At 60.8% G+C, this 113,032-nt stretch carries 109 protein-coding genes, 4 tRNA genes and 5 pseudogenes (2 of these 118 running past the window's edge); 33 read left to right on the top strand and 85 right to left on the bottom strand.

The annotated features are described in order from the left end of the window. Nucleotides 1–201 carry the 5' end (the start) of a transglutaminase family protein gene (locus PSH80_RS08010; RefSeq protein WP_057438894.1) on the bottom strand. The gene continues 459 nt to the left of window position 1, outside the view, so only the first 201 of its 660 coding nucleotides appear in the window; the start codon lies at nt 199–201; the stop codon falls past the left edge of the window. Between the two features lie 202 nt (nt 202–403). Between PSH80_RS08010 and PSH80_RS08005 the strand changes: the two genes are divergently transcribed. Next, nucleotides 404–2,851 carry an acyl-CoA dehydrogenase gene (locus PSH80_RS08005; protein ID WP_305419760.1) on the top strand — a complete coding sequence of 816 codons (2,448 nt, stop codon included), beginning with the start codon at nt 404–406 and terminating at the stop codon, nt 2,849–2,851. A gap of 76 nt (nt 2,852–2,927) precedes the next feature. Further along, entirely contained in the window at nt 2,928–3,335 is a 408-nt protein-coding gene (locus PSH80_RS08000; protein ID WP_057438892.1) for a PA2817 family protein, read from the top strand. A gap of 160 nt (nt 3,336–3,495) precedes the next feature. Here the strand turns inward: PSH80_RS08000 and PSH80_RS07995 are convergent, their stop codons facing one another. Next, complete coding sequence (locus PSH80_RS07995) at nt 3,496–4,428, bottom strand: LysR family transcriptional regulator (protein WP_170059808.1); 933 nt, start codon at nt 4,426–4,428, stop codon at nt 3,496–3,498. A 90-nt stretch (nt 4,429–4,518) separates the two neighbouring features. On the opposite strand from PSH80_RS07995, the gene PSH80_RS07990 reads away from it, so the two are divergent. Continuing rightward, nucleotides 4,519–5,145, top strand: coding sequence for an alanyl-tRNA editing protein (locus PSH80_RS07990; RefSeq protein ID WP_120732292.1), 627 nt, complete (start codon nt 4,519–4,521; stop codon nt 5,143–5,145). Nucleotides 5,146–5,300: 155 nt separating this feature from the next. Beyond that, complete coding sequence (locus PSH80_RS07985) at nt 5,301–7,040, top strand: dipeptidase (protein WP_057959007.1); 1,740 nt, start codon at nt 5,301–5,303, stop codon at nt 7,038–7,040. Between the two features lie 102 nt (nt 7,041–7,142). Here the strand turns inward: PSH80_RS07985 and PSH80_RS07980 are convergent. From PSH80_RS07980 to PSH80_RS07965, 4 genes are all read right to left on the bottom strand, one after another. Further along, a tRNA-Gly gene (locus PSH80_RS07980) sits at nt 7,143–7,218 on the bottom strand. A gap of 3 nt (nt 7,219–7,221) precedes the next feature. Then, nucleotides 7,222–7,297, bottom strand: a tRNA-Glu gene (locus PSH80_RS07975). Between the two features lie 105 nt (nt 7,298–7,402). Next, nucleotides 7,403–7,478: transfer RNA gene (locus PSH80_RS07970), tRNA-Gly, on the bottom strand. Between the two features lie 2 nt (nt 7,479–7,480). Next, nucleotides 7,481–7,556 (bottom strand) — tRNA-Glu (locus tag PSH80_RS07965). Nucleotides 7,557–7,912: 356 nt separating this feature from the next. Between PSH80_RS07965 and PSH80_RS07960 the strand changes: the two genes are divergently transcribed. Both PSH80_RS07960 and PSH80_RS07955 read left to right on the top strand, forming a co-directional pair. Continuing rightward, complete coding sequence (locus tag PSH80_RS07960; RefSeq protein ID WP_198830559.1) at nt 7,913–8,683, top strand: hypothetical protein; 771 nt, start codon at nt 7,913–7,915, stop codon at nt 8,681–8,683. A gap of 124 nt (nt 8,684–8,807) precedes the next feature. After that, on the top strand, nt 8,808–9,620 hold the full coding sequence (locus PSH80_RS07955) for an alpha/beta fold hydrolase (RefSeq protein ID WP_057959005.1): 813 nt from the start codon (nt 8,808–8,810) through the stop codon (nt 9,618–9,620). A gap of 148 nt (nt 9,621–9,768) precedes the next feature. Here PSH80_RS07955 and PSH80_RS27325 read toward each other — a convergent pair whose 3' ends face one another. The 4 genes and pseudogenes from PSH80_RS27325 to PSH80_RS07940 all read right to left on the bottom strand — a co-directional run bounded on the left by PSH80_RS27325 (nt 9,769) and on the right by PSH80_RS07940 (nt 14,216). Further along, nucleotides 9,769–10,473 carry a methyl-accepting chemotaxis protein gene (locus tag PSH80_RS27325; RefSeq protein ID WP_370693733.1) on the bottom strand — a complete coding sequence of 235 codons (705 nt, stop codon included), beginning with the start codon at nt 10,471–10,473 and terminating at the stop codon, nt 9,769–9,771. A 42-nt stretch (nt 10,474–10,515) separates the two neighbouring features. After that, nucleotides 10,516–10,749 (bottom strand): annotated as a pseudogene (locus PSH80_RS27320) (HAMP domain-containing protein); the annotation flags it as partial. Nucleotides 10,750–11,823: 1,074 nt separating this feature from the next. Next, nucleotides 11,824–13,248: a PLP-dependent aminotransferase family protein gene (locus PSH80_RS07945; protein ID WP_128593448.1), complete on the bottom strand. Its 1,425-nt coding sequence runs from the start codon at nt 13,246–13,248 to the stop codon at nt 11,824–11,826. Between the two features lie 206 nt (nt 13,249–13,454). Continuing rightward, the gene (locus PSH80_RS07940; protein ID WP_120732284.1) at nt 13,455–14,216 is read right to left on the bottom strand and encodes an SDR family oxidoreductase; all 762 of its coding nucleotides are present in this window, start codon (nt 14,214–14,216) and stop codon (nt 13,455–13,457) included. A gap of 226 nt (nt 14,217–14,442) precedes the next feature. Between PSH80_RS07940 and PSH80_RS07935 the strand changes: the two genes are divergently transcribed. After that, nucleotides 14,443–15,450 carry an NADP-dependent oxidoreductase gene (locus tag PSH80_RS07935; RefSeq protein ID WP_216312414.1) on the top strand — a complete coding sequence of 336 codons (1,008 nt, stop codon included), beginning with the start codon at nt 14,443–14,445 and terminating at the stop codon, nt 15,448–15,450. Nucleotides 15,451–15,607: 157 nt separating this feature from the next. Here PSH80_RS07935 and pyrF read toward each other — a convergent pair whose 3' ends face one another. The 10 genes and pseudogenes from pyrF to PSH80_RS07885 form a co-directional block, all read right to left on the bottom strand. Continuing rightward, nucleotides 15,608–16,306 carry an orotidine-5'-phosphate decarboxylase gene (gene pyrF / locus PSH80_RS07930; RefSeq protein WP_057438885.1) on the bottom strand — a complete coding sequence of 233 codons (699 nt, stop codon included), beginning with the start codon at nt 16,304–16,306 and terminating at the stop codon, nt 15,608–15,610. 240 nt (nt 16,307–16,546) lie between these two features. After that, nucleotides 16,547–17,610, bottom strand: a pseudogene (locus tag PSH80_RS07925) (AI-2E family transporter). Nucleotides 17,611–17,682: 72 nt separating this feature from the next. Beyond that, nucleotides 17,683–18,501 (bottom strand): DUF4892 domain-containing protein, encoded by an 819-nt coding sequence (locus PSH80_RS07920; RefSeq protein WP_057959001.1) that lies wholly within the window; start codon nt 18,499–18,501, stop codon nt 17,683–17,685. Nucleotides 18,502–18,603: 102 nt separating this feature from the next. Beyond that, nucleotides 18,604–19,458 carry an alpha/beta hydrolase gene (locus tag PSH80_RS07915; protein ID WP_120734411.1) on the bottom strand — a complete coding sequence of 285 codons (855 nt, stop codon included), beginning with the start codon at nt 19,456–19,458 and terminating at the stop codon, nt 18,604–18,606. Next, nucleotides 19,455–20,258: an alpha/beta fold hydrolase gene (locus tag PSH80_RS07910; RefSeq protein ID WP_057438882.1), complete on the bottom strand. Its 804-nt coding sequence runs from the start codon at nt 20,256–20,258 to the stop codon at nt 19,455–19,457. Before PSH80_RS07910 ends, PSH80_RS07915 begins: the two co-directional genes overlap by 4 nt. A gap of 97 nt (nt 20,259–20,355) precedes the next feature. Continuing rightward, nucleotides 20,356–20,799 (bottom strand): hotdog fold thioesterase, encoded by a 444-nt coding sequence (locus PSH80_RS07905; RefSeq protein ID WP_057438881.1) that lies wholly within the window; start codon nt 20,797–20,799, stop codon nt 20,356–20,358. A gap of 31 nt (nt 20,800–20,830) precedes the next feature. After that, nucleotides 20,831–22,498, bottom strand: coding sequence for an AMP-binding protein (locus PSH80_RS07900; protein ID WP_271043747.1), 1,668 nt, complete (start codon nt 22,496–22,498; stop codon nt 20,831–20,833). A gap of 240 nt (nt 22,499–22,738) precedes the next feature. Then, nucleotides 22,739–23,188 (bottom strand): phosphohistidine phosphatase SixA, encoded by a 450-nt coding sequence (gene sixA, locus PSH80_RS07895; RefSeq protein ID WP_057958998.1) that lies wholly within the window; start codon nt 23,186–23,188, stop codon nt 22,739–22,741. After that, nucleotides 23,185–23,532 carry a DUF4389 domain-containing protein gene (locus PSH80_RS07890; RefSeq protein ID WP_057438879.1) on the bottom strand — a complete coding sequence of 116 codons (348 nt, stop codon included), beginning with the start codon at nt 23,530–23,532 and terminating at the stop codon, nt 23,185–23,187. Before PSH80_RS07890 ends, sixA begins: the two co-directional genes overlap by 4 nt. A 10-nt stretch (nt 23,533–23,542) precedes the next feature. Then, nucleotides 23,543–24,568: an NAD(P)H-dependent glycerol-3-phosphate dehydrogenase gene (locus tag PSH80_RS07885; protein WP_057958997.1), complete on the bottom strand. Its 1,026-nt coding sequence runs from the start codon at nt 24,566–24,568 to the stop codon at nt 23,543–23,545. Between the two features lie 195 nt (nt 24,569–24,763). On the opposite strand from PSH80_RS07885, the gene PSH80_RS07880 reads away from it, so the two are divergent. From PSH80_RS07880 to fabB, 5 genes are all read left to right on the top strand, one after another. After that, complete coding sequence (locus PSH80_RS07880; protein ID WP_305419750.1) at nt 24,764–26,884, top strand: TonB-dependent siderophore receptor; 2,121 nt, start codon at nt 24,764–24,766, stop codon at nt 26,882–26,884. A 22-nt stretch (nt 26,885–26,906) separates the two neighbouring features. Further along, a complete protein-coding gene (locus PSH80_RS07875) occupies nt 26,907–27,818 on the top strand; it encodes an ABC transporter substrate-binding protein (RefSeq protein WP_057958995.1) in 912 nt (303 codons plus the stop codon). Beyond that, complete coding sequence (locus tag PSH80_RS07870; protein WP_057958994.1) at nt 27,815–29,716, top strand: ATP-binding protein; 1,902 nt, start codon at nt 27,815–27,817, stop codon at nt 29,714–29,716. Before PSH80_RS07875 ends, PSH80_RS07870 begins: the two co-directional genes overlap by 4 nt. 248 nt (nt 29,717–29,964) lie before the next feature. Further along, nucleotides 29,965–30,480 carry a 3-hydroxyacyl-[acyl-carrier-protein] dehydratase FabA gene (fabA, locus tag PSH80_RS07865; protein WP_057958993.1) on the top strand — a complete coding sequence of 172 codons (516 nt, stop codon included), beginning with the start codon at nt 29,965–29,967 and terminating at the stop codon, nt 30,478–30,480. A gap of 11 nt (nt 30,481–30,491) precedes the next feature. Beyond that, nucleotides 30,492–31,712 carry a beta-ketoacyl-ACP synthase I gene (gene fabB, locus PSH80_RS07860; protein ID WP_057438874.1) on the top strand — a complete coding sequence of 407 codons (1,221 nt, stop codon included), beginning with the start codon at nt 30,492–30,494 and terminating at the stop codon, nt 31,710–31,712. 169 nt (nt 31,713–31,881) lie between these two features. On the opposite strand, the pseudogene PSH80_RS27315 reads toward fabB, so the two are convergent. From PSH80_RS27315 to PSH80_RS07845, 4 genes and pseudogenes are all read right to left on the bottom strand, one after another. Next, a pseudogene (locus PSH80_RS27315) lies at nt 31,882–32,478 on the bottom strand (methyl-accepting chemotaxis protein); the annotation flags it as partial. A 306-nt stretch (nt 32,479–32,784) separates the two neighbouring features. Further along, nucleotides 32,785–33,444: pseudogene (locus PSH80_RS27310) on the bottom strand (MCP four helix bundle domain-containing protein); the annotation flags it as partial. A gap of 202 nt (nt 33,445–33,646) precedes the next feature. Further along, nucleotides 33,647–34,111, bottom strand: coding sequence for a DUF3859 domain-containing protein (locus PSH80_RS07850; RefSeq protein WP_305419745.1), 465 nt, complete (start codon nt 34,109–34,111; stop codon nt 33,647–33,649). Between the two features lie 67 nt (nt 34,112–34,178). Further along, nucleotides 34,179–35,183: an amidohydrolase family protein gene (locus PSH80_RS07845; protein ID WP_057958991.1), complete on the bottom strand. Its 1,005-nt coding sequence runs from the start codon at nt 35,181–35,183 to the stop codon at nt 34,179–34,181. 139 nt (nt 35,184–35,322) lie between these two features. Between PSH80_RS07845 and PSH80_RS07840 the strand changes: the two genes are divergently transcribed. Both PSH80_RS07840 and PSH80_RS07835 read left to right on the top strand, forming a co-directional pair. Then, entirely contained in the window at nt 35,323–35,739 is a 417-nt protein-coding gene (locus PSH80_RS07840; RefSeq protein ID WP_057958990.1) for an OsmC family protein, read from the top strand. A gap of 64 nt (nt 35,740–35,803) precedes the next feature. Continuing rightward, nucleotides 35,804–36,670 (top strand): pirin family protein, encoded by an 867-nt coding sequence (locus PSH80_RS07835; RefSeq protein WP_169960935.1) that lies wholly within the window; start codon nt 35,804–35,806, stop codon nt 36,668–36,670. An 89-nt stretch (nt 36,671–36,759) separates the two neighbouring features. Here the strand turns inward: PSH80_RS07835 and PSH80_RS07830 are convergent, their stop codons facing one another. The 4 genes from PSH80_RS07830 to PSH80_RS07815 all read right to left on the bottom strand — a co-directional run bounded on the left by PSH80_RS07830 (nt 36,760) and on the right by PSH80_RS07815 (nt 40,487). Continuing rightward, nucleotides 36,760–37,488: a dienelactone hydrolase family protein gene (locus PSH80_RS07830; RefSeq protein WP_305419741.1), complete on the bottom strand. Its 729-nt coding sequence runs from the start codon at nt 37,486–37,488 to the stop codon at nt 36,760–36,762. A gap of 67 nt (nt 37,489–37,555) precedes the next feature. Further along, a complete protein-coding gene (gene htpG / locus PSH80_RS07825) occupies nt 37,556–39,460 on the bottom strand; it encodes a molecular chaperone HtpG (protein ID WP_057438909.1) in 1,905 nt (634 codons plus the stop codon). Nucleotides 39,461–39,549: 89 nt separating this feature from the next. Then, nucleotides 39,550–40,014 (bottom strand): PaaI family thioesterase, encoded by a 465-nt coding sequence (locus PSH80_RS07820; RefSeq protein WP_057958987.1) that lies wholly within the window; start codon nt 40,012–40,014, stop codon nt 39,550–39,552. Next, nucleotides 40,011–40,487: a PaaI family thioesterase gene (locus tag PSH80_RS07815; protein ID WP_057438867.1), complete on the bottom strand. Its 477-nt coding sequence runs from the start codon at nt 40,485–40,487 to the stop codon at nt 40,011–40,013. Before PSH80_RS07815 ends, PSH80_RS07820 begins: the two co-directional genes overlap by 4 nt. A 158-nt stretch (nt 40,488–40,645) precedes the next feature. Between PSH80_RS07815 and PSH80_RS07810 the strand changes: the two genes are divergently transcribed. Beyond that, nucleotides 40,646–40,897: a hypothetical protein gene (locus tag PSH80_RS07810; RefSeq protein ID WP_029292691.1), complete on the top strand. Its 252-nt coding sequence runs from the start codon at nt 40,646–40,648 to the stop codon at nt 40,895–40,897. 73 nt (nt 40,898–40,970) lie between these two features. Here PSH80_RS07810 and PSH80_RS07805 read toward each other — a convergent pair whose 3' ends face one another. From PSH80_RS07805 to sdhC, 12 genes are all read right to left on the bottom strand, one after another. Beyond that, nucleotides 40,971–41,372: an MAPEG family protein gene (locus tag PSH80_RS07805; RefSeq protein WP_057438866.1), complete on the bottom strand. Its 402-nt coding sequence runs from the start codon at nt 41,370–41,372 to the stop codon at nt 40,971–40,973. Next, nucleotides 41,369–42,109 (bottom strand): DUF599 domain-containing protein, encoded by a 741-nt coding sequence (locus PSH80_RS07800; RefSeq protein ID WP_128593449.1) that lies wholly within the window; start codon nt 42,107–42,109, stop codon nt 41,369–41,371. The genes PSH80_RS07805 and PSH80_RS07800 overlap by 4 nt, the downstream gene beginning before the upstream one ends. Nucleotides 42,110–42,309: 200 nt before the next feature. Continuing rightward, entirely contained in the window at nt 42,310–43,623 is a 1,314-nt protein-coding gene (gene brnQ, locus PSH80_RS07795; RefSeq protein WP_057444573.1) for a branched-chain amino acid transport system II carrier protein, read from the bottom strand. A 402-nt stretch (nt 43,624–44,025) separates the two neighbouring features. Beyond that, the gene (sucD, locus tag PSH80_RS07790) at nt 44,026–44,907 is read right to left on the bottom strand and encodes a succinate--CoA ligase subunit alpha (protein WP_057438865.1); all 882 of its coding nucleotides are present in this window, start codon (nt 44,905–44,907) and stop codon (nt 44,026–44,028) included. After that, entirely contained in the window at nt 44,907–46,073 is a 1,167-nt protein-coding gene (sucC, locus tag PSH80_RS07785; protein WP_003233235.1) for an ADP-forming succinate--CoA ligase subunit beta, read from the bottom strand. Before sucC ends, sucD begins: the two co-directional genes overlap by 1 nt. A 202-nt stretch (nt 46,074–46,275) precedes the next feature. Next, nucleotides 46,276–47,712 (bottom strand): dihydrolipoyl dehydrogenase, encoded by a 1,437-nt coding sequence (gene lpdA / locus PSH80_RS07780; RefSeq protein WP_057958985.1) that lies wholly within the window; start codon nt 47,710–47,712, stop codon nt 46,276–46,278. A 101-nt stretch (nt 47,713–47,813) separates the two neighbouring features. Next, nucleotides 47,814–49,037: a 2-oxoglutarate dehydrogenase complex dihydrolipoyllysine-residue succinyltransferase gene (gene odhB / locus PSH80_RS07775; protein WP_057958984.1), complete on the bottom strand. Its 1,224-nt coding sequence runs from the start codon at nt 49,035–49,037 to the stop codon at nt 47,814–47,816. Nucleotides 49,038–49,081: 44 nt separating this feature from the next. Then, complete coding sequence (locus PSH80_RS07770; protein ID WP_305419736.1) at nt 49,082–51,913, bottom strand: 2-oxoglutarate dehydrogenase E1 component; 2,832 nt, start codon at nt 51,911–51,913, stop codon at nt 49,082–49,084. Nucleotides 51,914–52,173: 260 nt separating this feature from the next. After that, nucleotides 52,174–52,878 (bottom strand): succinate dehydrogenase iron-sulfur subunit, encoded by a 705-nt coding sequence (locus PSH80_RS07765; protein ID WP_057438860.1) that lies wholly within the window; start codon nt 52,876–52,878, stop codon nt 52,174–52,176. 11 nt (nt 52,879–52,889) lie between these two features. Continuing rightward, entirely contained in the window at nt 52,890–54,662 is a 1,773-nt protein-coding gene (sdhA, locus tag PSH80_RS07760; RefSeq protein WP_029292672.1) for a succinate dehydrogenase flavoprotein subunit, read from the bottom strand. A gap of 3 nt (nt 54,663–54,665) precedes the next feature. Then, nucleotides 54,666–55,034, bottom strand: a complete 369-nt coding sequence (sdhD, locus tag PSH80_RS07755; protein ID WP_029292670.1) for a succinate dehydrogenase, hydrophobic membrane anchor protein — start codon at nt 55,032–55,034, stop codon at nt 54,666–54,668. Beyond that, nucleotides 55,028–55,402, bottom strand: a complete 375-nt coding sequence (sdhC, locus tag PSH80_RS07750; protein ID WP_003172804.1) for a succinate dehydrogenase, cytochrome b556 subunit — start codon at nt 55,400–55,402, stop codon at nt 55,028–55,030. The genes sdhD and sdhC overlap by 7 nt, the downstream gene beginning before the upstream one ends. Before the next feature lie 364 nt (nt 55,403–55,766). Here sdhC and gltA point away from each other — a divergent pair, with 364 nt between their 5' ends. Beyond that, nucleotides 55,767–57,056: a citrate synthase gene (gene gltA, locus PSH80_RS07745; protein WP_003222994.1), complete on the top strand. Its 1,290-nt coding sequence runs from the start codon at nt 55,767–55,769 to the stop codon at nt 57,054–57,056. Between the two features lie 510 nt (nt 57,057–57,566). Here gltA and PSH80_RS07740 read toward each other — a convergent pair. From PSH80_RS07740 to PSH80_RS07730, 3 genes are all read right to left on the bottom strand, one after another. Beyond that, the gene (locus PSH80_RS07740) at nt 57,567–59,225 is read right to left on the bottom strand and encodes a cation acetate symporter (RefSeq protein ID WP_057958982.1); all 1,659 of its coding nucleotides are present in this window, start codon (nt 59,223–59,225) and stop codon (nt 57,567–57,569) included. After that, complete coding sequence (locus PSH80_RS07735) at nt 59,222–59,533, bottom strand: DUF485 domain-containing protein (RefSeq protein WP_057958981.1); 312 nt, start codon at nt 59,531–59,533, stop codon at nt 59,222–59,224. The genes PSH80_RS07740 and PSH80_RS07735 overlap by 4 nt, the downstream gene beginning before the upstream one ends. Nucleotides 59,534–59,797: 264 nt before the next feature. Then, the gene (locus tag PSH80_RS07730) at nt 59,798–60,649 is read right to left on the bottom strand and encodes a glycine betaine ABC transporter substrate-binding protein (RefSeq protein WP_057438857.1); all 852 of its coding nucleotides are present in this window, start codon (nt 60,647–60,649) and stop codon (nt 59,798–59,800) included. Between the two features lie 273 nt (nt 60,650–60,922). On the opposite strand from PSH80_RS07730, the gene PSH80_RS07725 reads away from it, so the two are divergent. Continuing rightward, entirely contained in the window at nt 60,923–62,476 is a 1,554-nt protein-coding gene (locus tag PSH80_RS07725; RefSeq protein WP_305419731.1) for a beta (1-6) glucans synthase, read from the top strand. Nucleotides 62,477–63,252: 776 nt separating this feature from the next. Here the strand turns inward: PSH80_RS07725 and PSH80_RS07720 are convergent. Further along, entirely contained in the window at nt 63,253–63,621 is a 369-nt protein-coding gene (locus PSH80_RS07720) for a hypothetical protein (protein WP_305419730.1), read from the bottom strand. 235 nt (nt 63,622–63,856) lie between these two features. Between PSH80_RS07720 and PSH80_RS07715 the strand changes: the two genes are divergently transcribed. The 3 genes from PSH80_RS07715 (at nt 63,857) to PSH80_RS07705 (ending at nt 66,596) form a co-directional block, all read left to right on the top strand. After that, nucleotides 63,857–65,155 (top strand): serine/threonine protein kinase, encoded by a 1,299-nt coding sequence (locus PSH80_RS07715; RefSeq protein WP_057438855.1) that lies wholly within the window; start codon nt 63,857–63,859, stop codon nt 65,153–65,155. After that, nucleotides 65,148–65,936: a VacJ family lipoprotein gene (locus PSH80_RS07710; RefSeq protein WP_057958978.1), complete on the top strand. Its 789-nt coding sequence runs from the start codon at nt 65,148–65,150 to the stop codon at nt 65,934–65,936. The genes PSH80_RS07715 and PSH80_RS07710 overlap by 8 nt, the downstream gene beginning before the upstream one ends. A 117-nt stretch (nt 65,937–66,053) precedes the next feature. Then, the gene (locus tag PSH80_RS07705) at nt 66,054–66,596 is read left to right on the top strand and encodes a hypothetical protein (RefSeq protein WP_305419729.1); all 543 of its coding nucleotides are present in this window, start codon (nt 66,054–66,056) and stop codon (nt 66,594–66,596) included. Between the two features lie 3 nt (nt 66,597–66,599). On the opposite strand, the gene PSH80_RS07700 is transcribed toward PSH80_RS07705, so the two are convergent. Continuing rightward, nucleotides 66,600–67,514: a DUF808 domain-containing protein gene (locus tag PSH80_RS07700; RefSeq protein WP_305419727.1), complete on the bottom strand. Its 915-nt coding sequence runs from the start codon at nt 67,512–67,514 to the stop codon at nt 66,600–66,602. A gap of 134 nt (nt 67,515–67,648) precedes the next feature. Here PSH80_RS07700 and PSH80_RS07695 point away from each other — a divergent pair, with 134 nt between their 5' ends. Both PSH80_RS07695 and PSH80_RS07690 read left to right on the top strand, forming a co-directional pair. Then, nucleotides 67,649–68,254 (top strand): TetR/AcrR family transcriptional regulator, encoded by a 606-nt coding sequence (locus PSH80_RS07695; protein ID WP_057438851.1) that lies wholly within the window; start codon nt 67,649–67,651, stop codon nt 68,252–68,254. Nucleotides 68,255–68,464: 210 nt separating this feature from the next. After that, nucleotides 68,465–68,923, top strand: a complete 459-nt coding sequence (locus tag PSH80_RS07690; protein WP_170059858.1) for a transposase — start codon at nt 68,465–68,467, stop codon at nt 68,921–68,923. A gap of 112 nt (nt 68,924–69,035) precedes the next feature. Here PSH80_RS07690 and PSH80_RS07685 read toward each other — a convergent pair whose 3' ends face one another. Continuing rightward, on the bottom strand, nt 69,036–69,476 hold the full coding sequence (locus tag PSH80_RS07685; RefSeq protein ID WP_057438850.1) for a heme-binding protein: 441 nt from the start codon (nt 69,474–69,476) through the stop codon (nt 69,036–69,038). A gap of 268 nt (nt 69,477–69,744) precedes the next feature. Between PSH80_RS07685 and gcl the strand changes: the two genes are divergently transcribed. The 9 genes from gcl (at nt 69,745) to PSH80_RS07640 (ending at nt 80,431) form a co-directional block, all read left to right on the top strand. Further along, nucleotides 69,745–71,520 carry a glyoxylate carboligase gene (gene gcl / locus PSH80_RS07680; RefSeq protein WP_252118034.1) on the top strand — a complete coding sequence of 592 codons (1,776 nt, stop codon included), beginning with the start codon at nt 69,745–69,747 and terminating at the stop codon, nt 71,518–71,520. 10 nt (nt 71,521–71,530) lie between these two features. Next, complete coding sequence (hyi, locus tag PSH80_RS07675; RefSeq protein ID WP_305419720.1) at nt 71,531–72,313, top strand: hydroxypyruvate isomerase; 783 nt, start codon at nt 71,531–71,533, stop codon at nt 72,311–72,313. Between the two features lie 57 nt (nt 72,314–72,370). Further along, nucleotides 72,371–73,261, top strand: coding sequence for a 2-hydroxy-3-oxopropionate reductase (locus PSH80_RS07670; protein WP_057958974.1), 891 nt, complete (start codon nt 72,371–72,373; stop codon nt 73,259–73,261). A 107-nt stretch (nt 73,262–73,368) separates the two neighbouring features. Next, on the top strand, nt 73,369–74,649 hold the full coding sequence (locus PSH80_RS07665) for a glycerate kinase (protein ID WP_120732266.1): 1,281 nt from the start codon (nt 73,369–73,371) through the stop codon (nt 74,647–74,649). Further along, the gene (pyk, locus tag PSH80_RS07660; protein WP_305419717.1) at nt 74,639–76,054 is read left to right on the top strand and encodes a pyruvate kinase; all 1,416 of its coding nucleotides are present in this window, start codon (nt 74,639–74,641) and stop codon (nt 76,052–76,054) included. The genes PSH80_RS07665 and pyk overlap by 11 nt, the downstream gene beginning before the upstream one ends. A gap of 120 nt (nt 76,055–76,174) precedes the next feature. Continuing rightward, complete coding sequence (locus PSH80_RS07655; RefSeq protein ID WP_169990455.1) at nt 76,175–77,050, top strand: urea transporter; 876 nt, start codon at nt 76,175–76,177, stop codon at nt 77,048–77,050. A 31-nt stretch (nt 77,051–77,081) separates the two neighbouring features. Beyond that, on the top strand, nt 77,082–77,906 hold the full coding sequence (locus PSH80_RS07650) for an ion transporter (protein WP_057958971.1): 825 nt from the start codon (nt 77,082–77,084) through the stop codon (nt 77,904–77,906). Between the two features lie 93 nt (nt 77,907–77,999). After that, complete coding sequence (locus PSH80_RS07645; RefSeq protein WP_057438843.1) at nt 78,000–79,004, top strand: sulfate ABC transporter substrate-binding protein; 1,005 nt, start codon at nt 78,000–78,002, stop codon at nt 79,002–79,004. Nucleotides 79,005–79,234: 230 nt separating this feature from the next. Continuing rightward, nucleotides 79,235–80,431: an MFS transporter gene (locus PSH80_RS07640; RefSeq protein ID WP_057438842.1), complete on the top strand. Its 1,197-nt coding sequence runs from the start codon at nt 79,235–79,237 to the stop codon at nt 80,429–80,431. Between the two features lie 23 nt (nt 80,432–80,454). Here PSH80_RS07640 and PSH80_RS07635 read toward each other — a convergent pair whose 3' ends face one another. The 30 genes from PSH80_RS07635 to ccmA all read right to left on the bottom strand — a co-directional run bounded on the left by PSH80_RS07635 (nt 80,455) and on the right by ccmA (nt 103,301). Beyond that, on the bottom strand, nt 80,455–81,105 hold the full coding sequence (locus PSH80_RS07635) for a M10 family metallopeptidase C-terminal domain-containing protein (protein WP_305419713.1): 651 nt from the start codon (nt 81,103–81,105) through the stop codon (nt 80,455–80,457). Further along, complete coding sequence (locus tag PSH80_RS07630) at nt 81,102–81,971, bottom strand: M10 family metallopeptidase C-terminal domain-containing protein (protein ID WP_305419711.1); 870 nt, start codon at nt 81,969–81,971, stop codon at nt 81,102–81,104. Before PSH80_RS07630 ends, PSH80_RS07635 begins: the two co-directional genes overlap by 4 nt. Before the next feature lie 358 nt (nt 81,972–82,329). Then, on the bottom strand, nt 82,330–82,734 hold the full coding sequence (locus PSH80_RS07625; RefSeq protein WP_057958970.1) for a type II toxin-antitoxin system HicB family antitoxin: 405 nt from the start codon (nt 82,732–82,734) through the stop codon (nt 82,330–82,332). Nucleotides 82,735–82,758: 24 nt separating this feature from the next. Then, a complete protein-coding gene (locus tag PSH80_RS07620) occupies nt 82,759–82,947 on the bottom strand; it encodes a type II toxin-antitoxin system HicA family toxin (protein ID WP_057438840.1) in 189 nt (62 codons plus the stop codon). Nucleotides 82,948–83,068: 121 nt separating this feature from the next. Further along, complete coding sequence (gene phnP, locus PSH80_RS07615) at nt 83,069–83,818, bottom strand: phosphonate metabolism protein PhnP (RefSeq protein ID WP_057958969.1); 750 nt, start codon at nt 83,816–83,818, stop codon at nt 83,069–83,071. Next, nucleotides 83,809–84,375, bottom strand: a complete 567-nt coding sequence (gene phnN, locus PSH80_RS07610; protein WP_057444570.1) for a phosphonate metabolism protein/1,5-bisphosphokinase (PRPP-forming) PhnN — start codon at nt 84,373–84,375, stop codon at nt 83,809–83,811. The genes phnP and phnN overlap by 10 nt, the downstream gene beginning before the upstream one ends. After that, nucleotides 84,375–85,520 carry an alpha-D-ribose 1-methylphosphonate 5-triphosphate diphosphatase gene (locus PSH80_RS07605; protein ID WP_057438838.1) on the bottom strand — a complete coding sequence of 382 codons (1,146 nt, stop codon included), beginning with the start codon at nt 85,518–85,520 and terminating at the stop codon, nt 84,375–84,377. Before PSH80_RS07605 ends, phnN begins: the two co-directional genes overlap by 1 nt. Further along, nucleotides 85,510–86,232: a phosphonate C-P lyase system protein PhnL gene (phnL, locus tag PSH80_RS07600; RefSeq protein WP_120732262.1), complete on the bottom strand. Its 723-nt coding sequence runs from the start codon at nt 86,230–86,232 to the stop codon at nt 85,510–85,512. The genes PSH80_RS07605 and phnL overlap by 11 nt, the downstream gene beginning before the upstream one ends. Then, entirely contained in the window at nt 86,229–87,038 is an 810-nt protein-coding gene (phnK, locus tag PSH80_RS07595) for a phosphonate C-P lyase system protein PhnK (protein WP_120734408.1), read from the bottom strand. Before phnK ends, phnL begins: the two co-directional genes overlap by 4 nt. Further along, on the bottom strand, nt 86,999–87,841 hold the full coding sequence (locus PSH80_RS07590) for an alpha-D-ribose 1-methylphosphonate 5-phosphate C-P-lyase PhnJ (RefSeq protein ID WP_057438836.1): 843 nt from the start codon (nt 87,839–87,841) through the stop codon (nt 86,999–87,001). The genes phnK and PSH80_RS07590 overlap by 40 nt, the downstream gene beginning before the upstream one ends. Further along, nucleotides 87,834–88,910: a carbon-phosphorus lyase complex subunit PhnI gene (locus PSH80_RS07585; RefSeq protein WP_057958967.1), complete on the bottom strand. Its 1,077-nt coding sequence runs from the start codon at nt 88,908–88,910 to the stop codon at nt 87,834–87,836. The genes PSH80_RS07590 and PSH80_RS07585 overlap by 8 nt, the downstream gene beginning before the upstream one ends. After that, nucleotides 88,910–89,500 (bottom strand): phosphonate C-P lyase system protein PhnH, encoded by a 591-nt coding sequence (gene phnH, locus PSH80_RS07580; RefSeq protein WP_169876547.1) that lies wholly within the window; start codon nt 89,498–89,500, stop codon nt 88,910–88,912. The genes PSH80_RS07585 and phnH overlap by 1 nt, the downstream gene beginning before the upstream one ends. After that, nucleotides 89,500–89,937 (bottom strand): phosphonate C-P lyase system protein PhnG, encoded by a 438-nt coding sequence (gene phnG / locus PSH80_RS07575; protein WP_057438833.1) that lies wholly within the window; start codon nt 89,935–89,937, stop codon nt 89,500–89,502. The genes phnH and phnG overlap by 1 nt, the downstream gene beginning before the upstream one ends. An 11-nt stretch (nt 89,938–89,948) precedes the next feature. Beyond that, entirely contained in the window at nt 89,949–90,653 is a 705-nt protein-coding gene (phnF, locus tag PSH80_RS07570; RefSeq protein ID WP_057438832.1) for a phosphonate metabolism transcriptional regulator PhnF, read from the bottom strand. Between the two features lie 36 nt (nt 90,654–90,689). Continuing rightward, nucleotides 90,690–91,472, bottom strand: coding sequence for a phosphonate ABC transporter, permease protein PhnE (gene phnE, locus PSH80_RS07565; RefSeq protein ID WP_032859104.1), 783 nt, complete (start codon nt 91,470–91,472; stop codon nt 90,690–90,692). A 249-nt stretch (nt 91,473–91,721) separates the two neighbouring features. Then, entirely contained in the window at nt 91,722–92,723 is a 1,002-nt protein-coding gene (gene phnD / locus PSH80_RS07560; RefSeq protein WP_115127678.1) for a phosphonate ABC transporter substrate-binding protein, read from the bottom strand. A gap of 32 nt (nt 92,724–92,755) precedes the next feature. Next, a complete protein-coding gene (gene phnC / locus PSH80_RS07555) occupies nt 92,756–93,589 on the bottom strand; it encodes a phosphonate ABC transporter ATP-binding protein (protein WP_057438830.1) in 834 nt (277 codons plus the stop codon). A gap of 435 nt (nt 93,590–94,024) precedes the next feature. Continuing rightward, nucleotides 94,025–94,618, bottom strand: a complete 594-nt coding sequence (locus PSH80_RS07550; protein WP_305419701.1) for a LysE family translocator — start codon at nt 94,616–94,618, stop codon at nt 94,025–94,027. Then, nucleotides 94,619–94,786 carry a rubredoxin gene (locus PSH80_RS27305; RefSeq protein ID WP_081044206.1) on the bottom strand — a complete coding sequence of 56 codons (168 nt, stop codon included), beginning with the start codon at nt 94,784–94,786 and terminating at the stop codon, nt 94,619–94,621. Nucleotides 94,787–94,913: 127 nt separating this feature from the next. After that, complete coding sequence (locus PSH80_RS07545) at nt 94,914–95,630, bottom strand: iron-containing redox enzyme family protein (RefSeq protein ID WP_305419699.1); 717 nt, start codon at nt 95,628–95,630, stop codon at nt 94,914–94,916. 365 nt (nt 95,631–95,995) lie between these two features. After that, on the bottom strand, nt 95,996–96,391 hold the full coding sequence (locus PSH80_RS07540; RefSeq protein WP_057958962.1) for a hypothetical protein: 396 nt from the start codon (nt 96,389–96,391) through the stop codon (nt 95,996–95,998). A 16-nt stretch (nt 96,392–96,407) separates the two neighbouring features. Next, a complete protein-coding gene (ccmI, locus tag PSH80_RS07535) occupies nt 96,408–97,601 on the bottom strand; it encodes a c-type cytochrome biogenesis protein CcmI (protein ID WP_057958961.1) in 1,194 nt (397 codons plus the stop codon). Then, on the bottom strand, nt 97,594–98,067 hold the full coding sequence (locus PSH80_RS07530; RefSeq protein ID WP_057438827.1) for a cytochrome c-type biogenesis protein: 474 nt from the start codon (nt 98,065–98,067) through the stop codon (nt 97,594–97,596). Before PSH80_RS07530 ends, ccmI begins: the two co-directional genes overlap by 8 nt. Next, entirely contained in the window at nt 98,064–98,600 is a 537-nt protein-coding gene (locus tag PSH80_RS07525) for a DsbE family thiol:disulfide interchange protein (protein ID WP_029292599.1), read from the bottom strand. Before PSH80_RS07525 ends, PSH80_RS07530 begins: the two co-directional genes overlap by 4 nt. Further along, on the bottom strand, nt 98,597–100,585 hold the full coding sequence (locus PSH80_RS07520; RefSeq protein WP_220172822.1) for a heme lyase CcmF/NrfE family subunit: 1,989 nt from the start codon (nt 100,583–100,585) through the stop codon (nt 98,597–98,599). Before PSH80_RS07520 ends, PSH80_RS07525 begins: the two co-directional genes overlap by 4 nt. A gap of 3 nt (nt 100,586–100,588) precedes the next feature. After that, on the bottom strand, nt 100,589–101,044 hold the full coding sequence (gene ccmE / locus PSH80_RS07515; RefSeq protein WP_057958959.1) for a cytochrome c maturation protein CcmE: 456 nt from the start codon (nt 101,042–101,044) through the stop codon (nt 100,589–100,591). Continuing rightward, nucleotides 101,041–101,217 carry a heme exporter protein CcmD gene (ccmD, locus tag PSH80_RS07510; protein WP_029292593.1) on the bottom strand — a complete coding sequence of 59 codons (177 nt, stop codon included), beginning with the start codon at nt 101,215–101,217 and terminating at the stop codon, nt 101,041–101,043. The genes ccmE and ccmD overlap by 4 nt, the downstream gene beginning before the upstream one ends. Further along, nucleotides 101,214–101,969, bottom strand: a complete 756-nt coding sequence (locus PSH80_RS07505) for a heme ABC transporter permease (protein ID WP_057958958.1) — start codon at nt 101,967–101,969, stop codon at nt 101,214–101,216. Before PSH80_RS07505 ends, ccmD begins: the two co-directional genes overlap by 4 nt. Before the next feature lie 85 nt (nt 101,970–102,054). Next, nucleotides 102,055–102,723 (bottom strand): heme exporter protein CcmB, encoded by a 669-nt coding sequence (ccmB, locus tag PSH80_RS07500; RefSeq protein ID WP_032859085.1) that lies wholly within the window; start codon nt 102,721–102,723, stop codon nt 102,055–102,057. Further along, nucleotides 102,720–103,301 carry a cytochrome c biogenesis heme-transporting ATPase CcmA gene (gene ccmA / locus PSH80_RS07495; protein ID WP_233093382.1) on the bottom strand — a complete coding sequence of 194 codons (582 nt, stop codon included), beginning with the start codon at nt 103,299–103,301 and terminating at the stop codon, nt 102,720–102,722. The genes ccmB and ccmA overlap by 4 nt, the downstream gene beginning before the upstream one ends. Before the next feature lie 251 nt (nt 103,302–103,552). On the opposite strand from ccmA, the gene PSH80_RS07490 reads away from it, so the two are divergent. Next, nucleotides 103,553–105,124: a flagellar hook-length control protein FliK gene (locus PSH80_RS07490; RefSeq protein WP_115127671.1), complete on the top strand. Its 1,572-nt coding sequence runs from the start codon at nt 103,553–103,555 to the stop codon at nt 105,122–105,124. Beyond that, nucleotides 105,121–105,450 carry an EscU/YscU/HrcU family type III secretion system export apparatus switch protein gene (locus tag PSH80_RS07485; protein ID WP_057438823.1) on the top strand — a complete coding sequence of 110 codons (330 nt, stop codon included), beginning with the start codon at nt 105,121–105,123 and terminating at the stop codon, nt 105,448–105,450. Before PSH80_RS07490 ends, PSH80_RS07485 begins: the two co-directional genes overlap by 4 nt. Before the next feature lie 285 nt (nt 105,451–105,735). Here the strand turns inward: PSH80_RS07485 and PSH80_RS07480 are convergent. The 9 genes and pseudogenes from PSH80_RS07480 to PSH80_RS07440 form a co-directional block, all read right to left on the bottom strand. Beyond that, nucleotides 105,736–106,685: pseudogene (locus PSH80_RS07480) on the bottom strand (IS110 family transposase). Between the two features lie 546 nt (nt 106,686–107,231). Next, nucleotides 107,232–107,624: a DUF2802 domain-containing protein gene (locus PSH80_RS07475; protein ID WP_057438822.1), complete on the bottom strand. Its 393-nt coding sequence runs from the start codon at nt 107,622–107,624 to the stop codon at nt 107,232–107,234. After that, complete coding sequence (locus tag PSH80_RS07470; RefSeq protein ID WP_032859076.1) at nt 107,625–108,107, bottom strand: chemotaxis protein CheW; 483 nt, start codon at nt 108,105–108,107, stop codon at nt 107,625–107,627. A gap of 75 nt (nt 108,108–108,182) precedes the next feature. Next, nucleotides 108,183–108,983 (bottom strand): CheW domain-containing protein, encoded by an 801-nt coding sequence (locus tag PSH80_RS07465; protein ID WP_057960233.1) that lies wholly within the window; start codon nt 108,981–108,983, stop codon nt 108,183–108,185. 138 nt (nt 108,984–109,121) lie between these two features. Further along, nucleotides 109,122–109,910 carry a ParA family protein gene (locus PSH80_RS07460; protein WP_057438820.1) on the bottom strand — a complete coding sequence of 263 codons (789 nt, stop codon included), beginning with the start codon at nt 109,908–109,910 and terminating at the stop codon, nt 109,122–109,124. Between the two features lie 51 nt (nt 109,911–109,961). After that, nucleotides 109,962–110,849: a flagellar motor protein MotD gene (gene motD / locus PSH80_RS07455; protein WP_186625964.1), complete on the bottom strand. Its 888-nt coding sequence runs from the start codon at nt 110,847–110,849 to the stop codon at nt 109,962–109,964. A gap of 15 nt (nt 110,850–110,864) precedes the next feature. Further along, complete coding sequence (locus tag PSH80_RS07450; RefSeq protein ID WP_029292570.1) at nt 110,865–111,605, bottom strand: flagellar motor protein; 741 nt, start codon at nt 111,603–111,605, stop codon at nt 110,865–110,867. After that, nucleotides 111,605–112,726: a chemotaxis response regulator protein-glutamate methylesterase gene (locus PSH80_RS07445; protein WP_057960234.1), complete on the bottom strand. Its 1,122-nt coding sequence runs from the start codon at nt 112,724–112,726 to the stop codon at nt 111,605–111,607. The genes PSH80_RS07450 and PSH80_RS07445 overlap by 1 nt, the downstream gene beginning before the upstream one ends. Before the next feature lie 49 nt (nt 112,727–112,775). After that, nucleotides 112,776–113,032, bottom strand: partial view of a chemotaxis protein CheA gene (locus PSH80_RS07440; RefSeq protein WP_115127667.1) — the 3' portion only. Its footprint extends 1,954 nt past the window's final position; only the last 257 of its 2,211 coding nucleotides appear in the window; the start codon falls outside the window, past its right edge — the gene reads right to left on this strand; the stop codon is at nt 112,776–112,778.

The raw sequence follows: 113,032 nt of genomic DNA, 5'->3' as shown, positions 1-113,032 counted from the left end.
CAGGGCGTAGCTACCACGCAGGGTTTGCGGATCGCGGCTGAAGGTGTAAGGGTTGTAGCGTACCGCTTCGCGCACGGCGTAATACAGACTGACTGCCTGGTCACGGGGATCACGGCTCGAACCGCGATGTTTTTCGGCGAACTCCACCACCGTGGGGTGGTCACTATCGATGAAGCGGCTGGGACTCAAGTACGCATTCATGGGGATTTTCTCCGAGGCGAGCCTGGAGTCTAACCACAGGCCCGACCGAAGGTTAACGACGATTCGGCCAAATGTCGGCGCCTGCTGCCTGTGACTGTCGAGCACTTCCCGCCACACCACGTAACACCCTCAGGCACCGCTTTTCCGGATGCCGGCTAAGCTCTGAGGGTGCTTCTGCCCCTGGTTTCACGGAGGATTGAATATGCTGTTGTTGTGGATACTGGTTCTGGTGCTCGGCATTGCCTACCTGGCACACCGTCGTACCGCGCCCCTGCCCGCCCTGGGCGTGGTCGCCGTCTACCTGTTGGCGATGGGCGCCTTCAGCCATGCACCGGGCTGGTTGCTGCTGGTGTTCTGGGTGCTGCTCGCGATAGTCGCCGCCCCCCTGCTGCTGCCCGACCTGCGTCGCCAGTATTTCACCGCACCGCTGTTCAACTGGTTCCAGAAAGTATTGCCGCCGATGTCCGAGACCGAGCGCGATGCCATCGACGCCGGGACCGTGTGGTGGGACGGCGAACTGTTCAGCGGCCGTCCCGACTGGGACAAGCTGCTGGCCTACCCCAAGGTGCAGTTGACCGAAGAGGAACAGGCTTTTATCGACGGCCCCACCGAGGAGCTGTGCGCGATGGTCACCGATTGGGAAATCGGCCAGGCCATGGACCTGCCGGCAGCGGCCTGGGACCATATCAAGCAACACGGTTTCTTCGCCCTGATCATCCCCAAGGAGTTCGGTGGCAAGGGCTTTTCCGCCTACGCCCACTCCCAGGTGGCAATGAAACTGGCGACCCGCAGCGGCGACCTCGCCTCCACCGTCATGGTCCCCAACTCCCTGGGCCCGGCCGAGCTGCTGTTGCACTACGGTACCGACGAGCAACGCAACCACTACCTGCCGCGCCTGGCCCGTGGCGATGACATCCCGTGCTTTGCCCTGACCGGCCCGCTGGCCGGCTCCGATGCCGGCGCGATGCCCGACACCGGGGTGATCTGCAAGGGCGAATGGCAAGGCAAGGAAACCCTTGGCCTGCGCCTGAACTGGGAAAAACGCTATATCACCCTGGGCCCGGTCGCGACCCTGCTGGGCCTGGCCTTCAAGGCCTATGACCCGGACCATCTGCTGGGCGAGGAAGAAGACCTGGGCATCAGCCTGGCGCTGATCCCCACCGACACCCCCGGCGTGGAAATCGGGCGCCGTCATCTGCCCCTCGGCGCGGCATTCATGAACGGCCCCAACTCCGGCAAGGATGTGTTCATTCCCCTGGACTTCCTGATCGGTGGCCAGGAAATGCTCGGCAAGGGCTGGATGATGCTGATGAACTGCCTGTCGGTCGGCCGTTCGATCTCCCTGCCGGCGGTGGGCACCGGTGCAGCCAAGTTCACCAGCCTGGTGACCGGCCAGTACGCCCAGGTGCGCGAGCAGTTCAACGTACCGCTGTCCGCCTTCGAGGGCATCCAGGAAGCCCTGGCCCGTATCGGCGGGAATGCCTGGTTGATGGACAGTGCGCGGATGCTCACCGCCAATGCGGTCGACCTGGGGGAAAAACCTTCGGTGCTCTCGGCGATCCTCAAGTACCACCTGACCGAGCGCGGCCGCGAGTGCATCAGCCACGCCATGGACGTGCACGGCGGCAAGGGCATCATCATGGGCCCCAACAACTACCTGGGCCGCAGCTGGCAGGGGGCGCCGATCTTCATCACCGTGGAAGGGGCGAATATCCTTTCGCGCAACCTGATGATCTTCGGCCAGGGGGCGATTCGCTGCCATCCATTCGTCCTCAAGGAAATGGCCCTCGCCGGTCGTGAAGATCGCGACCAGGCACTCAAGGAGTTCGATGGGCTGTTGCTGCAACATATCGGTTTTGCGGTGAGCAACGCCGCCAGCACCCTGGTGTTGAACCTGGGCCTGGGCCACTTCGAAAAAGCCCCGGGCAACCGCTTGAGCCAGGGTTACTTCCGCGCCCTCAACCGCCAGGCCGCCGCGTTCGCCCTGCTGGCAGACCTGAGCATGATGCTGCTGGGTGGTGAGCTGAAGCGTCGTGAACGCCTGTCGGCACGGCTGGGGGATGTACTCAGCCATATGTACCTGGCCTCGGCGGCGCTCAAGCGCTACCACGACCTCGACTCCCCGGATCATCTGGAACCGCTGTTTGCCTGGGCCATGGAAGAAAGCCTTGGCCAATCGGAACGCGCGCTGGATGAGTTACTTAGCAACTTCCCCAACAAAGTGCTGGGCTGCCTGATGCGGGTCATCGTGTTCCCATTCGGGCGTCGCCATAAAGGCCCGTCCGATGCACTGGACGCTGAAGTCGCCGCAGTGATTGGCCGAGCCAAGGGCGACCCGACCCTGGAAGAACTGCTGGCTGGCTGCTATCGCCCGCAATCGGCGGAAGATCCGGTCGGCGCGTTGCAACACGCCTATGACCTACTGGGTGCCAGCCACCCGCTGCAAAAGAAACTCCACAGCGCCCTCAAAAGTGGCCAGGTCAAGCCGCGCGCCGGGGAACACGCCATCGACGCCGCACTGGAAGCAGGCGTGCTGCAACCGGCTGAAGCGCAAACCCTGCGCGACGCGGAAGTGGCGCGGCGCAAGGTGATCGACGTGGATGACTTCAGCAAAGAGGAGCTGGCCCAGGCGCCCGGCAGAGTCCGCTGAGACCAACCGTCATATAAAAACGGGCGCGAGAGCTATATACTCTCGCGCCCGTTTTTGCTTTTGAGGACTTACTCTCGTGTCCAACGTCGTTGCCGATCATCTCGTCTTGCTCGACCACCTGCGCAGCATCCTGGTTGCCGTCGGCGAAGCCGAACAGGTTCCCGAGGAAAGTCACGCGCTGTTCCTGGAACGCTTTGATGAACTGCGGGCCCTGCTGCCCATCGACCCGATCGAAAGCCAATACCTGGGCCAGGACATGATGAGCCAGGTCATCCTGCGCTACCCGCAGATTGCCCATCTGGTACCGCGCGACCTGTTGTGGTTCTTCGGCGGTGACTGCCTGCACTTCATGCCCGACGATGAACTGGACCTGTACCAGGCCCTGGAAGAACGTCGTTTCGAAGCCGAACAGAACGACGAACCGTTCGACTGGAACCAGGAAAAGCAATTGCTGGCCATGTCCAACGACCAGCCCAAGCACTGATCTCAAAAGCACCAAAGATCCAAATGTGGGAGCGGGCTTGTGTGGGAGCGGGCTTGCCCGCGATAGCGGTGTATCAGTCAACCAATGTATCGACTGACACTCAGCCATCGCGGGCAAGCCCGCTCCCACACTAACCTGCTCCACATTCTCGATCGCGCGCCTACCGCCGACGCAATGTAGGCTCCTTAGCCATGCACTCCACCAGATAATCAATAAACACCCGCAATTTCGGCGGCAGGTAGCGTGTGGGCGAATGCAGCAACCAGGCATCCCCATGGTACGAGGCAATGAAATCCCATTGCGCCAGGACCTGCACCAACCGCCCCTCCTCCAAGGCATGCCGCGCGGTGAAGTACGGCAAGCTGCCAATCCCTACATCCTGCAACACCGCATCCAGCCGCACCCCCGTGTGATTGGCCGCATAACGCCCGCGTACCCCTACCGTCACTGTCTTACCCGCCTGGCGGAATTTCCAGCGCGCATCCCCCGGCGTTTCGCCCAGGTAGATGCAACTGTGCCCCAGCAAATCATGGGGATGCAGCGGCGTACCGTGGGCGGCCAGATACTGCGGCGTGGCACACAATAAATGTTCAATCGGTAATAACTGGCGCCCTACCAACCCCGGTGGCGGGCTGTCGGTGATGCGGATGCTCAGGTCGACATTGTCATCAATCAAATCCACCTGCCGATCTTCGAGGATCAACTGCACATCGACCTTGGGATAACGCCGCAAGAACTCCGGCATATGCGGATGCACCACAAACCGCCCGACCGCCTTGGGCACACTGACCCGCACCAGCCCTTCGGCTTCGTGGGTGTACTGGCCGCTGATTTCCATCACCGAGCGCGCCGCGCTGACCATTTCCTGGCAGCGCTTGAAGACCTCTTCGCCACCTTCGCTCAAGCGCAATTTGCGTGTGGTGCGCTGCAGCAGCCGCGTGGCCAGGGCCTGCTCCAGGCGCGAGATGCTGCGACTCACCGCCGATGGCGACGCCCCCAGTTGGCGAGCCGCCTCGGAGAAGCTGCCGGTTTCCACCACCTTGACGAAAATCGCCATTTCGCCCAGCAGCGGCAAAGGAAGATTGATGCTCATGACGCACAAGTCCATTGAGATTTCAGCGGATTATCACCCATTGGCGCACTACTTATACTGCTGTTTAGAGCCCTGATGCGGATGTAGACGATGACCCAGCGCCTGTTTTTTACCCATGACCACCTGGTTGCCGATGTTGATGTGCTGGAGTGCACGCCGTTTGAGCAGCAGTTTGCGGTGGTGCTGCACTCCACCATTTTCCACCCCCAGGGTGGCGGCCAGCCTTTTGATACGGGGTGGCTGGGAGACAGCAACGTGTTGAAAGTGGTGCAGGAAGCCGAGCGCATCGTGCACTACGTGGACCAGCCCGTCGCACTCGGGCTCCAGCAAGCGCGGGTCGACGGCGAGCGCCGCGCCCTGCATACACGCCTGCATTCGGCAGGGCATCTGATTGGCAACGCCGGTGAGACCCTGGGCTGGATGCCGATCAAGGCCCACCACTGGCCAGGCGAAGGCAAGATCAGTTTTATCCGTGGGGAGTTCGCCCAGAACATGGAGGCCGATACCCTGCAACAACAGGTCAACCAATGGATCGCCGCAGATTTACCGCGCCAAATGACGCTGCAAAGCGGCTCCCGGGAAGTAGGTTTTGGTGATCTGCCGCCCTACGCCTGCGGCGGCACTCACGTACAGGCCCTCGCCCAAGTCGGCCAGGTCACGATCCTCGGCCTGTCGGAGAAGAAGGGCACGTTGTCGGTGCGCTACAGCCTCGACTGACAGATTGATGGCAGGCGGCGTTTTATTATTGAGATAGGACATCACCGCGCAAGGGGCTCCCCTGGAGCTTGTGGGTGATGCTAGTGTGTGAAAATGTTTCCGACATAAAAATCGGAAACCTCCTACTCACCACCTGCAAAGGAATGCCCCCAGCAATGGACTTCTCCCTCAAGCACCTGGCCGCCGCCACCCTGATGGTCGCCAGCCTGTCCGCCGTTACCGCACCAGCGTTCGCCAATATCACCCCGCAACAGAGCGCGACCATCCTCAAGACGTTCAATGACGCCTCGATCAAGGACTTCCGCACCTTCCTCGGCAGCCTGGCCAAAAGTGAACTGGGCAAAACCGCCGACTTGGGCCCGGCAATCAGTGCTTTTCTCGATAACAAACGCCTGTCCGCCGAACAGCAAAACGAAATTCATCGCCTGCTGGGCCTCTACGCCCGGGTGAAATACGGCGCGGCGGCTACCGAGACCCTGCGCGAGCTGGTGGCCATACCGACCTTCCAGGTAGAAGGCGTAGCCCAGCACGACAACCCTGAATTCATCAAGATCGCCGACAAGATCAAGAGCCTGGCCCAGGCGTTCAACCTGAAGTTCCGCAATATCGACAACCGCGTCTACGAAATTTCCCTGGAAGGTGCCGGCGACGAAGTTGTGGGCATCCACGCCCACGCCGACGTGGTGCCGGTGACCCCGGAAAACTGGGTACTGGCCGATGGCACCCGCCTCGACCCGTTCAAGGTCACGCTGATTGGCGACCGCATGTACGGCCGCGGCACCGAGGATGACAAGAACGGCATCGTGGTGACGCTGTATGCGATGAAAGTGATCAAGGAAGAAAACCTGCCCCTGGCACGCAACTTCAAGCTGCTGGTGGACACCACCGAAGAAACCACCGGCGACGCCATTCCCTACTACTTCGAACACAACCCGACGCCCAACTACAACCTCGCGCTGGACGGCGGCTACCCGGTCGTCATCGCCGAAAAGGGTTATGGCACGGTCATGGCCACCTTTGCCAAGCGCAAAGCCGACGGCAAAGGCGCCGAAATCATTGCCATGACCGGCGGCCTGGCGACCAACCAGATTCCTTCGGCCTCGGTGGCCACGTTGCGTAGCGACAGCCCCGCCGAACTGGCTGCCAGCCTGCAACAGGCCGGGAGTGCATTCGCCAAGGCCAATGGTGGCGATTTCACTGTAGATGCCAAGGTCGTCGACAAAGACGTCAAGCTGACCGTCACCGGGGTATCGGCGCACTCTTCCGAACCCGAATCGGGCATCAACCCGGTGGCGCGGATGCTGGTCTTTATCAACAGCCTGGACGGCAAGGTTGCGTTCAAACACAACGAGATTACTGACGCTGCCCGCTATGCCGCCGATAACTGGGGCCTGGATTACCTGGGCGGCAAATTGGGCGTGGGCTTTGCCGATACGTTCATGGGGCCACTGACCACCTCGCCGACCTTTGTCGGCATGGACGAAAAAGCCTTCAAGCTGGCGGTCAACCTGCGGGTGCCAAAAGGTAAATCCCCAGAAACGCTCAAGAAAGAGATCGCTGACAAGCTGAGCGCCTGGAGCCAAAAGACCCATATTGCGCCAGCCTTCGATTACTCGGTCGCCGCGCCGATGTACCGTAACCCCGAGGGTGAATGGGTCAAGGCGCTGCTGGCCGTGGCCACGGAAAACCTGGGCATGAAGCCTGAGTACGGGACTTCGGCTGGCGCAACCTCGGTGCATGACCTGCCCAATGGCGTGCAATTCGGCCTGGCCCGCCCCGAGGTCAAATACACCGGGCACACCGACAACGAGTTCAAGACCACCGAGCAGTTCCTGCTGGACCTGCAGATCGTGACGGAAATGATGGGCCGTATCGGGCAGTTGCCGAAACTCTGACCCAGCACCTGGACCCGCTTGTGCGGCGGGTCCATTTGCGCAGGCTTGAATTGCAGACAAACAAAAACGCCGCTCATCACTGAGCGGCGTTTTTGTTGAATATGGAGCGGGAAACGAGACTCGAACTCGCGACCCCGACCTTGGCAAGGTCGTGCTCTACCAACTGAGCTATTCCCGCAAATGGCGTCCCCTAGGGGACTCGAACCCCTGTTACCGCCGTGAAAGGGCGGTGTCCTAGGCCACTAGACGAAGGGGACACGCTAACTGAAACACATGGTGTGCATTCCAGTGCCCAGAGGCCTTGTCCGAAGACTTGGTCCTGGTTTCACTCAGTGCCGCCCGAAAGCCACACTGTTTAAAAATGGAGCGGGAAACGAGACTCGAACTCGCGACCCCGACCTTGGCAAGGTCGTGCTCTACCAACTGAGCTATTCCCGCAATGGCGTCCCCTAGGGGACTCGAACCCCTGTTACCGCCGTGAAAGGGCGGTGTCCTAGGCCACTAGACGAAGGGGACACACGTACAACATTCACTCCCTACCGCGTTTCGCTGTGTGCTTTACGCTGTAAGTGGCGCGCATTCTATGGATGGATTGAAAGGTCGTCAACCCCCAAGGATAAATTTATTTAAATCAATGACTTCGCCCCGCTTTACCGCCACTGTCGGAGTTTCTCGCCGTCCAGGCTTTGGCGCCTATATTCTGGCGCCCGACAAGACGTTATAGTCCTGACCCGCGAATGGTGGCAATGTGCATCTATTCAGAGTTACTACATATACAGATGAAAGCACTGACTCATCTCGTCGAAGAGTCCTATCCGCCGCAAGCGCCAATCACTACACTTCAACGCACATCCTACAAAGAGGTCACACCGGTGACACCACTCATGATCACCCTGCTGGTAATAGCCGGGATCGTAATACTGATCGCCATTGGCTACATGAACCACGTGGTGGAAAACAACAAACTGGAAAAAGCCCGGGCCCAGATTGAGCTCAATGATCGGCTGCGCCGCTGTGGCGAGATCACCGAGACGTTCCCCGGCCAACTGATGACGCCGCAGCTCAAGCTGCTGCTGACCCGCCTGGAACTGAACGTCAACCAACGCATGCTCAACCTCAACAAATCCAGCAGCACCATCAAGGCCCGTATTGCCGAGTTGGAAGCACTGGTAGGCCAGGGCGAGTCGATCCCGGTGAACAACCCTCCAGGGCCGATCCAGACCGAAGCCAAGGCCAAGGATGTACGCTTCCTGCTCGAAGCCCTGCATGGCCAGGTCACCCGCGCCGCCCAGGACGGCTTTTTGCCCACCAACGAGGCCAAGCACTGGATCCGCGAAATCCGTCACCTGCTGGTGCTGCTGCACATCGAGTTCTTCAACAATCTTGGCCAACACGCGCTGCAACAGGCGCAGCCCGGCCAGGCGCGCCTGGCATTCGAGCGCGGCGTGCAATACCTGCGCAAGCAGCCTGAACCGGCCACCTACAGCCAGCACCTGCAACTGCTGGAAAAACAATTGGCGCGTGCCAACTCCATGGTGCTGACCAACAGCCAGCAAACCGCCGAAGAGACCAATGAGCTGACCGCAGGCTTGAAAGCCGATGACGCTGATGCCGAGTGGAAAAAGAAAGTCATCTACGACTGATCCCCTCCTGCCTTGATTCGCCGGGTGCATGCTTTGCACCCGGAGCCATCATCCTGCCTCTACCCCTCGCTGCAATAACTCGCGTACAAAAGTGCACTTCATTCCGTAAACGAAAGAGGCCTTCATGCCAAGTGTCATCATTGATGGTCAGCCCCTGCACTACGTGGACCAGGGCGCGGGCCCTGCTGTCCTGCTCGGCCAGAGCTACCTGTGGGACCAGCACATGTGGGCACCGCAGATCGCCGCCCTGTCGCAACAGTACCGAGTGATCGTGCCAGAGCTGTGGGGTCACGGTGAGTCTGGCCCGCTACCGGCACAGACCCGCACCCTGGACGACCTGGCACGCCAGGCCCTGGCCTTGCTGGACCATCTGGAGATTGCCCAGGTCAACCTGGTGGGTTTGTCCGTCGGCGGCATGTGGGCTGCGCCGCTGGCGTTGCTGGCGCCCGAGCGGGTCAACAGCCTGGTATTGATGGATACGTATCTGGGCGCAGAGCCTGAGGCCACCCGCGAACAGTATTTCGCACTGCTCGGCGCAATCGAGGCCGCGGGTGCTATTCCAGATGCCCTGCTGGATATCATCGTGCCGATCTTCTTCCGCCCCGGCATCGACCACGACTCTGCGCTGTATCAGGACTTCCGCCAGTCCCTGCGCGACTTCCCCAAGGATCGCCTGCTGCAAAGCATCGTGCCCCTGGGTCGCCTGATTTTCGGTCGTGGGGATGCGCTGGAAGGCTTATCCCGCCTGAATGCTGATACGACTCTGGTGATGTGTGGCAACGAGGACCAGCCGCGCCCACCCGCAGAAGCGCAGGAAATGGCCGATCTGATCGGCTGCGATCTGGTATTGATCCCGGACGCAGGGCATATCTCCAGCCGGGAAAATCCTGATTTCGTCAATGAGGCACTGCTGACCTTTTTGGCCAATCACGCCTGATCACACCTTGAGTATCTCCAATGTAGATGAGATGCCGAGGCGCGCAGCTACACTCCCCCTGTGGGAGCGGGCTCGCCCGCGATGGCGCCCGTGAGTACACCTCAGGGTGTCAGCTCCCCCAGGGAACTCGTTCCGGCCCTGAATATGATCACAGCCGGAAATGCCCCACCATCCCCTTGAGTTCCGCCCCCAGTTGCGCCAACTCGATACTCGATGCCGCATTACCCTGCATGCTCAGCGCCGATTGATCGGCGCTGGCGCGGATACTGGTGACGCTGCGGTTGATTTCTTCGGCCACCGAGCTCTGCTGCTCGGCCGCGGCCGCGATCTGCTGGTTCATCTGCTGGATCAGCGACACCGCCGCGGCAATGCTGCCCAACGCACTTTCGGTTTCCAGGGCATCGCTGACAGCCAGCTTCACCAACTCGCCGCTGTGCTGGATATCCCGCACTGAAGACTGCGCCGCGCTGCGCAAGGTGCTGACCAGACGTTCGATTTCCTCCGTCGATTGCTGGGTGCGCCTGGCCAGGGCGCGCACCTCATCGGCGACCACCGCAAAGCCGCGCCCTTGCCCCCCAGCGCGTGCCGCCTCGATGGCGGCGTTGAGCGCCAGCAGGTTGGTCTGCTCGGCAACACTTTTGATCACCTCCAACACGCTACCGATATTCTGGATTTCGGCGCTCAGGCTTTCGATGCTGGTGCTGGCAGAGGTCGCCGAACTGGCCAGCAGCTCGATGCGCTGCAGGCTCTGGCGTACCACCTGCTGGCCAGTGTCGACCTTGTCGTCGGCGGTCTGCGCCGCTTGTGCGGCCTGCTCGGCATTGCGTGCCACATCGTGCACCGTGGCGGCCATCTGGTTCATGGCGGTGGCGACTTGCTCGGTTTCTTCTTTCTGGCTACTGACTTCGAGATTGGTCTGCTCGGCCCCCCTGGACAATGACTGGGCCGAGCTGGCCAATTGTTCAATCCCCGCCTGCAGCCCGCTGACCATATTGCTCAGGCCCCCGCCCATCTGCTGCATCGCCTGCATCAACTGGCCCATCTCGTCCTGTCGGCTCACCTCCATGCGCCCGCTGAGATCCCCGGCCGCAATCTGCCGGGCCACGGCAATCACGCTGCGCAGCGGCATCACGATCAGCCGGGTAATCAGCCACGCGGCAATCACCCCGACCAATAAAGCTAGGGCCGATGACACAATGATCAGCAAGCTGCTCTTGGCCAACTGCGCCTGCATCGACTGGTCCTGCGCGGCATAGGCCTGGTTGACCTGCGCCACCACTTGCGCGGCCCGCTCATGCAACTGTTGGTAGACGATTTTTTCCTGGGCCAGCAGGCCGGTGTATTCGGTGAGTTTTTCGCTGAAGGCTCCGATATGCCCGACCACTTCATTGAGCACGGTCTGATAGCCAGGATCCTTGACCAGGGTCTGCAGTTGCCCGGCCTGGGCCAGGGCCTGATCGGCCTGCTCGATGTGGCCTTGCCCGGCACTGTCCGCGTCGCCCTTGCGGCTCTGATCCAGGCGCACATGGGCTTCGTTCATGGCCTGCAACATCAGGCGCGAAACCTGCCCCACCTGCCCGGCCTGCTCGATAAACTCGGCGCCCTCTTTGCCTTGGCTTTCCTTGAGGTTATAGGCCCCATCGTCGGCCAGGCCGGCCTGCAATACATCGAGGTTGTTGGCGACACTCGACACCGACCAACTGGCCATTTCCAGCGCCAGGTCCTTGGCCTGGGTCAGCTCGACAAATTCGTCAAATGCCTTGCGATAGGCGCCCAGCGCCTGCTCGACCTCGCTCATGTTGAGCGCCTGGGCTTCGGCCACCAGGCTATCCACCCGTTGGTGCAGGACCTCGACCGTACTGGCATCGCTGCGCAATGCATACTCCTGCTCAATCAAACGCACATTCAGCAGCCCCTCATTGAGCGAAGACATGCCCTTGAGCCCCACAAAACGCTGGCCAACGGTTTGCAGGGACCACACGCCAATCGCCGCCACCAGGGCCGTCAACAGCAATACCAGGGCAAACCCCAGCCCCAGCTTCCTGGCCAGCCCAAGGTTGGCAAATCGTCGTTGCACGGCCGAAATCATTGCGCAAAGTCCTCTTGGGGTGGCGAACGCCAGCAAGCCCGGTATCCATGGAACGAGATTCGCAATCCCGGGCCCTGCAACACAAGACGTTGGCGCCACAATAATGGCAAAAAGCTACATCCCCGTCGTTTTCAGAATGGTGGAGGTCGATCCTGTGGGGCCCATGGCCTTGAACAATGCCAGGGCCCGATGATCGCAAGCATAGGCCACATTGATCCGCAGCCATTCAGCGTGCTCGCCGGTCGGGCTGAACAACTCGCCGGAAGACAGCAAGACCCCAAGCTGTCGGGCCCTTGCGTGCACCCTTGAGCCATCCCCTGAACCCGGGCGCGCCCACACAAACATGCCACCTGCGGGCACCGCAAAGACCTCCCACTCTTCATCCTCCAGCACCTGCAAGGTCTTCGCCATCTCCGCGCTCAGCCGTCGGCGCAGGCGCTGTACCCATTTGCGGTAGGTGCCGTTGGTCAGGAGACTGGCCACCATCGCTTCGGCAAAGCGTGAGGTGCCCATACCGGTCAAGGTCTTGAGCTTGAGCAATTGGCTGATGAGGGCCGTGCTGGCGGTGAGATAGCCAACCCGCAGGGCGCTGCTCAGGGTCTTGGAAAAGCTCGAGACATAGATCACCCGATCATCATGGGCCAACGCCGCCAGACGGGTACAGGAAGCATGTTGCAGGTCGCCGTAGACATCCTCCTCGACAATCAGGAAGTCCCGAGTGTGGGCCAGGTGCAACAGACGCTCGGCGACCACCCGCGACAGGCTGGTGCCCGTCGGGTTGTGGTAGAGGCTGTTGATGAACAGGCACTTGGGGCGGTGGCGGGCCAGCAGCGTTTCCAGGGCCTGGATATCCGGGCCGCTGCGGGTTCTGGGCACCTCCAGCAACATGACACCGTGGAAAGCCAACTGACGATACAGGTTGCCGTAGCCAGGGCTCTCGACCACCACCGTGTCACCAGCCTTGAGCAAGGTGCGGATCAGCAGGTCCTGGGCATGGCTCGCGCCGTGGGTGGTGAGGATCTGCTCGGCAGTGCTGGCCACCTGGATCTGTGTCAGGCGCTTGTGCAATTGCTCACGTAGCGCTGGCAACCCCAGGGGCGTGCTGTAATTGAAAACCCCAGCGGTATCGGTACGGCTGATTTCGCGAATCGCATAACTGATGTCATCACTTTCACGCCAGGAGTCCGGCAGCCAGCCGCACCCCAGCTTCAATTCTCCCAACTGGTTATCGGTAAAGGCCCCCCACCTGCGTTCTGCCCCCTCATACCACTGGCACTCCGCCAATGGGCTGCTGGCCACCGGTTGCTCGGCGATAACAAACCCCGAACCGGCCCTTGAGGCCAAGACCCCTTCGGCCACCATGCGCTCCAGCGCCTCGATCACACTGGATTGACTGAGCAGGTTGTCCTGGGCCAGTTGCCGGATGGAAGGCAGGCGCGTTCCGGGGCTGACCCCGCTCTCCCGAATCCATGCGGCAATGGCGCTGACAATTTGCTGAACCACCGGTACAAGGGCTTGTCGATTGATCCCTAAATCCATGAGCCACCCCCCTTCAACTGTTTGGCATTTAACTCAAAACAGTTAAGCACAGAAGGCCAGGATCACCCTGTTCATAAATTTATTAAATCATTGATTTTATTGGATTATTTACCTATTGAAACACAATAACCCAGGGCATTTTGCCACCTGCGGAAACGCCCCACAGCACTGGAAATCACTTTCTCAGTGGTGCACGACGACCCGCCCTAAATAGCCGTCGCACCGCCATCCACGGCCAATGCCTGGCCAGTGGTGAACGCCGCGCCATCGCTGCACAGATACAGCACCGCGCTGGCGATTTCCCCGACCGTGCCAATGCGCCCGACCGGGTGCATGGCGGCGGCAAACTCGGCCTTGCGCGGGTCGGCTTCATAGGCACGACGGAACATGTCGGTGTCGATCACCGCCGGGCACACGGCGTTGACGCGGATTTTCTTTTTCGCGTACTCGATGGCTGCCGACTTAGTCAGGCCAATCACCGCATGCTTGGACGCCGCATAAATACTCATCTTCGGCGCAGCCCCCAACCCCGCCACCGACGCGGTATTGACGATCGCCCCACCGCCCTGGGCCAGCAGCAACGGCAACTGATACTTCATGCACAACCACACGCCCTTGACGTTGACCCCCATGATGGCGTCGAACTCATCCAGGGTGCCATCGGCCAACTTGCCCTGTTCAATCTCGATGCCGGCATTGTTGAACGCATAGTCCAGGCGACCATAGCTGTTCAGCACTTGCTGCATCAGTTGCTGCACATCCGCCTCCAGGGTGACGTTGCAGCGCACGAACAACGCCTCGCCGCCCGCCTCGCGGATCAACGCGACGGTGCCCTCACCGCCCGCCACATCCAGGTCGGCGACCACGACCTTCAAGCCTTCGTTGGCGAATGCCAGCGCCGTGGCGCGGCCGATACCGTTGGCAGCGCCGGTGACCAGGGCGACCTGGCCGGAAAACGTCATGCTCATTGCTTATATCCTTGGATGAATGCCCGTGGGCCCAGCATAGCCAGGGCCTGGCGCCACGCGTCAGCACTATCAGAGGGCCGGTTGAGCGCCCATGCACGGCAGTGATAAGCCTGCCGGGCCCACTATCAAGCCAGCCTATCGCCGGGCATTCGCAGGTATCGGCCGACCTTGCTCCTGGCGCCTGGAAGGTCTATCACTTGAGGTTCATTTATCCAGAGTCCTTGCCATGACTGCCCAGACCAACCGCCAATTCCTGCTTGCCAAACGCCCGGTCGGTGCGGCCACGCGGGACACCTTCACCTACCAGGAAGTGCCGGTGGGCAACCTGGCGGACGGCCAGGTGCTGGTGCGCAACGAATACCTGTCCCTCGACCCGGCCATGCGTGGCTGGATGAATGAAGGCAAGTCCTACATCCCGCCGGTTGCCATCGGCGAAGTCATGCGCGCCTTGGGCGTAGGCCAGGTCATCGCCTCGAACACGCCGAAATTCGCGGTCGGGGACTACGTGAATGGCGCCCTGGGTGTACAGGATTACTTCCTCGGCGAGCCGCGCGGTTTCTATAAGGTCGATCCGAAACTGGCGCCGCTGCCGCGCTATCTGTCGGCGCTGGGCATGACCGGCATGACCGCCTACTTTGCCCTGCTCGACACCGGCGCGCCCAAGGCCGGCGATACCGTAGTGATTTCCGGCGCCGCCGGGGCGGTGGGCAGCATTGCCGGGCAGATCGCCAAGATCAAAGGCTGCCGCGTGGTAGGGATTGCTGGCGGCGCCGACAAGTGCAAGTTTTTGCTGGATGAACTGGGGTTCGACGCGGCCATCGACTACAAACACGAAGACGTGCCGGCGGCCCTCAAGCGCGAATGCCCAAAAGGCGTGGACGTGTATTTCGATAACGTCGGCGGCGATATCCTCGACGCCGTGCTCAGCCGCCTCGCGTTGAAGGCGCGGGTGGTGATCTGCGGGGCCATCAGCCAGTACAACAACAAGGAAGCCGTGAAGGGGCCGGCCAACTACTTGTCACTGCTGGTCAATCGGGCGCGCATGGAAGGGTTTGTGGTGATGGACCATGCGGCGAACTTTGCCGCCGCCGGGCAGGAAATGGCCGGCTGGATGGCGCAAGGCAAGCTCAAGAGCAAGGAAGATATTGTCGCGGGACTGGATACGTTCCCTGAGACGCTGATGAAGCTGTTCAACGGCGAGAACTTTGGCAAGTTGGTGCTGAAGGTCAACTGACACCCCACAGCGCCCTTGTGGGATCGGGTGCCAACCGGCACACCGTAAGCAACTGTGGGAGCTGGCTTGCCTGCGATAGCATCACCTCGGACTGACTGAAAAACCGAGGTGCCTGCATCGCTGGCAAGCCAGCTCCCACATTTTTAGCGCAAAGGCATCAGGCGATTTCGGCAACCACCGCCGCCAGGGCCTTGGCCGGATCGGCCGCCTGGCTGATCGGACGACCGATCACCAAGTAATCAGAACCCGCATCCAGCGCCTGGCGCGGCGTAAGAATCCGCCGCTGATCGTCCTGGGCGCTGCCCGCCGGACGAATCCCCGGGGTCACCAGTTGCAGCGTAGGATGGGCAGTCTTCAACGCCTGGGCCTCCAGCGCCGAACACACCAGGCCATCAAGGCCGGCCTTCTGCGCCAGGGCCGCCAGACGCAGTACTTGCTCCTGGGGCTCGATATCCAGGCCAATACCGGCCAGGTCCTCACGCTCCATGCTGGTCAGCACGGTCACACCGATCAACAACGGCTTGGGACCGCTGCGCTGATCCAGCACCTCACGGCACGCGGCCATCATGCGCAGGCCGCCGGAACAGTGGACGTTGACCATCCACACGCCCATCTCGGCCGCGGCCTTGACCGCCATCGCGGTGGTGTTAGGGATATCGTGGAATTTCAGGTCGAGGAACACCTCAAAACCCTTGTCACGCAGGGTGCCGACGATTTCTGCGGCACAACTGGTGAACAGCTCCTTGCCGACCTTGACCCGGCAGAGCTTGGGGTCCAACTGGTCAGCCAGCTTCAGTGCGGCGTCACGGGTGGGGTAATCCAGGGCGACGATGATAGGAGTCTGGCAGACGGACATTGGAATGGGCTCTCAGGCAAGTCGAAATCGGCGCGGATTGTAGCGCAAGCAGCGGCTTTGCGGGATCCGATGATCGGTAAATCCTCGGCAAGCGCCTATTTTTCTGGGAGAACCGACTAATATTTCAAAGTAGATACATTCACGACACGCCTGCAACATGCCCCGACAGTAGCCTCGCCCGCAGGTGACGGCAAAAACGTGACTACCCTGGACCTAGCCATTGCCGGCTTCTACAAAGGATCAGCTCACCTTGTCCTCGCGACGAACCTGCGCCTGAGTCGCGCTCCAATCCGTCAACAGGCTATACGCCACCGCCAACAAGGTCGGCCCGATAAACAAGCCGATAAAGCCAAACGCGATCAAGCCACCAAATACCCCCAGCAACACGATCACCAGTGGCAGGTTACCGCCGCGGCTGATCAGGTAGGGCTTGAGCACGTTGTCTACGCCACTGATGATGAATGTGCCCCAGACGCCGAGGAACACCGCGTAGGTGTAATCGCCCTTCCATACCAGCCAGGCCGTGGCCGGGATCCAGACCAGGGGCGGGCCCATGGGGATCAGGCTGAGCAGGAAGGTGACGATGCCCAGCACCAGTGCCCCCGGGCACGCCGGCAATCAGGAAGCCGATCAGTGCCAGCAATGCCTGGGCGGCGGCGGTGCCGATCACGCCGTTGACCACCCGTTGCACCGTACCGGCCACCAGGTCGATGTAGTAGCCGGCGCGATCACCGATCAAACGCTCCAGCAGCCGGTGAACGAACATCGCCAGGCGTGGCCCGTCGCGGTAGAAAAAGAATACAAACACCAGGCTGAGGGTCAGTTCGAGGATTGCCGCCGCCGATCTGCGCGCTGCGGGCCAGCAGCCAGTTGCCGACCTGCCCCAGGTAGGGCTTGATCGTGACCATCAAAGCCGCGCCCTGCTGGTCGATACTGTCCCACATGGCCACCAGCCGCTCTCCCACAAACGGGATCGAGCCCAGCCAGCTAGGTGCTTCGGGCAGGCCGTCGACCTGGAGGTCCTTGATCAGCGCCACAGCATCGCGCACATGGTCGGCCAGGTTGAAGCCCAACCACACCAGTGGCACTGCCACCAGCAACATCCAGCCCAAGGTCAGGATCCCCGCTGCCAGGGACTCGCGGCCGCCCAGGGCGCGGGTCAACAGGCGCATCAGCGGCCAGCTGGCAAACGCCAGCACCGCGCCCCAGAACAGCGCCGACCAGAACGGCGCCATCACCCAGAAACTGGCACCAAACAGCACCAGGAGCAGGATCTGCACCAGCAGGCGATCATTGTTGAGCATGTGCTTTCTCGAAAAGAAGTCTGTTGAGGGAGAGCTTAGGCGAACGGCGCGGGTCCGTTCGCCCTGGAACGATCAGCGGATCACTTGCAGATGCAGGCCCTGGGTCTCGCCAGTAGCGGTTTCCAGGCGCGCCGCACGCACGCCCTTGTCGATCAGGCCCTGGCGCCAGGCTTCAGCGTTGGGTCCGCTCAAACTGACCCGCAAGGTGGTGTCGAGGTTCAATCCACGGGAAATCAGGGTCAACCATGTTGCGTCGGGCTCAGCCCCCAGCAAAGGGAAATCCAGGTCGCCGGTGCTTTTCAGTTCGCGCAGCAGTGTGGCAGAGGTCGGCAGCAATTGCCCCAATGGCGCGCTGGCGTCCATTTGCTCAACATGCAGGTAAGCCCGGCGATTGCCGCGGGTGATGCCGTACAGCGCCACCAGAGAGTTGTCCTGAGGGGCGGCCAGGCGCAGCAAGAGGAATTCCTGCTGGCCATCGGCGCCGACCAGCTTGGCATTGCCCAACACTTCATTGGCCCAGAGGCTGCTTTCGCCACAATCACGGGCCTGGCACCAGAACAACAACTGCGCGCCCTGTTCTTGCAACGCCTCGCGCGTGGCTTTGAAGGCCGTGCTGGAACTGTGCTCGGCAGGCAGTTCATAGGTGATGGCGGTTACTTGGCCACGGGCCGTGGCCTGACCGTCGTAGCGCAACTTGCCACTGATCTTGCGGATCGCGCCCATGGGGTAGATGCGTTCTTTTTCTTCGGTGGGACGGTAGTCGACAATCTGCGCATCCACCTGACGGGCCACGCTGGGCAGATCCTGGCTTCCCGGTAGATCAGCAGCGAAGACCAACGGGCTGATGCAGCACAGCCCAAGCACACGGATAATTCCCTTGGCACTACTCATCGGATCGGTGCGCCTGGGCCGGTGGATGCCTTCGCGGTATTCGGATTGTTCATGGTTGACTCCCTTTCAATCCGCCCAGCCTCGACAGTTGCCCCCGCCAAGTCAAGGCGCGGTGAAGAACCGATTGAAACAGTCTGCAACAAGAACCGCTCCCGACTCGTCATTCAGGTGCAAATGATGGCCACCTGCAAGGGTGGTGACAGTGAACGGCACCTGCGCAAGCAGCTCGGGATGTTTGGCCAGCATGCCTTCTTGTGCGACCACCAACTGTGCAGGGCACGCCACTCGACGCACGAAGGCCATGGCCTGTTCTTCCGTCAGGCGTATTGGCGAGGCCAGGGTCAGGCGGCTGTCACTGCGCCAGGTGTAGCCGCCCGGCACCGGCATCAAGCCGCGCTGGGCCAGGAGTTCCGCGGCTTCACGGCTGACGGCCACCACGCCTTTCATTCGCGCTTCCACCGCCCGGTCGAGGGTGCCGTACACCGGTTTGCGTTTGTCCTGCAGGTTGATTTGCGCCTGCAGGGCCATGCCCAGGCGCTCGGCGGGGTCCTCGCCGGTGGCGGTCGGCGGGATCACGCCGTCGATCAACGCCAAGTGCGTCACGCGCTCCGGCAAGGCCCCGGCCAGCACCGTGGAAACGACTGCCCCCAGGGAGTGGCCAAGTAATGCAAAACGTTTCCAGCCCAGCTGTTCGGCCACTTGCAGCACATCAAACACGTAATCCCACAAGGCGTACCCCGCCCCAGCCGGGCGGTGGGCCGAGTGGCCGTGACCGGCCATGTCCAGGGCGACAATGCGCAAACCCTGCAGCTTGGGCGCCAGGCGCGCAAAGCTGTTGGCGTTGTCCAGCCAGCCATGCAGGGCGATCACCGGCAGGCCGTCTTCCGGGCCGAACAGATGGGCCGCCAGCTCAATGTGCGGCAGGCTCAGGCGCACTTCTTCGACAGGCGTGGTCATGCGCAACTGCGCTCGCGGGCTTCCCAACGGGTAAACAGGTTCTTGATCAGGGTCGCCGTGTCCTGCGGCCGCTCCAGGGGAAACATGTGGCCGCCGGGCATGGTCAGCATCTCGCCCATGGGCAGGCGTGCGACGCCGCTGGCGTGATGGCGCATCACCACCCGGCTTTGCCGGCCGCGTACTACGGCCAGTGGCACTTTCAATTGGCGGGTCTGGCCGGGGCTGGTGTGTGGCACGCCCCGATAAATGCTGATTTCCGTGGCCGGGTCGAACCGCAGGCGCAGGCGATCGCCGACCTGGTGCAGACCATGTTGCAGGTAGGCCTCCAGGCAGTCCGGGTCAAACCCGCGAAACAGTGTCTTGCCGGAAAAATACTGACGCGCGGCGTCCAGGTCGCTGAACTCTTCGCGCCGGCCCAGGGTGCGGCCAGCCGGGGTCAGGCGGTCGATCAGGCCAAAACGCTTGGCCGCGCGGATCACCCAGCGGTCGGCCAGGGTCAGCACCGGCGAGTCGAGCATCACCACCCCGCGATACAACTGCGGGCAACGCAGGGCCGCGTGCAAATGCAGCACCCCGCCCAATGAGTGGCCGACGCCCCACACCGGCTCCGGTTGCTGCTCCAGGTGGTGGATCAGTTCGTCCACCAGGTTCTGCCAATTGTCATCCACCGGAAACCGCGGGTCGTGGCCGTGCTGCGACAGGTGCGCCACCGCGTACTCCGGGGCCAGGGCATCGAACAATTTGCCGTAGGTCGCCGAAGGAAAGCCATTGGCATGAGTGAAAAACACATGTTGCGACATAACCAACCCATCATCCAAAACAGAATTCGATTGTCCTCACGCCTGGCCGCTACAGCAATGACTGTAACTGCCAGGAATGATGACACTCACGCCACACCTATCGCGCCGGCGGGTTCTCGCCCAGGGGCACCACGGCCATGGTCAGGCGCGACACACAACTGGCCTTGCCCTCGTCACTGGTCAGGCGGATGTCCCAGACATGGGTGGTGCGCCCGATGTGGATCGCCCGGGCCACCGCCGTCACCCGCCCGGAACGCAGGCCGCGCAGGTGGTTGGCGTTGATTTCCAGGCCCACGCAATAGAACTTGCTGGCGTCGATACACAGGTAGCTGGCCATGGAGCCAACCGTTTCGGCCAACACCACCGAGGCCCCACCGTGCAGCAGGCCATAGGGTTGATGGGTGCGGTGGTCGATCACCATGCTGGCGGTCAGGGACTGGTCGTCGAAGGTCTCGAAACGGATATCCAGTACTTCACCAATGGTGTTTTTCTGGATGGCATTGAGTTGCTCGATATTGGGGAGGGTGCGCCACAGGCTCATTGCAGTGTCCTTGTTAATTTTATTTGGGTGCTCAATCCTGCCACAGCACTGCCTCGGAACGTGCGCTCCAGGCCTGGAACTGTGGGCCGTAGGTTGACTCGATCACGTTGCGCTTGATCTTCAGGGTCGGTGTCAGAAAGCCGTTTTCCACGGCCCAACTGTCTTTCACCACCACCAGTTGACGCAAGCGCTCATGTTTATCCAGCACCTGGTTGACCTCTTCCAGCAGGCGCTCCAGGCTGCCATGCAACGATTGCCGGGCCTCGCCGGCGGCCTCCTGCAGGCCCACTGCAGACAGCACGCACAAACCCATCGGCGCGCTCAGGCCATCACCCACCACACACACCTGCTCAATGCGCCCGTGCTCCGCCAGGCGGTTTTCGATGGGGGCCGGGGCGACGTACTTGCCCTTGCTGGTCTTGAAGATCTCCTTGAGACGCCCGGTCAGGCGCAGGCGGCCTTCGGCATCCTGCTCGCCCTTGTCGCCGGTACGCAGGAAGCCGTCTTCGGTGAGGGTCTCGGCAGTCTTCTGCGGGTCCTTGAAGTAACCGAGCATGGTCGCGCCGCTGCGCACCTGGACTTCACCGGCCGGGTCAATGCGCACCTCCACGTCCGGGCACGGCAGGCCGATCCAGCCAATCTTCTGCTGGCCGGGGCGACAGACATGGGAATAACCACAGCTTTCGGTCATGCCATACACCTCCAGCACATCCAGGCCCAGGCGCAGGTACCAGCGTAGCAACGCCTCAGGCACCGGCGCCGCGCCGGACAGGGCCACCCGCACGGCGTCCAGGCCAAGCCCGGCGAGCACCTTGCGCCCGACGCGCTTGCCGATAAATGGCAGGCGCAATAGCAGCTCCAGGCGTTTTTCCGGGATTTTGCCGTACACCCCCATCTGGAACTTGGTCCAGATCCGTGGCACGCCAAACAAGGCCGTGGGCCGGGCGCGTTGCAGGTCGGTGAGGAAGGTGTCGAGGCTTTCGGCAAAAAACACCGTTTGCCCGGTGTAGATCGCAGCCATCTCGACAAACATGCGCTCGGCCACATGGCACAGCGGCAGGTAGGACAGCAGCCGGTCGCCCTCCCCCAGGCCGAACAGCTCGGTGCCTCGGGTTGCCGCAAACGCCAGGGCGCCGAAGGTGTGCATCACGCCTTTGGGCAGGCCGGTAGTGCCGGAGGTGTAAATGATGGTGGCCAGGTCCGTGGCAGCCGGCGCCGGGTCATCCTGGATCGGTGAGCAGGCCTGCAGGTCGGCCCAAGTGAAGTCGAACGGGCCCTCGGGGCACAGCGGCAGGCTGATGGTCGCAAGCCCGGCCTTGATGCCTGGGGCCATGGCCGGCCAGTCGTCGAGCTTGCCGATAAACACCAACGCCGCCTCGGAGTGCTCCAGCACATGGGCCACGGAGTCGGCGGTGAGGTTGGGGTACAGCGGCACCGAGACATGCCCGGCCATCCAGATCGCCAGGTCGGCGATAATCCAGTGCGCGCAGTTTTTCGAGATCAGGGCAATGTGCGAGCCCTGGGGCAACTCCCGTGCCCGCAGCCAATGGGCGGCGCAACGGGCCTGGTGGCCGACCTCGCCCCAGGTGAGGGTCTGCACCTCGCCGCCACCCGTGGGCTGGACCAGGAAGCGCTGGCGCGGATGGCGCGCCTCACGTTCAAAGAAGACCTGCAGCGGCAAACGAAAAGCGACAGACATGGGACGCGCTCCTGTGTGTTCCGATGGTAGCCAACCAAGCACTTGCTTGGTGGACTATTCCATGCACACAGGAGCACTGCAAGTCGCTTGCAGGCAGAATGCAATCAAACTGTGGGAAAGGGCTTGTGTGGGGGTGGGCTTACTCGCGATTGTGCCGTGTCAGTCGATACATTTAGCGACTGATACATTGCTATCGCGGGCAAGCCCGCTCCCACATTGTGCCCAGGTGCGCCTTGGGAACTAAGGGTTTTTCACGTTGTTGAGGCTCATCAGCCCCGCCAGCGGGAAGTCCCCTTCCAGCTCCGCCAGGCTGGCGGTGTGCATCGGTTGCGGCTGGCGCTGGTGCCCGTGCTGCAAAAAGCTGATCAGGTTGCCCACCAAAGGCTGATGGCTGACCAGCAGCACATTGTCATCGGTGTCGAGTTTTTCCAGGACTTGCAGGGGGTTGCCGTCCGGCGTCAGCCACGACACGGTGCGGATTTCTGGCACAAACCCCAACGCCTCGCGCACCAACTGGGCAGTCTGTTGCGCCCGCACATAAGGGCTGGCGATGATCGCGCTGATGGGCTGGCCGATCAGGTGCGCGGCGCTGTGCAGCACTTCTTCGCGGCCACGCTCGGTCAGGTTGCGCTGGGCATCGCTGGGTGCATGGGACTCGGCTTCACCGTGACGCAACACCCACAGCTTCATAGCTTGGGCTCCTCATCGCGCACCGGGTGCGGGGCTGGCGGCACGCTGTGGGCGGCTTCGCCTTCCGGGGCACGCGGGGTTGGCCAATCGGCAAAGGGCCAGGGTTTCTGCTCGCTGTGGAAGCTGCCAAAACGGCCAATCTGCGCGAGGAACTGGCTGAGGCTGTCGCCAAAGTTCATCAGGCCCAGGTTCGGTGCGCCGTAGATCAGGCGGTAGATCAATTGCACCACCACCAACGCCCCGAGGATGAACTGCGCCACTTGCCAGACCAGGGCAAACACCAGCATCCACAGGATGCGCAGGGCAATGGATTCATACTTGGGTGCTGCTTTCGGATCGTTCATCGCGGGTTCCTCAGTTGAAACCACTGGTGGAAATAAAGTCGACATCAGTCTTGGGCTCGGCACGCATCAGCAACTCGATGACCTGGTTCAAGGTGCGCCCTTCGAACAGGATCGCGTGCAGGCCGGCGACCAACGGCATATAGACCCCGGTTTCCTGGGCCTTGGCCTTCAGTACTTTGAGAGTATTGACCCCTTCGGCCACTTCACCCAGGCGGGTGACGGCATCTTCCAGGCTCAGGCCCTGGCCCAGGGCGAAACCGACCTGATAGTTGCGGCTTTTCGGTGACGAACAGGTGACGATCAAGTCGCCCACCCCGGCCAGGCCAAGGAAGGTCATGGGGTTGGCGCCCTGGTTGACCGCAAAGCGGGTCATTTCCGCCAGGGCGCGGGTAATCAGCATGCTCTTGGTGTTTTCCCCCATGCCCAGGGCCACCGCCATGCCGGCGATGATGGCGTAGACGTTTTTCAGCGCGCCGCCCAGTTCTACGCCAAAGCGGTCAGCACTGGCATAGACACGGAAGGTACGGCCATGCAGCACGGCCTGCACCTGTTCGCACAGGGCTTCGTCTTCACTGGCGACCACCGTCGCGGTCAAGGCATGTTCGGCCACTTCCCGCGCTAGGTTCGGCCCGGAGAGCACACCAATGCGCGCCTGGGGCGCGATTTCTTCGAGGATTTCGCTCATCAGCTTGAAGGTCTGGGCCTCGATACCTTTGGTCAAGCTGACCAGCATCTTGCCCGCCAGCCGCTCGGCATGGGGCGCCAGCACCGAGCGCAGGGCACTGGAGGGCAGCGCAACGAAGCACAGGTCGCAGTCATCCAGGGTGGCCTGCAGGTCCGTGACCGGCGTGACCGCAGCGTGAATCTTGATGCCCTTGAGATAACGGGGGTTTTCGCGGTTGACCCGGATGGCCTCGGCCTGTTCGGGATCGCGCATCCACTGGCGCACCTGATGGCCGTTTTCGGCCAGCAGATTAGCCACGGCGGTACCAAAACTTCCGCCTCCCAGGACCGCAATTGGGCGCTGTTCAGTCATATGCAATCCGTTAATCCATAAGCAGTGGCGATGGCGGCATTATACGGGCCGGCCAGACGGCGACCAGCCCTTCTGTGTTTTCCGCATTTGTCGGAAAATGGCCGAATAGACCACAGTAATTGCGATGGTGCCGACTGGCAAAAGCGCCCGCCTCAGTTAACATGGGCGGCTATCCGCAATTATCAAGGCCGTGCCGTGTATTTGGGCCCTCCTCCTCGTTCATCTCTGTTTCTGGCGCTGTTGGTCAGCACGCCGTTGCTGGCCGACGATCTGTTCCTCGACAACCAGCCACTGCCCCAGGTCCTGACGGCGACCCGACTCAAGCAGTCGGCCGCCGCCGTACCTGGCAGCATGACGGTGATCGACAGCGAACTGATCAAGGCCAGCGGCGCGCGGGATATCGCCGAGTTGCTGCGCCTGGTGCCGGGGATGATGGTGGGCTACACCTCGGGCAACCAGGCTGCCGTCAACTATCACGGCACCAACGCCAGCGAAGCGCGGCGCATGCAGGTGCTGATCGACGGCCGCTCGGTGTACCGCGCCGGCCTGGCCACGGTGGACTGGAGCGATATTCCGGTGGCCATGGAGGATATCGAGCGGATCGAGGTGTTCCGTGGGCCCAATACCGTCAGCTACGGCGCCAATGCGCTGATGGCGGTGGTCAATATCCTCACCCGCTCGCCGGCCAACAGCCAGGGCACCCGGATGAAAATGATCCGGGGCGAGCGCGGGATCAACGATTGGTATGCCAGCCAGGGCCTGGGCTGGGACACCGGCAACCTGCGGCTGTCGCTGTCCGGGCAGCAGGATGACGGCTTTGACAGCGACCGCGTGGGTGCCGACTACCGCGACAGCCGGCGCCTGAGCCGCTTCAGCCTGAAGGTCAGCCAGACCCTCGACCAGCAGCAAAGCATCGACTGGCAGATCAACGCCAAGGAAGGGACCAACCAGCGGCCATACACCTACAAGCCGGTATTTGCCGGGATTACCGATGGCGGTACCGATTCCGACGTCAGCGCCAAGGACTACGCCGCCTCCCTGCGCTGGAACTTCGATTTCAATCCCGACCACAGCCTGTATATCCAGGGTTCGGCGCAGCAATGGGATCGCCGGCAGATCTGGAAGGCCTGTGATGCCAAGGTCTCGTTCAGCCCGCAGTTGACGCAACTGTGGCAAATGAACCCCAACTACGCTGAAAAGTTGGCGCGGCACATAAAGGATTTTGAAAACGGCAGCCCACCACCCGGCTCCCCTGCCGAGCAGGCATTGGCCGAAGAAGTCCTGAAACAATGGAATGAAGGCGGCAAGGAAAGTGTCTGCGGCAATATCGACCAAAGCACCAAGGAAAGCCGCTACGACCTGGAAGTGCAGGACACCCTGAGCCTGTCCGACAGCCTGCGTCTGGTCAGCGGCATGAATTACCGCTACGACCGCGCCGACTCCGACACCTACTTCAATGGCCGGCTGGACGACACCACCTGGCGCCTGTTCGGCCACCTCGAATGGCGCGCCAGCGAACACTGGCTGTTGCAGGGCGGGGCGATGTATGAAAACACCCAACTGAGCAATAGCTCGCTGACGCCCAGGGTCGCGATCAACTATCTGATCAACCCGCGCCACGGGCTGCGGGCGGTGTACTCCGAAGCCATCCGTTCGCCGGACATGTTCGAGAACAACGTCAATTGGAGCTATAAGGTCACGAACCTCAGCTCCCCCACCTACGGGCAGAACGCCGGCCAGTATTTCGTCAAGACCCGGGGCCCGGGCGACCTCGACAGGGAACTGATGCGCTCCCGGGAACTGGGCTATAACGGCTTTTTTGCGGATATCGGGCTGAACCTTGACGTCAAACTGTTCTATGACGAAATCACCGGCATGATCAGCGAGCCCCTGCGCAATAACCAGTACATCGCCAGTAACAGTAACAGCTCGCGGTTTACCGGCACCGAAACCCAGCTGGACTGGCACCTGAGCGCCGCCGACCGCCTGCGCCTGACCTATGCTTACGTGGATGCCCACGCCAGCAACGCGCTGGACCGGCAACAGACCGCGCGCAACAGCGGCTCGGCCGGCTGGATGCGCGAGTGGGGGCAAGGCTGGTCCAGCGCGTTGTTCTATTATGGCAACGATGCACTCAACCAATATCGCTTTGAACGGGTCGATATGCGGGTCGCCAAACGCATCGCCCTGGGCAAGGCCAACTTGGAGCTGGCCGGCATGCTGCAACAACGCCTTGACCGCCAGCCCACTACCCATGTCGACAATAACTACGACCAGCGCCATGTCCTCTACTTCAGCGCGGAGCTAGAGTTCTGACATGAACCCTGCCCAGTCAAGGATGACCGCCCTCTTCCGCGCCAAGTTCTGGCGCCGCTGCCTGCTGCTCGTCAGCCTGGCATTGGCCGTGCCCGCGTGGAGCGCCGAAATCCTGCTGACCGCCGCCGAGGATGGACCCGGCGTGCAGGCATTCACCCAGGCCCTGCGCGAACAGCGCCCCGCCGATAGCGTCACCTTCAAGGCCCTGCAAGACATGCCCGCCCCCGGCCAATTACCGACCAGCACCCGCCTGATCCTGCTGGACCTGCCGAGCCTCGACTGGCGCCTGCAGGACCCCCAGGGCCCGGCCACCCTGGTGCTGCGCATCAGTCGCCTGCAAGCCCGCGAGCGCCTGGGCAGCCATGTGCCCGGCAAGATCAGCCTGCTGTGGAGCGATCCGCCCCTGGACCGGCAGCTGCGCCTGATCGCCAATATCCTGCCCCAGGCCCGGCGCATTGGCGTGCTGTACGGTAGCGACAGCGAATTCCTGCTGCCGGAACTGCGCCAGCATGCCGCAGCCCTGGACCTGGAAATCGTCGCCCAGCACTGGGACAACATTAATGACAGCCGCCCGCTGCTCAGCCTGTTTAAAAACAGCGATGTGTTGTTAGGGCTGGATGATCCCCAACTGTACAACCCGAAAACCGTGAAAAACCTGCTGTTGAGCAGCTACGCCAGGCAACTGCCACTGATCGGCCCCAATGCCGGCTTCGTGCGGGCGGGCAGTCTGGCCAGTACCTACAGCGATCAGGCCGACTGGCTGAATGTGCTTGACCGCCTGCTTGATCACGCGCCGGCCGGCTGGCCGCGCTCGCTGTACCCGGAACACTTTAAAGTCGTGGGCAACCCGCAAGTGGCGCGCTCGCTGGGGATCGAAGTGGTGGACGAGACCACCGTCGCAACCCGATTGGCCGAAGGGGAAAAACACCCATGACCTTGGTTCGCCGCTGGGATATCAACACCCGCACCCAGATCATCACCCTGGGCCCGGCCCTGTTACTGACGCTGCTACTGATCAGCTTCTTTACCTTCGTACGGATCCAGGACTTGCGCCAGGAACTGGACCACACCGGCCAACTGATCGCCAACCAGTTGGCCCCGGCCACCGAGTACGGGGTGATCTCCGGCAACAATGACGTGCTCGACAGCCTGCTGCGGGCGACGCTGGCCACGCCCCATGTGCGTTTCCTGGAAATCCAGGACAGCGCGGAAAACATCCTGGTGTATGTCGAGCAGCCGTCGGAAAAGCACGACCGTTCGCTGTCGGTGAAAGTTTTCCAGGCGCCGATTCGCCTGCAGCATATCCAGTTGGGCAACGATTTTTTCCAGGACAGCACCGCGCAGCCCAAGGCGCCACAGGCCGACTATCTGGGGCGGGTGATTGTCGGCATGTCCAATGACGCCTTCAGCCAGCGCCAACAGGAAATCCTTTTTAAGGCTGGGATCCTCGCGCTATTCGCCCTACTGTTCACCTTCCTCCTGGCGCGACGCCTGGCCGCCAGCCTGTCGCAACCGATCAGCGCCATGGGCCATGCGGTCAACGCGATCCAGCAGGGTGATTACAAGACCCCGCTACCGATTGTCGACGACTCCGAGCTGGGCGACCTGTCACGGCATATCAACAACCTTGCCGAAGGCCTGCACCATGCCAGTCGCGAACAGCAGCAGGCCATGGCCCAGTTGATCCAGACGCGGGAGGAAGCCGAGCGCGCCAACAGCGCCAAATCCGACTTCCTGGCGATGATGAGCCATGAACTGCGCACGCCGATGAATGGCGTACTGGGCATGCTGCAACTGCTCGAAACCACCGCCATGACCGACGAGCAGACCGAGTACGCCGCGCTGGCCTCGGAGTCCACCGAGCACCTGCTCAAAGTCATCAACGATATCCTCGATTTCTCGCGTATCGAACGCTCGGCCCTGGAGCTTGAGCATATTCCGTTCAACCTGGTGGACCTGATCAACAGCTGCGCCCAGGCCTTCCAGCACAGCGCCATACAGCGCGGGCTGGTCCTGGAGTTGTCGATCCCGCCGGGCATGGAAGCGCTGCGCGTGCAGGGCGACCCGACGCGGATCCGGCAGATCCTGGTGAACCTGATCGGTAATGCGCTGAAATTCACCGAGCAAGGCACGGTCAGCGTCGAGCCGAACTGGCAGACCCTGGACCACGAACTGCTGTGGTTCACCTGCACCGTGCGCGACACCGGGATTGGTATTTCGGCCGAGCGACTGGAACTGATGTTCGACGCCTTTCAACAGGCGGACAGCTCTATCTCCAGGCGTTACGGCGGCACCGGCCTGGGCCTGCCGATTGCCCGGACCCTGGCCGAGCGCATGGGTGGCACCTTGCGCGCCCAGAGCGACGAAGGCCTGGGATCGGTGTTTACCCTGGAAATCCCCCTGGCGATCTGCCAGCAGAGCCTGCCGCAGATTGCTCCGGACGCGCAGCACAAAGCCGGCGCCGGTGAAGGCCGCCATGTGTTGCTGGTGGAGGACAACCCGGTCAACCGCACCGTGGTCCAAGCCATGCTGCGTAGCCTGGGGTTTGAGGTGAGCGTCGCCACCGACGGCGCCGAAGCGATCCGCAGTGCCGAGAGCCTGATCTTCACCGCGATCCTGATGGATTGCCGGCTGCCGGTGATCGACGGCTATGACGCCACCCGCCAGATCCGCCAATTGCCCGGCTGCGCCGACCTGCCGATCATTGCCCTGACGGCCAATGCGCTACAGGGCGATCGCGAAGCCTGCCTGGCCGCCGGAATGAACGATTACCTGGCCAAGCCGTTCAAACGCACGGATTTGCAGCAAATCCTACAGCGCTGGGTGCATTAGATGGGCAGCATCAGCCAACTGCGACTGGCGTGAAAGACGAAAGTGCGGCAGTCTTAGGCACCCGAGCGGGCCTATAAATGAGTCCGGTTTAAAATTTCAGTGCACAAGTGTACATTCATGTCCTTGATGCTGTGACTTTCACTACAACGCAATAGTCTACCTGTAGGCTGCCGACGTGAGGCAAGCACGCTTCAGTCGGTCGGGAAGATTTACCCGGCCCTGCCGCATGGGATTATTGAGGAGCTCGCATGACCAAACAAAACGCCTTTACCCGGGAAGACCTGCTGCGCTGCAGTCGCGGTGAGCTGTTCGGCCCAGGTAACGCGCAACTGCCCGCCCCCAACATGCTGATGGTGGATCGCATCACCCTTATCAGCGAAGAGGGTGGCAAGTACGGCAAAGGTGAATTGGTCGCCGAGCTGGATATCACCCCGGACCTGTGGTTCTTCGCCTGCCATTTCGAAGGCGATCCGGTGATGCCGGGCTGCCTGGGCCTTGATGCCATGTGGCAGCTGGTCGGCTTTTTCCTCGGCTGGCAAGGCCTGCCAGGTCGCGGTCGTGCCCTGGGTTCGGGCGAAGTGAAGTTCTTTGGCCAGGTCCTGCCGACCGCCAAGAAAGTCACCTATAACATTCAAATCAAGCGCGTCCTCAAGGGCAAGCTGAACCTGGCCATCGCCGATGGTTCGGTGAGCGTCGACGGTCGCGAGATCTATACCGCCGAAGGCCTTCGCGTCGGCGTGTTCACTTCCACTGACAACTTTTAAGGGTTATCCGCATGCGCCGCGTCGTTATCACTGGTCTGGGCATCGTTTCGTGCCTGGGCAATGACAAAGAGACCGTCTCCGCTAACCTGCGTGCAAGTCGCCCTGGCATCCGCTTCAACCCGGAATATGCCGAAATGGGTCTGCGTAGCCAGGTTTCCGGCTCCATCGACCTTCCCCTCGAAGAACTGATTGATCGCAAGATCTATCGCTTCGTTGGCCATGCCGCAGCTTATGCCTACCTGGCCATGAAAGACGCGATTGCCGACTCCGGCCTGAGCGACGACCAGGTGTCCAACGTCCGCACCGGCCTGATCGCCGGCTCCGGCGGCGCGTCGACCTTGAACCAGATGGAAGCGCTGGACATCCTGCGCGAGAAAGGCGTCAAGCGCGTTGGCCCGTACCGCGTCACGCGGACCATGGGCAGCACCGTTTCCGCGTGCCTGGCCACGCCCTTCCAGATCAAGGGCGTGAACTACTCGATCTCCTCCGCCTGCGCCACCAGTGCTCACTGCATTGGCACTGCGGTCGAGCAGATCCAGTTGGGCAAGCAGGACATCGTGTTCGCTGGTGGCGGTGAAGAAGAGCACTGGAGCCAATCGTTCCTGTTCGACGCCATGGGCGCATTGTCCACCCAGTACAACGAAACCCCGGAAAAAGCCTCCCGTGCCTACGACGCCAAGCGTGACGGTTTCGTCATCGCCGGCGGTGGCGGCATGGTGGTGGTCGAGGAGCTGGAACACGCTCTGGCCCGTGGCGCGAAAATCTACGCGGAAATCGTCGGCTACGGCGCGACTTCCGACGGCTACGACATGGTCGCGCCAAGCGGCGAAGGTGCCATCCGCTGCATGCAGATGGCCATGGCCACCGTTGATACCCCAATCGACTACCTGAACACCCATGGCACCTCCACTCCGGTGGGCGATGCCAAGGAAATGGAAGGCGTGCGTGCGGTATTCGGCGACAAGGCTCCGGCCATCAGCTCCACCAAGAGCCTGTCGGGTCACTCCCTGGGCGCCGCAGGCGTTCACGAAGCGATCTACTGCCTGCTGATGATGGAAGGCAACTTCATGGCCGGCTCCGCCAACATCGACGAGCTGGACCCAGCCGTTGCCGATATGCCAATCCTGACCAAGACCCGTGAAGATGCCACCATCAACACGGTCATGAGCAACAGCTTCGGCTTCGGTGGCACCAATGCCACCCTGGTGCTCAAGCGCTGGCAGGGTAAGTAATACCCCGCAGGTTGTGCTTATGAAAACGCCCCGACTGGTTCGGGGCGTTTTTTATGGGGTGGGGTTAACTTTAGACCGCGTCGGCTTCATCGCAGGCAGGCCAGCTCCCACATTGATCGCATTCCAACTCGGTCGAGTGTGGGCTTGCCTGCGATGGCGGTCTTCAGCCCTACACCGAAAACCTCGCCACCATGGTGTTCAGATCCACCGCCAAGCGCGATAACTCCTGGCTCGCCGAACTGGTTTGATTCGCCCCTGCCGACGTCTGCATCGACAGGTCGCGGATATTCATCAGGTTACGATCCACCTCCCGCGCCACCGCTGCCTGCTGCTCCGAGGCGCTGGCAATCACCAGGTTGCGCTCGTTGATCAGGGTAAACGCCGAGGCAATCTCCTCCAACGCCGTGCCCGCTGACTTGGCAATCTCCAGGGTCGCACGCGCCCGGCCATTACTTTGTTGCATGGAACTGACCGCCTGATCGGTGCCCTGCTGAATCCCGCCGATCATCTGTTCGATTTCCTGGGTCGATTGCTGGGTGCGATGGGCCAAGGCCCGCACTTCATCGGCGACCACCGCAAAACCACGCCCGGCCTCGCCGGCCCGCGCCGCCTCGATCGCCGCATTCAACGCCAGCAGATTGGTCTGCTCGGCAATGGAGCGGATCACATCCAATACCTTGCTGATGCCGTACACCTTCTGCGCCAAATCCTCGACCTGGGTGGCATTGGCGGTCACATCGTCGGCCAGTGACTCGATCGACAGCACCGTCTGGTGTACCTGTTCGCGCCCGTGCTGGGCAATGCGATCGGATTCGCGCGAGGCCTGTGAGGTAGCTACCGCGTTACTGGCCACCTCCTCCACCGCCGCCGTCATCTGGTTGACCGCCGTGGCGGCCTGTTCGATTTCCTGGCTTTGCTGGTGCAGGCCACGGGTGGCGTCTTCGGTGACCGAACTGAGCTCCTCGGAAGCGGAAGCCAGTTGGCTGGAGGACTGGGAAATACGCTGGATGGTCTCGCGCAGGTTTTCCTGCATGCCCTTGAGCGCCTGCTGCAGGCGCGCTGGCTCGTCCTTGCCGCTGACGGTGATCTCGCCGGTCAAGTCGCCGCTGGCCACCCCTTGGGCGACCCTCAGCGACTGCGCCAGTGGCGACACGATGCTGCGGGTCAACAACACGGCCAGGCCGATGGTAATCAGCGCAGTCAGGGCAATCATGCCGATCACCCCTATCCGGGATTGACTGAACACTTGCTGGGCCAGTGCCGCCGCCTGATTGGCGCTGACCTTGTTGAGAGTGACCAATTCGCCCAGGGTACCGGCCATGGTATCGGCCAGATGATTCATCTCGCCATTGACCACCTCGATCGCATCTTCCAACTGGTTCTGCCGGGACAACGCCATGACCTGCTCCTGGCGTTGCAGGTACTGTTGCTGCTCAACCTTGAAGCGGTCGAACAGTACCTGGTCTTCGGGCAGCACAATCAACGCTTCATACAGCAACTGCGCGGTGTGCAACTGCTTTTTGATTTCGAGGATTTTTTGCTCATTCTGCGCCACCGCCTGAGGGTCGCGATTGACCAGCAGGCGCAGGGTCAAAGCGCGTATGCGCAGCAGATCCTGACTCATTTCACCGGCCGCCATCACACTGGGCAGCCAGTTGGTTTCCACCTGGTCGGACTGCTCGCGCATATTGGCCATTTGCAGCAAGGCGAACCCGCCCAGCACAAATACCATCAACGCCACCAATCCAAAACCCAGGCCTGCACGCGGAGCGATATTGAGACTTCTGATACTCATTGCGCTGATTCCTTTCAAGAGCGCTGCATCCACCTGCAGCGAGTTGCTCTTGAAAGGTATCGGCGTCTTCGGCTTTTTGCGTAAGACGAAAACGCGATATCAAAACGCCTTTATCTACTGAGTCTATTAGTGTAGCGATTCAGCGCACGGTAAAGCTCTTCTGGGTCAGCAGGCGATCACCCTGGAACACCATGAACCGCCACTCGCCCGGCACCACTTCGTGGCTTTCGGTGAACTCGTAGGCCATCACGTCCTGAGGCGCACCGGGCACCAGTTTCTGGGTCACTTCGAACTTGTCATGCCGCTGGCCATCGGCCGTGCGGATGCCTGGAGTGAAGTAGAGCAAAGTCAGCGGCGTGTCTTCGGCCACCTTGCCGAACAACTGGTAACGCAGGCCAAACTTGGTCCCCAGCTTGGCCGGCACTACGGTGGTGGCCTGGATCTGCTCGTTGCTACGGCGCAACACGCGCTCGCCCGATTGCAGCTCGGCTTTCGGGCCTTCGAATACGCCGAATTCCACCGGGCCTTCGATACGGACTTCGGCACTGGCCAGGCCGCTGATCATCATCAATGCCGCCAGGGCGCTTAAACGGGTGAGGTGCATAGTGGGCTCCTTGAGTGAGATGGCGGGAGCTTATGACACCGGTATGACGGGACGATGACAAACCCGATCAACGCGCCTTGGGCAAAATCGCCAGGAAATTGTCCCGTGCGACTTTTCGCGCAACGTCTTCAGGCAAGGCATCGAGGAAGGGATTAAAGCTGCGCATCTCCTTACCCAACTTGTTGAACCGCCCTACTACATCAGACCCCAGCATAAAGCGCTCCGGGAAGCGCTCTACCAGCGCCAGCCATTGCGGACGGGGCTTTCCCGCCTCGTCCAGTAAATACGGGGTGAGCACACTCCAGGACAGGTCGATGTACAGGTTGGGATAGGCCTCCAGCATGCGGCTCAAGGTCGGCAACAGGAAGTCCAACTGCGTCTGGTGCCGGTGGATCTCCATGCTGGTGCCGGCATGGGCCCAGATAAACCGGGTATGCGGATGATTACGCAGTGGCTCTTCGATCTCCGCCAGGTACAAGGGGTTGCGCTCCCGCTTGGAGGTGATGTTGGAGTGCACCAGCACCGGCAGGTCATTTTCGGCGGCCAGGTGATAGATCCGCGTCATGGCCTCGTTATTGGCCCGAGGTGTGTCACCGGAGGTCAGCGCAGTCAGGTCATCATGGCGGGTGAAGACTTCGCCAATGCCCTGCCACAGGCCCGGATACAGGTCGAGCATGCGCTGGATATGGGCCTCGGAGTTCTTGTCGTTGGGGTTGAAGCCGCTGAGGAACGGGTGGAAATGCTGGCGCTGTTCGGGGGCCAGCTCGCTGACGGCTGCCGCGACGATTACATCGGTGGCGCTATACCAGTAGGCACCCGCGTCATCTCCGGCGTAATAGCGTGGGCGCTTGGGTTCGTCTTCGTGCCACTTCTTCGCAACCGGGACGCCGGAAATCATCACATGCTCGATGCGATTATCGGCCATGGCCTTGAGCAGCTTGTCCATGCCGGCCGTCTCCTGGAAGAAGTCGACGTAATGCAGGTGCGCGTCGCTGTAGGCATAGTCGCGGGCGTGTACGGTAAGGCTGCTGGCGGCGAGCAACAGGGCAAGACTCAGGCGGGTCCAGGGCACGATACAACCTCAATAAGGGATTAGTCAGGTAGACCAGCGGCGGCCTGCCGGGGTTCAGCCGATAAAAACACGGAACACTCAGGTGCCAGCATGCTCTATAACTGCATGATCTTCATCCTGCCACCCTGTGAGGTTTACCATGCCTGTTATCGTTAATACGCTGAACACCGAGAACTTTCGCCATAGCGTCAACATCAATAACCATGAGCTGTTTACCGACCTGCCCAAGAGCCTGGGTGGCGACGACTCGGCGCCCTCGCCCCACGATTACTTCGACGCCGCGCTGGCCTCATGCAAGGCCCTGACCGTCAAACTGTATGCGCAGAAAAAGGACATCCCCCTGACCGGCGTGACCGCGGAAGTCACCCACGACAGCACCGAGGAGCAAAAGGGCAAGTACAAGCTCAACGTCAAGCTGACCCTCAAGGGTGTGCTCACCGATGAGCAACGCACTGAGCTGCATCGCGTGGCCGACAAATGCCCGGTGCATAAACTGATGACCACCGCCGAGATCAGCATCGAGACCAAACTCGCCGAAGGTGCGTTCAGCCAGTAACACCGATTCCCTGCCTGGCGGGTTATGCTCAAGCCCTACAAACCCGCTCAGACAGGGATGCTCCATGACCACCGTGACTGTGATCCGCCCGCGCGCCGAAGATGTCGAAGGCCAGCCCATCCTGCGCCCGCTGCCCTCGCGGGAATGCCGTAGCGTCGGGCCCTTCGTGTTTTTCGACCATATGCTCCAGACCCGCTATGCCCCTGGCAACGGCATGAATATCCGCCAGCATCCGCATATTGGCTTGTCCACCCTCACCTACCTGTTTGAAGGCGAACTCCTGCACAAGGACAGCCTCGGCTCCGATCAAGTGGTACAGGCCGGTGACGTCAGCTGGATGACCGCCGGCAGCGCCATTGCCCACGTCGAACGCACGCCCGACGCGCTCAAGGCCAAGGGGTTCGATCTACATGGCCTGCAGGTGTGGCTGGCCTCGCCCAAGGCACACGAGCAAGGGCCGGGGCATTACAGCCATCACCCTGCCGCCAGTTTGCCGGTCAGTGACAACCTCGGGGTGGTGATCCGCATGATCGCCGGCAGTGGCTTTTGCCTGGAATCACCGGTGCCAGTGCTGTCACCGACGCTGTATGCCGAGGTCCATATGCAAACCGCCACCACCCTGCTGATTCCGGATGAGCATGTGGAGCGGGCAGTGTATGTGCTGGAAGGTGATGCGCAGCTCGAGGGCGAACCCGTGGAACCCCATAGCCTGGTGGTGCTGCCGGCGGGCCAGAGCATGGCGCTGTTTGCCGAGACCGACTGCCATCTGGTGGTCTTCGGCGGTGCGCCACTGGATGGGCCACGGCGGATCAACTGGAATTTTGTCGCCAGTGACCCGGCATTGATCGAACAGGCTCGCCAGCGCTGGGCGGCCGGGGATTGGCCGACAGTGCCGGGCGAGGCAGGGAGAATTGAGCTGCCTCTGAGATAGCTATCGCGGGCAAGCCCGCCCTCACACTTGGAATGCCCTCCAACATGTGCGGGCTTGCCCGCGATGGGGCCAACTCAGGCGCTAAATATTCAGCCCTTGAACACTTCATCCAACAAATTATGCATCGCCTGGAACGCTCGCCCAGCGGTCTTGGCGTCGTACATCATCTTGCCCGGCACATTCGCCTGCGGGTCAGTGAACGAATGCACCGCGCCACCGTAGCTCAGCAATTGCCAATCCACCCCGGCCGCGTTCATCTCGTCTTCAAAGGCAGGCAACTGCTCTTTGGGCACCAACGGGTCAGAAGCGCCATGCAGCACCAGCACCGAACCCTTGATGTTCTTCGCGTCTGCCGGGTTGGGCGTGTCGAGGGTGCCATGGAACGACACCGCCGCCTTCAGCGGCGCGCCGGTACGCGCCAGCTCCAGAGAGCAGCAACCGCCAAAGCAGAAGCCAAAGGTCGCCAGCTTCGAGGTATCGACAGCCGCTTCGGCCTGGCCTTGCAGTTGTTCAAGGGCCGCCTGCATGCGCTTGTTGAGCAGCCCACGGTCATTCTTCAACGGCATCATTGCCGCGCCGGCTTCATCACCGTTCGACGGGCGCACCTGTTGCCCGTATAGATCGGCGATCAACACCACATAGCCCTTGCCGGCCACGGCCTTGGCGATCTCTTCGGCGCCTGCGCTGCCCCCCATCCAGTTCGGCGCCATCAACAGGCCCGGCAGCGGGCCCTGGTGGCTGGCATCGAAGGCCAGGCGGCTTTCATAAGACTGGCCATCAATCTGATAGACCACGGAACGCACGGTGACTTGGCTCATCATTTTCTCCGGTTGATATCCATGAAAACGAAAAACCCCGCCGAAGCGGGGTTTTCTTGCAGCGTTGTTAAACCGACAGTTCAACCAACAGCTTGTTCAGTCGGCGCACGTAGGCGGCCGGGTCTTTCAAGCTGTCCCCTGCGGCCAGGGCCGCCTGGTCGAAGAGGATGTGCGACAGGTCGCCAAAGCGCTCTTCACTCTGCTCGCCGTCGAGTTTCTCGATCAGCGGGTGAGCCGGGTTGAATTCGAAGATCGGCTTGGAATCCGGCACCTTCTGCCCGCTGGCTTCAAGGATCTGGCGCATTTGCATGCCCAGGTCCTGCTCGCCAATGGCCAGGATCGCCGGGGAGTCGGTCAGACGGTGGGAAACCCGCACTTCGCTGACAGCATCGCCCAGGGCGGTCTTGATGCGTTCAACCAGGCCTTCTTTGGACTTGGCCACTTCTTCAGCGGCTTTTTTGTCCTCTTCCGAATCCAGGTTACCCAGGTCCAGGTCACCACGGGCCACGTCGACAAAGCTCTTGCCGTCGAAGTCGCTGAGGTAGCTCATCAGCCACTCGTCGATACGGTCGGTGAGCAGCAGCACTTCGATGCCTTTCTTGCGGAAGACTTCCAGGTGCGGGCTGTTCTTGACCTGGGCGTAGGTTTCGCCGGTCAGGTAATAAATCTTGTCCTGACCTTCCTTGGCGCGAGCCAGGTACTCGGCCAGAGACACCACCTGCTCGCCGTCTTCGCCTTGAGTCGAGGCAAAACGCAGCAGGCCGGCGATTTTTTCCTTGTTGGCGAAATCTTCAGCCGGGCCTTCTTTCATGACCTGGCCGAAGTTTTTCCAGAAGCCCTTGTACTGCTCAGGCTCGTTCTTCGCCAGTTTTTCCAGCATGTCGAGTACACGCTTGGTCAGCGCCGACTTCATGGAATCGATGATCGGGTCTTTCTGCAGGATTTCCCGCGACACGTTCAGCGACAGGTCGTTGGAGTCGACCACGCCCTTGATAAAGCGCAGGTACAGCGGCAGGAAGGATTCCGCCTGATCCATCACGAACACGCGCTGCACGTAGAGCTTCAGGCCTTTGGGCGCTTCACGCTGGTACAGGTCGAACGGAGCACGGGCCGGGACGTAGAGCAGCGAGCTGTATTCCAGCTTGCCTTCGACCTTGTTGTGGCTCCAGCTCAGTGGGTTCTCGTAGTCGTGGGCGATGTGCTTGTAGAACTCCTGGTATTCCTCGTCCTTGACCTCGGTACGCGGACGGGTCCACAGGGCGCTGGCGCGGTTGACCACTTCCCATTCCTGGGCTGGAGCCTCCTCGCCTTCGGCCGCCGCTTGTTCTTTCGGCAGTTCGATCGGCAGCGCGATATGGTCGGAGTACTTCTTGATGATATTGCGCAGGCGCCAGCCATCGGCGAATTCGTCTTCACCGGACTTGAGGTGCAGCACGATGCGGGTACCGCGGTCGGCCTTGTCGACGGTGGCGATTTCGAATTCGCCCTCGCCCTTGGAGGCCCAGTGCACGCCTTCGCTGGCGTCGAGGCCGGCGCGGCGGCTGAACACTTCAACTTTGTCGGCGACGATAAAGGCCGAGTAGAAGCCCACGCCGAACTGGCCGATCAGGTGCGAATCTTTCTTCTGGTCGCCCGACAGGTTCTTCATGAAATCGGCGGTGCCGGATTTGGCGATAGTGCCCAAATGGGTAATCGCATCTTCACGGCTCATGCCGATGCCGTTGTCTTCGAGGGTGACGGTCTTGGCGTCCTTGTCGAAGCTCACACGGATTTTCAGTTCCGCGCCACCTTCCAGCAACTCAGGCTTGGACAGGGCTTCGAAACGTAATTTGTCGACAGCGTCAGAGGCGTTCGAGATCAATTCGCGAAGGAAGATTTCCTTGTTGGAATACAGCGAATGGATCATGAGGTGCAGCAGCTGCTTCACCTCGGTCTGGAAGCCCAGGGTTTCCTTTTGAGTTTCCACACTCATGGTCATCAAACTCCAATTGGATGGCAGTGGCCGCACCCGAAAGGGTTAGCGGCGGGTTGTCATCAAAGTTGGGGGCTAAGACCAGGATTTCAAGGGCGGGCCTGCTCCTGAATCTTGAAATGCGCGCGAGCGGTCGCGATAGGTTCGGCCGGGGTGCTTTGCCAGGCAGTGATTGCCACATTGGCCACCCGCCGTCCCTGGCGCCAAACCTGGCAGGTGGCAAAGGTGTCGCGAAACTGCCCGGCCCGCAGGTAATCCAGGGAAAAATCGACGATCTTGGGCAAGCCTTTTTCAACCCCTGGGGTGCCCGTGGCCACCCATAAATGAAAGGCCGCCGACAGCTCCATAAAGCCTGCGATCACACCGCCATGGATGGCCGGCAATATCGGGTTACCAATATTGTCCTTGTTGGCCGGCATGCGAAACAGCAACTCATCCCCCAGGCGCGTGCATTCAACACCGATCAGCCTGGCGTAGGGGATCAGTTCGAGCAGCGCCTTATAGTCGCCCCGGTGATGGGCCTGTTGCATGCGGGTCTTGAATTGATGGGTCATGCCTGTTCTCCCTTGATGCTGCTGCCCAGTCCTTTGGTGCCCTTCAGGCGTTTGCCCATGCGCATGAACGTGCCCACCACATGGGCAATCGGCTGCTGGGGGTCATCCTGATAAGCGAAGCCACGGGTGAAAATCACATCGGTGGTCACCCGATAGCATTGGGCAAAACCGAACACCGCCTTGTGCGGCTCGGCCGGGTGCATGTAATCAATGCGCAAATCCAGGGTCGGGCAGACCTCAAACTCCGGGAGCACACACAGAGTGGCCATGCCACAGGCCGTGTCCATCAGGGAGGTCAGGGCGCCGCCATGGATAATCCCGGTTTGCGGGTCACCTACAATCTGCGCGCTATAGGGCAAGAGCAAAGTCATGCCCTGGGGGCTCGCATCATGTACTTGGATGCCCAGGACCTGACAGTGACGCAGGGCCGAAACAAAACGTGCGGCACGCTCTAAAAGGGGGCTATCGGTCATTGGATAAAGACTCTTATTAGTAGTGATCCGGCGAAACAAATACCCCGGAAGAAAGTTCCTGAGCGAAACAGCCTATATATCTGTGGGATTAAAGGAACTAATGCGTGCACCCCATGCTCGAAAGGCCAGTAGATATCTTCAATAAGGAGAAACACCCCATGCGCAAGACTTTCGCTGTTTCCTTGATGTTGGCTGCCGCCCTTGGCCTCGCTGCCTGCGATAAAAAATCCGAGGACAAAGCTCAGGATGCCAACCAGCATGCTGAACAAGCTCAAGAAAAAATGAGCGAAGCTCAGGATAAAGTGAACGACGCTGCAAAAGAAAACGCCGAAGCCGCCAAAGCCCAAGCTGAATCTGACGCCGCCGCCGCTAAAGAAGCTGCTCCAGCTACACCTGCAACCGGTTCCTGATACCGCGGTTTAAATACCACGTTGCAAAAGAAAGCCCGCTTAATAGCGGGCTTTACTTTGTGCGGAGCTTTTATCAAATCAGCAAAGTGCGAAATGTCGGACTAAGCATCAACAACAGTGAACACAGTAACCCCACCACCCACACCAGGCTGCGCTGCCATGCCAAGTCGGCCCAGTAGCACGCAAGATAGACTACCCGCGCAATCACAAAGATGATCGCCAGCCAATCAATCAGGTAGCCCTGGGTCTGAGTGGTATGGGCCATCAATACACCCACTGCAAACAAGATAAACGCTTCAAAACTGTTTTGATGAGCGGCCACTGCCCGTGCGCCGAAGCCGGTCAATTGCGCTTGCTGGCTGCGGGGAAGGTGGTTGTCATACCCGCCCTGCTCTTTCATGGCCTTACCCACGGGCATACGCGCCACGAAAATCAGCAGTGCACTGATAAATACACACCAGAACGGAATACTCACGATGTTGCCTCCTTGGTCGCTTCAGGCATCGGTGCCTCTGTAGGGGTATAGACCATGACCTCCAGAACGTCGGAATGAAATTCCCGGCGATACAACACCAGCACCACCCCGCTGCTCATCAGCATGAACAGCCAGGGGCTGACAAACCAGGCAAGCATGGTCATGCCGAAGTAATAGGAACGCAGGCCGAAGTTGAACTGGTTGGCTGCCATCGAAATCACCCGCGCAGCCCGTGAGGCGAACGCCTTGCGCTCCTGCTCGGAGACGTGGCGTTCACCGACCATCGGCGCCGAGCCAATCAGGATCGCCGCGAAGTTGTACTGGCGCATGCACCAACTAAAAGTAAAGAACGCATAGACAAACACCAGGGCCAGGCACAGCAGCTTGATCTCCGACATACCCTGGGACGCCTGCTGCACCATGGGAATGTCCGCCAGCAGCGAGACCGCCCGCTCCGAAGCCCCCAGCACGGTAAGGATACCGGCGAGGATGATCAGGGTGCTGGAGGCGAAGAACGAGGCATTGCGTTCCAGGTTGCCGATCACGCTGGCATCGGCGATGCGGTTGTCGCGCAGGAGCATGCGGCGCATCCAGTCTTCGCGATACAGGTGCAGCACACTGGCCAGGCAGGCCGTGTCCCGGGCTTTCCAGCTGGCGTAGCGGGTGTAGCCGCCCCAGCAGATGACGAACCACAGTGCAGCAAACAAGTGAATCAGGTTGGCTTCGACAAATGACATGCGGGTCCTCTAAACAATAGGGCTGGCTAACTCGGTCAGTATGGGAGCAGGCCGGCCCCCACACTGACCGTGCTCCTGATCTGGAAAATTCATCACCCTTTCGACGTTAGCCCACAAAAAAAGACACTGCCCACCGCCCATAAAAAATGCCCCGGATCGTTTGATACGGGGCATTTCGATGTCAGCGTGTGACGAGCGCTTTAGGCGATGGCTTCGCTGCGCTTGCCGAGCATACGGTCAACCCCGAATGCAGCCACCAGGGTAATCACACAAGGCACCAGCCAGGCCAGGCCTTGCTCGCTCAATGGCAGGTTAGCCATTTGCGCAGGCATCCAACCCGCCAGCCCCGCACCCTTAAGGGCGTCGATGGTGCCAAAGATAAACGACACCAACATCACCGGACCCAGGATGCGGCCATGCTCATGCCAGAAGTCTTTGCAGAAGCTCAGCGCCACCAGCACGATGCACGGCGGGTAGATGGCGGTCAGTACCGGGATCGAGAACGCGATCAGCTTGGTCAGGCCCAGGTTAGACACCAGCAGCGAAAACGCAGCAAGGATCACCACCAGAGTCTTGTAGGACAGTGGCAATACCCGGCTGAAGTACTCGGCGCAGGCACAGGTCAGGCCCACGGCGGTGACCAGGCACGCCAGGGAGATCAGTACCGCGAGGAAACCGCTGCCCAGGGAGCCAAAGGTGTGTTGAACATAGGCGTGCAACACGGCTGCGCCGTTGGCTGCACCGGCGGCCACTTCGTGGCTGCCCGAACCGAGGCGGAACAGGCTGATGTACACCAGCGCCAGGCCCAGGCCGGCAATCAGCCCGGCAATGATCGCGTAGCGGGTGATCAACTGCGGCGACTCGACACCACGGGAGCGGATAGCGTTGACGATCACGATGCCAAACACCAGCGCGCCCAGGGTATCCATGGTCAGGTAACCATTGATAAAGCCCTGGGAGAACGGTGCGGCGACGTACTCAGGCGTAGCAACGCCGATATCACCCGCAGGCAGAGCAAAGGCCGCGATACCCAGGACCGCCAGCGCAATGATTTTCAGCGGCGCGAGAAAACGGCCGACGGTATCCAACAGGCGCCCTGGGTACAGGGAGATGAAGAACACCAGCAGGAAGTACACCGAGCTGTAGAGGAACAGTGCCAGCGGGCTTTCGCCGGTCAATGGCGCCAGGCCGACTTCAAACGACACCGTCGCGGTACGCGGGGTGGCGAACAATGGCCCGACTGCCAGGTAGCACGCGGCAGCCAGGATGCCACCGGCGACCTTGCCGATAGGGCTGCTCAACGCGTCCATGCCACCGCCGACCTTGGCCAGGGCGATGACCGTAACCACCGGCAGACCGACTGCGGTGATCAGGAAACCCAGCGCCGCCATCCAGACATGCGGCCCGGACTGCAAACCAACGATAGGCGGGAAGATGATGTTGCCGGCGCCCACGAACAGGGCAAAAGTCATAAAGCCCAACGCCAGGATATCCTGGCCTTTCAACACTTTCATTTGAGGAAATACCACACTACTGAATCGGAATTTAGAGGGGGATTCCCTATGGATGAGGGAAATACTGCCGGCCCTTATGGGGACCGACCGGTCTAGCACGCGGCTTCCTTTTGGGATGCAGGCGCATAAAGAGGCGGCAAGAGTACCGAATTTGTCTGACAAACGCACTGTTGCGGGGCGAGCTGTCCGATAAGCGACACTTTGATGTCGCGTTTTCATACTTAATTTGGCAATGCTGTCCACTGTGGGAGCTGGCTTGCCTGCGATGCAAGCGGCGCGGTGATACAGGCAAGCCAAGGTGATGCAATCGCAGGCACGCCAGCTCCCACAGTGGATGGCAGAATGCACAAAGGCCACCCGAAGGTGGCCTTTGTGTGGTGAAGCGTCAGTTAAGCGCGAGGCTTACTTGATCGCCCAGCCAGTCAGCTCGGACAAAGCCTTGCCGATGTCTGCCAGCGAACGCACGGTTTTCACGCCTGCGTCTTCCAGGGCAGCAAACTTCTCGTCTGCAGTACCCTTGCCGCCAGAGATGATTGCGCCAGCATGGCCCATGCGCTTGCCCGCAGGGGCAGTCACACCAGCGATGTAGGAAACAACTGGCTTGGTCACGTGTGCCTTGATGTAGGCAGCCGCTTCTTCTTCAGCCGAACCGCCGATCTCACCGATCATCACGATCGCTTCGGTCTTCGGGTCTTCCTGGAACAGTTTCAGGATGTCGATGAAGTTCGAGCCTGGGATCGGGTCACCGCCGATGCCGACGCAAGTCGACTGACCGAAACCGGCGTCAGTGGTCTGCTTCACAGCTTCGTAGGTCAGGGTGCCGGAACGGGAAACGATACCGACTTTGCCTGGCAAGTGAATGTGACCTGGCATGATGCCGATCTTGCATTCGCCTGGAGTGATCACGCCTGGGCAGTTAGGGCCGATCAGGGTAACACCCAGCTCGTCGCACTTAACTTTAGCGTCCAGCATGTCCAGGGTAGGAATGCCTTCGGTGATGCAAACGATCAGCTTGATGCCGCCGAATGCCGCTTCCAGGATGGAGTCTTTGCAGAAAGGAGCTGGAACGTAGATCACGCTGGCGGTGGCGCCAGTTTGAGCTACAGCTTCTTTCACGGTGTTGAACACTGGCAGGCCCAGGTGCTCGGTGCCGCCTTTGCCCGGAGTTACGCCACCAACCATCTTGGTGCCGTATTCGAGGGCTTGCTGGGTGTGGAAGCTACCTTGCGAACCGGTAATACCCTGGCAGATAACTTTGGTGTCTTTATTGATCAGGACGCTCATTATTTGCCCTCCGCAGCTTTGACAACTTGTTGAGCAGCGTCGGTCAGGCTGGTTGCAGCGATGATGTTCAAACCGCTTTCTGCCAGTACTTTAGCGCCCAGTTCAGCGTTGTTACCTTCAAGGCGTACAACAACCGGGATTTTCACGCCGACTTCTTTCACTGCACCGATGATGCCTTCGGCAATCATGTCGCAACGAACGATGCCGCCGAAGATGTTGACCAGTACTGCAGCGACGTTGGAGTCGGACAGGATGATCTTGAATGCTTCGGTAACGCGTTCTTTGGTAGCACCGCCGCCTACGTCGAGGAAGTTGGCTGGTTTGCCGCCATGCAGGTTGACGATGTCCATGGTACCCATGGCCAGGCCAGCACCGTTGACCATGCAACCGATGTTACCTTCCAGGGCTACGTAGTTCAGTTCGAACTTGGCAGCGTGCGCTTCGCGCGGATCGTCTTGCGACGGATCATGGAAAGTCTTCAGCTTAGGCTGACGGTACATGGCGTTGGCGTCGATGTTGATCTTGGCGTCGAGGCAATGCAGATCGCCGTCAGCCTTGATCACCAGCGGGTTCACTTCCAGCAGGGCCAGATCGTGATCCTGGAACAGTTTGGCCAGACCTACGAAGATCTTGGCGAACTGGGCAACTTGCTTTCCTTCCAGACCCAGCTGGAAAGCCAGCTCGCGACCCTGGAATGGCTGAGCGCCAACCAGTGGGTCGATAGTGGCTTTCAGAATTTTTTCTGGGGTTTCGTGAGCGATCTTCTCAATGTCCACGCCACCTTCGGTGGAAGCCATGAACACGATGCGACGGCTCGAACGGTCAACGACAGCGCCCAGGTACAGCTCTTTAGCGATATCAGTGCACGATTCAACCAGGATCTTGGTGACTGGCTGGCCATTGGCGTCAGTCTGGTAAGTCACCAGACGCTTGCCCAGCCACTGCTGTGCGAAGGCCTTGGCGTCTTCTTTGCTGCGAACCAGCTTAACGCCGCCCGCTTTACCGCGACCACCAGCGTGGACCTGGGCTTTGACAACCCATTCAGTACCGCCGATTTTGTCGCAAGCTTCTGCTGCTGCTTCCGGGGTGTCTACTGCGTAGCCCTTGGAAACTGGCAGGCCGTACTCAGCGAACAGCTGCTTACCCTGATACTCGTGAAGATTCATGCTTTTTACCGTCTTCGTTAGGTACTGCGCATTCGGCGCTGCGCTCATTATGAGTGCCGCGCCACCTGTGACTGCTGCTTGCCCAGCTCCACCGCCCTAAGGCCGGCAAAGCTGCGCAAGACTGCGTCCAGCGGATATTCCGCGGTGAGTCTTGCGCGCAAGGCTCACGACGGGCAACCGCCGTGGTTTCTTATTATCTTGCTTAGCGCTTCTTCTTGTTGGCAATGTGGATGGCATGGCCATTCACTGCCAACGCGGCTTCGTGCAGCGCTTCAGACAGGGTCGGATGGGAGAAAACCATCATGCCGATGTCTTCGGCGCTGGTGCCGAATTCCATACCGATAGCGCCCTGCTGAACCAGCTCTGCGGCGCCTGGGCCAATCACGTGGACACCCAGTACGCGGTCAGTCTTGGCATCAGCGATGACTTTGACAAAGCCGCCAGTGTCGTTCGCTGCCATGGCACGGCCAGAAGCGGCAAACGGGAAGGTGCCGACGTTAACTTCAACGCCTTCAGCTTTCAACTGCTGTTCGTTCTTACCAACCCATGCAATTTCCGGGTGGGTGTAGATGACCGAAGGGATCAGGTCGTAGTTCATCTGGGTCTTGTGACCCTTGATGCGCTCAACCACCATGATGCCTTCTTCGGAAGCCTTGTGCGCGAGCATCATGCCGCGAACCACGTCGCCGATGGCGTAGACGCCAGGTACGGTGGTAGCGCAGTGATCGTCAACATGGACAAAGCCACGCTCGTCGATGGTCACGCCGCTGTCAGCTGCCAGCAGATCAGTGGTCACTGGACGGCGACCAACGGCAACGATCAGCTTGTCGAAAGTGATGGTCTGTTCGCCATCCTTGTCGGTGTAGGTTACGACAACTTCTTCGCCGTTGACTTTCGAACCGGTCACGCGAGCGCCCAGCTTGATGTCCAGACCTTGTTTGGTCAGGGTTTTCAGCGCTTCTTTGGACACTGCGGTGTCGGCAGCCAGCAGGAACGTGTCCAGGGCTTCCAGCACGGTCACTTGCGAACCCAGACGGGACCAGACCGAACCCAGTTCCAGGCCGATCACGCCAGCGCCGATCACGCCCAGGCGTTTTGGTACCGCTTGGAATTCCAGGGCGCCGGTCGAATCGACGATCACGTTCTGATCAACAGGAGCAGGCGGAATGTCGATTGGACGCGAACCTGGAGCCAGGATCACGTTTTCGGCTTCGATGATTTCAGTCGAACCGTCTGGCTTGGTGATTTCAACTTTCTTGCCGGCCAGCAGTTTGCCGTGACCTTGCAGGGAAGTGACGCCATTGGCCTTGAACAGGGTAGCAACGCCAGAGGTCAGGCCTTTGACGATGTTGGCCTTGCGGCCGACCATTGCTGGCACGTCCATGGTCACGCCAGCGTGGTTGATGCCGTGGATGGCAAAACCGTCCTGGGCTTCGTGGAATTTCCAGGAGCTGTCCAGCAGCGCCTTGGAAGGAATGCAACCGACGTTCAGGCAAGTACCGCCCAGGGCCAGTTTGCCTTCCTTGTCGGTGTATTTTTCGATGCAGGCAGTCGAGAGGCCCAGTTGAGCGGCCTTGATGGCGGCCACGTAGCCGCCAGGGCCCGCACCAATCACTACAACGTCAAATTTCTGAGACATGAAAATAGATCCTCTATTTTAGCGACAAGCTTCAAGCCTCAAGTTGCGAGCCAAGCTGCTCATTCCGGCAGCTTGCAGCTCGCAACCCGAAGCTGCTTCTATCAGATATCCAGGAGCAAGCGAGCCGGGTCTTCCAGCAGATTCTTGATGGTCACCAGGAACGTCACGGCTTCTTTACCGTCGATCAGGCGGTGATCGTAGGACAGTGCCAGGTACATCATCGGACGGATCACGACCTGGCCGTTGATGGCCATCGGACGCTGGATGATGTTGTGCATGCCCAGGATCGCAGCTTGTGGCGGGTTGACGATCGGGGTCGACATCATCGAACCGAAGGTACCACCGTTGGTGATGGTGAAGGTACCGCCGGTCATCTCGTCGATGGTCAGCTTGCCGTCACGGGCTTTCTTGCCGAAGCCGGCGATGCCGCCTTCGATTTCAGCCAGGCTCATCAGCTCGGCGTTACGCAGGACCGGTACCACCAGGCCACGGTCGCTGGACACGGCAACGCCGATGTCAGCATAGCCGTGGTAGACGATGTCGCCGCCGTCGATGGAAGCGTTGACTGCCGGGAAGCGTTTCAGGGCTTCGGTGGCCGCTTTCACGAAGAACGACATGAAGCCCAGGCGCACGCCATTGTGGGACTTCTCGAACAGGTCCTTGTACTTCGAACGCAGGGCCATGACTTCAGTCATGTCGACTTCGTTGAACGTGGTCAGCATGGCCATGTTCGACTGTGCTTCAACCAGGCGCTTGGCCACGGTGGCACGTACGCGAGTCATCGGTACGCGCTTCTCGGTGCGGTCGCCAGCAGCGAATACAGGCGCAGCGGCAGCTGGAGCAGCAGCCTTGGCAGGTGCGGCAGCCGGAGCGTTTTTCTTGGCTTCGACAGCAGCAACCACATCTTCCTTGGTCACACGGCCGTCTTTGCCGGTGCCTTTGATGGAAGCCAGGTTGATGCCGTTTTCTTCAGCCAGCTGACGCGCAGCCGGTGCAGCGATTGGATCTTCACTACCCGCAGCCGGAGCGGCAGCAGCAGGTGCGGCAGCCGGAGCAGCAGCGGCGGCTGGAGCAGCGGCAGCAGCACTGCCCTCTTCGATCGAACCCAGTACCTGGTTGGACAGGACGGTAGCGCCTTCTTCGGCAACGATGGCGCCCAGGACGCCGTCGGCTTCGGCCAACACTTCCAGAACAACCTTGTCGGTCTCGATGTCGACGATCAGGTCGTCACGCTTGACGGCTTCGCCTGGTTTCTTGTGCCAGGTGGCAACGGTGCCATCGGCAACCGATTCCGGGAATGACGGGGCTTTGATTTCGATAGCCATTATCTGTGGGTCCTTAAAATTCGGTTTCAGTCAGCGCGAAGGCGTTAAACAGTGAAAGCATCTTGCAGCAGTTTTTCCTGCTGCTCGGCGTGCATCGACGCATAACCACACGCAGGTGCAGCAGAAGCATCACGGCCGGCATACTCCAGGCTCAGGGCCTTGTTGTGGTTACCGATGCTGCGACGCAGATGATGCTGGCTGCTGTACCACGCGCCCTGGTTCATCGGTTCTTCCTGACACCACACCACGTGGGTGAGGTTGGTGTAAGGCGCGATGGCCTCCATCAGGTCGTCTTCCGGGAACGGGTAAAGCTGCTCGATACGCACGATGGCGATGTCTTCGCGGCCTTCGGCACGACGTTTTTCCAGCAAGTCGTAGTAAACCTTGCCGCTGCACAGGATCAGGCGAGTGACCTTGGCTGCGTCCAGGGTGTCGATTTCCGAAATAACGGTCTGGAACGAACCGTCGGCGAGATCTTCCAGGGTCGAGATGGCCAATTTGTGACGCAACAGCGATTTCGGAGTCAGCACTACCAACGGCTTACGCAGCGGGCGGATCACCTGGCGACGCAGCAAGTGGTAGATCTGGGCCGGGGTAGTCGGCACGCACACCTGGATGTTGTGCTCAGCGCACAATTGCAGGTAACGCTCCAGACGGGCCGAGGAGTGCTCCGGACCCTGACCTTCATAACCGTGTGGCAGCAACATGGTCAGACCGCACAGACGGCCCCACTTGTGCTCGCCGCTGGTGATGAACTGGTCGATCACCACCTGGGCACCGTTGGCGAAGTCGCCGAACTGGGCTTCCCAGATCACCAGCGCGTTTGGCATGGTGGTCGAGTAACCGTATTCGAACGCCAGAACCGCTTCCTCGGACAGGAACGAATCGTACAGGTCGAAACGTGGCTGGCCTTCATACAGGTTCCGCAACGGGATGTAGGTGCCCGCGTCTTTCTGGTTGTGCAATACCGCGTGACGGTGCGAGAACGTACCGCGGCCGATGTCCTGGCCAGTCATGCGGATCGGGTGACCTTCGAACGCCAGGGTCGCGTACGCCATGGTTTCAGCGTAACCCCAGTTGATCGGCAGGCCGCCGGCTTGCATCTTCTGACGGTCTTCGTAGATCTTCGCAACCTGGCGCTGTACGACGAAGCCTTCTGGAATTTCCAGCAGCTTGGCGGACAGTTCCTGCAGGGTTTTCAGATCGAACGAGGTGTCATGACGTGCAGTCCAGGCGTGGCCCAGATACGGACGCCAGTCAACGAACAGCTCTTTGTTCGGCTCTTTGACCAGGCTTTTTACTACATGCAGACCATTGTCCAGGGCGTTGCGGTATTCATCGATCTTCGCCTGAACACGCGCGTCATCCAATACACCGGCCTTGGTCAGGCTTTCGGCGTACAGCTCACGGGTGGTGCGCTGCTTGGTGATCTGCTGGTACATCAACGGTTGGGTGCCGCTAGGCTCATCCGCTTCGTTGTGACCGCGACGGCGGTAGCAAACCAGGTCGATGACCACGTCACGCTTGAACTGCATGCGGTAGTCAATGGCCAGTTGGGTCACGAACAATACGGCTTCCGGATCATCCCCATTCACATGGAGGATCGGCGCCTGGATCATCTTGGCAACGTCGGTCGCGTACTCGGTAGAGCGTGCGTCCAGCGGATTGCTGATGGTGAAACCAACCTGGTTGTTGATAACGATGTGAACCGTGCCGCCGGTCTTGAAGCCGCGAGTCTGCGACATCTGGAACGTTTCCAGGACCACGCCTTGACCGGCGAAAGCCGCGTCACCGTGGATGGAAATCGGCAGAACCTTCTCACCGGTGGAGTCGTTGCGACGATCCTGACGAGCACGCACCGAACCCTCGACCACTGGAGAAACGATTTCCAGGTGGGACGGGTTGAACGCCATGGCCAGGTGAACTTCACCGCCGGTGGTCATCACGTTGGACGAGAAGCCCTGGTGGTATTTAACGTCACCAGAACCCAGCTCGACCTTCTTCTTGCCTTCGAACTCGTCGAACAGCTCACGCGGGTTCTTGCCGAAGGTGTTGACCAACACGTTCAGGCGACCACGGTGAGCCATGCCGATCACGATTTCCTTGGTGCCGTAGGAGCCGGAACGCTGGATCATCTCGTCAAGCATCGGAATCAGGCTCTCGCCGCCTTCCAGGCCGAAACGCTTGGTGCCTGGGTATTTGGTGCCCAGGTATTTTTCAAGGCCTTCGGCAGCGGTGACGCGCTCAAGCAGGTGGCTGCGCACATCGGCGGACAACACCGGACGGCCACGCACGCTTTCCAGGCGATGCTGGAACCAGTGGCGCTGCTCGGAATCGGTGATGTGCGTAAATTCAGCGCCGATGGTGCGGCAATATGTCTGCTGCAACGCTTCGTGAATTTCGCGTAGGCTCGCTTCCTCTTTGCCGATGAACAGGTCGCCGGCACGGAAGGTCGTATCAAGATCGGCATTGGTCAAGCCGTAGTGATTGATCGACAGGTCCGCAGGTGCAGGACGCTGCCACAGCCCCAGCGGATCAAGCTGGGCTGCCTGGTGGCCACGCATACGGTAGGCCTGGATCAGTCGCAGTACTTCAACTTGCTTCTTCTCGTGCTCACTGCTCACGCTTCCGGCGGAAACCGGCTGGGCGCGGCGCTGGTTCTTTGCCAGCAGCACAAATTGATCGCGAATTGTTGCATGCGATACATCGGTGGCAGCGTTGCCGTCTGAAGACAACGTCTGAAATTTGGTGCGCCATTCTTCTGGCACAGCGTTAGGGTCGTGCAGGTAGAGCTCATAAAGCTCTTCCACATAGGCAGCGTTACCACCTGAAAGATAGCCGCTGTTCCACATGCGCTGCATCACGCTTTCTTGCATGCTTGGTCACCCTCGATTTGGGGACACCACCGGCGAAAACACCGAGTTTGCTTGCAAAAGGCCAAGTGCAGCGACCAAAACAAGCCACTTAGGATCACGCTGATAGTTCGGGTACCAACCCGAATGCCCCTGCTTGTCTCATTTCTTCAAAATAAGAGCCGCGGCTTTGTAAGTCGCTGCTCAAGTTAAAACTACGGCGCCGGTTGAAGCCTGCGCCGTAGCATTTACGGGCACAACGGTCCTGCTTTTACTACAACGTCTTACACGCCGCTTTGCAGCAGCATGTTACGGATGTGACCAATGGCCTTAGTCGGGTTCAGGCCTTTGGGACATACGTTGACGCAGTTCATGATCCCGCGGCAGCGGAATACGCTGAACGGGTCATCCAGTGAAGCCAGACGCTCGGCCGTCTTGGTGTCACGGCTGTCTGCCAGGAAGCGATAGGCTTGCAGCAGTGCAGCTGGACCCAGGAACTTGTCCGGGTTCCACCAGAAGGACGGGCAAGAGGTCGAGCAGCAAGCGCACAGGATGCACTCGTACAGACCGTCGAGCTTTTCGCGCTCTTCCGGGGACTGCAGACGCTCGATGGCCGGAGCCGGCGTGTCGTTCTGCAGGAATGGCTTAACCTTTTCGTATTGCTTGTAGAAGATGCTCATATCGACGACCAGGTCACGGATAACCGGCAAACCTGGCAGTGGACGTACAACAAGCTTGTTCTTCTTGACCACGGCCGACAGCGGCGTGACGCAAGCCAGGCCGTTTTTGCCGTTGATGTTCATGCCGTCGGAGCCGCAGACACCTTCACGGCAAGAGCGACGATAGGAGAAACCCTCGTCCTGCTCTTTGATCAGGGCCAGCACATCCAGCACCATCAGGTCTTTACCACCGGTATCGACCTCAAATTCCTGCATGAACGGCGCAGCGTCCTGATCAGGGTTGTAGCGATAAACACTGACTTTCAACATGGCAGCCACCCTTAGTAAGTCCGAATCTTCGGTTCAAACGTCGGAACCGTCTTCGGCGAGAAGTTCACGGCACGCTTGGTTACGCGCTTGTCACCCGGGAAGTACAGGGTGTGGCACAACCAGTTTTCGTCATCGCGATCTTCAAAGTCTTCACGAGCGTGAGCACCACGGGATTCTTTACGAACCTCGGCGGCAATCGCAGTCGCTTCAGCCACTTCCAGCAGGTTTTGCAGTTCAAGGGCCTCGATACGAGCGGTGTTGAACGCCTGGCTCTTATCGTTGATCTTGACGTTGGCAATCCGCTTGCGCAGGTCTGCCAGCTGGGTAATACCCTTCTGCATGTATTCGCCAGTACGGAATACACCGAAGTAGTTCTGCATGCAGCTTTGCAGCTCGCGACGCAGGGTTGCTACGTCTTCGCCATCAGTACGCTCGTTCAGAGCATTCAGGCGTGCCAGGGCAGCCTCGATGTTGGCGTCGGTCGCGTCATCGTATTCGATGCCGTCGGTCAGGGCTTTTTCCAGGTGCAGGCCGGCAGCGCGGCCGAATACCACCAGGTCGAGCAGCGAGTTGCCGCCCAGACGGTTGGCACCGTGAACCGATACGCAAGCCACTTCGCCTACCGCGAACAGACCATGAATGATCTCGTCCACGCCTTCGGCGTTCTGGGTGATCGCCTGGCCATGAATGTTGGTCGGCACGCCGCCCATCATATAGTGGCAAGTTGGAACCACTGGTACTGGAGCAACCACCGGGTCAACGTGTGCGAAGGTCTTGGACAGTTCGCAGATACCTGGCAGGCGGCTGTGCAGCACTTCTTCGCCCAGGTGATCGAGCTTCAGCATCACGTGGTCGCCGTTCGGGCCGCAACCGTTGCCGGCGATGATTTCTTTAACCATCGAACGGGCAACCACGTCACGACCGGCAAGGTCCTTGGCGTTCGGAGCATAACGCTCCATGAAACGCTCGCCGTGCTTGTTGATCAGGTAACCGCCTTCACCACGGCAACCTTCTGTAACCAGTACACCGGCGCCGGCGATGCCGGTTGGGTGGAACTGCCACATTTCGATGTCTTGTACCGGCACGCCTGCACGCAGGGCCATGCCAACGCCGTCACCGGTGTTGATCAGGGCGTTGGTGGTCGAAGCGTAGATACGACCTGCACCGCCCGTCGCCAGCACGGTAGCCTTGGCGCGGATGTAGGTGGTTTCACCGGTTTCGATGCAGATAGCGATCACGCCGACGAATGCGCCGTCCTGGTTCTTCACCAGGTCAACCGCGTAGTACTCGTTCAGGAACGTGGTGCCGGCTTTCAGGTTGCCCTGATAAAGAGTGTGCAGCAGCGCGTGACCGGTACGGTCGGATGCCGCGCAGGTACGGGCAGCCTGGCCGCCTTTACCGTAATCCTTCGACTGGCCGCCGAATGGACGCTGGTAGATACGACCCTGTTCGGTACGGGAGAACGGCAGACCCATGTGGTCCAGCTCGAACACCGCAGCAGGGCCTTCCTGACACATGTACTCGATAGCGTCCTGGTCGCCGATATAGTCGGAACCCTTGACGGTATCGTACATGTGCCAGCGCCAGTCATCGTTCGGATCCGCAGAAGCGATGGCGCAGGTGATGCCACCCTGGGCCGATACGGTGTGGGAACGGGTCGGGAACACCTTGGTGATCACGGCAGTCTTGTGACCACCCTGGGCCAGCTGCAGTGCAGCGCGCATGCCGGCGCCGCCGCCACCAATAATGATGGCGTCAAAAGAAATCGTTGGAATGTTAGCCATGAATCAGATACCCCAGAGAATCTGCACACCCCAGACGAAGTAAGCGAACATCGCGACGCCGCATACTGCCTGGAAAAGGAAACGTACTGCAGTCGCGGACTTGCCCAGCGCCATCGGCGTCAGGTAGTCGGTCGCGATGGTCCACATGCCGACCCAGGCGTGAGCGCCCAGGGCCACAAGGGCGAGCAGACTGAAGATACGCATCCCGTTGTGGGAGAACAGACCGTGCCATTGGGCGTAGCCAATGCCAGGGTTTGCAACGAGGTACCCGATCAGGAAAATGAAATAAGCCGCGAGAACGACCGCAGACACACGCTGCGCCATCCAGTCATAGAGGCCTGAACGCGATAGGTTCGTAACGCTGGTTACCATATCCAAACTCCTGCCAGAACGATCAGCACCACGGAAATGGCGATGATGATTTTCGAGCCCAGGCGGCCGCCTTCCAGCGTCTCACCGATGCCCATATCCATGATCAAGTGGCGCACACCGGCTACCAGGTGATACAGCAGAGCGGACAGGAGGCCCCATGCTACGAACTTGGCCAGCGGGCTGGTCAAGCATGCCTTCACCTCGGCGTATCCTTCCTCGGAACCCAGGGATTTGCTCAATGCATAAAGCATGATGCCCAAGCCCAGGAACAGGATGATGCCGGAAACACGGTGCAGGAACGACGTAACGCCGGTGATGGGGAGTTTGATGGTCCTTAGGTCTAGGTTTACAGGTCGTTGGCTATTCACGGCTTTTTTTCACACTGAAGAGCCCCTAACAATCAGGGCAAAGTTGTTGGGGAGTGCACTGGTCAGGTAAGCACCACCCAGGGAGTGCGACCCCCAATGAAAGCAAGCCCAAAAGCCCTTGGCGGTCGGTGGCCGAGTATAGACAGTTAGGCTACTAATGACAACGCGCACTCCTCACCCTAATAGCTGATTGCGCTGACGGGATAAAAGGCGTAAACGGCAGGCAATTTCGAGGAAAAAGTACGGTTAAAGCCTTCTGGAGCAAGACTTTAGGCAAATTGACATCTGGATTTATATCAATATAGTGGTGCGGGCCCTGCGTGGGGGGTCTGTCTGATGATTTGAAGCATAAATAGGAGGCCACATGGCTGACAAAAAAGCGCAGTTGATCATCGAGGGCGCAGCCCCCGTCGAGCTGCCCATTTTAACCGGCACCGTTGGTCCCGATGTTATCGACGTACGGGGCCTGACGGCCACGGGCCGTTTCACTTTCGACCCAGGCTTCATGTCGACCGCTTCTTGCGAGTCGAAGATTACCTATATCGACGGCGATAATGGCATTCTGCTACATCGCGGCTACCCGATCGAACAACTGGCCGAGAAATCGGACTACCTGGAAACCTGCTACCTGCTGCTAAATGGCGAATTGCCAACAGCCGAGCAAAAGGCCCAGTTTGTCAGCACCGTGAAGAACCACACCATGGTTCACGAGCAGTTGAAGACCTTCTTCAACGGCTTCCGTCGCGACGCGCACCCAATGGCCGTCATGTGCGGTGTAGTCGGCGCCCTGTCGGCCTTCTATCACGACTCCCTGGACATCAATAACCCGCAGCATCGCGAAATCTCCGCGATCCGCCTGGTTGCCAAGATGCCCACCCTGGCCGCAATGGTTTACAAGTACTCCATGGGCCAGCCCATGATGTACCCGCGCAACGACCTGACGTACGCGGAAAACTTCCTGCACATGATGTTCAACACCCCGTGCGAGATCAAACCGATCAGCCCGGTACTGGCCAAGGCCATGGACCGGATCTTCATCCTCCATGCCGACCACGAACAGAACGCCTCGACGTCCACCGTGCGCCTGGCGGGCTCCTCGGGTGCCAATCCGTTCGCCTGTATCGCCGCGGGCATCGCTGCACTGTGGGGCCCTGCCCACGGCGGTGCAAACGAAGCCGTATTGACCATGCTCGATGAAATCGGCGATGTGTCCAACATCGACAAGTTCATCGCCAAGGCCAAGGACAAGAACGATCCGTTCAAGCTGATGGGCTTCGGTCACCGGGTCTACAAGAACCGCGACCCGCGCGCCACCGTCATGAAGCAGACCTGCGACGAAGTGTTGAAGGAACTGGGCATCAACAACGATCCGCAACTCGAACTGGCCATGCGCCTGGAAGAGATCGCGCTGACCGACCCGTACTTCATCGAACGCTCGCTGTACCCGAACGTCGACTTCTACTCGGGGATCATCCTCAAGGCGATCGGCATTCCAACCAGTATGTTCACCGTGATCTTCGCCCTGGCGCGGACCGTGGGCTGGATCTCCCACTGGAAAGAAATGCTCTCCAGCCCGTACAAGATTGGCCGCCCGCGCCAGCTGTACACCGGCTACGAGTCGCGTGACATTACCAAGCTGGAAGACCGCAAGTAAGCATTCAACTGCTTAGCTGCATTGAGAACGGCCTCCCTTAGTGGAGGCCGTTTTGTTTGTGCTGCCTGACATACCGCTTTCGCGAGCAAGCCCACAGTTGACCGCATTTCAAAGGATGAACGCGGTCAACTGTGGGCTTGCTCGCGAAGGCAATAGCGCAGGCAACACAGAACCCCAGGCAAAAAAAACCGGCCTTTCGACCAGGGCATTTCTTACTGAGCTACAACCTAAGTGGTTGACCGCCCCGCTCGCCCCAGGCCAGTCTGCGAACGCACAAACTGCGGGAAGCGCTTTCACTGCCGCCACCGACTTATCGGTGATGGAGAAGAGCCAGTGATCATCCAGAACAGCGCCGGGTACTCCCATAGCTGACCGCATCGCCCGGGCGAACATCATTCAACTGTGGGAGCCAGGCTTGCCCGCGATGAGGCCGACCCAAACACTACAAATCATCCAGCCAAAAAAATGCCCCGGCCTTTCGACCGGGGCATTTCTTATTGAGCTACAACCTTAGTGGTTGACCGCCCCGCTCGCCCCCAGGCCAGTCTGCGAACGCACAAACTGCGGGAAGTACAGCGCCCGTTCTTTCACTGCCGCCGCCGACTTGTCGGTGATGGAGAAGAACCAGATACCCACGAACGCGATGATCATCGAGAACAGCGCCGGGTACTCGTACGGGAAGATCGCTTTTTCATGGTGCAGGATCGAGACCCAGATGGTCGGGCCCAGGACCATCAGGCCAACCGCACTGACCAGACCCAGCCAGCCACCAATCATCGCGCCACGGGTGGTGAGGTTTTTCCAGTACATGGAAAGCAGCAGCACCGGGAAGTTACAGCTGGCGGCAATGGAGAACGCCAGGCCGACCATGAACGCGATGTTCTGGCTTTCAAACAGGATACCCAGACCAATCGCCAGCACTGCCAGGGCGATGGTGGTGATCTTCGACACGCGAATCTCATCCTTCTCGTTGGCCTTGCCTTTCTTGATCACGCTGGCATACAGGTCATGGGACACCGCCGAAGCACCGGCCAGGGTCAAACCGGCAACCACCGCGAGGATGGTGGCAAACGCCACGGCCGAGATGAAGCCCAGGAAGATACTGCCGCCCACCGCGTTGGCCAGGTGCACCGCCGCCATGTTGTTACCACCCAACAGAGCGCCTGCTGCATCCTTGAACGCCGGGTTGGTGCTGACCAGCAGAATCGCGCCGAAGCCGATGATAAAGGTCAGGATGTAGAAGTAGCCGATAAAGCCAGTGGCATACAGCACGCTCTTGCGGGCTTCTTTAGCGTCACTCACGGTGAAGAAGCGCATCAGGATGTGTGGCAGGCCAGCTGTACCGAACATCAGGGCCAGGCCCAGGGAGAACGCCGAGATCGGGTCTTTTACCAGGCCGCCAGGGCTCATGATCGCCTCACCTTTAGGGTGAACCTTGATCGCCTCGGAGAACAGCAGGTTGAAGTCGAAGTTGACGTGCTTCATCACCATCAGTGCCATGAACGAAGCACCGGACAGCAGCAGCACTGCCTTGATGATCTGTACCCAGGTGGTCGCCAGCATGCCGCCGAACAACACATAGAGGCACATCAGGATACCCACCAGGATCACCGCAACATGGTAATCAAGGCCGAACAGCAGCTGGATCAGCTTGCCGGCGCCGACCATCTGCGCAATCAGGTAGAACGCCACCACCACCAGCGAACCACAAGCCGACAGGCTGCGGATCTGGGTTTGCCCGAGGCGATAGGACGCTACGTCGGCAAACGTGTACTTGCCCAGGTTACGCAGGCGCTCGGCGATCAGGAACAGAATGATCGGCCAGCCCACCAGGAAGCCGATCGAGTAGATCAGGCCATCGTAGCCAGAGGTGAACACCAGTGCGGAAATCCCCAGGAAGGACGCCGCCGACATGTAGTCGCCGGCAATCGCCAGACCGTTCTGGAAACCGGTGATCTTGCCGCCAGCGGCATAGTAGTCAGCCGCCGAATTGTTACGCTTGGACGCCCAGTAGGTGATGCACAATGTTGCGCCGACAAAGGCGACAAACATCAGGATCGCCGCAACGTTCAACGGTTGCTTGTGCACTTCACCGGTCAATGCGTCCGCCGCCCAAACGGCAGGAGCAAAAAGCGAAGCGCCGAATACAGCCAATAGACGACGGATCATTGCGCAGCCTCCTTGAGAATCGCATTGTTCAGGTCGTCGAATTCGCCATTGGCGCGTCGCACGTAGATGCCTGTGAGCACAAAGGCCGAGACAATCAGCCCAACCCCCATCGGGATCCCCCAGGTGATGGACGACTCAGGGCTGATCTTGGCCCCCAAGACTTGTGGCCCATAAGCAATCAACAGGATGAATCCGGAATACAGCCCGAGCATGATCGCCGAGAGAATCCAGGCGAACCTTTCCCTTTTTCTGACCAGCTCCTTGAAGCGCGGGCTGTTTTGAATCGAGAGGTAAATGCTGTCGTTCATTGTTTTTATCCTCGCAGCACAGCTTTTTATTATTGGGACATATCCACTGTATGCGGCTGCGGGAGAGGTTCCAGACGACCTTAGTCTTAGAACCAGTGTAACGAGGGTTTGGGAGGTGACAGAAACAATTGCGGGAGGGAGCTTATGGGAGAGCTGGCTTGCCCGCGATGGCGGTGAATCAGTCAGGTATCCATCAACTGATCCACCGCCATCGCGGGCAGGCCAGCTCTCACACAAGGCCCATCACCAATACTTTTCAGGGGGTCAAGGAGCGGTCCACTCAGCCACACGCTCAGGGTGCTTGGCCACCCAATCCTTGGCCGCCGCATCTGGCTTGGCACCTTCCTGGATAGCGAGCATTACTTCGCCGATTTCATCCTTGGAGGCCCACTGGAATTTCTTCAGGAATGCCGCGACTTCCGGGGCTTTCTTTTCCAGGCCCTTGCTGCCGATGCTATTGACCGTCTCGGCGGCGCCATAGATGCCTTTTGGATCGTCAAGGAAACGCAGCTTCCACTTGGCGAACATCCAGTGTGGCACCCAGCCGGTCACCGCAATGGAATCCTGCTTGTCTTCGGCACGGGTCAACTCAGCGATCATTGCCGCCCCGGAACTGGCCTGCAGCTTATAGTCCAGGCCATATTGCTTGATGGCTTCGTCAGTCTTGAGCATCACGCCTGAACCGGCATCAATGCCAACGATCTTGTTCTTGAAGGTGGTGTCGGTCTTCAAGTCCTCGATGGACTTGGCCTTGACGTACTCCGGCACGATCAAACCGATCTTCGCATCCTTGAAGTTGGGGCCGTAGTCGACCACTTTGTCCTTGTTCTTGGTCCAATACTCGCCGTGGGTGACCGGCAGCCAGGCCGAAAGCATGGCGTCAAGTTTGCCGGTGGCCACGCCCTGCCACATGATCCCGGTGGCAACCGCCTGCAGTTTCACGTCATAGCCCAGTTTTTGCTTGATCACTTCAGCCGCCACGTGGGTGGTGGCGACACTGTCCGACCAGCCGTCCACATAACCGAGGCTCAGGGTCTTGCTGTCGGCGCTGGCCAGTGTGGAACTCATCGCAACTACCAAGGTGGCAGCTGCGCCCAAGAGTCGTCGCATCTTCATAGTGCTTCCCCGAAAGTGCTGCGCCCGACGGATGCCGAGCGACGTCAACCTGTTGTCATGTGGTGCCGTTCGATCATCAACCTGCTGAACCTGTGGACCTGCTCTGACTACGACCTCAGCGGAGCAAGAAACGACATCACAACGCCAGCAGGAAAATTCCTAGGACGCAGCGTCAAAATCCCGCCCGAACTTTGCATGTCAAAATTATGCGGTCCCCCTGAAAACCGGCAAATACAGGTAAGATGCGCGGCTTTGTTCCCACACGGCCTGACCATGACCGCGACTGCCCGCTTCCCCTTCATGCCTTATGTATTTGCCTTGCTGCTCGGCCTGTTCGCGCTGGGCGGCTACTGGTATGGCCTCGGCCAGCCAGTAGTGCTGCCGGACGTCGCCAGCGCCAGCCACAAGTTGCAATGCGCGTCCTACACGCCCTTCGACAAGGACCAGTCACCGTTCGACCAGCCGTTCAAACTGCGCCCCGAGCGCATGGACGCCGACCTGGCATTGCTGGCCACGCGCTTTGAGTGCATCCGCACCTACTCCATGACCGGCCTCGAAGCCCTGCCGGACCTGGCGCGCAAACACGGCCTGAAGTTGATGATCGGTGCCTGGATCAACAGCAACCCGGTGGACAACGCCAAGGAGGTCGACCTGCTGATCGCCTCGGCCAACGCCAACCCTGACGTGGTCACGTCGGTGATCGTCGGCAACGAAGCCTTGTTGCGCAAGGAAATCACCGCCACGCAGTTGGTGAAGCTGATCGAAAAGGTCAAAAGCCAGATCCAGCAGCCGGTCACCTATGCCGATGTCTGGGAGTTCTGGCTGCAACACCCGGAAATTGCCCCGGCGGTGGATTTCCTGACCATTCACTTGTTGCCGTATTGGGAAGATGACCCGGCGGGGATCGACCAGGCCCTGCGCCATGTCGGCGATATTCGCCAGACCTTCGGCAACCGCTTCGCCCCCAAGGACGTGATGATTGGCGAAACCGGCTGGCCCAGCGAAGGCCGCCAGCGGGAAACCGCAGTGCCGAGCCGGGTCAACGAAGCCAAGTTCATTCGCGGTTTTGTCGCCATGGCCGAAGCCAATGGCTGGCATTACAACCTGATCGAAGCCTTTGACCAGCCGTGGAAGCGCGCCAGCGAAGGGGCGGTCGGCGGTTACTGGGGGCTGTTTGATGCCAATCGCCAAGACAAGGGCATCCTGGCCGGCCCGGTCATCAATGTGCCGTACTGGCCGCTGTGGCTGGGCGTTGGCGGGCTGATCCTACTGGGCACCCTGGTGCTCGGCGGGCGTGTGCGCAGTACCCGCGCCGCGTTGTTGCTGCCATTACTGGGCGCGGTGGCGGCGGGCTCGATTGGCAGCTGGGCCGAACTGACCCGAGTGACCGCGCGCTTCACTGATGAATGGATCTGGGCCGGGCTGTTGCTGGCCCTGAACCTGTTGGTGCTCGCCCATGGGGCCCTGGCCTTGAGCGCTCGCCAGGGTTGGCGCGCACGGGCCTACGCCTGGCTGGAGCAGCGCGCTGGCTGGTTGATTGCATTCGCAGGGTTCGCCACGGCGGTAATGATGCTGGCACTGGTGTTCGATCCACGCTACCGCAGCTTCCCCACTGCCGCCCTGCTGCTGCCGGCGCTGGTCTACCTGCTGCGCCCGGTCAGGGGGCCACGCCGGGAAATAGCCCTGCTGACCTTCATCATCGGCGCCGGCATTGCACCGCAGCTGTACCGCGAAGGCTTGATGAACCAGCAGGCCCTGGGTTGGGCGCTGGTCAGTGTGTTGATGGTTGCAGCCTTGTGGCGTTGCCTGCGGGTGCGCAATCCATAAGATCGCTATCGCACCGCTCCCACATTTTGATCTGTGAATACATTCAAATGTGGGAGCGGGTTTGCCTGCGATGAGCATAGGTATCTACACAACTCTTTAGCTTATTGGGTTTGTGTACATATCCGTTGCTGCGGTCACGGCCACTTAGGGTTCCGCCCTGACGGCGGCTCACTTTGGAGAAGCGCCAAAGTAAGCAAAACGCTCTTGCCCCACCACTCGGTGCCTCGCCTAGGCTCGGCATGCCCGCAGTCAGGCATTGCTCCGTGGGCCCGCCGCGATCGGCCATCCATGGCCGTGTCGCGGCTACCCCGGCATCCATGCCGGGGTGCCCACTGCGCAATACCAGCCTGCGGCCATCGTGGTTTAACGGGGCGCCTAAGATCAAGATCAAAAGCCAGATCAAAAGCAGAGCAACAGCAAAGCCAGAGCGCGAAGCTGCATTCCCCCCTGTGGGAGCTGGCTTGCCTGCGATGGCGGTACATCAGCCAATACATTTATCGACCGATACAGCGCCATCGCAGCGATGCGGCGATCCGACAAGCCAGCTCCCACAGGTATATGCGCACGCTTCGACGATCAGGTCGGCTGTCAGGCCGCCTCGCTTTGCTTGTGATTTTGATCTTAGGCGCCCCGTTAAACCACGCGGGCCGTCGGCTTTTCCAAAGTGAGCCGCCGTCAGGGCGGCCCCCTGAGTGGCCATGACCCCAGCATCGGATATGTACACAAACCCAATAAGCTAAAGAGTTGTGTAGATACCTATGCTGCGATTGGCCCTATCAGGCAGCCCGAGGCGCCCTGACCAACCGCAACCCGGCAATCACCAAGGCAAACACCGCAAAATTGGTGTTGTACAACGCCAATGCCGGAATCCCGAACGCCAGCCCCAACACCGCCAAACCCCAACCGGCACGGCCTGGCAGTACAAACGCCAGCACCGCGGTGACCAGCGCCGCCCAGCCCATGACCTTGAAGTGGATCATCAAACCCAGGTTCGCCCGTAACTGGCACTCCCAGCGGCTGGCATCGTCAACGCAGATGCCCACCCACTGCCCGTCCTCCATAAACCCATAACGGGCGCCATAACTGGCAGCCAGCCATAACGGCAAGGCCAACAGCAGCAGGATCAGCGGCAAACGACGGGACATAAGGGCACTCCGATAGACGAAAACGGCGCCCAGCTTAATCTCCCCAGGGCCATTGGCAAGGGTTGCGCACAGATAACTATTCATCAAAGCGTGCCAAAGTGTATCGTCTGCATACTATTACCTCGATTCCTATGTTTTTTCCGATATTAAGTGCCGATGGCTGGCACTTCGGCGATAACGCGGTGGTCATAGCCTGCGAACTTCATTAAGCACGTTTCCTCTTAGGGATTTAGTCATGCTCCGTTCCTTGCGCTGCGCTGCCCTGTTGGGTGGCCTTTTTTTGAGTGCGTCAGCACTGGCGGTCGACGTCGACCCGGCCAGCTATGGCTATCCTTTGACCAACCCGTTCGAAGCGACCATCGCCACAACGCCACCGGACTTGCGGCCGGATTTGCCATCCATTGATGACATCAACCAATCCGACTACAACCTGAACATGCGCCCGGAGCGTGAATTCAGCCTGCCCGACAACTTCTGGGCGGTGAAGAAGCTCACCTACCGCATTGCCAAACAGGATCGCGCCGCGCCACTGATCTTCCTGATCGCCGGCACCGGCGCGCGTTTTGACAGCTCTCTCAACGAATACCTGAAAAAGCTGTACTACAAGGCCGGCTACCATGTCGTCCAACTGTCGTCGCCCACCAGCTTCGACTTCATCAGCGCCGCCTCGCGCTTTGCCACACCCGGCATCACCCAGGAAGACGCCGAAGACATGTACCGCGTGATGCAGGCCGTGCGCGCACAAAACGCCACGCTGCCGGTCACCGACTTCTACCTCACCGGCTACAGCCTGGGGGCGCTGGACGCGGCGTTCGTCGCCAAACTGGACGAGACACGACGCAGCTTCAACTTCAAGAAAGTGCTGCTGCTGAACCCGCCGGTCAACCTCTATACCTCCATCACCAACCTCGACAAGCTGGTGCAGACCGAGGTCAAGGGCATCAACAACAGCACCACCTTCTATGAGCTGGTGTTGAACAAGCTGACCCGCTACTTCCAGCAAAAGGGCTATATCGACATGAACGATGCCCTGCTCTACGACTTCCAGAACTCCAAGGAGCACCTGACCAACGAGCAGATGGCGATGCTGATCGGCACCTCGTTCCGCTTCTCGGCGGCCGATATCGCCTTTACCTCGGACCTGATCAACCGTCGCGGCCTGATCATCCCGCCCAAATACCCAATCACCGAAAGCACCAGCCTCACGCCGTTCCTCAAGCGTGCGCTGCAGTGTGATTTCGACTGCTACCTGACCGAACAAGTGATCCCGATGTGGCGCGCCCGCTCCGACGGCGGCAGCCTGCTGCAACTGATCGACCAGGTGAGCCTGTACGCCCTCGAGGATTACCTGCGTGACAGCCCGAAAATCGCCGTGATGCACAACGCCGACGACGTGATCCTCGGCCCTGGCGACCTGGGCTTCTTGCGCAAGACCTTCGGCGATCGCTTGACCGTCTACCCGCTGGGCGGCCACTGCGGCAACCTCAATTACCGCGTCAACGCCGACGCCATGCTGGAGTTTTTCCGTGGCTAAACATCTCCTGCTTCTTGCCGCCTTACTCTGTGCAGGCGTTGCCAACGCGGACAACAGCAAGGCTCATGCACCGACCGTGATCGACCAGGATGGCTTCAAGGAGCCCTTGAGCAAGCTCAAGTTCAACCCTGGCCTGGATCAGCGCGAGTTCGAGCGCTCGACCCTCAACGCCCTCAACGTCTATGACCCGCTGGAGTCGTGGAACCGTCGGGTGTACCACTTCAACTACCGCTTCGACCAATGGGTATTCCTGCCCGTGGTCGACGGCTATCGCTACGTCACCCCCAGCTTCCTGCGCACCGGGGTGAGCAACTTTTTCAACAACCTGGGCGATGTGCCCAACCTGATGAACAGCCTGCTGCAACTCAAGGGCCACCGCTCCCTGGAAACCACCGGCCGCCTGTTGGTCAACACCACTATCGGCATCGCCGGGCTGTGGGACCCGGCTACCGCCATGGGCCTGCCGCGCCAGAGCGAAGACTTCGGCCAGACCCTGGGCTTCTACGGCGTACCGGGCGGCGCCTACCTGATCCTGCCGATCCTCGGCCCATCGAACCTGCGCGACACCGGTGGCCTGCTCGTCGACTACACCGCCGAATCGCAGATCAACTACCTCAACGTGTCCGAGGTCAGCTCCAACCACCCGGAAATCTGGGCCCTGCGCGCAGTAGACAAGCGCTACCAGACCAGCTTTCGCTACGGCCAGATGAACTCGCCGTTCGAGTATGAAAAAGTGCGGTATGTGTATACCGAGTCGCGCAAGTTGCAGATTGCCGAATAACTTTACCCAGCGTGCAAAAAGGCCATCGAAACGTTCGATGGCCTTTTTTTTCGGCTGTCAGCAGCCCACCCCTCGGAACCAGTTCGTACGCCCCTGCCACTTAAAGTCCAGGCCCCCATGCTGATAAGCCCGACACAAAACAGGCTGACCGCACTCTGCCCACCTCGAACTTTCCAGTGGAACTTCAACATGACGATATCGGTTTCCCAACCCACCCTCACGGCACCCACCCTCGCCGCGCCCCCGGCGGCTGAATCCCAAGCCTCAACAAAACCTCATCTGGACGCCCCCAGAGGCGCCTATGGCCGACCGCGCGGCGATAATCGCAGCGCAGGGCAAATCTTCAAAGACACCCCGATCCTCAAGGACATCCTCAAACAAGATGGTCCTTTTGCAAGCAACTTCATCAATCAGCTTAAGCAGCAAACCGGCGATTGGAGCGCAGCCAATCGCGACCCCGAATCACGTGCCAATGCCGCCTATAACCTGGCCAAAGTGGCAACCTATATTGATGGCCGCGAGGACTTGGAGCGTCAGGGCCCAGCCCAGCAAAACGATCAGCACGTACAGGGTTTTGGCCAGTTCGGCAGTGTTTCCGCAGGCTCGGAAGCGCAGCTGTTCAAGGCGTTCAGCGAAAAAGGCTACAGCGCGCTGCAGTAACGCCTAGCCCCTCAAGGCGCGCCACGCCTTGCTCGCTACAGACACCAGCGCCAGCACCACTGCCCCGGCGATGATCCCCGCGACGGCATTGAGCAGGGTCGACACCAGCCAGGAGATGCCACCGATACTCTGGCTCACGCTTTCAATCCAGTGATGCACCGCGGGCACGCCGTGGGTGAGGATGCCACCGCCGACCATGAACATTGCCGCCGTGCCGATCACCGACAGGCTTTTCATCATGTACGGTGCGGTTCGCAGAAGTCCGTTGCCGATATCACGTACCCACTGGCCGGGCTTTTGCGACATCCACAGGCCCAGGTCATCGAGCTTGACGATACCGGCCACCAGGCCGTACACGCCGATGGTCATGACCAGGGCGATGCCCGACAGCACGATCACTTGCTGCATCAACGGCGCATCCGCCACGGTGCCCAGGGTGATCGCGATGATTTCGGCCGAGAGGATAAAGTCGGTGCGGATGGCGCCCTTGATCTTGTCCTTTTCGAAGGCCACCAGGTCCGTTGCCGGATCGGCCACGGCTGCGACCAACTGGGCATGTTCGGCCTGATCTTCAGCCTTGCTGTGGAGGAATTTATGGGCGAGCTTTTCAAAGCCCTCGAAACACAGATAGGCGCCGCCGAGCATCAACAGTGGGGTGACCGCCCAGGGCGCGAAGGCGCTGATCAACAGCGCGGTGGGCACCAGGATCAGCTTGTTGATAAACGAGCCCTTGGCAACCGCCCACACCACCGGGATTTCCCGCTCGGCGCGCACGCCGGAAACTTGCTGGGCATTGAGCGCCAAGTCATCCCCCAGCACCCCGGCGGTTTTCTTGGCGGCCATTTTTGTCATCAGGGCCACGTCGTCGAGGACGGCGGCGATGTCATCAATCAATACCAACAAGCTGCTTCCTGCCATGAATCGGACGTCCTTAATGTGGGATATTTCTCAGCATAGCGTGGTACAAAGCGTCGCGGGCAGATTCTTGAGGCCCGCGGATCGCCGGTGCTACCATGCGCAACCGCCTGTCCTGGCAAGGAATCATCTGGTCTATGAGCACCATTCGCGAGCGCAACAAAGAACTGATCCTGCGGGCAGCCAGCGAGGAGTTTGCCGACAAGGGCTTCGCCGCGACCAAAACCAGCGACATCGCCGCCAAGGCCGGGCTACCCAAACCCAACGTCTATTACTACTTCAAGTCCAAGGACAACCTCTACCGCGAGGTGCTCGAAAGCATCATCGAGCCGATCCTGGCCGCCTCCACCCCCTTCAACCCGGACGGTGACCCCAAGCAAGTGCTGAGCAGCTATATTCGCTCGAAGATCAGCATCTCCCGCGATCTGCCCTTTGCCTCGAAAGTGTTCGCCAGCGAAATCATGCACGGCGCGCCACACCTGAGCCCCGAGCAGGTGCAGCAGCTCAACGCCCAGGCCAAGCACAACATCGACTGCATCCAGAGCTGGGTCGATCGCGGCCTGATCGCCGCCATCGACCCCAACCACCTGATGTTCAGCATCTGGGCAGCGACCCAGACCTATGCCGACTTCGACTGGCAGATCTCAGCGGTGACCGGCAAGGCCAAGCTGGATGAGGCCGATTATGAAGCGGCGGCGCAGACGATTATTCGGCTGGTGTTGAAGGGGTGTGAGCCGGACTGAGGGACCGTGGTGTGGCCAAGATTCGCGAGCAAGCCCGCTCCCACACTAGAACTGTGCCAGACACAAAATGTATGAACAACGAAGATCCCATGTGGGAGCGGGCTTGCTCGCGAAAGTGCCCTCCCAGACACATCCTGCCAAAAGCCTGCCCATCAGCCTCAAACTCCTCGATCTAGCCTCTCAAGACCCCATCTGAAGAGAGGCAACGGAATGCCTGATCGAGCCACCTCACACCGCCTACGCATTGGCCGGTTCAGCGAAACCAACCGCATCTACCTAATCACCACCAACACCCACGAGCGCGTGCCGATCTTCAGCGATTTCCACCTGGGCCGCCTGGTGGTCTGGCAGTTCAGGCTTGCCCACTATCAAGGGCTGGCGAACTCTCTGGCCTGGGTGGTGATGCCCGACCACTTTCACTGGCTGATCGACCTGCAAAAGGGCTCCCTGGGGGACTTGATGTGCCAGGTAAAATCCAAAAGCACCCGTTCAGTCAATGGTGCCACTGGCCGCAAGGGAAGGCTTTGGCAAACCAGTTTTCATGATCGCGCGCTGCGCAAGGAGGATGATCTGGTGAAGATGGCTAGGTATGTGGTGGCCAACCCATTGAGGGCGGGATTGGTGGAGAGGATTGGCGACTATCCGTTGTGGGATGCAATTTGGGTTTAGGTTTAAGACCGAGTCGCCCCTATCGCGAGCAAGCCCGCTCCCACATTTTGACCGTGTTCACAGGTCAAAACGCGGGCTTGCTCGCGATGAGGTTCTTACAAGCCCCGAGAAATCAAGCACTCACCCCCGCATCCGCCAACAACCCCACCCCTTCAATCGCGCTGATCGCGCACTGCTCATCAATATCCGACGTATCCCCACTGATCCCGATCGCCCCCAGCACCACCCCTGCCGGGTCCCGGATCAACACGCCGCCCGGCGCCGGCACCACGCCGCCCTGCCCCAGGCTGTTCAGCGCGGCGATAAATGCCGGGCGTTGCTGGGCATCCAGGGCCAGCAGGCGCGAGCCCTTGCCCAGGGCAATCGCGCCCCAGGCCTTGCCGATAGCGATTTGCGGGCGCAGCAGGCTGGCGCCGTCTTCGCGTTGCAGGGTGATCAGGTGCCCGCCGCTGTCGAGCACCGCGATGGTCAGCGGTGCAGCGGCAATGGTGCGGCCAGCGGTGATGGCCTGGCTGACCAGGTTGACTGCGACTTTCAAGGTTAGAGCGCTCATGGGTGCCGTCCTTATCTTGTTATTGAGAAAGCCTTTGGGCTCTGAATGATCAGAAGCCGGATACAACAAATAGAACACAATAGATTTATTTTTTGTATACAATATTTCGAAACATACGCACCATACGTCGAAATAATCCCGCTAAAAAGCCTTCCGACGAATGCACAGGCGTGAGAATAAAATGGATTGACCTGCGCCGCTCGCCGTGAATACACTTTGAAGCAACACCACTTGTATACAATTACAAAACGCAAGAGGCACCAAAACCATGAGCAAAATGAGAGCAATCGAAGCCGCCGTTCTGGTGATGCGCCGTGAGGGTGTAGACACCGCCTTCGGTATCCCAGGCGCCGCGATCAACCCGTTGTATTCGGCCCTGCAAAAGGTCGGCGGCATCGATCACGTCCTCGCTCGCCACGTGGAAGGCGCTTCGCACATGGCCGAGGGGTATACCCGCACCAAGGCCGGCAATATCGGCGTGTGCATCGGCACTTCGGGCCCGGCGGGCACTGACATGGTCACCGGCCTGTACAGCGCCTCGGCCGACTCGATCCCGATCCTGTGCATCACCGGGCAAGCGCCCCGTGCCCGCATGCACAAGGAAGACTTCCAGGCCGTGGACATCACCAGCATCGTCAAGCCAGTGACCAAGTGGGCGACCACCGTGCTCGAACCTGGCCAAGTGCCGTATGCGTTCCAGAAAGCCTTCTATGAAATGCGCTCCGGGCGCCCCGGCCCGGTGCTGATCGACTTGCCGTTCGACGTGCAGATGGCCGAGATCGAGTTCGACATCGACGCCTACCAGCCACTGCCGTTGGCCAAGCCACTGGCCACACGCATCCAGGTCGAGAAAGCCCTGGCCATGCTCGACCAGGCTGAACGCCCGCTGCTGGTCAGCGGCGGCGGCGTGATCAATGCCGACGCCAGCGAGCTGTTGGTGGAATTTGCCGAACTGACCGGTATCCCAGTGGTCCCGACGCTGATGGGCTGGGGCACCATCCCCGACGATCACCCGCTGATGGTGGGCATGGTCGGCCTGCAAACCTCACACCGTTATGGCAACGCTACGATGCTCAAGTCCGACGTGGTATTGGGCGTCGGCAACCGCTGGGCCAACCGTCACACCGGCTCGGTGGAGGTGTATACCGAAGGTCGCAAGTTCATTCACGTTGACATCGAGCCGACGCAAATCGGCCGTGTGTTCACCCCGGACCTGGGCATCGTGTCCGACGCCGGTGCCGCGCTGACGATGTTTATCGAAGTGGCCCGCGAGTGGAAAGCCGCCGGCAAGCTCAAGGACCGCAGCGCCTGGTTGCATGATTGCCAGCAGCGCAAAGCCACCCTGCACCGCAAGACCCACTTCGACAACGTCCCGGTCAAGCCGCAACGGGTGTACGAAGAGATGAACCAGGTGTTCGGCAAAGACACCTGCTACGTCAGCACCATCGGCCTGTCGCAGATTGCCGGTGCGCAGTTCCTGCACGTCTACAAGCCGCGCCACTGGATCAACTGCGGCCAGGCCGGCCCATTGGGCTGGACCATTCCGGCCGCACTGGGCGTGGTCAAGGCCGACCCGAGCCGCAAGGTGGTGGCGCTGTCCGGCGACTATGACTTCCAGTTCATGATCGAAGAGCTGGCCGTGGGTGCGCAGTTCAAGCTGCCGTACATCCACGTGGTGGTAAACAACTCCTACCTGGGACTGATCCGCCAGGCCCAGCGCGGGTTTGAAATGGACTACTGTGTGCAGTTGTCTTTCGACAACCTCAACGCCCCGGAACTTAACGGTTATGGCGTCGACCACGTTGCCGTCGCCGAAGGCCTGGGTTGCAAGGCCCTGCGTGTGTTCGAGCCGGGCCAGATCCAGCCCGCGCTGCGCAAGGCCCAGGAAATGATCGAAGAGTTCAAGGTGCCGGTGATTGTCGAGATTATTCTGGAGCGCGTGACCAATATTTCCATGGGCACCGAGATCAACGCCGTCAACGAATTTGAAGATCTGGCACTGGTGGGCAACGACGCACCGACTGCCATTTCATTGCTCGATTAAGGAGAACCCCATGCCGCGTTTTGCTGCCAACCTGTCCATGCTGTTTACCGAACAGGACTTTCTCGCCCGCTTCAAAGCCGCCGCCGATGCCGGTTTCAGTGGGGTGGAATACCTGTTCCCCTACGAGTTCAGCTCCGCCGAAATCAAGGCACAACTCGACGCCCACGGCTTGACCCAAGTGCTGTTCAACCTGCCGGCCGGTGACTGGGCCAGCGGCGAGCGCGGCCTGGCTTGCCACCCGGACCGGGTCGAAGAGTTCCGCGCCGGGGTCAACCTGGCCATCGCCTACGCCCAGGTGCTGGGCAATACCCAGATCAACTGTCTGGCGGGGATTCGCCCCGCCGGTGTGGATGACGCCACCCTGGAAAAAACCTTCGTCGCCAACCTCAAGTACGCAGCCGACAAGCTGCAGGCGGTGGGGATCAAGCTGGTGATGGAAGCGATCAACACCCGCGACATTCCAGGCTTCTACCTGAACAACACCGCGCAGGCCCTGGCGATTCGCGAACAGGTGGGCAGTGCCAACCTGTTCCTGCAGTACGACATCTATCACATGCAAATCATGGAAGGCGACCTGGCGCGCACCATGGCCACGCAGCTGGATCAGATCAACCATATCCAGCTGGCGGACAACCCGGGGCGCAACGAGCCAGGCACCGGGGAGATCAACTACCGGTTCCTGTTCGAGCATCTGGATCGCATTGGCTATCAGGGGTGGGTCGGCTGTGAGTACAAGCCGTTGACCACTACCGAGGCTGGCCTGGGTTGGCTCAAGAGCCATAACGCCATCTGAGCGACCCCACAGGGGGCAGTGCCAGACCTGCACAACTAATAAAAAGAGGATTTCATCATGGCTAAAATCGGCTTTATCGGCACCGGCATCATGGGCCAACCCATGGCCGCGAACCTGCAGAAAGCAGGTCACCAACTGTTCCTCTCCGAGCACCACGGCAAGGCGCCCGCCGAGTTGATCGCCGCCGGTGCCGTGGCCCTGGCCAACCCGCAGCAAGTGGCCCAGGAAGCGGAATTCATCATCGTCATGGTGCCCGATACCCCCCAGGTCGATGACGTGCTGTTCCGCGCCGACGGTGTTGCCGCAGGCCTGTCGCCGAACAAAGTGGTGATCGACATGAGTTCGATCTCACCCACCGCCACCAAGGCCTTTGCCGCAAAGATCAACGCCACCGGCGCGCAGTACCTCGACGCCCCAGTGTCGGGCGGTGAAGTCGGTGCCAAGGCCGCGACCCTGAGCATCATGGTCGGCGGCGAGCCGCAAACGTTCGAACGCGCCCTGGCGCTGTTCCAGAGCATGGGCAAGAACATCACCCTGGTGGGCGGCAATGGCGATGGCCAGACCGCCAAGGTGGCAAACCAAATCATCGTGGCGCTGAACATCCAGGCGGTGGCCGAAGCGCTGCTGTTCGCCGCAAAGAACGGTGCAGATCCGGCCAAGGTGCGCGAAGCGCTGATGGGTGGCTTCGCCTCGTCGAAGATCCTCGAAGTGCATGGCGAACGGATGATCAAGGGCACCTTCGATCCGGGTTTCCGTATCAACCTGCACCAGAAGGATCTGAACCTGGCCCTGGCCGGCGCCAAGGAGCTGGGGATCAACCTGCCCAACACCGCCGGTACCCAGCAAGTGTTCAGTACCTGCACCGCGATTGGCGGCGGCAACTGGGACCATTCGGCGCTGATCAAGGGGCTGGAGCATATGGCGAATTTCTCGATTCGCGATAAGTAACCCCCCCTTTCGGAATGCAATCCCTGGTGGGAGCTGGTTTGCCTGCTCCCACATTTGGCCCTCATTCCACGCGTCAAACCCAATAACAAGAATCCGGGAGCCCGCTTATGTCGGTCGATCCGCAACACCTGCTTCGCGAGCTGTTTGCCACAGCCATCGACGCTGCCCACCCCCGGCAAGTCCTCGAACCTTATCTGCCCGCCGACCGCAGCGGCCGGGTGATCGTGATCGGCGCGGGCAAAGCCGCAGCCGCCATGGCCCTGGTCGTGGAAAACAGCTGGCAGGGCGAGGTTTCGGGCCTGGTGGTCACACGCTACGGCCACGGCGCACCCTGCCAGAAAATCGAAGTGGTCGAAGCAGCGCACCCCGTGCCGGATGCCGCCGGCCAGGCCGTGGCCAAGCGTGTGCTGGCGCTGATCAGCAACCTGGGCGAAGACGACCGGGTGATCTTCCTGCTGTCTGGCGGCGGTTCGGCCCTGTTGGCGTTGCCGGCAGCGGGTATCACCCTGGCCGACAAACAAGCCATCAACAAAGCCCTGCTCAAATCCGGCGCGACCATCGGCGAGATGAATTGCGTGCGCAAGCACCTCTCGGCGATCAAGGGTGGGCGCCTGGCCAAGGCCGCCTGGCCGGCCACGGTCTACACCTACGCGATTTCCGATGTGCCGGGCGACCAGGCCACGGTGATTGCCTCCGGCCCGACCGTAGGCGACCCGAGCACCTCGCAACAGGCGCTGGCGATTCTCAAGCGTTACCAGATCGAAGTGCCGGCCTCGGTGCGCAGCTGGTTGCAGAACCCGGAATCAGAGACGGTCAAACCCGGCGACCCGTGCCTGGCGCGCAGCCATTTCCAATTGATCGCACGGCCGCAGCAATCCCTCGAAGCGGTGGCGGTGAAAGTGCGCCAGGCCGGTTTCAGCCCACTGATCCTCGGTGATCTGGAAGGCGAAGCGCGGGACGTGGCCAAGGTCCACGCCGGCATTGCCCGGCAAATCGTGCAGCACGGCCAGCCACTGGCGGCACCCTGCGTGATCCTGTCCGGCGGCGAGACCACCGTGACCGTGCGCGGCAATGGCCGTGGCGGACGCAACGCCGAATTCCTGCTGAGCCTGACCGACAGCCTCAAGGGCCTGCCCGGCGTCTACGCCCTGGCCGGTGACACCGACGGCATCGACGGCTCAGAAGACAACGCCGGGGCAATCATGACCCCCACCAGCTACGCCCGCGCCGAGGCCCTGGGCCTGTCGGCCAGCGATGAGCTGGATAACAACAATGGCTACGGCTATTTCGCGGCACTCGACGCGTTGATCGTCACCGAGCCGACCCGTACCAACGTCAACGACTTCCGCGCCATTTTGATACTTGAGACTGCTGCCCATGACGCCTGACAAGAAGGTCAAAATCCTCGCCACCCTGGGGCCGGCCACCGACGGTATTGATGACATCCGCGAGCTGGTGGAAGCCGGGGTGAACATCTTTCGCCTGAACTTCAGCCATGGCGAGCACGCCGACCATGCCCAGCGCTACCAATGGATCCGCCAGGTTGAACGCCAGCTCAATTACCCCCTGGGGATCCTGATGGACCTGCAAGGGCCCAAGCTGCGGGTCGGGCGTTTCGCCGAAGGCAAGGTGCAACTGGTGCGTGGCCAGGCATTGCGCCTGGACCTTGACCCGACACCGGGCGATCAGCGCCGGGTCAACCTGCCCCACCCGGAAATCATCAAGGCCCTGGAGCCGGGCATGGACCTGTTGCTGGATGACGGCAAGCTGCGCCTGCGGGTGATTACCAAGCATGCCGACGCGATCGACACCACAGTGTTGAATGGCGGCGAACTGTCCGACCGTAAAGGGGTGAACGTCCCACAAGCCTTGTTGGAACTCAGCCCACTGACCGCCAAGGACCGCCGCGACCTGAGCTTCGGCCTGGAGCTGGGCGTGGACTGGGTGGCGCTGTCGTTTGTGCAACGCCCCGAAGATATCCGCGAAGCCCGCGAGCTGATCGGTGACAAGGCGTTCTTGATGGCGAAGATCGAAAAACCCTCGGCGGTGCGCTACCTGCAGGAAATCGCCGAGCTGAGCGATGCGATCATGGTCGCCAGAGGGGACCTGGGCGTGGAAGTGCCGGCCGAAAGCGTGCCGCAAATCCAGAAAGACATCATCAGCACCTGCCGCCAGCTGGGCAAACCGGTGGTGGTGGCCACACAGATGCTCGAGTCCATGCGCTTCTCGCCGGCCCCCACCCGCGCTGAAGTCACCGACGTGGCCAATGCCGTGGCCGAAGGCGCCGATGCGGTGATGCTGTCGGCCGAAACCGCGTCCGGCGAATACCCGTTGGAAGCGGTGCAGATGATGAGCAAGATCATCCGCCAGGTGGAGAACGGCCCGAACTACCAGACCCAACTGGATGTAAGCCGACCCAAGGCCGATGCCACGGTGTCCGACGCCATCAGCTGCGCGATCCGTCGGATCAGCAGCATCCTGCCGGTGGCGGTGCTGGTGAACTACAGCGAGTCGGGCAGCTCCAGCCTGCGTGCAGCACGGGAGCGCCCGGCGGTGCCGATCCTCAACCTCACGCCCAACCTGTCCACTGCGCGCCGCTTGAGCGTGGCCTGGGGTGTGCATTCGGTGGTCAATGACCGCTTGAGGCAGGTGGACGAGGTGTGTTCCACCGCGCTGGAAATCGCCCAGGCCCAAGGCATGGCACAGCGTGGGGATACCTTGTTGATCACGGCGGGGGTGCCGTTTGGGCAACCGGGGTCGACCAACTCGCTGCGCATTGAGACGTTGATCTAGCGTCTGTTCGGGCCTTATCGCGAGCAAGCCCGCCCCCACATTTGATTGGGTTCGCCAATCAAAATGGGGGAGCGGGCTTGCCTGCGATAAGGGCAACTCGGTCTCCCTGACTCCCTCACCATGCCCAACCCAACCTGCCCCGACTGGGCCGAAGCCCTGCTCAACGGCTTCAGCCAGATATTCCTGCAACGCCACCCGCTGTGTGGCCTGCTCTGCCTGCTGGCGATCCTCACCTGCGCCCCGGCCCTGCTCGGCGGTGCGCTGCTGGGCGGGGTCGCCGGCCTGCTCACGGCCCAGCGCCGCGACTATCCCAAGGCCGAGCGCCAGGCTGGGCTCTATAGCTACAACGGTGTGTTGCTGGGATTACTGATCAGCCAGCATTTCGCCTGGTCGGCCTTGCTGCCGCCGCTGATCCTGGCCTGCGGCGGCCTGAGTGCGATCCTGACCCGGCAATGGGTCAAGCGCACGGGCCATGGCGATGACTTGCCTGCCTATACCGTGCCCTTCGTCGGGTTAGGCTGGCTGTTGCTCGGCACGGTCGCACCTGCCGCGCTGCCTATCACTACGCCGGACACCCTGGACTGGCTAAGCGCTCCGCTGATCGGCCTGGGGCAGATCGTGCTGCTGGATCAACCACTGGCCGGCGTGCTGATCGCCCTTGGCCTGCTGCTGGCCAGCCCTCGCGCAGCGCTGTGGGCCGTGGTGGGCGCCTGCAGCGGCATGGCACTCGGCCTGCTGCTCGACGACCGCGCTGGCGCCCTGCTCGGCCTGCACAGCTATAACCCGGCGCTTGCCGCCCTGGCCCTCAGCCAGTACCGACGCCAACCCTGGCTGCCCCTGCTCGGCATCCTCCTGGCATGCCTGCTTGCCCCAGGCTTCGCCGGCCTGCACCTGGCACCGCTGACTGCGCCGTTTATCCTCGCCTGCTGGCTGGTGCGCGCCACCCTGCGTCTGCGGCACCGGTCCAACATGGACAGCCCGTTCGAATCCCCCTAGGCTTCGCAGATCTTCGATTCAGGCGGACTTCATGGACAGTAACAACGACTGGCGCCAGCGGCTCTACGTCATGGTTTTCCAGAGCGACACGGCGGCCGGGCGGCGCTTCGACGGCATCCTGTTGCTGATCATCCTCGCCAGCCTGGTGATCGTGATGCTCGACAGCATCGACGTCGTGCACCAGAACTACGCCGATGTGCTGGCCTATATCGAGTGGGGCTTCACGCTGATCTTCGCCATCGAGTACGGCCTGCGCCTGTATTGTTCGCCCAAGCCATTGCGCTATGCCTTCAGTTTCTACGGGCTGGTGGACTTGCTGGCCATCGTCCCCGGCATCCTCGCCCTGTACTACAGCGACGCCCAGTACCTGCTGATTATCCGCATCATCCGCATGTTGCGGATCTTCCGGGTGCTCAAGCTCAGCCCGTACCTCAAGCAAGCCAACTACCTGATGTCGGCGCTGCGCGGCAGCAAGCAAAAGATCGTGGTGTTCCTGGTCAGCGTCTGCACCCTGGTGACGGTGTTCGGCACCCTGATGTACGTGATCGAGGGCCCGGAGCATGGCTTTACCAGCATTCCCAAGGGCATCTACTGGGCCATCGTGACCCTGACCACCGTGGGCTTTGGCGACATCGTGCCCAAGACCCCGCTGGGCCAGGTGATCTCGTCGCTGGTGATGATCACCGGCTACTCGATCATCGCCGTGCCCACCGGGATCTTTACCGCCGAACTGGCCAACGCCATGCGCGGCGAGCAATTGCAACACGACTGCCCGGTGTGCAAGAAAAGCAGCCACGAACCCAACGCGGCCTTCTGTTCGCGCTGCGGCAACGGGCTCTATAAAAAAGTGGAATAAGCAAAGTTCTTTTTAATCTTTAAGCGTCTATGCCACCGCGGCTATAGTCGTGGGGTATAAGCCACCACCTTCGCGAACAACAAGGAATGAGCAGTGAAAAAACTCGTTAGCGCTTCGCTCCTGGCCGCCGGCCTTGCACTGTCTATCGGCGCCCAGGCCGCCTCGACCACCCTGCTCAACGTCTCGTATGACGTGATGCGTGACTTCTACAAGGACTACAACGCGGCGTTCCAGAAGCACTGGCAAGCCGAACACCCGAACGACAAGCTGACCTTGCAGATGTCCTTCGGCGGTTCCAGCAAACAGGCGCGCTCGGTCATCGACGGCCTGCCGGCTGACGTGATCACCATGAACATGGCCACCGACATCAACGCCCTGGCGGACAACGGCAAACTGGTGCCCGACAACTGGGTCACCCGCCTGCCGAACAACAGCGCGCCATTCACTTCCGCCACCGTATTTATCGTACGCAAGGGCAACCCCAAGGCCCTGAAAGACTGGCCGGACCTGCTCAAGGATGGCGTACAGGTGATCGTGCCCAACCCCAAGACTTCCGGTAACGGGCGCTACACCTACCTGTCGGCCTGGGGCTATGTGCTGAAGAACGGCGGCGATGAAAACAAGGCCAAGGACTTTGTCGGCAAGCTGTTCAAGCAGGCACCGGTGCTCGATACCGGTGGCCGTGCCGCGACCACCACGTTCATGACCAACCAGATCGGCGACGTGCTGGTGACCTTTGAAAACGAAGCGGAAATGATTGCTCGTGAGTTCGGCCGCGATCAGTTCGAAGTGGTTTACCCAAGCGTTTCCGCTGAAGCCGAGCCGCCGGTGTCGGTGGTCGACAAAGTGGTCGAGAAGAAAGGCACCCGTGCGGTGGCCGATGACTACCTGAAATACCTGTGGTCGGCCGAAGGCCAGGAAATTGCCGCCAACAACTACCTGCGTCCACGTGACCCAGCGGTGCTGGCCAAATACACCGACCGTTTCCCGAAAGTTGACTTCCTCTCGGTAGAGAAGACTTTTGGCGACTGGCGCACCGTGCAGAAAACCCACTTCAATGATGGCGGGGTCTTCGACCAGATCTACAACGGTCAATAACTGACAAAACTCGTTCAAAAAATGTGGGAGCGGGCTTGCCCGCGATAGCGGTGTATCAGCCAGGTATTTCTAACCTGACACGCCGCCATCGCGGGCGAGCCCGCTCCCACATTAGGTTCTGCGCAAGGCATTAATGCCAGGCATGACTGAAATCATCAGTAACACTTTACCCCCTCCCTCGCCTACCCTTTAACCTTCACGCCATCCTTCCCCGTTTTAACGAGAACACCATGACCGCTACCTCACCCGCTACCGCCACCATGACCCGTGGCATGGTGCTGCTGTTTGCGTTCTGCTGCGGCGCCATCGTCGCCAACATCTACTACGCACAACCGATCATTGAGTTGATTGCCCCGGACATCGGCCTGACACCCGCCATGGCCAGCCTGATCGTGTCCCTGACCCAGATTGGCTATGCCCTGGGCCTATTCTTCCTGGTGCCGCTGGGCGACCTGCTGGAAAACCGTCGGCTGATGATCATCACCACCGTGGTCGCCATCGCCAGCCTGTTGGGTGCAGCCTTCACCAAAGAACCGAACCTGTTCCTGTTGGTGTCGTTGCTGATTGGCTTCAGCTCGGTGTCAGTGCAGATCCTGATTCCCCTGGCCGCGCACTTGGCACCTGCCGAGTCCCGTGGCCGGGTGGTGGGCAGCATCATGGGTGGCCTGTTGCTGGGCATCCTGCTGGCACGGCCGGTGTCCAGCCTGGTGGCGGACCACTTCGGCTGGCGGGCGATGTTCATGGCCGCAGCCGCGATGATGGCCATTATCAGCGTGGTGCTGTTGTTGACCGTACCCAAACGCCAGCCGGACCACAGTGCCAGCTATGGCCAGTTGTTGCGCTCGTTGGCCACCCTGCTGCGCGAGCAACCGTTGCTGCGCCAACGGGCGTTCTACCAGGGTTGCCTGTTCGCTGCCTTCAGCCTGTTCTGGACCGCCGTGCCCCTGGAACTCTCACGCAACCACGGCTTGAGCCAGAGCCAGATCGCCCTGTTTGCCCTGGTCGGTGCCCTCGGCGCCATCGCAGCACCGATCAGTGGGCGCCTGGCAGACGCCGGCCATACCCACCGCGCTTCGTTGCTGGCCATGTTGCTGGCGGCCCTGAGTTTTCTACCGGCGCTGGTACATCCGGCCTACAGCGTCATCGGCTTGATGGTCACGGGCGTGGTCCTGGACTTCTGCGTGCAGATGAATATGGTCCTCGGCCAGCGCACCATCTATGCCCTCGACGCCCACAGCCGCAGCCGCTTGAACGCGCTGTACATGACCAGCATCTTCATCGGTGGCGCCTTTGGCTCGGCGATTGCCAGCAGTGTGTATGAACACGGCGGCTGGCTTGGGGTGATCCTGGTGGGTAGCGCGTTCCCGTTGGTGGCCTTGCTGCGCTTCTTGAGTGTGTCCAGGGGCGCGTCGACCGTAAGAGCCTGAACCCATCAGGTGCCAACCCTCACCTACCGATGCCCTTGCCCTGCCTGGCCCTTCTCAAATAACCGAATGAGCCCCTGCAACAGCATGAGGGTACTCTGGAGCACACTCGTCAAGATCGCGAGTAGGGATTCAGCGGGAGCGGGTGCCGGCATAGGCGGTGGGGTCGGAGTCGGGGGCGGCACAGGGGTTGGCGCCGGGGTGGGTAAGGGGGCGGGCCCGGGGGTTGGCGTCGGTCCTCCCGTCACGATATCGGTGGCTTGGATTTTACCGGCAGTGGTCAATAGCAAGTCAGGTTTGCCGCTACCGTTCATATCAATCGCCAGACTGCCACGCCCCGTACGCGCGTCATAACCCAGCACGGCATTGCCTGGCTGCCCATTGAATTGACTGGAGAAGTTGAGGTGTTTGATACCGGCTTCTCTCAAGGCGCCAGAAACATCGACTTTGTCGGTGCCGCTGGTGAAATCCTCGATCAGGTCGGGGTTCTGCGGCGTGGATTCACTGGCCTTGTCGTAGACGAAGATGTCCGCCCCGCCGCCTCCGCGCAGCTTGTCTGCCCCCCTGCCCCCCTTGAGGCGATTGTCTGCATCATTGCCGGTCAGCACATCATTGCCTGCACCGCCGACGGCATTTTCCAGGGTCACGCCCTTGGCGATGGAAACATTACCTTTCATTCCCCCGACGTCCGAGAACGATTGCACATTGAGGTTGATGTGTTTTGGTCCTGGGAATAGCCGGAGAAATCCAGGGTGTCGTTACCGCCGCCGTCCCAGACACAAAAAACCGCTGAATCCGCAGCGCTCTTGATGCTCAGTACGTCACGCCCGGTATTGGAGTTGAACCCATAGGTCGTGTCTGTGTTGCGGGTAGTGTGGTTGGCACCATAAAGACGCTGAACCGCCGCGATGTCATACATCATGGGTGCCGAGGGCATCCGCCCCTTGAAGTCATGACCCGCGTTCTTGTGCTCTGCCCAATAACTCATGACCGTACCGGCCCGGGTGTCCTGCGCAAACTTCGCATCCCGCTCGTACGATCCGCCACCGTTGTAGTCACCGGGATGCGCCAGCCCCAGGCAATGGCCTATCTCGTGAACCATCGTAGTGTGGAAGTAACTCCCCTCCTTGGGCGCATGTGAGGCACGCCGTGTACCGATCGTGGCTTTCGCCGCGGGATTGTGCCGTGTCGGCCCCCATGCCACGCCACTTTCCATGCGATGGGAGCCGGACACCTCTATAGATCCATCCGTCTTGCGGGCGTTCTCATGAAAACTGATGTTGGCCACGTCTTGCCAAGCCTCCATGGCCCGGCGAGCACAGGTTTTCTGCTGCTCGGTGAAACCCTGGAGCTTGTAGGAAACCTGCGTCTTGCCGTCCCCGTCCCGATCGTTAAAACGCGTACCGCTGCGCGTAAGATGCCCGGCAACCTGATCAGTACTGAGGGAGCGTTTCCCACGGGCAGACATGGGTTCCCTGGACGGCCCGTGCATACCTTCAGGACAGCAGCCAGGATGAGCAGCAGTGTTGTTGATTTGACTCATGGCGATCTCCGATTCGATTAAAAACTGGGATATCAGGGTCCAACTGCGCCGCCTTTCATCGCAGAAAGCCGTCTCGGTCCCCGTCATCCGTGCCTAATCTTTCATGCAGGAAATCACCCCGCCACCGGGGCTTTGAGTCTTATTGAAACGCTTTGGCCGCTTGTTCGGTTTACTGACAAAACACATGGATCCTTACAATCCCCAAGGGTTATGCCGTCTTGAAAAAGCCCATTCAACTTGCTGATGGCCCTTGGAAAACGCAAAAAAGACACACGTTTCTTAATCCAAATCCTCGCCGTCCCACGAAATATCCGCTCTACATTTTAGCTTCGACGCCCCACCACCGAACTCACCGATTTTAAGAACGCACCAACTTCTCCAGCGCCGCATCCGCCAGGAATGACGAGCGACTTTTGACCTTGTGCTCGCGCACATAACGGTCAATACGCTGGATCACATACCCCGGCAACGTGACATTGACCTTCTCGGTCTTGCCCAGGTAAGGCGAGATATCGAGCTCGAGCATCCCCCAGCCCATCCCGGCGTACTCCTCATTGCCGTGGTGCGTCGCCACCGAGGTCGGCATGGGAATCGCGTGGCCTTCGCCAGCCAGCTCCTGCAACAGGATGTGAGCCACTTCGACGGCGGCGTTGTAAGCCTCTTCAAAACTGTCCCCGGCCGTCACCGCGCCTGGAATATCAGGGATCTGGATACCGGTGGCGGTAAAGTCATCGCCCCATTCGATACAGATTGGGTATTGCATGAATATTCTCCTGAAAAAACCGACCTAGAACGAAAACAACCCGGCACGCTGCCGGATACTTCGCACGGTGCCCAAGGGCAGATCCTTCTTGGGATGGGGCACCGGTATCGTGGACGGGTTATAGCGATGGGTGAAAATGTGATGGCTGCCCATGACCCGATCCAACACCCAGCCCGCCTCTTGCAGTTCCTTGATCAATAGCCTGCTTTGCACCACAGCCTCCTTGCTCCGGCCCGAATAAAAATAACTCCAGAGTTACCTTTACTCAAGCACAGATTTTTCAGAGCAGACTGACGGTTGTTTTGCCGGATATTGAAAAGCCCCAGGCATGGAGCTAAAGCACCCGCCCATCCCAGCCCACCGTCACATGCGGTGGCAGTTCACCGCGATGCTGCAACAGCCAGGCATCCAGGGTGTGCCCGACGTGGGTCAGCACGCCAAGCTCGGCGCCGCACGCGTCGATGCATTGCAGGGCCAGGGTCAGGTCATTGTGATTGCGCGGCGCCTGGGGTTGCGGTGGCATGGAGCAGTCGATGACCAGTACGTCCAGAGGCTCGCGCCGCAACCAGTCGAGGGTCGCCGGGGGCAGGCCCGTGGTGTCGGTCAGGTAGGCCAGGCGCCGTCCCTGCCCTTGCAGCAGGTAGCCCAAGGTCGGCTTGGAATGTTGCAGGGGCAACGCGGTGACCGTCAGCTCGCCAAACTGGCGGGTCTCGAACTCGGCGAAGGGCTGGCTGAAATCGAGGATGCCGGGATGCTTGTAGAGGTCCGACAGGCCCTCGGGGTCTGCCGGGCCATGCACCGGGATGATCAGGCCCTGGCCCCAGCGCAGGTGCAGCAGGCCCTGGGCGTGATCGGCATGGTAGTGGGTCTGCAGAATGCCGTTGAAGCTGCGTGGCGGGAAACGCTCGGTGAGGTCCGTCAGCCCGCTGTCGATCAACCAGCGTTGCTCACCGCACTCGATCAGCGCGCTGCACTCGCGGCGGCGCAGGCGTTCATCGCTGCGCGCCAGGGTGCAGGCCGCGCATTCGCAGCCATACACCGGGACTTGGCGAGCGTCGCCGGTGCCCAGCAGGGTCAGGCGCATGCCGAGTGCCCCTCCTCCAGGCAATCGAGCAACCGGGCGACGGTATGCACCAACGGCCCGGAGTTATCCAGCAGGAACACCCCAGGCGCAGCCTGCAGGCTGTCGCTGAACTGCGCATTGCGTGCCAGGCGCGCGTCGATGTCTGCCACCGACTCACGGCCCCGCGCCAGCAAACGCTGGCGCAACACCGCCTGGTCCACCGTCAGCAGCACCACCAACAGCGTCGGATAACGTGCGCGGGTCTGCGCCAGGTGGCCACGGGAGCCATTGACCAGCACATCGTCGCCGGCCGCCAGCCAGTCGTCGATCTGCCGTGGAATGCCATAAGACAGGCCATTGGCATGCCAACTGAGGGCAAAGCCGCCCTCGGCTTGCAGCGCGGCGAATTGCGCGGGGCTCACACCTTGGGCGGCCTCGCCTACCGCTTCCGCCGAACGGGTGATGACCCGTCGCACGATGCGGCAACCGCGCTCGGCCAATGGCCCGCGCGCGGCTTCCAACAGGCTGTCCTTGCCCGAACCCGATGGTCCGATGAGATAGATCAACCTGCCCACCATCAAAACACCCTCTTGGCTTGTCGCCAGACTTGTTGGACTACCGGCAGCCCGCCCTGGGCCCTGGCTTGCACCAGGTCCGCACGCAGGCCGACGGCAATTTCCCCGCGATCCTTGATGCCCGCCGCCTGTGCAGGGGCCAGGCTGATCATCTTGATCGCCTGGGGCAGATCGCAGTCATTGTCCTGGGCCGCCAGGGCAAAGGCCGCTGGCAACAGGCTGGCCGGGTAGTAGTCACTGGAAAGTATATCCAGCAATCCTTCAGCAGCCAGGCCGGCGGCGGCCACATTACCCGAGTGGGAACCGCCGCGCACCACGTTCGGCGCGCCCATCAGCACTTTCATCCCCAGTTGCCGGCAACCGCGCGCCGCTTCCAGGGTGGTGGGGAACTCGGCGATGTTCATGCCATAGCGCGCCGACTCCTCGACATGGGCCAGGGTCGCGTCGTCATGGCTGGCCACCGACAGGCCACGCGCCAGGCAATGCTCGACGATCGCGGCGCGGTAGCGGTCGCTGTAGGCCTTGGAGTTGGCCATTTGCAGCAGCACGAACGCGTCCATGGTTTCATCATTCAAATGGTATTTGCCCATGTAGTACTCGCGGTACTTGGACTCCAGCACAAACTGGCGCTGGCCCGGCGAGTGGTCCATCACCGACACCAGTTGCACCAGCGGGTTTTCCACCAGATCGCGGAACACACTCAAGGTGTCCGGGTGGCACAGCTCGCAACGCAGGTGCAGGCGGTGTTCGGCGCGGGTCAGGCCGGCTTCCTGCGTCGAGGCAATGGCATTGAGCATCGCCGGCAGCTTCTGCATGCGATTGCCCTTGGGGTTCACGTCGCCGATGGACACCGCATCGAACACCGTGGTGATACCGGCCGCGATGATCTGCGCGTCATGACTGAGCACGGCCGAGGTCGATGGCCAGTCCACGCCGGGGCGCGGGGTCATGTGTTTTTCCAGGTTGTCGGTGTGCAACTCCACCAGCCCCGGCAGCAGGAAATCACCGCCCAGGTCCTGGGCGTGGGGTAACTGGCTGCGGCCTTCGGCGAGGTCAACGATCACCCCGTCACGCAGCAGCACACTGCCGAGAAATACACGATCAGCAGTGACCAGTTGGGCATTGCTGAGGATCTGTTCAGCGGGCATCGGCGTAGTCCTCGTCGGTAATCACAGCGGGCGTCATGTCCAAATGGCGGTCAGCCACCGCCTCACGGGCGGCACGGTCATGGAAGATGCCAATCAGTGCGGCACCGCCGGCCTTGGCTTCGTTGATCAGTTCCAGGACAACCTGACGGTTGCGGTCATCCAGGGAGGCCGTCGGTTCGTCGAGCAACATCACCGGCCAGGCCACCATGAAGCCGCGCGCGATATTGACCCGCTGCTGCTCGCCCCCGGAGAAGGTGCCCGGCGCCAGTTGCCACAGGCGCCGGGGGATATTCAGGCGCGCCAGCAAATGCTCGGCACGGGCCTGGGCGTCAGCCTTCGTCCAGCCACGGGCCAGCGCGGGCTCCATCACCACATCCAGGCAGGCGACCCGTGGGATCACCCGCAAAAACTGGCTGACATAGCCCAGGGTCTGCTGGCGTACCTCAAGAACCTCCCGGGGTGCAGCGCCCACCAGCTCCAGCCATTGGCCGGCATGGCGCACGCGGATGCTGCCCCCGGCCGGCAGGTAGTTGCCATACAAGGTGCGCAGCAAGGTGCTTTTACCCGCTCCGGACTGGCCGTGCAGCACCAGGCATTCACCGCCCTGCACGCTGAACGCCACCCCGCGCAGCACGTTGAGCACCACGCCGTTCTGCTGGTGCAAGGTGAAGGTTTTCGAGAGGTCACGGACCTCGATCAAGGCATTCGTCATGGCTGCAATACCGAAGACACCAGCAGTTGAGAGTAAGGGTGCTGTGGATCGTCGAGGATCTGGTCCGTCAGCCCGGTTTCCACCACCCGCGAGCGGCGCATCACGATCAGGCGATCGGCCAGCAGGCGCGCCACCGCCAGGTCATGGGTGACGATCACCACCGCCAGGTCCAGCTCACGTACCAGGCCGCGCAGCAGGTCGAGCAGGCGCGCCTGCACCGACACGTCCAGGCCACCGGTGGGCTCATCCATAAACACCAGGCGCGGGCTGGAAACGAGGTTGCGGGCGATTTGCAGGCGCTGCTGCATGCCGCCAGAGAAGGTGCGCGGCAGGTCGTCGATGCGCTGCGGGTCGATCTCCACCTGGCCCAGCCAGTCCAGGCCGGCGCCACGCAGTTGCTGGTAATTGCGCACGCCCTGGGCCATCAGGCGCTCGCCAATGTTGGCGCCGGCCGACACGCCCATGCGCAGGCCGTCGCGGGGGTTCTGTTCAACGAAGCCCCATTCGGTGCGCAGCAAAGTGCGGCGTTCGGCTTCGCTGGCGCTGTAGAGGTCCAGCCATTCGCCGTCCTTGCTGCGATAGCCGACGCTGCCGGCCTGGGGCGGCAAGCGCCCGCTCAGCAGCGAGAGCAAGGTGGATTTACCCGAACCGGACTCGCCGACAATCCCCAGCACCTCACCGGGGTACAGATCAAAACTCACGTCCTGGCAGCCCTTCTCCAGGCCGTACAGCAGGGACAGGTCGCGCACTTGCAATAAGGGCTGGCTCACTGGTTGTTCTCCTTGACCCGTTGGGCGCAGTACCAGGTGTCGGAACACACAAAACTCTGGGTGCCGGCGTCGTCGAGGATCAGTTCATCGAGGAACGAGTCATGGCTACCGCAGATGGCGCAGTGGTGGTCCCACGTCTGCACTTCAAAGGGGTGATCCTCGAAGTCCAGGCTGCTGACCTGGGTGTACGGCGGCACCGCGTACAGGCGCTTTTCGCGGCCGGCACCGAACAGCATCAGCGCCGGGCTCATGTCGAGTTTCGGGTTGTCGAATTTGGGGATCGGCGAAGGGTCCATCACATAGCGCTCGTCGACCATCACCGGGTAGGCATAAGCGGTGGCGATATGGCCGAAGGTGGCGATGTCTTCGTAGAGTTTTACGTGCATCACCCCGTAGTCGTTGAGGGCGTGCATGGTGCGGGTCTCGGTTTCCGAGGGCTCGATAAAGCGCAGCGGCTCGGGGATCGGTACCTGGTAGACCATGATCTGCCCGGCCTGCAGCGGGGTTTCCGGGATGCGGTGGCGGGTCTGGATCACTGTGGCGTCGGGGGTGGCTTCGGTGGTGGCGATACCGGCGGTGCGCGCAAAAAAGCGCCGGATGGACACGGCGTTGGTGGTGTCGTCGGCGCCCTGGTCGATGACCTTAAGCACGTCGTCGGCACCGAGGATCGCCGCCGTCAATTGCATGCCGCCGGTGCCCCAACCATAGGGCAGCGGCATCTCGCGACCACCGAACGGCACTTGGTAACCGGGAATCGCCACGGCCTTGAGCAAGGCGCGACGGATCATGCGTTTGGTCTGTTCGTCGAGGTAGGCGAAGTTGTAGGCGGCGTCATTCATGGCGGGTGCCCTCGGCCGGTTGGCGCAGTTTGCGGATCAGTTCCAGTTCGGCCTGGAAGTCCACGTAGTGAGGCAATTTGAGGTGCGAGACAAAACCGGCGGCCTCAACGTTGTCGCAGTGGGCCAGCACGAATTCTTCGCGCTGGGCCGGCGAGACAATCTCTTCGCTGTACTCCTCGGCACGCAGCGAGCGGTCCACCAGAGCCATGCCCATGGCCTTGCGCTCGGCATGCCCGAACGCCAGGCCATAGCCGCGGGTGAACTGCGCCAACTCGGTGGCCGAGCCGACAAACTGGTTGACCATCTCGCACTCGGTGACTTCGATGCTGCCCAGGCAGATGGCAAAGCCCAGTTCTTCAGGATCGACCCATACCTCGACTTCACCGATGCGAATCTCCCCGGCAAACGGGTGATTGCGCCCATAGCCACGCTGGGTCGAATAGCCCAGCGCCAACAGAAACCCTTCATCGCCGCGAGCCAGGGCCTGCAGGCGCTCGGCACGGCTGGCAGGGAACTCCAGCGGGTCGCGGGTGATATCGGCGACGCTGGCGTGGTCGTCGGCTTCGTGCTTGATCAAGCCCTCTTTGGCCAGCAACCCCAGCACCCGTGGACACGGTTCGAGGCGCGCATCCGCCGTGGTCTGCGGGCCTGGATACTCACCCTCGGCCAGCAGCGCGAAATCCAGCAGGCGATGGGTGTAATCGAAGGTCGGGCCGAGCAACTGGCCGCCGGGCACGTCCTTGAAGGTGGCTGACAACCGTCGGCTCAACGACATCTGCGCGGTGTCGATCGGCAGGCTCGGGCTGAAGCGCGGCAATGTGGTGCGGTAGGCGCGCAGCAGGAAGATCGCTTCTACCAGGTCCCCCGCCGCCTGCTTGATCGCCAGTGCCGCCAGTTCTTCGTCGTACAGCGAGCCTTCACTCATCACCCGCGCCACGGCCAGGGGCAGTTGCTGGCGGATCTGCTCGACACTCAGTTCGGGAACCCCCGTATCGCCCCGGCGTTTTTTCGCCAGCAGGCGGTGGGCATTGTCGATGGCCTGTTCGCCACCCTTGACGGCTACGTACATCAGGCGTGCTCCTGTGTGATGCGGCTGCTGCGCGGCAGGCCGAGCAGGTGATGGCCGGCGCTGAACAACACGTCCAGGCCACGGGGGAAGGCCTCGCGGCGCTGGCGCTCCAACCAGAAAGCCGACGGCACCGGCACCTGCACCCGGCGCTGGGCCTGGATGCCCGGGCCGCGCCAGAGCAAGGCGCGCCCGGCCTCCAGGTCGCTAAGCTGGACCAGCAAGGTGCAGGACTGGTCGGGGTAGCGATCATTGCCGTGATCGAAGCCGCTGAGGTCGAGCAGGTCCGGCTCGCCGAGCAAGGCAAACGCAGCCTCCTCCCGACGCGCAACCAACGGGCAGCCACAGTGGAAGGCCAGGTTGGCGCGGATCAGTGGCGTGTCGAACGCCGGTGCCAGCCATAGCGGCGTGTCGACATCCAGCAGCGCCAGGCACAAGGCATAGGTGGCGGGCGCCAGGCCATCGAGGTGCGGGGCTGCCGGCAGGTGCTGGATCAAACCCGGTTCGGCCAAGGCCTTGAGCGCCGCGCGAAAACTGCGCTGGGCATCCAGCACCGGGTCGACAAACGCCGGCTGCAATAATTGAGCGTGCATCAGTTTTCTCCTCGCACCAGGGTGAAGAACTCGACCTTGGTCGCCGCAGTGTCGGCTTCTTTTTGCGCGCGGCGCCGGGCTTGGGCCTGGGCCAGTGCGCTGATCAAATCGCTGAGCCACGGGCTCGGTTGCGCGTTTTGCAGATGGGCATCGGCCAGGGCCGCCAGTTCGGCATGGACCTTGTCGCGCCCGGCCAGGTAGCTGTAGCCGGTGCGGCCATCTGCCAGGCGCACCACACAGCGGGTCACCGTCATTTCACCGACGTTGAACGGCGCGCCATTGCCACCCATGCGCCCACGCACCAGGGTCATGCCGATTTCCGGGGCGCGGATCAGTTGGTACTCGGCGTCCTTCAATGCCGCTTCGTGGGGTTGCAGTTCATTGAGCTGGGCGCGGGCAAGTACGCCAATCCAATGCTGACGCGGGGACAGATTCATCGGGGTCTCCATCAAGTCACCACCTGGTACTGGAAGCGATCCGAACGGCTGGTGGACTGCGCCAGCTCCACCGGGCGGCCATCGCGATCGCGGGAAAGGGTGAATACCGTGAGTGCAGGCAGATGCCGGGGCATCATCAGCAGCGCGGCTTCGTCGCGGTTGGGCAAGCGCGCACCGATCAGGCTCTGGGTGCGGGTCAACGGCAGGTCGCGCTCGCGCAGGTACTGACGCAGGGAGCCGCCGTTGTAATCCGCCAGCAACGGCGCGTGGCTGGCGCAGTAGCGATGACGGATCAGGCTGACGGGCTGCTGGTCGAGCTTGCGCAGGGTTTGCAGCTCAATCATCGGCGCCATTTCGGCGATGCCCAGGTGCTGCGCTTCTTCGCGGCTGGCGTAGCAGTAGCGGCGCTTGAGCAGCAGCGCCTGCACGCCATGGCCCTGGGCCGACAGCGATTGGCTGTAGGCGGTGTCGGCGCCCATCGGGTAAATCAGCGGCCGGTCCAGCACCTGCGTGCCTTTGCCCTGCTGGCGCAGCAGACTGCCTTCGAACACCAGCTCATCAATGGCGCGGCGCAGGGTGTGGCGGTTGACGCCAAAGCGTTCGGCCAACTGCACTTCGCCCGGCAGGAACTCCCCGGCCTGGTAGCCGCTGAGTTCACGGCGCAGGATATCGGCGAGTTCGCGGTACACCGGCTCATCTTGTCTAGACAACTGCATGCTTTAAAAAAAGCGCCCGCAGGCACCCCTCCAAGGTCAGATAAACCGCTTGCGCAGGCGTTGGGACAGCACGTCGATCAGGCTCACCACCACGATGATCACCAGCAGCACCGCGCAGGTCTGTACGAACTGGAAGGCGCGGATGTTCTCCCACAGGATCACGCCGATGCCGCCAGCGCCGACCATGCCCACCACCGTCGCCGAGCGTACATTGGCCTCGAAGCGGTACAGCGCGTAGCTCACCCACAGCGGCATGACTTGCGGGATCACGCCGTAGATCACCTCTTGCAAGGCGCTGGCACCGGTGGCGCGTACACCTTCCACGGGGCCGGGATCGATGGCCTCGACGGCTTCGGCAAACAGCTTGGCGAGTACCCCGGTGGTGCTGATCCACAGGGCCAGTACCCCGGCAAACGGACCAAGGCCGACCGCCACCACGAACAACATGGCGAACACCATTTCGTTGATCGAGCGAAAGGCATCCATCACCCGGCGCAGGGGTTGGTGAATCCACCAGGGCGTAATGTTGTCGGCGCAGAGGATGCCCAGGGGCACCGAGCAGACAATCGCCAGCACCGTGCCCCAGAGGGCGATTTGCACGGTGACGATCATTTCCTTGAGGTAGGAGCGCCACTCGTGGAAGTCCGGCGGGAAGAAGTCAGCGGCGAAGGTCGCCATGTTTCCCGAATCGCGGTACAGCGCCAGCGGGTTCATTTCCGCGCCTTTCCAGGCCCAGGCCAGCAGCACCAGGAACAGGCCCCAGCCGAGGTATTGCGGCCAGGTTCTTTTACCCACGGCTTCAGCGTGCAAGGTCGTCATGGATCACTCTCGATAATTACTGGAGCGGGGGCCTATGGGGGAACCCGCTTGTGTGGGAGCTATGTGTGTGTGGGAGCGGGCTTGCTCGCGAAAGCGGTGGGTCAGTCAACATCAATGCTTGCTGGGCCGACGTCTTCGCGAGCAAGCCCGCTCCCACATTTGATCTTCGTTGCTTTGAGCATTGCGTTCGCTTAACTGACCGGCATCAGGGCAAGCCCGCTCCCACATAGGCCCAGCTCCAACAGGGGGTTAGCCGTTGGCGTCGGGTTTCTTGTCCAGCTCGCTCAGGCGCTGTTGCAGCGTGGCCAGGTCGGCGTCGATCTGCGCCAGCTTCTTGGCTTTATCCGCCTCGGCCAACTTGCTGTCGGCGCTGATGGTGGTGCGCTGCTTGAACAGCTCCAACTGGCGGATCGGCAGCAACTGGTCGTCGTTGGACGCGAGGAACTTGCCCAACTGCATGTTCTTCAACACCGCTTTCTCTGCCTCGGTGTCACCGTAGTTGGCAAAGAAATCGCGGATCTTGGTCTTCTCACTGTCAGTCAGGGCCTTGCTCCACACCATCGGGTCGGCAGGAATCAGCGGCGACTTCCAGATCACCTTGAGTTGCGCGGCCTTGTCCGGCTGGGTCACTTCCAGGCGGTCCCAGCTTTCGGTGTTGAAGGTAGCCACGTCCAACTGCCCCTTGGCCACGCTCAGTGCGTTGACTTCATGACTGGAGTTGAGGGTGCGCTTGAAGGCGGTGCCGGCATCCACGTTGTTCTTGGCGAACACGTAGTAGCCCGGCACCAGGTAGCCGGAGGTGGAGTTTGGGTCGCCATTGCCGAAGGTCAGGTTCTTGGCGTTCTTGAGCATGTCTTCGACGGAGTTGAGCGGGCTGTCCTTGCGCACGATCAGCAGGCTCCAGTAGCCGGCGGCGCCGTTGGCGGCAGCGGTCTGGGCGAAGATCTCGCCGTTGGAGCGGTCCACCGCCTCCATCGCTGCCTTGTTGCCGAGCCAGGCCACATCGACCTTGTTGAAGCGCATGCCCTGGATCAGGCCAGCGTAGTCGGAGGCGAAGGTGGCGTTGATGGTCAGGCCGGTCTTCTTGTGCATGTCATCGAGGAACGGCTGCCAGATGCTCTTGAGGTTCTGCGAAGACTCGGTGGACATGATGCCGAAGTTGATGGCCTTGTCAGCGGCCTGGGCATTGCCCAAGGCGACGCTGGCCAACAACACGGCAGACAGGAAAACATGACCGATACGGTTCAACATACAGGCGACTCCTAGGGATCGTGAATGGAGGTTCAAGCGCGGGCCAGGGCCAGGCGCTGGGGAAGTTCGGAACGGCGCGGCGGCTCGGAAAACATCAGGCTGGTGTCGACGTCGGCACCGTACAGATCGTTGAGGAACTGGCTGCTCATCTCGCGGCCCTGCCCGTCGAAATGAATGCGCCCGCCCTTGAGCGCCACGGCCCGTGGGCAATAACGCATGGCGTAATCGACTTGATGCAGGGTCACGACTACGGTCTTGCCGTCGCGGCGGTTGATATCGGCGAGGATCTCCATGACCTTGCGCGCCGACTCCGGGTCCAGGGAGGCAATCGGCTCGTCGGCCAGGATCACTTCGGCACGCTGGGTCAAGGCCCGGGCAATCGCCACGCGCTGCTGCTGGCCACCGGACAGGGTCGAGGCCCGCTGCTGGGCCAGGTCCGCCAGGCCAACCCGCGCCAGGGACTCCATGGCACATTGCTTTTCCTCGGCATTGAACAACCCGAGGTTGCCGCGCCAGCGCGGCATGCGGCCCAGGCAACCAAGCAGCACGTTGTCGATCACACTCAGGCGATTGACCAGGTTGAACTGCTGGAAGATATAGCCAATATCCGCGCGCAACCGCCGCACCTTGCCATTCAACCGCCCACTGGCCTGCACCTCTCGGCCCAGCACCTTGACGCTGCCGCCGTTGCCCTTGTCGCAACAGGCCAGCCCCGCAAGGTGGCGCAACAACGTGGACTTGCCGGAACCGGATGCACCGATCAGGGCGACCATCTCGCCGCTGGCGATGGTGAGTTCGAGGTCGACCAGCGCGGTTTTCTTCGCAAAGGTCTTGTTCAGGCGATCGACATGGATAGCGGGAGTCATGGGCTTCTCTGTCTGGTTTGAACAGCCTTGCGTGGCTGCGTTTGAGTTCAAACGACAGTAGGCGCGGGAGGTGTCAGGGCTATGACTTGCACATGACTGCAGGAGGGCGGTTTGATGAAAGTTTTATGAAAGGTTGGAACAACTGAAGGACAATTCCCATGCATATGAGGATCGCTCCCATGCTCCATGTGGGAATGATCAAAACAGGACTTTCCCTACGGCTCATCATTTAACAGGCACACATCATGCTGGGCGAGCTGTACGCAGGAGGGCCCAGCCCTGCCAGGTCTCCATTCCTCGGTCGTCGCCCTTTTTCACGCAGCTATATGGCGGCTGTGCGCGGGGCACCTTCGGGTGCGCCGGGGTCCTGGAGTTCGGTCTTCCACATTTGGATTGGAGTTCAAGTCATAAAAAAGGCGACAGGAAAAGGTTCGGTCATCCAACCAAAATACGACCCCCCTGGTATACCGAAAACCCCATCAGGAGGCCCCCGCTGACCCGGTTGAACAAGCTTAGGTTCGGAGGGTCGGGCAAACGCTTTTTGATAAGCCCGCCCCCCACGGCATAAACCATCTGGCCTAGAAATGAACCAGCCAGAAAGCCGATTAAACACCAGTAAAGTCCATACCCTTGAAGGGTAATCCCACTGGCAATGGCGTAAGAAGAAATCGCAACGATGGTGAAAGGACTGGTCAACGTCAGCAAGAAAACAGGGATAAAACCCGCCGCGCTCTTCACCTGTTTTGGTGAGAGGTGTCTTTTGAAAGTCATCGCACCCAGGTAAAAAATATAAGCAATCGCCAACCACGTTAATAGGTGACTGTTTGCCAACCAAACCCCTTCGACTGTCTTCAAGCCTGTAAAGGCGACGGCTGCAAACACTGCATCTGCAACCGCCGCACCTGATGCTCCGGGTACTGCGCTACGTAGGCCATGGGTGATGGACTGCCTAAAAATAATGAAGGCTACGGGTCCAAAACTTAGCGATAAAATTGTGGCAAACGCCGCAGAACTCAGAATTTCTTGCACCTACTCCAAAGCCTCCCTGAACATTTTTTTATTTGCATGGCAATGCGGGCACTTAAAGTCCTCACCTATCTGCTCCCAAGTTGTCCCAGCCACTACATCAGCTAAGGGCTCCCCAGTAAGCTCCGAATAAACATAGTGACAAATTTGACACTCGTAAGATTTTGACATAGCGAAAACCCTTGAACTTATTAATTCAAACAATCGTCAGGCGTTGATTCAACGCAGCAAACATATGTTCAAATCCATCCATAAAGGCCATTGCCCCGCGCATCGCTTGCGGAGCAATACTTGGATTTTATTCCAAATAAGAAATTATTATTTCTCGCCCTGTCGCTACATGCATAGGTTCGACTTCACAATGAATAGCAAAAAAGGCCAGGACCGGGTCATCTTCACCCCTTAAACCATAGGAGGCTGCGTACCTCTGAAACCCTTTGGGAAAATACTGAAACTCCCGCGACGACGTCATCTCCGATGCGAGATGAAAACCCAATGCCTCGCCTAAAAGTTCAGAGCGGTACGATCGATAGGTGTTATTTCCCATGGCGGTACCCTCCGGAAGAATGTAGTGAGGGTTGAATAATTCAGCATCAGATAAACCCAAGTGGGTCGTCAGCGCCTTGAACATCTGGTGATGGGTTGGCAGCATATGTTTGTTATGTTGATGTAACCCATACTCGTCCACAGATGCGTAGAGAATATGAGCAGCTTTCGCAGTTCCATTCCATCTATCTTCCTTGATCCACTCATCTGTAACCCGTGCAGCCAATGCCACGATACCGGCTGGGACATCTTTGAAAAACGCCCATAGGGTTCCAAAGAACGTGGCCAGTCCCTCATGGCTCAAGGGTTGGGCAGAAAGGATCTCACCAAACCTTTCAAGCTCTCGAAGTGCGCCGTGCCTGATGATTGCACTGGCAATTTCGTTATATCCAGCCTCACATACTCTATATATTTCGTTCTTGTCAGTTCTTTTGGCAGATCCAAACTCGGACGAAGACTCAATATTCATACTTGACTCCCTCTGCACACCCTAAGTTTATAAATCCATTACCCCCTTACCTCCATATAAAAATTATTATCCACGTAGAAAAAATGTCAACCAAGCGAAGAAATATTTCTCATCCCGCTAAAACAGGCGAACCAGAGCCATTCTTTCCAAAACAAAAAAATCCAAGACTACAATTCCGTTTAATATATAAATCTACTCCCACAGACTATTCGCAGGACAAACAAAGAAAACTCCTATTTTAGCGAAGGGTAATTCCTACAACAAATTAAGCAACACCAAAAACAATCATAAAAAAGGCGACCGTTCAAAGGTCGCCTTTAGGAACTCATTCCCACGCAGCGTGGGAACGATCACTCACAGGCAGTTCATTTTGCGTACTGCTTGCTCAACCCCGGCGGTACGCCCTGCACATTCGTCTCTTCCCATGGCCCATTCGGGCTGATGGAGCGGCTCCAGCCGTTGCTCCAGCGGTAGTAGGTGCGCTGGCGGTAGAAGGTGTCCGGTTGCTCGTCCAGCACGTACACCTGCATCTTGCCGTCCCAGTGGCTGGCAGCGCCGGGGGGTGGGGCGAAGGTTGGGGACTTGCTGGGCAAGGGCTTGGCGGGGGCGGTGACCGGGCCGGAAGGTTTGGTTGCCGGCTGGGTCGAGGGGCCCGACGGTGGAATGGTCGGGCCCGTAGGGGCTGGAGGTGGCCGATGGACCGCGCAAGCGCTCAAGCCCAAGACCAGGCTGAGCAGGGTGATACGAGCGATGGCGGTCATGGGGATTTCCTCGAAATTATTGATCCGGACTGTCGATGGTCAACTGCTGGGTCGCGGTGGTGCTGCTGGCCAGGGGTTGACTGCGGCCGATCCACTCGCCGGCAGTCGGTTGACCGGCCCGTGAGATGCGCGCAACCAGTTGGACTTCGGGAAAGTTGGACAGTTTCAACTGCGGCATCATCGCATCGGCATCGCCCAGTTCGACGGTCACCGGCAGGTCGGCCACGGTGACACGCTTGGCGGCCAATGGCGCTGGCGGGCCGGAAACGGCGCGGGCGAAGATGAATACGCTGTCAGTCGGCAGAGCGCGGGCTTTGACGTCGGCCGCCAGGTCCACGCGTACTTTCATCACGGCGGTCTTGGCAATTGGCGCGACGGCACCGCCGCCCTCTTTCAACTTCTCGGCCGCGCGGTCGATGCCGCCTTGCAGCGCTGAGCGGGAGTTGTCTTTCTCCGGCAACAAGGCCAACAGACGGTTCCAGTAGTCGATGGCTTCCTGGTAACGCTGCCCTTCAAAGGCGGCGATGCCCAACAGGCCAAGGCTGGTGACTTCCTTCGGGTCGAGTTTCAACGCTTCGTCAGTCAGGGCCTGAAGCTGCGGCGACCACTGCTTGTTGTTGGCAAAGTACTGCGCCTGGGCCCACTGCCCGAGCAACTCGGGCTGGCGACCGGCCAGGGCCACGGTGCGCTCGAAGACCTTGGCCGCGTCGGCCGAACGATCCTGGGCCATGTAGGCGCGACCCAGGAAGTACAAGCCTTCGGCCGAATCCGGTTGCGCCGCCGCAGCCCGTTCCAGGCGCTGGGTCATGTCGGCAAGGGAGACCGGCGGCTGGGCGAATTCGCGGGTCAGTTCAACCTTGTCGATGGCGCCGTAATGCAGGTACAGCCCCAGGCCCAACACCGGCACCAGCACGGCGGCCAGCAGTGGCAGCGGCTTGCCCAGGCGCGATTCGCGGGGCTTTTCCACGCCTTCGGTATCGGCCAGCAATTCACGGGCGGCTTCGGCGCGGCCGGTATCGAGTTGCGCCGCGTTGAGCACGCCTTCGCTTTGTTGGGTTTGCAGTTCAGCAACACGTTCCTGATACAGCGCGACGTTCAACGCGGTGCGGTCTTCTTCACGCTGGGCGCGACGTACGCGCAACACCGGGATCAACAGGAAACTCAAGGCAACCAGGAGCAGCAGGCCAGCTGCGAGCCAGAAATCAATCATCAGTTTTTTTGTCCAGCAGTTGGTCGAGGCGTTGGCGCTCTTGGGCAGATAGCGCATCAGAACCATCGGTAGGCGCCGCACGGCGACGGCGGACGATCACGGCCATGACCACCAGGCCACCCAGCAACAGGGCGGCGGGGCCAAACCAGAGCAAGGCGGTCTTGCTGGTCAGCGCCGGCTTGTAGCGGACAAAATCACCATAGCGATCGACCATGAAGTCGATGATCTGCTGATTGTCCTTGCCCTCGCCCAGCATGCGGAAGATCTCTTTGCGCAGGTCGGCGGCAATCGGTGCGTTGGAGTCGGCGATGTCCTGGTTCTGGCACTTGGGGCAGCGCAGTTCCTTGGTCAGCTCGCGGAAACGCTCACGGTCGCCATCGCGGGCAAACTCGTAGGTGTCGATGGCGGCATGGGCCACGCCCACCAGGCCCAGGGCCAGTACTGCGGCGGTCAACCAACGCTTCATGGCTTGGCCTCATCCACCAGGGCCTGGTACTTGGCCGCCAGTTGTTCGCGCCAGACCACTTCGTCGATCACCCCCACGAACTTGTCGCGGATCACGCCCTTGGCGTCGATAAAGAAGGTTTCCGGGGCACCGTAGACGCCGAGGTTCAGGCCCAGGTTGCCGTCTTCATCGCGCACGTCCAATTGGTACGGGTTGTGGAATTCCGCCAGCCACTTCAAGGCCGCTGCATTGTCGTCCTTGTAGTTGATGCCGTAGATCACCACGCCCTTCTCCGCCAGCTTGTTCAGCACCGGGTGTTCCACGCGGCAAGAGATGCACCAGGTGGCCCACACGTTGACCAGAGCCGGCTTGCCGATCAGGTCTGCCTGGGTCAGGGTTTTATCGCCCTGCACCGTAGGCAACGAGAACGCCGGGAACGGCTTGCCGATCATCGCCGACGGCAGCTCGGCCGGGTCCAGGTACAGGCCGCGATACAAAAACACCGCGACCAGCAGAAACAACGCCAGTGGCAATACCATCAACCAACGCTTCATACCGCAGCTCCCTGCATGCCGAGGGCTTCACGCACCCGGCTCTTGACCTTGACCCGGTAACGCCGGTCCATCGCTGCCAGCAAACCACCGAAGCCGGTCAGCAGGCCGCCGAACCAGATCCAGCGCACAAACGGCTTGACGTGGACCCGCACGGCCCAGGCGCCCTCGCCCAGGGGTTCGCCCAAGGCGACATACAGGTCACGGGTGAACCCGGCGTCGATCCCGGCTTCGGTCATCATCGAGCTCTGTACGGTGTACAGGCGTTTTTCCGGGTGCAGCACGGCGATTTGCTTGCCGTTGCGCAGCACACGCACGGTGCCTTTGTCGGAGGTGAAGTTCGGCCCTTCGAAGTGCTTGGCGCCTTCAAAGACGAACTGGTAGCCGGCCAGGTCCATGGACTCGCCAGGGGCTAGGCGCAGGTCGCGCTCGGCGCTGTTCTGGCTGGACAGCACCACGCCCAGGGCGCACACGGCGATGCCAATGTGCGCGATCTGCATGCCCCAGTAGCTGCGCGTCAGGGTGGGCAGGCCTTTGATCAGGCCCTTGTGCCGGGTCTTGTCGAAGATATCGCGCACGCCGGCCAGCAACACCCAGGCCGCGAGCATAAAGGTGGCGAGCACTGCCCAGTTGAAGTCGCCGTAGGCAATCCCGGCAACCACCGACAGTGCAGCACTGCCCAGCAGCACGGGGATCAACATGCCCAGCAGCCATTTGACCGGGGTGTCTTTCCAGCGCACCAGCACGCCGATGGCCATTACCACCATCAGCAGGCCCATCAACGGGATGAACAATGCGTTGAAGTACGGCGGGCCGACCGACAGCTTGGCGCCGGTCAGGGCATCGAGCACCAGCGGATACAAAGTGCCCAGCAGGATCATCGAGGCCGCAACGATCAGCACCAGGTTATTACCCAGCAGCAGGGTTTCCCGCGACCACAGGTTGAAGCCGACGTGGCTCTTGACCACCGGCGCGCGCAGGGCAAACAGAGTCAGCGAACTACCGACTACACAGAGCAGGAAGATCAGGATGAACACACCACGCTCAGGGTCGGCGGCGAACGCGTGCACCGAGGTCAGCACGCCGGAACGCACGAGGAACGTGCCCAGCAGGCTCAGGGAGAAGGCGGCAATGGCCAGCAACACAGTCCAGCTCTTGAACACGCCGCGTTTTTCGGTGACGGCCAGGGAGTGGATCAGCGCCGTGCCCACCAGCCAGGGCATGAAGGAGGCGTTTTCCACCGGGTCCCAGAACCACCAGCCGCCCCAGCCGAGTTCGTAATAGGCCCACCACGAGCCCAGGGTGATGCCGATGCCGAGGAAGGCCCAGGCGACGATGGTCCATGGCCGCGACCAGCGCGCCCAGGCGGCGTCGAGACGCCCGCCGAGCAAGGCGGCGATGGCAAAGGCGAAGGCCACGGAGAAGCCCACATAGCCCATGTACAGCATCGGCGGGTGGACGATCAGGCCGATATCCTGCAGCAACGGGTTGAGGTCGCGACCGTCCATGGGAATCTGCGGCAGGATCCGCTCGAACGGGTTGGAGGTCATGATCAGGAACAGCAAAAAGCCGATGCTGATCATGCCCATCACCGCCAGCACCCGCGCCAGCATGACTTGCGGCAACTGCCGGGAGAACACCGACACGGCAAAGGTCCAGCCGCCGAGGATCAGGGCCCACAACAGCAGGGAGCCTTCGTGGGCGCCCCACACGGCGCTGAACTTGTAGTACCAGGGCAAGGCGCTGTTGGAGTTGCTGGCCACATAGGCGACGGAAAAGTCGTCGGTCATAAACGCGTACGTCAGGCAACCGAAGGCGAACGCCAGGAACGCGAACTGGCCCCAGGCGGCGGGCTGCGCCAGGCTCATCCACAGCCGGTCGCCGCGCCAGGCGCCCAGCAGCGGGACGATGGCCTGGACGATGGCAAAGCACAGGGCGAGGATCATCGCCAATTGGCCCAACTCGGGAATAAACAATGTAGAGGTCATTGCTTAACCCTCCTTGGCTGGGGTGGGCGCGGATTGGCCGCTGTCTTTGAGGGCCTTGGTCACTTCCGGCGGCATGTATTTTTCATCGTGCTTGGCCAACACTTCATCGGCCACCACCACGCCCTGGGCGTTGATTTTGCCCAAGGCAACGATGCCCTGCCCTTCGCGGAACAGGTCCGGGAGGATGCCGCGGTAGGTGATGGTCACGGATTTGTTGAAGTCGGTAACCACGAAGGTCACGTCCAGGGAGTCGCCGGAACGCTTCAGGGAGCCGGCCTCGACCATGCCACCGGCACGGATCCGCGTGTCTTGCGGCGCTTCGCCATTGGCGATCTGGGTCGGGGTATAGAACAGGTTGATGTTCTGCTGCAGGGCACTCAAGGCCAGGCCTACGGCTAACCCGACGCCCACCAGGATGGCAAGGATGATCAACAGACGCTTTCTACGCAGCGGATTCACTTATCGGTCTCCCGGCGCAGACGACGCGCCTCTTGTTGCAGGTAACGCTTGCGGGCCAGGATCGGCGCAACAACGTTGAGGGCCAGGACTGCCAGGCTGATGCCATAGGCTGTCCAGACGTACAGGCCGTGGTGGCCCATGGCGAGAAAATCACTGAAAGAGGCGAAACTCATCCACGGGCTCCCAGGCTGTTTTGCACTTCGACCTTGACCCAACTGGCGCGGGCTTCACGCTTGAGCACTTCGAGGCGCATGCGCATCAGCAACACTGCGCCGAAGAAGCAGTAGAAGCCCAGGACCATCAGCAGCAGCGGCGCCCACATTTCCACGGGCATCGCCGGTTTTTCAGTGAGGGTGAAGGTGGCGCCCTGGTGCAGGGTGTTCCACCACTCCACCGAGTACTTGATGATCGGGATATTGATCACGCCGACAATCGCCAGCACCGCGCAGGCCTTGGCGGCGCTGTCACGATTGCTGATCGCGTTGCCCAGGGCAATCAGACCGAAGTACAGAAACAGCAGAATCAACATGGACGTTAGTCGCGCATCCCAGACCCACCACGAGCCCCAGGTCGGTTTGCCCCAGATTGCCCCGGTGAGCAGCGCCACCGCGGTCATCCACGCACCGATGGGCGCCGCGCATTGCAGGGCGACGTCGGCCAGCTTCATCTTCCACACCAGCCCGACAATGCCGCACACCGCGAGCATCACGTAGCAGGACTGGGCCAGCAGCGCGGCGGGCACGTGGATATAGATGATGCGAAAGCTGTTGCCCTGCTGGTAGTCCGGTGGTGCGAAGGCCAGGCCCCAGACCAGGCCGATACCGATCAGCAGGAAGGCGGCGACGGCGAGCCAGGGCAGCATTTTGCCGCTGATCCCGTAGAACCACTTGGGCGAGCCGAGCTTGTGAAACCAGGTCCAGTTCATTGCTGTTTCCATCACGGTTGCTTCTTGTCGTTGCAAGAAGCTTAGGGTCTTTACTGACGCAGTGAAAATACCGGGTCAGACCTCATTATTCGCCGACGCTGATCTTCAGGCCGGCCGCTATAGCAAAGGGTGTCAGGGTTACCGCCAGGGCGGTCAGGCTGCCAAGCCACAAGAGGTAACCGGTCGCCGGCATCCCCATGAGCGCGGCCTGCAAGGCGCCGCTGCCCAGGATCAATACCGGGATATACAAAGGCAGAATCAGCAAGGCCAGCAACAGCCCCCCACGTTTCAGGCCCACCGTCAGTGCTGCACCCACCGCCCCCAGCAGGCTCAGCACCGGGGTACCTAGCAACAACGAGGCCAGCAAGACGGGCAGGCATTCGGCGGGCAGGCCCAGCATCATCGCCAGCAGCGGTGCGAGCAGGACCAGCGCCAGGCCGGAGAAGGCCCAGTGTGCCAGTACCTTGGCCAGAACCAGAAGAGGCAGAGGGTGCGACGAAAGGACCCACTGTTCAAGGGAACCATCTTCAAAATCACTGCGAAACAGCCCGTCCAGCGAGAGCAGGACGGACAAAAGGGCCGCGACCCACACCAGTCCCGGAGACAAGGTTTGCAACAGTTTAGTCTCGGGACCGACCGCCAACGGGAACAACGCGATGACAATCGCGAAGAACACCAGCGGGTTGGCCAGTTCAGCCGGGCGGCGACACAGCAAACGGGCTTCGCGGGCGACCAACAGGGCAAATACACTCATACCGACCACCGTCCCAGGTCCAGGTCGCGGTAACCGGCAGGCATGCGGGTCAAGGTGTGGTGGGTAGTGAGGACCACCATGCCGCCTTGCTCGCAGTGCCGGGCCAGGTGTTCTTCGAGCTGCGCCACGCCCTGCTTGTCGAGGGCGGTGAAGGGTTCGTCGAGGATCCACAACGGCGGGCCCTCCAGGTACAGGCGGGCCAGGGCCACCCGGCGCTGCTGGCCGGCCGACAGGGTATGGCACGGCACATCTTCGAAGCCCTTGAGCCCGACGGCCGCCAGGGCGTGCCAGATGGATGCGCGCGAGGCCGGATGATGCAGGGCGCTGAGCCAACTGAGGTTCTCTTCGGCCGTCAGCACATCCTTGATCCCCGCAGCGTGGCCGATCCACACCAGATTGCGCGCCAGCTCCGTGCGTTGCTCTTGCAGCGGCTTGCCATTGAGGCGCACCTGGCCTGCCGTGGGCTGCATCAAACCGGCCAGCAGGCGCAGCAGGCTGGTCTTGCCACTGCCGTTGGGGCCGCTGATCTGCACCATGTCGCCCGCCGACAGCCGCAACTCGAGGTGTTCGAACAGCATCCGCAGGTCTCGCTCACAGGCAAGCGCAACGGCTTCAAGTAGGGGGCTGGTCACAAGATCGCGGGCCTTTACGGTTCAAGTCGGCGGTGGAACGGCCGTTAAAGAGATGCACAATAACTGCATTGGCGGCCTGTTTTAGAGAGCTGGATCAATCAGTTGAGATGTTTTTGACCCGCTCTTTGAAGACGGGCGGCATTATACATGTGATGCCCTACTCTAAAGAGGGCAATTTCCTTGAGACGGCGGCCACGATGACCGGTGACATCAACCTTCCGACCCTGCCCCCTGCCCCGGCTTCCGGGCCCAGGCCTGCGCCTGCGGTGGGCGAACTGCTGAAACTGCTGGAGCCGCAGACAGGGTTGATCGACGCCGGCAAAACCGTGAACGCCGAGGTCCTGGCGCTCAAGCAAGGCGGTGAAGCCTTTCAGCTGTTGCTCAAGCTGACCCTTGAAGGTGGCCGGCAAACCCTGGTGCAGGCCGCGAGCAGCCAGCCACTGCCCCTGGGCAGCAACGTGGCGGTGAGCCAGACGGCATCGGGCGACCTGGCGATCAGCCTGCAGCAGGCCCTCAGCGCCAATGTTGCCGCCCTGACCCGCATCGACACCCACCAGTTGCCGGTGGGCACCTTGCTCCAGGCCAAGGTGCTGACCTCGCAGATGCTGCCCCAGGGCACCGGGCAACCGGCGCTATACCGTTCGCTGGTGTCGGTGCTCAACAACGCCCTGAGCGGTACCACCCTGACCCTGGAAAGCCCGCAGCCGCTGCGCGTCGGTAGCTTGTTGAGTGCCGTGGTGCAGGGTGCGCAGACCCTGGATTTCGTGCCCCTGAGTGGGCTGCGCGATCAACTGGCGGTCAGCCAGCAACTGGCCGCCCAGCAAAGCCGCCAGGCCTCGCTGGAGGGCGTGTTCAATGCCCTGAAAAACCTGCCCGATGACACCTCCGCACAATTGCGCGCCGCCGTCGATCGCCTGCTGGCCGGGCTGCCGGATGTGGCGCAGGTCAGCAACCCCAGGGTGCTGGCACAACTGCTGCACAACAGCGGCGTGTTCCTTGAAGCCAAGCTGCTGGCCGGGCAAAACCCGCAAGTGCCACCGCTGGATATGAAGGGCAGCCTGCTGCGCCTGGTCAACGAATTGCTACCCGCCCTGCCCGCCAACACCAACCTCAATGCAATCCTGGCCGCCAATACCCTGGCGCAGATGCTACCCAGCTTTGTCCGCAGCCCGCTGGGTACCCTCGGCCAGGTGGGCGCCCGCAACGCGCCGGGCGGCTTCCCATTGCCGGAGCGCCTGCTGCAGCGCCTGGACGGTGAAAACAGCCTGGAAAACCTGCTGCGCCTGGCCGCCGGCGCCATCTCGCGCTTGCAGAGCCATCAACTGTCGAGCCTGGAACAGAGTGGCACCACCGCCGATGGCCGCCTGCAAACCACCTGGCAACTGGAAATCCCCATGCGCACCTTGCAAGACATCGTGCCGCTGCAGGTCAAGTTCCAGCGCGAAGAGCCGGCGCCGGACAAGGACGAGCCGGAACGCAAGATCGAACGCGACGCGAAGAAGATGCTGTGGCGCGTGGAACTGGCCTTCGACATGGAGCCCCTGGGCCCCTTGCAGGTCCAGGCACAATTGAGCCAGGGCAAACTGTCCAGCCAGCTATGGGCCACCCGCCCCTACACCGCCAGCCTGATCGAAAGCCACCTGGGCAGCCTGCGCGAGCGCCTGGTGTCGTCGGGCCTCAATGTCGGCGACCTCGACTGCCACCTCGGCACCCCGCCCCGCGGGCCAAAGACCGGGCTGGAACAACGCTGGGTGGATGAAACCGCATGAAAAACCCCAACCCACCACGCCAGGCCATCGCCCTCAAATACGACGGCAAAGCCGCCCCCGCCCTGACCGCCAAAGGCGACGACGCCCTGGCCGAAGCCATCCTGAAGTTGGCGCGCGAACATGAAGTCCCGATTTATGAAAATGCCGAGCTGGTGAAACTGCTGGCGCGCATGGAGTTGGGTGACAGCATTCCCGAAGAGCTGTACCGCACCATCGCCGAGATTATTGCGTTTGCCTGGACGCTCAAAGGCAAGTTCCCCGCGGGGTATGACCCGAATGCCGAGCCAATGGAGCGGGATGTGACGGCGCGCGGGGATGATTACTGACGTTTCGAGGATGCACACAGATCAAAAAATGTGGGAGCGGGCTTGCTCGCGAAAGCGGTGGGTCAGTCGGTACATGTATTGACTGACCCACCGCTTTCGCGAGCAAGCCCGCTCCCACATGGGAATTGCGGCGGGTGCTGGAAGTGGGGGCGGTAAAAATAAGTGTGGGCTGGCTTGCCTGCTCCCACATTTGAATCAATAGAGTGTCAGCTTTTGTGCAACTCCCACATTGGAACTGCGGCGAGTGCTGGAAGTGGGGGCGACAAAAAACAAGTGTGGGAGATTCTATGGTTTTGGGGAAGCCCCCAAAACCGCTTTTGACTGGTATTCGCTCAGGTTTTTCATGAGCGAAAAGGCGATGCGCGCCAGCTTGCGGCCAATGATGACCAGGGCTTGAGTCGTTTTCAGGCCCCTGGCCAGATAACCCTCGTATAAAGGTTTCCAGGCTTCTGACCTGATACCTGCTGACGCCGCGTTATGCAGCAATCTGCGTATCTCTGAATTCCCTTCTTGCTCAATGAGCGGCGTCCGCTCATTTGCCCAGAATCGGATACTCTCAAGTCCATTCCCAGAACGCGATGTAAGCGTCAGCACTTTCAAATTCTCCTCGCTGAAACGCCATTACCGGGCAACTGCTGTCAGAAACCCAATGCCCTCGACGGCTTGGCAGCGCTTGACCTGATGCAAAAGCCCCGCCTCAGTAACAGCATCTAATATCCTTTTCTCAATGAGCCCCTCTGATCAAGACACGCTGAAATGCTCTTGGACGAGGCCTTGAGTGATGGCTCGCCCGCCCAGCTCATTCAGCGCAACACGCATTTTCACCAGCGCTGCGCGTCGACGCAGCAAGCTTTGAAGCTTGGTATAAATCTTCGGCGGCGGATTCCAGGCGCGTAAATCAGCCTGTTCATTCTTCAAGTAGCGAGCCAGCAACTGCGCATCACTGAAGTCTGTTTTAGCGCGACCACCTGTGCCTTTGCGGTAATGGCTAAGGCGATATCCATCAATCACGTAAACGATATGGCCCATCGAATGAGCCAAGTTGACGGTATCCACGTGATATTGGTGGCTTCAATTGCGATGGCGCTGCCCGCAGGCAAAGACTTCAGCCATGCCTTCAGCTCGCTTTTCTTGTTCGATACGATCTTTGTTTCAGCAGTTTCACTTTGATAAACAACTACTTCGGCTTTAGCGACATCCACTCCAATGATTGATTGCGAGACAGTCATTGCCATGAGAAAAGCTCCGGGTTAGGGTTTACGGGCTTGTCGGGGCTTCACCGTTGCGCTGGCTTGCTTCTATCGTCGGTCATGGCCGATGCATTCCTTATCGGCGCTTTGGTGAAGGGGTGGGACGAAGTCTCCCACGGTCTGTACTGGCTAGAGTCAGATGCTGGCTTTTAGTCCCACCACCCCTACAAGTCTAACCATACAAGCTGGCTTGCCTGCGATGGCGGTGGGTCAGTCGGTACAGCCTTGGCTGACACACCGCCATCGCGGGCAAGCCCGCTCCCACATTTGAATCAGTAGAGTGTCAGCTTTTGTGCAACTCCCACATTGGAACTGCGGCGAGTGCTGGAAGTGGGGGCGACAAAAAACAAGTGTGGGAGCTGGCTTGCCTGCGATGGCGGTGGGTCAGTCGGTACATGTATTGACTGATCCACCGCTTTCGCGAGCAAGCCCGCTCCCACATGGGAACTGCGGCGGGTGCTGGAAGTGGGGGCGGTAAAAAACAAGTGTGGGAGCTGGCTTGCCTGCTCCCACATTTGAATCAGTACAGTGTCAGCTTTTGTGCAACTTGCTCATCAACTGTGCCTCGGCCTGGGTCAGGCCACAGGATTGGGTCAGTTCGTCCACCGTAGCGCCCATGCCCACCAGTTTTGCCGCCTGGGCAAAAGACAGGTTGGCCGGGTCGCGCTGTTCCAGTGCCGACAGTTTGTCGGGCAACGGGGCGAGGATGGCGCGCAGTTCGTGCACGTCCTCCCCTACCCGCACGGCGCTTTGCTGGTAGTTGTCCACGCGCTTGGCCATCTCGCGCAGGCGCTGGTCACGCACGGCGTCGCGCTCGGCCTGTTGCAAGGCCAATTCACGTTGCTGGCGCATATGGCGCAGCAATACCACTACAGTCCCGACCCACAGCAGGGCCAGGACGATTACCGCTACCTCAAGCATCAATCAGATGTTCTCCAGGTCCGACCACTCTTCTTCGCTCATCATCTTGTCCAGCTCAACCAGGATCAGCAACTCGCCGTTCTTGTTGCACACACCCTGGATGAACTTGGCCGATTCTTCGTTGCCGACGTTCGGCGCGGTCTCGACTTCCGATTGGCGCAGGTAAACCACTTCAGCCACGCTGTCGACCATGATCCCGACCACTTGCTTGTCGGCTTCGATGATGACGATACGCGTGTTGTCGTTGACTTCAGTCGGCATCAGGCCAAAACGCTGGCGCGTGTCGATCACGGTCACCACGTTGCCGCGCAGGTTGATGATGCCCAGCACGTAGCTCGGCGCACCCGGCACTGGCGCGATTTCGGTGTAGCGCAGCACTTCCTGCACGCGCATCACGTTGATGCCGTAAGACTCGTTGTCCAGCTTGAAGGTTACCCATTGCAGAATCGGATCATCCAAACCCTGTGCGGACGCTGACTTATTCATACCCCTGACCCCTTCAAATACCGTTGATAACGGCGTGTGTTCTTCTTTGGCAGCACCGTGGTACTGCGCCTCTTATCAAGTACGTTTGTTACCTGGCAGATCTTTTACCGCGCCGCTGGCTATCAGCTCCGCCAATTCGGCGACATCCAGCAGCGCGCACATATGTTCGATCACGGTGCCCGCCAGCCATGGCCGCTGGCCACGGTGGCTGCGCCATTTGATTTCATTGGGGTCCAGGCGCAGCGAACGGCTGACCTGATGCACCGCCAGCCCCCATTCGTAGCCCTGCACCGAGATCACGTATTGCAGGCCCTGGCGGAAATCGTCGCGATAGCGGTCGGGCATCACCCAGCGCGCAGTATCCAGCACCTTGAGGTTGCCGGCCTGGCTCGGCAGGATCCCGAGGAACCACTCCGGCTGGCCAAACAACGGCGTCAATTCCTGGCCTTCCAGGGAGTAAATCGACCCCAGGCACACCAGCGGCACCGCCAGGGTCAACCCGGCCACATCGAACAGCAGGCATTCGAACGACTCGGCAGCCCACGCTGGCCGACCATCGGTTTCCACCGGTGGCGGCGTAATGCTCGGCGGTCGATGCACCTCGGCCACCGGCGGCACCAGCACCAGAGGTGCAGGCGTTTCCACGACCGCGACGGCGACAGGCACCGCCAACGCATCACGGGCCTGCTCTTCGAGGACCGCCAGTTGAAACTCATCCAGGCTGGCCTCAGCCTCGACCACAGGCACCGCCAGGACTTCATCCAGCACCAGGATCGGCTCGGGCAGCACTTCCTCGGTCGCATCCTGCAACAGTGCGTCCAGGTAGGACTGCAGCGCCAGTTGCGGCCGGGTCTTGATATCGACAGGACGATTCATCTGTATGCCCACGCGCGCGCACCGTTAACCGTGTATTCAAAGGTTATCGGCCTGCCCGCGCTCGGACTTGAATCAAAAGTCCGTGACATCAGGCAAAACCCATCGCGGGCAAGACTCGCTCCTACAGGGTTGTTCATTTCACGCCACCTGCGCCACAAGTTGCTGGGCCAGCAGATGCTTGAGCAAGGCGCGGTACGCCAGCACGCCACGGCTTTTGCCATCGAATTGCGAGGGCGCGAGGCCGGCGCGGCTGGCGTCACGCAAGCGCGTGTCCACCGGGATATAGCCTTGCCAGATGGTCTCGGGGTAAGCATCGCGCAGTACGCGCAGGGTGCCGAGGGAGGCCTGGGTGCGACGGTCGAACAGGGTCGGCACGATGCTGAACGGCAACGCCTGTTTGCGCGAACGGTTGATCATCGCCAGGGTATTGACCATGCGCTCCAGGCCCTTGACCGCCAAGTGCTCGGTCTGCACCGGGATCACCAACTGCTGGCTGGCCGCCAGGGCATTGACCATCAGCACGCCAAGCAATGGCGGGCTGTCGATGATGGCGTAGTCGAAGTCCTGCCACAGTTGCGCCAGGCTCTTGGCGATCACCAGGCCCAGGCCGCTCTGCCCCGGCGACTGGCGCTCGAGGGTGGCCAGGGCGGTGCTGGAGGGCAACAGGGAAATCTTCTCGTTGCTGGTGGGCAGCAGCAGTTGCCCGGGTAAGCCTGCGGGGACGCTGCCCTTGTGCAGGAACAGGTCAAAGCAGCTGTGTTCCAGGGCATCGGGGTCGTAGCCGAAATAGCTGGTCATCGAGCCATGGGGATCCAGGTCGACAATGACCACGCGCTTGCCCGCCTCGGCCAGCAGGCCGGCTAAGGCGATGGAGGTGGTGGTCTTGCCGACCCCACCTTTTTGATTGGCAACTGCCCAGACTCTCATTCGGATTGTTCCTCCCGGCAGGCACTGGCTCGACCGAGAAATAGCACGAGGTTATAGAGCCGGTGACAGAGAATTGACGGCACTCTCACGAACCGGCGGCTTTACGGGCGTCGGTGCAGTTTGTGTGCCAGCCCGCTTCATTGCGGCATCAGGTTGTGCATTGGCCGCACCGGTGGCAGTCAGGCTGCGCCGCACATCGAGGTTGCGCGACACCACCAACACGACCCGCCGGTTGCGCGCGCGACCTTCGGCCGTCGCATTATTGGCCACCGGCTGGAATTCGCCGTACCCCACCGACGCCAGGCGCCCGGGGTTCACGCCCTGCATCGCCAGCATGCGCACGATGCTCGCCGAACGCGCCGACGACAGTTCCCAGTTGGTGGGGAATTGCGCGGTATGGATCGGCTGGTCATCGGTAAAGCCTTCGACGTGGATCGGGTTGTCGAAGGGTTTGAGGATGGCCGCCACCTTGTCGATGATGCTGAAGGCTATGTCGCTGGGGATGGCATCGGCGCTGGCGAACAGCAGGCTGGAGTTAAGCTCGATCTCCACCCACAACTCATTGCCACGAATGGTCATCTGGTTGGAGCTGATCAGGTCGCCAAACGCCGCGCTGATATCGTCGGCGATGCTCGTGAGCGGGTCGCTGCCGCCACTGATGCCGGCGTCGGTCTCGTCGCTGTCCTTGACCAGGGGTTTGGCCGGGGTGGTGGTCTTGGGCCGTTCGTCGCCAATGGGAATCGGTTTGAGGGCCCGGTCCGAATCGGTAAATACGCCTACCAGGGCTTCGGAGATGACCTTGTACTTGCCTTCGTTGATCGAGGAAATGGAGTACATCACCACAAAAAAGGCGAACAGCAAGGTGATGAAGTCGGCGTAGGACACCAGCCAGCGCTCATGGTTGACGTGCTCTTCAGGCTCGCGGCGGCGACGGCTCACAGGCAATACCCCCCATCAATCCATGAAGCCCTGAAGCTTCAATTCAATGGAGCGTGGGTTCTCACCCTCGGCAATCGACAGGATGCCCTCCAGCAGCATTTCCCGGTAACGGGACTGGCGCATGGCAATGGATTTGAGCTTGCTGGCAATCGGCAGCAGCAAAAGGTTGGCACTGGCCACGCCATAGATGGTGGCGACGAACGCCACGGCAATGCCGCTGCCCAGTTGCGAGGGGTCGGCCAGGTTGCCCATCACGTGGATCAAGCCCATCACCGCACCGATGATGCCGATGGTCGGCGCGTAGCCGCCCATGCTTTCAAAGACTTTGGCCGCGTTGATATCGCGGCTTTCCTGGGTGTAGAAGTCCACTTCGAGGATGCTGCGGATGGCTTCCGGCTCCGCGCCGTCCACCAGCAGTTGCAGGCCTTTGCGTGCGTAGCTGTCGGGTTCGGCATCGGCCACGCCTTCCAGGCCCAGCAGGCCCTCCTTGCGCGCGGTGAGGCTCCAGTTGACCACGCGGTCGATACCGCCGGCCAGGTCCACGCGTGGCGGGAAAATGATCCACACCAGGATCTGCATCGCCCGCTTGAATGAGCTCAGGGGCGACTGCAACAGCGCCGCGCCGACGGTGCCGCCGATCACGATCAGCGCCGCCGGACCGTTGGCCAGCGCGCCAAGATGGCCGCCTTCCAGGTAGTTGCCACCGATAATGGCGACAAACGCCAGAAGGATCCCAACCAGGCTCAACACATCCATCAGTGACAGGCCTCCACCAGGTGCTTGCCGATGTCATCCAGGCTGTAGACCGCGTCGGCCAGGTCGGCCTTGACGATAGCCATGGGCATGCCATAGATCACGCAACTGGCTTCGTCCTGGGCCCAGATCGAGCTACCGCCCTGCTTGAGCAGGCGCGCGCCTTCACGACCGTCGGCGCCCATACCGGTGAGGACCACCGCCAGAACTTTGTCACCGTAGGACTTGGCCGCCGAACCGAAGGTGATATCCACGCACGGCTTGTAGTTCAGGCGCTCGTCACCCGGCAGGATTTTCACCGCGCCGCGACCGTCGACCATCATTTGCTTGCCACCGGGGGCCAGCAACGCCAGGCCCGGGCGCAGGATGTCGCCGTCTTCGGCTTCCTTGACGCTGATGCGGCACAGCTTGTCCAGGCGCTCGGCAAAGGCCTTGGTGAACGCGGCGGGCATATGCTGGATCAACACGATCGGCGCAGGGAAGTTGGCCGGCAACTGGGTCAAGACGCGCTGCAAGGCCACCGGGCCGCCAGTGGACGTGCCAATGGCCACCAGCTTGTAGGCCTTGCGCTTGGGCGCGGGCGACGAGGCACTGGGCGTCGGCGCACGCGTCGGGGCCACGGCAGGCCGTGCCACAGGGGCAGGAGCCGGGCGCCCGAAACTGCTGCTGGTCGGTGCCGGCGCCGCTACCGGAGCGGGAGCCACCGGCGCGCGGAAGCTGCTGCGGTTGCTGCGCGAGATGCTGTGCACCTTCTCGCAGAGCATCTGCTTGACCTTTTCCGGGTTGCGCGAGATGTCTTCGAAATTCTTCGGCAGAAAGTCCACGGCGCCAGCGTCCAGCGCGTCGAGGGTCACCCGGGCGCCTTCGTGGGTCAGCGACGAGAACATCAAGACCGGGGTCGGGCAACGCTGCATGATGTGGCGCACGGCGGTGATGCCATCCATCATCGGCATCTCGTAGTCCATGGTGATCACGTCCGGCTTCAATGCCAGGGCCTGATCAATCGCCTCTTTGCCATTGGTGGCCGTACCGACCACCTGGATGTTGGAATCCGCTGAAAGAATTTCCGAGACGCGGCGGCGGAAGAAACCCGAATCGTCCACCACCAGAACCTTGACTACCATAACCACTCCGTTAGGCCGGGCGAGGGACAACCGCCCTGCCCGGGCCGAATCAAATACGCCGTGCGGCGTAACGCTTGAGCATGCTCGGAACATCGAGAATCAGCGCGATCCGACCGTCACCGGTAATGGTCGCACCCGACATGCCTGGCGTTCCTTGCAGCATCTTGCCCAATGGCTTGATGACCACTTCTTCCTGGCCAACCAGTTGATCGACGACAAAGCCGATACGCTGGGTGCCCACGGACAGGATCACCACGTGGCCTTCGCGCTGCTCCTCATGAGCGGCAGACGCCACCAGCCAACGCT

This window comes from Pseudomonas sp. FP818, from assembly GCF_030687335.1.
In the GTDB taxonomy this organism is placed as follows: domain Bacteria; phylum Pseudomonadota; class Gammaproteobacteria; order Pseudomonadales; family Pseudomonadaceae; genus Aquipseudomonas; species Aquipseudomonas shahriarae.
Note: the sequence above shows the minus strand (reverse complement) of the source record. Positions and strands in the feature narration are given on the sequence as shown.

What these genes read in the sequence shown, in the direction of transcription:
- PSH80_RS08005 (WP_305419760.1), top strand. Translation starts at nt 404, where the DNA reads ATGCTGTTGTTGTGGATACTGGTTCTGGTGCTCGGCATTGCCTACCTG.
- PSH80_RS07995 (WP_170059808.1), bottom strand. Translation starts at nt 4,428, where the DNA reads ATGAGCATCAATCTTCCTTTGCCGCTGCTGGGCGAAATGGCGATTTTC.
- PSH80_RS07990 (WP_120732292.1), top strand. Translation starts at nt 4,519, where the DNA reads ATGACCCAGCGCCTGTTTTTTACCCATGACCACCTGGTTGCCGATGTT.
- PSH80_RS07985 (WP_057959007.1), top strand. Translation starts at nt 5,301, where the DNA reads ATGGACTTCTCCCTCAAGCACCTGGCCGCCGCCACCCTGATGGTCGCC.
- PSH80_RS07955 (WP_057959005.1), top strand. Translation starts at nt 8,808, where the DNA reads ATGCCAAGTGTCATCATTGATGGTCAGCCCCTGCACTACGTGGACCAG.
- PSH80_RS27325 (WP_370693733.1), bottom strand. Translation starts at nt 10,473, where the DNA reads ATGGCCGCCACGGTGCACGATGTGGCACGCAATGCCGAGCAGGCCGCA.
- PSH80_RS07945 (WP_128593448.1), bottom strand. Translation starts at nt 13,248, where the DNA reads ATGGATTTAGGGATCAATCGACAAGCCCTTGTACCGGTGGTTCAGCAA.
- PSH80_RS07940 (WP_120732284.1), bottom strand. Translation starts at nt 14,216, where the DNA reads ATGAGCATGACGTTTTCCGGCCAGGTCGCCCTGGTCACCGGCGCTGCC.
- PSH80_RS07935 (WP_216312414.1), top strand. Translation starts at nt 14,443, where the DNA reads ATGACTGCCCAGACCAACCGCCAATTCCTGCTTGCCAAACGCCCGGTC.
- pyrF (WP_057438885.1), bottom strand. Translation starts at nt 16,306, where the DNA reads ATGTCCGTCTGCCAGACTCCTATCATCGTCGCCCTGGATTACCCCACC.
- PSH80_RS07920 (WP_057959001.1), bottom strand. Translation starts at nt 18,501, where the DNA reads ATGAGTAGTGCCAAGGGAATTATCCGTGTGCTTGGGCTGTGCTGCATC.
- PSH80_RS07915 (WP_120734411.1), bottom strand. Translation starts at nt 19,458, where the DNA reads ATGACCACGCCTGTCGAAGAAGTGCGCCTGAGCCTGCCGCACATTGAG.
- PSH80_RS07910 (WP_057438882.1), bottom strand. Translation starts at nt 20,258, where the DNA reads ATGTCGCAACATGTGTTTTTCACTCATGCCAATGGCTTTCCTTCGGCG.
- PSH80_RS07905 (WP_057438881.1), bottom strand. Translation starts at nt 20,799, where the DNA reads ATGAGCCTGTGGCGCACCCTCCCCAATATCGAGCAACTCAATGCCATC.
- PSH80_RS07900 (WP_271043747.1), bottom strand. Translation starts at nt 22,498, where the DNA reads ATGTCTGTCGCTTTTCGTTTGCCGCTGCAGGTCTTCTTTGAACGTGAG.
- sixA (WP_057958998.1), bottom strand. Translation starts at nt 23,188, where the DNA reads ATGAAGCTGTGGGTGTTGCGTCACGGTGAAGCCGAGTCCCATGCACCC.
- PSH80_RS07890 (WP_057438879.1), bottom strand. Translation starts at nt 23,532, where the DNA reads ATGAACGATCCGAAAGCAGCACCCAAGTATGAATCCATTGCCCTGCGC.
- PSH80_RS07885 (WP_057958997.1), bottom strand. Translation starts at nt 24,568, where the DNA reads ATGACTGAACAGCGCCCAATTGCGGTCCTGGGAGGCGGAAGTTTTGGT.
- PSH80_RS07875 (WP_057958995.1), top strand. Translation starts at nt 26,907, where the DNA reads ATGACCGCCCTCTTCCGCGCCAAGTTCTGGCGCCGCTGCCTGCTGCTC.
- PSH80_RS07870 (WP_057958994.1), top strand. Translation starts at nt 27,815, where the DNA reads ATGACCTTGGTTCGCCGCTGGGATATCAACACCCGCACCCAGATCATC.
- fabA (WP_057958993.1), top strand. Translation starts at nt 29,965, where the DNA reads ATGACCAAACAAAACGCCTTTACCCGGGAAGACCTGCTGCGCTGCAGT.
- fabB (WP_057438874.1), top strand. Translation starts at nt 30,492, where the DNA reads ATGCGCCGCGTCGTTATCACTGGTCTGGGCATCGTTTCGTGCCTGGGC.
- PSH80_RS07850 (WP_305419745.1), bottom strand. Translation starts at nt 34,111, where the DNA reads ATGCACCTCACCCGTTTAAGCGCCCTGGCGGCATTGATGATGATCAGC.
- PSH80_RS07840 (WP_057958990.1), top strand. Translation starts at nt 35,323, where the DNA reads ATGCCTGTTATCGTTAATACGCTGAACACCGAGAACTTTCGCCATAGC.
- PSH80_RS07835 (WP_169960935.1), top strand. Translation starts at nt 35,804, where the DNA reads ATGACCACCGTGACTGTGATCCGCCCGCGCGCCGAAGATGTCGAAGGC.
- PSH80_RS07830 (WP_305419741.1), bottom strand. Translation starts at nt 37,488, where the DNA reads ATGAGCCAAGTCACCGTGCGTTCCGTGGTCTATCAGATTGATGGCCAG.
- htpG (WP_057438909.1), bottom strand. Translation starts at nt 39,460, where the DNA reads ATGAGTGTGGAAACTCAAAAGGAAACCCTGGGCTTCCAGACCGAGGTG.
- PSH80_RS07820 (WP_057958987.1), bottom strand. Translation starts at nt 40,014, where the DNA reads ATGACCCATCAATTCAAGACCCGCATGCAACAGGCCCATCACCGGGGC.
- PSH80_RS07815 (WP_057438867.1), bottom strand. Translation starts at nt 40,487, where the DNA reads ATGACCGATAGCCCCCTTTTAGAGCGTGCCGCACGTTTTGTTTCGGCC.
- PSH80_RS07810 (WP_029292691.1), top strand. Translation starts at nt 40,646, where the DNA reads ATGCGCAAGACTTTCGCTGTTTCCTTGATGTTGGCTGCCGCCCTTGGC.
- PSH80_RS07800 (WP_128593449.1), bottom strand. Translation starts at nt 42,109, where the DNA reads ATGTCATTTGTCGAAGCCAACCTGATTCACTTGTTTGCTGCACTGTGG.
- brnQ (WP_057444573.1), bottom strand. Translation starts at nt 43,623, where the DNA reads ATGAAAGTGTTGAAAGGCCAGGATATCCTGGCGTTGGGCTTTATGACT.
- sucD (WP_057438865.1), bottom strand. Translation starts at nt 44,907, where the DNA reads ATGAGCGTCCTGATCAATAAAGACACCAAAGTTATCTGCCAGGGTATT.
- sucC (WP_003233235.1), bottom strand. Translation starts at nt 46,073, where the DNA reads ATGAATCTTCACGAGTATCAGGGTAAGCAGCTGTTCGCTGAGTACGGC.
- lpdA (WP_057958985.1), bottom strand. Translation starts at nt 47,712, where the DNA reads ATGTCTCAGAAATTTGACGTTGTAGTGATTGGTGCGGGCCCTGGCGGC.
- odhB (WP_057958984.1), bottom strand. Translation starts at nt 49,037, where the DNA reads ATGGCTATCGAAATCAAAGCCCCGTCATTCCCGGAATCGGTTGCCGAT.
- PSH80_RS07770 (WP_305419736.1), bottom strand. Translation starts at nt 51,913, where the DNA reads ATGCAAGAAAGCGTGATGCAGCGCATGTGGAACAGCGGCTATCTTTCA.
- PSH80_RS07765 (WP_057438860.1), bottom strand. Translation starts at nt 52,878, where the DNA reads ATGTTGAAAGTCAGTGTTTATCGCTACAACCCTGATCAGGACGCTGCG.
- sdhA (WP_029292672.1), bottom strand. Translation starts at nt 54,662, where the DNA reads ATGGCTAACATTCCAACGATTTCTTTTGACGCCATCATTATTGGTGGC.
- sdhD (WP_029292670.1), bottom strand. Translation starts at nt 55,034, where the DNA reads ATGGTAACCAGCGTTACGAACCTATCGCGTTCAGGCCTCTATGACTGG.
- gltA (WP_003222994.1), top strand. Translation starts at nt 55,767, where the DNA reads ATGGCTGACAAAAAAGCGCAGTTGATCATCGAGGGCGCAGCCCCCGTC.
- PSH80_RS07740 (WP_057958982.1), bottom strand. Translation starts at nt 59,225, where the DNA reads ATGATCCGTCGTCTATTGGCTGTATTCGGCGCTTCGCTTTTTGCTCCT.
- PSH80_RS07735 (WP_057958981.1), bottom strand. Translation starts at nt 59,533, where the DNA reads ATGAACGACAGCATTTACCTCTCGATTCAAAACAGCCCGCGCTTCAAG.
- PSH80_RS07730 (WP_057438857.1), bottom strand. Translation starts at nt 60,649, where the DNA reads ATGAAGATGCGACGACTCTTGGGCGCAGCTGCCACCTTGGTAGTTGCG.
- PSH80_RS07725 (WP_305419731.1), top strand. Translation starts at nt 60,923, where the DNA reads ATGACCGCGACTGCCCGCTTCCCCTTCATGCCTTATGTATTTGCCTTG.
- PSH80_RS07720 (WP_305419730.1), bottom strand. Translation starts at nt 63,621, where the DNA reads ATGTCCCGTCGTTTGCCGCTGATCCTGCTGCTGTTGGCCTTGCCGTTA.
- PSH80_RS07715 (WP_057438855.1), top strand. Translation starts at nt 63,857, where the DNA reads ATGCTCCGTTCCTTGCGCTGCGCTGCCCTGTTGGGTGGCCTTTTTTTG.
- PSH80_RS07705 (WP_305419729.1), top strand. Translation starts at nt 66,054, where the DNA reads ATGCTGATAAGCCCGACACAAAACAGGCTGACCGCACTCTGCCCACCT.
- PSH80_RS07700 (WP_305419727.1), bottom strand. Translation starts at nt 67,514, where the DNA reads ATGGCAGGAAGCAGCTTGTTGGTATTGATTGATGACATCGCCGCCGTC.
- PSH80_RS07695 (WP_057438851.1), top strand. Translation starts at nt 67,649, where the DNA reads ATGAGCACCATTCGCGAGCGCAACAAAGAACTGATCCTGCGGGCAGCC.
- PSH80_RS07690 (WP_170059858.1), top strand. Translation starts at nt 68,465, where the DNA reads ATGCCTGATCGAGCCACCTCACACCGCCTACGCATTGGCCGGTTCAGC.
- PSH80_RS07685 (WP_057438850.1), bottom strand. Translation starts at nt 69,476, where the DNA reads ATGAGCGCTCTAACCTTGAAAGTCGCAGTCAACCTGGTCAGCCAGGCC.
- gcl (WP_252118034.1), top strand. Translation starts at nt 69,745, where the DNA reads ATGAGCAAAATGAGAGCAATCGAAGCCGCCGTTCTGGTGATGCGCCGT.
- hyi (WP_305419720.1), top strand. Translation starts at nt 71,531, where the DNA reads ATGCCGCGTTTTGCTGCCAACCTGTCCATGCTGTTTACCGAACAGGAC.
- PSH80_RS07670 (WP_057958974.1), top strand. Translation starts at nt 72,371, where the DNA reads ATGGCTAAAATCGGCTTTATCGGCACCGGCATCATGGGCCAACCCATG.
- PSH80_RS07665 (WP_120732266.1), top strand. Translation starts at nt 73,369, where the DNA reads ATGTCGGTCGATCCGCAACACCTGCTTCGCGAGCTGTTTGCCACAGCC.
- pyk (WP_305419717.1), top strand. Translation starts at nt 74,639, where the DNA reads ATGACGCCTGACAAGAAGGTCAAAATCCTCGCCACCCTGGGGCCGGCC.
- PSH80_RS07655 (WP_169990455.1), top strand. Translation starts at nt 76,175, where the DNA reads ATGCCCAACCCAACCTGCCCCGACTGGGCCGAAGCCCTGCTCAACGGC.
- PSH80_RS07650 (WP_057958971.1), top strand. Translation starts at nt 77,082, where the DNA reads ATGGACAGTAACAACGACTGGCGCCAGCGGCTCTACGTCATGGTTTTC.
- PSH80_RS07640 (WP_057438842.1), top strand. Translation starts at nt 79,235, where the DNA reads ATGACCGCTACCTCACCCGCTACCGCCACCATGACCCGTGGCATGGTG.
- PSH80_RS07635 (WP_305419713.1), bottom strand. Translation starts at nt 81,105, where the DNA reads ATGAAAGGTAATGTTTCCATCGCCAAGGGCGTGACCCTGGAAAATGCC.
- PSH80_RS07630 (WP_305419711.1), bottom strand. Translation starts at nt 81,971, where the DNA reads ATGAGTCAAATCAACAACACTGCTGCTCATCCTGGCTGCTGTCCTGAA.
- PSH80_RS07625 (WP_057958970.1), bottom strand. Translation starts at nt 82,734, where the DNA reads ATGCAATACCCAATCTGTATCGAATGGGGCGATGACTTTACCGCCACC.
- phnP (WP_057958969.1), bottom strand. Translation starts at nt 83,818, where the DNA reads ATGCGCCTGACCCTGCTGGGCACCGGCGACGCTCGCCAAGTCCCGGTG.
- phnN (WP_057444570.1), bottom strand. Translation starts at nt 84,375, where the DNA reads ATGGTGGGCAGGTTGATCTATCTCATCGGACCATCGGGTTCGGGCAAG.
- PSH80_RS07605 (WP_057438838.1), bottom strand. Translation starts at nt 85,520, where the DNA reads ATGCCCGCTGAACAGATCCTCAGCAATGCCCAACTGGTCACTGCTGAT.
- phnL (WP_120732262.1), bottom strand. Translation starts at nt 86,232, where the DNA reads ATGACGAATGCCTTGATCGAGGTCCGTGACCTCTCGAAAACCTTCACC.
- PSH80_RS07590 (WP_057438836.1), bottom strand. Translation starts at nt 87,841, where the DNA reads ATGAATGACGCCGCCTACAACTTCGCCTACCTCGACGAACAGACCAAA.
- PSH80_RS07585 (WP_057958967.1), bottom strand. Translation starts at nt 88,910, where the DNA reads ATGTACGTAGCCGTCAAGGGTGGCGAACAGGCCATCGACAATGCCCAC.
- phnH (WP_169876547.1), bottom strand. Translation starts at nt 89,500, where the DNA reads ATGCACGCTCAATTATTGCAGCCGGCGTTTGTCGACCCGGTGCTGGAT.
- phnG (WP_057438833.1), bottom strand. Translation starts at nt 89,937, where the DNA reads ATGAATCTGTCCCCGCGTCAGCATTGGATTGGCGTACTTGCCCGCGCC.
- phnF (WP_057438832.1), bottom strand. Translation starts at nt 90,653, where the DNA reads ATGCAGTTGTCTAGACAAGATGAGCCGGTGTACCGCGAACTCGCCGAT.
- phnE (WP_032859104.1), bottom strand. Translation starts at nt 91,472, where the DNA reads ATGACGACCTTGCACGCTGAAGCCGTGGGTAAAAGAACCTGGCCGCAA.
- phnD (WP_115127678.1), bottom strand. Translation starts at nt 92,723, where the DNA reads ATGTTGAACCGTATCGGTCATGTTTTCCTGTCTGCCGTGTTGTTGGCC.
- phnC (WP_057438830.1), bottom strand. Translation starts at nt 93,589, where the DNA reads ATGACTCCCGCTATCCATGTCGATCGCCTGAACAAGACCTTTGCGAAG.
- PSH80_RS27305 (WP_081044206.1), bottom strand. Translation starts at nt 94,786, where the DNA reads ATGTCAAAATCTTACGAGTGTCAAATTTGTCACTATGTTTATTCGGAG.
- PSH80_RS07545 (WP_305419699.1), bottom strand. Translation starts at nt 95,630, where the DNA reads ATGAATATTGAGTCTTCGTCCGAGTTTGGATCTGCCAAAAGAACTGAC.
- PSH80_RS07540 (WP_057958962.1), bottom strand. Translation starts at nt 96,391, where the DNA reads ATGACCGCCATCGCTCGTATCACCCTGCTCAGCCTGGTCTTGGGCTTG.
- ccmI (WP_057958961.1), bottom strand. Translation starts at nt 97,601, where the DNA reads ATGATTGATTTCTGGCTCGCAGCTGGCCTGCTGCTCCTGGTTGCCTTG.
- PSH80_RS07530 (WP_057438827.1), bottom strand. Translation starts at nt 98,067, where the DNA reads ATGAAGCGTTGGTTGACCGCCGCAGTACTGGCCCTGGGCCTGGTGGGC.
- PSH80_RS07525 (WP_029292599.1), bottom strand. Translation starts at nt 98,600, where the DNA reads ATGAAGCGTTGGTTGATGGTATTGCCACTGGCGTTGTTTCTGCTGGTC.
- PSH80_RS07520 (WP_220172822.1), bottom strand. Translation starts at nt 100,585, where the DNA reads ATGACCTCTACATTGTTTATTCCCGAGTTGGGCCAATTGGCGATGATC.
- ccmD (WP_029292593.1), bottom strand. Translation starts at nt 101,217, where the DNA reads ATGAGTTTCGCCTCTTTCAGTGATTTTCTCGCCATGGGCCACCACGGC.
- PSH80_RS07505 (WP_057958958.1), bottom strand. Translation starts at nt 101,969, where the DNA reads ATGAACTGGACCTGGTTTCACAAGCTCGGCTCGCCCAAGTGGTTCTAC.
- ccmB (WP_032859085.1), bottom strand. Translation starts at nt 102,723, where the DNA reads ATGAGTGTATTTGCCCTGTTGGTCGCCCGCGAAGCCCGTTTGCTGTGT.
- ccmA (WP_233093382.1), bottom strand. Translation starts at nt 103,301, where the DNA reads ATGCTGTTCGAACACCTCGAGTTGCGGCTGTCGGCGGGCGACATGGTG.
- PSH80_RS07490 (WP_115127671.1), top strand. Translation starts at nt 103,553, where the DNA reads ATGACCGGTGACATCAACCTTCCGACCCTGCCCCCTGCCCCGGCTTCC.
- PSH80_RS07485 (WP_057438823.1), top strand. Translation starts at nt 105,121, where the DNA reads ATGAAAAACCCCAACCCACCACGCCAGGCCATCGCCCTCAAATACGAC.
- PSH80_RS07470 (WP_032859076.1), bottom strand. Translation starts at nt 108,107, where the DNA reads ATGAATAAGTCAGCGTCCGCACAGGGTTTGGATGATCCGATTCTGCAA.
- PSH80_RS07465 (WP_057960233.1), bottom strand. Translation starts at nt 108,983, where the DNA reads ATGAATCGTCCTGTCGATATCAAGACCCGGCCGCAACTGGCGCTGCAG.
- PSH80_RS07460 (WP_057438820.1), bottom strand. Translation starts at nt 109,910, where the DNA reads ATGAGAGTCTGGGCAGTTGCCAATCAAAAAGGTGGGGTCGGCAAGACC.
- PSH80_RS07450 (WP_029292570.1), bottom strand. Translation starts at nt 111,605, where the DNA reads ATGGATGTGTTGAGCCTGGTTGGGATCCTTCTGGCGTTTGTCGCCATT.
- PSH80_RS07445 (WP_057960234.1), bottom strand. Translation starts at nt 112,726, where the DNA reads ATGGTAGTCAAGGTTCTGGTGGTGGACGATTCGGGTTTCTTCCGCCGC.